Annotated in this window: 112 protein-coding genes, 10 tRNA genes and 2 pseudogenes (1 of these 124 only partly in view); 67 read left to right on the forward strand and 57 right to left on the reverse strand. The window is 39.3% G+C overall.

The genetic code is table 11. The annotated features are described in order from the left end of the window. The 21 genes from mshL to tldD all read left to right on the forward strand — a co-directional run. Positions 1 to 313, forward strand: the 3' end of a protein-coding gene (gene mshL / locus AVFI_RS01830) for a pilus (MSHA type) biogenesis protein MshL (RefSeq protein ID WP_017020159.1). It extends 1,328 nt beyond the left edge of the window; only the last 313 of its 1,641 coding nucleotides appear in the window; its start codon lies beyond the left edge, outside the window; the stop codon is at positions 311 to 313. Between the two features lie 12 nt (positions 314 to 325). Beyond that, on the forward strand, positions 326 to 1,174 hold the full coding sequence (locus AVFI_RS01835) for an ExeA family protein (protein ID WP_012533188.1): 849 nt from the start codon (positions 326 to 328) through the stop codon (positions 1,172 to 1,174). Next, complete coding sequence (locus AVFI_RS01840; protein ID WP_188863668.1) at positions 1,171 to 2,304, forward strand: tetratricopeptide repeat protein; 1,134 nt, start codon at positions 1,171 to 1,173, stop codon at positions 2,302 to 2,304. Before AVFI_RS01835 ends, AVFI_RS01840 begins: the two co-directional genes overlap by 4 nt. Further along, positions 2,304 to 4,028, forward strand: coding sequence for a GspE/PulE family protein (locus AVFI_RS01845; protein ID WP_005417461.1), 1,725 nt, complete (start codon positions 2,304 to 2,306; stop codon positions 4,026 to 4,028). The genes AVFI_RS01840 and AVFI_RS01845 overlap by 1 nt, the downstream gene beginning before the upstream one ends. Positions 4,029 to 4,037: 9 nt before the next feature. Further along, positions 4,038 to 5,264, forward strand: coding sequence for a type II secretion system F family protein (locus tag AVFI_RS01850; protein ID WP_005417463.1), 1,227 nt, complete (start codon positions 4,038 to 4,040; stop codon positions 5,262 to 5,264). A gap of 2 nt (positions 5,265 to 5,266) precedes the next feature. Next, positions 5,267 to 5,722, forward strand: coding sequence for a type IV pilus, mannose-sensitive hemagglutinin protein MshF (locus AVFI_RS01855; RefSeq protein WP_188863669.1), 456 nt, complete (start codon positions 5,267 to 5,269; stop codon positions 5,720 to 5,722). A gap of 86 nt (positions 5,723 to 5,808) precedes the next feature. Continuing rightward, entirely contained in the window at positions 5,809 to 6,372 is a 564-nt protein-coding gene (locus AVFI_RS01860; protein WP_005417465.1) for a prepilin-type N-terminal cleavage/methylation domain-containing protein, read from the forward strand. Positions 6,373 to 6,536: 164 nt separating this feature from the next. Further along, entirely contained in the window at positions 6,537 to 6,998 is a 462-nt protein-coding gene (locus AVFI_RS01865) for a prepilin-type N-terminal cleavage/methylation domain-containing protein (RefSeq protein WP_054775771.1), read from the forward strand. Between the two features lie 126 nt (positions 6,999 to 7,124). Further along, positions 7,125 to 7,721, forward strand: coding sequence for a type II secretion system protein (locus AVFI_RS01870; protein ID WP_054775772.1), 597 nt, complete (start codon positions 7,125 to 7,127; stop codon positions 7,719 to 7,721). Between the two features lie 8 nt (positions 7,722 to 7,729). Then, positions 7,730 to 8,299 carry a type II secretion system protein gene (locus tag AVFI_RS01875; protein WP_235630768.1) on the forward strand — a complete coding sequence of 190 codons (570 nt, stop codon included), beginning with the start codon at positions 7,730 to 7,732 and terminating at the stop codon, positions 8,297 to 8,299. Next, the gene (locus AVFI_RS01880) at positions 8,299 to 9,024 is read left to right on the forward strand and encodes a PulJ/GspJ family protein (protein WP_012533580.1); all 726 of its coding nucleotides are present in this window, start codon (positions 8,299 to 8,301) and stop codon (positions 9,022 to 9,024) included. The genes AVFI_RS01875 and AVFI_RS01880 overlap by 1 nt, the downstream gene beginning before the upstream one ends. Further along, complete coding sequence (locus AVFI_RS01885) at positions 9,014 to 9,448, forward strand: hypothetical protein (RefSeq protein ID WP_054775773.1); 435 nt, start codon at positions 9,014 to 9,016, stop codon at positions 9,446 to 9,448. The genes AVFI_RS01880 and AVFI_RS01885 overlap by 11 nt, the downstream gene beginning before the upstream one ends. After that, positions 9,448 to 12,501: a DUF6701 domain-containing protein gene (locus tag AVFI_RS01890; protein ID WP_236782087.1), complete on the forward strand. Its 3,054-nt coding sequence runs from the start codon at positions 9,448 to 9,450 to the stop codon at positions 12,499 to 12,501. Before AVFI_RS01885 ends, AVFI_RS01890 begins: the two co-directional genes overlap by 1 nt. 122 nt (positions 12,502 to 12,623) lie before the next feature. After that, positions 12,624 to 13,667: a rod shape-determining protein gene (locus AVFI_RS01895; protein ID WP_005417472.1), complete on the forward strand. Its 1,044-nt coding sequence runs from the start codon at positions 12,624 to 12,626 to the stop codon at positions 13,665 to 13,667. 23 nt (positions 13,668 to 13,690) lie between these two features. Next, positions 13,691 to 14,548, forward strand: a complete 858-nt coding sequence (gene mreC / locus AVFI_RS01900; RefSeq protein ID WP_005417473.1) for a rod shape-determining protein MreC — start codon at positions 13,691 to 13,693, stop codon at positions 14,546 to 14,548. Next, the gene (mreD, locus tag AVFI_RS01905) at positions 14,538 to 15,029 is read left to right on the forward strand and encodes a rod shape-determining protein MreD (protein WP_005417474.1); all 492 of its coding nucleotides are present in this window, start codon (positions 14,538 to 14,540) and stop codon (positions 15,027 to 15,029) included. Before mreC ends, mreD begins: the two co-directional genes overlap by 11 nt. A gap of 10 nt (positions 15,030 to 15,039) precedes the next feature. Further along, positions 15,040 to 15,615: a Maf family protein gene (locus tag AVFI_RS01910; RefSeq protein WP_012533870.1), complete on the forward strand. Its 576-nt coding sequence runs from the start codon at positions 15,040 to 15,042 to the stop codon at positions 15,613 to 15,615. Between the two features lie 19 nt (positions 15,616 to 15,634). Beyond that, positions 15,635 to 17,104 carry a ribonuclease G gene (gene rng, locus AVFI_RS01915; protein ID WP_005417478.1) on the forward strand — a complete coding sequence of 490 codons (1,470 nt, stop codon included), beginning with the start codon at positions 15,635 to 15,637 and terminating at the stop codon, positions 17,102 to 17,104. A gap of 11 nt (positions 17,105 to 17,115) precedes the next feature. Next, positions 17,116 to 20,985, forward strand: coding sequence for a YhdP family protein (locus tag AVFI_RS01920; RefSeq protein ID WP_188863670.1), 3,870 nt, complete (start codon positions 17,116 to 17,118; stop codon positions 20,983 to 20,985). 14 nt (positions 20,986 to 20,999) lie between these two features. After that, complete coding sequence (locus tag AVFI_RS01925) at positions 21,000 to 21,818, forward strand: carbon-nitrogen hydrolase family protein (RefSeq protein WP_054775775.1); 819 nt, start codon at positions 21,000 to 21,002, stop codon at positions 21,816 to 21,818. Between the two features lie 93 nt (positions 21,819 to 21,911). Continuing rightward, positions 21,912 to 23,357, forward strand: coding sequence for a metalloprotease TldD (tldD, locus tag AVFI_RS01930; protein WP_065596638.1), 1,446 nt, complete (start codon positions 21,912 to 21,914; stop codon positions 23,355 to 23,357). Between the two features lie 86 nt (positions 23,358 to 23,443). On the opposite strand, the gene yjgA is transcribed toward tldD, so the two are convergent. Beyond that, complete coding sequence (yjgA, locus tag AVFI_RS01935) at positions 23,444 to 23,974, reverse strand: ribosome biogenesis factor YjgA (protein WP_005417486.1); 531 nt, start codon at positions 23,972 to 23,974, stop codon at positions 23,444 to 23,446. Between the two features lie 118 nt (positions 23,975 to 24,092). Between yjgA and AVFI_RS01940 the strand changes: the two are divergent. The 3 genes and pseudogenes from AVFI_RS01940 to pmbA all read left to right on the forward strand — a co-directional run. After that, positions 24,093 to 24,533, forward strand: a pseudogene (locus tag AVFI_RS01940) (PmbA/TldA family metallopeptidase); the annotation flags it as partial. Positions 24,534 to 24,578: 45 nt separating this feature from the next. Then, positions 24,579 to 25,807 (forward strand): IS3 family transposase gene (locus AVFI_RS01945; protein WP_408580437.1). Its coding sequence is split into 2 segments (ribosomal slippage): positions 24,579 to 24,942 and positions 24,942 to 25,807, totalling 1,230 coding nucleotides; the frame shifts between segments, so codons are not numbered across the junction. A 39-nt stretch (positions 25,808 to 25,846) separates the two neighbouring features. Next, a pseudogene (gene pmbA, locus AVFI_RS01950) lies at positions 25,847 to 26,749 on the forward strand (metalloprotease PmbA); the annotation flags it as partial. 83 nt (positions 26,750 to 26,832) lie between these two features. Here the strand turns inward: pmbA and mgtE are convergent. The 12 genes from mgtE to AVFI_RS02010 all read right to left on the reverse strand — a co-directional run bounded on the left by mgtE (position 26,833) and on the right by AVFI_RS02010 (position 36,216). Beyond that, positions 26,833 to 28,188 (reverse strand): magnesium transporter, encoded by a 1,356-nt coding sequence (gene mgtE / locus AVFI_RS01955; RefSeq protein ID WP_005417489.1) that lies wholly within the window; start codon positions 28,186 to 28,188, stop codon positions 26,833 to 26,835. Positions 28,189 to 28,338: 150 nt separating this feature from the next. Continuing rightward, the gene (locus AVFI_RS01960; protein ID WP_005417490.1) at positions 28,339 to 28,617 is read right to left on the reverse strand and encodes an HPr family phosphocarrier protein; all 279 of its coding nucleotides are present in this window, start codon (positions 28,615 to 28,617) and stop codon (positions 28,339 to 28,341) included. Positions 28,618 to 28,635: 18 nt separating this feature from the next. After that, positions 28,636 to 29,490: an RNase adapter RapZ gene (rapZ, locus tag AVFI_RS01965; protein WP_005417491.1), complete on the reverse strand. Its 855-nt coding sequence runs from the start codon at positions 29,488 to 29,490 to the stop codon at positions 28,636 to 28,638. A gap of 23 nt (positions 29,491 to 29,513) precedes the next feature. Continuing rightward, positions 29,514 to 29,957, reverse strand: a complete 444-nt coding sequence (ptsN, locus tag AVFI_RS01970; RefSeq protein WP_012534023.1) for a PTS IIA-like nitrogen regulatory protein PtsN — start codon at positions 29,955 to 29,957, stop codon at positions 29,514 to 29,516. A gap of 1 nt (position 29,958) precedes the next feature. Continuing rightward, complete coding sequence (gene hpf, locus AVFI_RS01975; RefSeq protein WP_011261180.1) at positions 29,959 to 30,246, reverse strand: ribosome hibernation promoting factor; 288 nt, start codon at positions 30,244 to 30,246, stop codon at positions 29,959 to 29,961. Positions 30,247 to 30,265: 19 nt separating this feature from the next. Continuing rightward, complete coding sequence (locus AVFI_RS01980) at positions 30,266 to 31,735, reverse strand: RNA polymerase factor sigma-54 (protein WP_188863901.1); 1,470 nt, start codon at positions 31,733 to 31,735, stop codon at positions 30,266 to 30,268. 23 nt (positions 31,736 to 31,758) lie between these two features. Continuing rightward, entirely contained in the window at positions 31,759 to 32,484 is a 726-nt protein-coding gene (gene lptB / locus AVFI_RS01985; RefSeq protein WP_005417497.1) for an LPS export ABC transporter ATP-binding protein, read from the reverse strand. A 2-nt stretch (positions 32,485 to 32,486) separates the two neighbouring features. Then, complete coding sequence (lptA, locus tag AVFI_RS01990; RefSeq protein ID WP_012533710.1) at positions 32,487 to 32,984, reverse strand: lipopolysaccharide transport periplasmic protein LptA; 498 nt, start codon at positions 32,982 to 32,984, stop codon at positions 32,487 to 32,489. After that, a complete protein-coding gene (lptC, locus tag AVFI_RS01995) occupies positions 32,965 to 33,528 on the reverse strand; it encodes an LPS export ABC transporter periplasmic protein LptC (protein WP_012534144.1) in 564 nt (187 codons plus the stop codon). The genes lptA and lptC overlap by 20 nt, the downstream gene beginning before the upstream one ends. Then, on the reverse strand, positions 33,525 to 34,085 hold the full coding sequence (gene kdsC, locus AVFI_RS02000) for a 3-deoxy-manno-octulosonate-8-phosphatase KdsC (RefSeq protein WP_005417500.1): 561 nt from the start codon (positions 34,083 to 34,085) through the stop codon (positions 33,525 to 33,527). Before kdsC ends, lptC begins: the two co-directional genes overlap by 4 nt. Further along, positions 34,085 to 35,059 (reverse strand): arabinose-5-phosphate isomerase KdsD, encoded by a 975-nt coding sequence (kdsD, locus tag AVFI_RS02005; protein ID WP_054776215.1) that lies wholly within the window; start codon positions 35,057 to 35,059, stop codon positions 34,085 to 34,087. The genes kdsC and kdsD overlap by 1 nt, the downstream gene beginning before the upstream one ends. 185 nt (positions 35,060 to 35,244) lie before the next feature. After that, positions 35,245 to 36,216: a calcium/sodium antiporter gene (locus AVFI_RS02010; protein ID WP_005417502.1), complete on the reverse strand. Its 972-nt coding sequence runs from the start codon at positions 36,214 to 36,216 to the stop codon at positions 35,245 to 35,247. 201 nt (positions 36,217 to 36,417) lie between these two features. Between AVFI_RS02010 and mlaF the strand changes: the two genes are divergently transcribed. From mlaF to idi, 9 genes are all read left to right on the forward strand, one after another. Next, complete coding sequence (gene mlaF, locus AVFI_RS02015) at positions 36,418 to 37,224, forward strand: phospholipid ABC transporter ATP-binding protein MlaF (RefSeq protein ID WP_005417503.1); 807 nt, start codon at positions 36,418 to 36,420, stop codon at positions 37,222 to 37,224. Beyond that, positions 37,217 to 38,011 (forward strand): lipid asymmetry maintenance ABC transporter permease subunit MlaE, encoded by a 795-nt coding sequence (gene mlaE, locus AVFI_RS02020; RefSeq protein ID WP_012533942.1) that lies wholly within the window; start codon positions 37,217 to 37,219, stop codon positions 38,009 to 38,011. The genes mlaF and mlaE overlap by 8 nt, the downstream gene beginning before the upstream one ends. A 3-nt stretch (positions 38,012 to 38,014) precedes the next feature. Then, positions 38,015 to 38,509, forward strand: coding sequence for an outer membrane lipid asymmetry maintenance protein MlaD (gene mlaD, locus AVFI_RS02025; RefSeq protein WP_012534287.1), 495 nt, complete (start codon positions 38,015 to 38,017; stop codon positions 38,507 to 38,509). Next, the gene (gene mlaC, locus AVFI_RS02030) at positions 38,509 to 39,150 is read left to right on the forward strand and encodes a phospholipid-binding protein MlaC (protein WP_012533956.1); all 642 of its coding nucleotides are present in this window, start codon (positions 38,509 to 38,511) and stop codon (positions 39,148 to 39,150) included. The genes mlaD and mlaC overlap by 1 nt, the downstream gene beginning before the upstream one ends. Continuing rightward, entirely contained in the window at positions 39,150 to 39,470 is a 321-nt protein-coding gene (locus AVFI_RS02035; protein ID WP_011261191.1) for an STAS domain-containing protein, read from the forward strand. The genes mlaC and AVFI_RS02035 overlap by 1 nt, the downstream gene beginning before the upstream one ends. Beyond that, a complete protein-coding gene (gene ibaG, locus AVFI_RS02040) occupies positions 39,470 to 39,727 on the forward strand; it encodes a BolA family iron metabolism protein IbaG (RefSeq protein WP_005417509.1) in 258 nt (85 codons plus the stop codon). Before AVFI_RS02035 ends, ibaG begins: the two co-directional genes overlap by 1 nt. An 11-nt stretch (positions 39,728 to 39,738) precedes the next feature. Continuing rightward, on the forward strand, positions 39,739 to 41,007 hold the full coding sequence (gene murA, locus AVFI_RS02045) for a UDP-N-acetylglucosamine 1-carboxyvinyltransferase (protein ID WP_005417511.1): 1,269 nt from the start codon (positions 39,739 to 39,741) through the stop codon (positions 41,005 to 41,007). Between the two features lie 147 nt (positions 41,008 to 41,154). Next, positions 41,155 to 41,883, forward strand: coding sequence for a 1-acylglycerol-3-phosphate O-acyltransferase (locus AVFI_RS02050; RefSeq protein ID WP_005417513.1), 729 nt, complete (start codon positions 41,155 to 41,157; stop codon positions 41,881 to 41,883). Between the two features lie 71 nt (positions 41,884 to 41,954). Next, positions 41,955 to 42,500: an isopentenyl-diphosphate Delta-isomerase gene (gene idi, locus AVFI_RS02055; protein ID WP_054776217.1), complete on the forward strand. Its 546-nt coding sequence runs from the start codon at positions 41,955 to 41,957 to the stop codon at positions 42,498 to 42,500. A 59-nt stretch (positions 42,501 to 42,559) separates the two neighbouring features. Here idi and AVFI_RS02060 read toward each other — a convergent pair. The 6 genes from AVFI_RS02060 to arcA form a co-directional block, all read right to left on the reverse strand. Then, positions 42,560 to 43,788 (reverse strand): IS3 family transposase gene (locus AVFI_RS02060; protein ID WP_408580437.1). Its coding sequence is split into 2 segments (ribosomal slippage): positions 42,560 to 43,425 and positions 43,425 to 43,788, totalling 1,230 coding nucleotides; the frame shifts between segments, so codons are not numbered across the junction. 99 nt (positions 43,789 to 43,887) lie between these two features. Continuing rightward, complete coding sequence (locus tag AVFI_RS02065) at positions 43,888 to 44,277, reverse strand: RidA family protein (protein WP_005417516.1); 390 nt, start codon at positions 44,275 to 44,277, stop codon at positions 43,888 to 43,890. A 138-nt stretch (positions 44,278 to 44,415) separates the two neighbouring features. Then, positions 44,416 to 44,880 (reverse strand): aspartate carbamoyltransferase regulatory subunit, encoded by a 465-nt coding sequence (pyrI, locus tag AVFI_RS02070; RefSeq protein WP_011261195.1) that lies wholly within the window; start codon positions 44,878 to 44,880, stop codon positions 44,416 to 44,418. A 13-nt stretch (positions 44,881 to 44,893) separates the two neighbouring features. Then, the gene (gene pyrB, locus AVFI_RS02075; RefSeq protein WP_012533771.1) at positions 44,894 to 45,823 is read right to left on the reverse strand and encodes an aspartate carbamoyltransferase; all 930 of its coding nucleotides are present in this window, start codon (positions 45,821 to 45,823) and stop codon (positions 44,894 to 44,896) included. Between the two features lie 245 nt (positions 45,824 to 46,068). Beyond that, a complete protein-coding gene (gene argF / locus AVFI_RS02080) occupies positions 46,069 to 47,073 on the reverse strand; it encodes an ornithine carbamoyltransferase (RefSeq protein WP_065623151.1) in 1,005 nt (334 codons plus the stop codon). Positions 47,074 to 47,185: 112 nt separating this feature from the next. Then, positions 47,186 to 48,406, reverse strand: a complete 1,221-nt coding sequence (gene arcA, locus AVFI_RS02085; RefSeq protein WP_188863903.1) for an arginine deiminase — start codon at positions 48,404 to 48,406, stop codon at positions 47,186 to 47,188. A 153-nt stretch (positions 48,407 to 48,559) separates the two neighbouring features. Here arcA and rraB point away from each other — a divergent pair, with 153 nt between their 5' ends. Both rraB and AVFI_RS02095 read left to right on the forward strand, forming a co-directional pair. After that, complete coding sequence (gene rraB, locus AVFI_RS02090; RefSeq protein ID WP_005417527.1) at positions 48,560 to 48,976, forward strand: ribonuclease E inhibitor RraB; 417 nt, start codon at positions 48,560 to 48,562, stop codon at positions 48,974 to 48,976. 70 nt (positions 48,977 to 49,046) lie between these two features. Then, a complete protein-coding gene (locus AVFI_RS02095) occupies positions 49,047 to 49,889 on the forward strand; it encodes a glycosyl hydrolase 2 galactose-binding domain-containing protein (protein ID WP_155662642.1) in 843 nt (280 codons plus the stop codon). 249 nt (positions 49,890 to 50,138) lie between these two features. Here AVFI_RS02095 and AVFI_RS02100 read toward each other — a convergent pair whose 3' ends face one another. The 3 genes from AVFI_RS02100 to pepA all read right to left on the reverse strand — a co-directional run bounded on the left by AVFI_RS02100 (position 50,139) and on the right by pepA (position 55,154). Then, positions 50,139 to 53,012: a valine--tRNA ligase gene (locus AVFI_RS02100; RefSeq protein WP_017018422.1), complete on the reverse strand. Its 2,874-nt coding sequence runs from the start codon at positions 53,010 to 53,012 to the stop codon at positions 50,139 to 50,141. 110 nt (positions 53,013 to 53,122) lie between these two features. After that, positions 53,123 to 53,566: a DNA polymerase III subunit chi gene (locus tag AVFI_RS02105; protein WP_005417533.1), complete on the reverse strand. Its 444-nt coding sequence runs from the start codon at positions 53,564 to 53,566 to the stop codon at positions 53,123 to 53,125. 79 nt (positions 53,567 to 53,645) lie between these two features. After that, complete coding sequence (gene pepA / locus AVFI_RS02110) at positions 53,646 to 55,154, reverse strand: leucyl aminopeptidase (protein WP_005417534.1); 1,509 nt, start codon at positions 55,152 to 55,154, stop codon at positions 53,646 to 53,648. Positions 55,155 to 55,343: 189 nt separating this feature from the next. Here pepA and lptF point away from each other — a divergent pair, with 189 nt between their 5' ends. Then, a complete protein-coding gene (gene lptF / locus AVFI_RS02115; protein WP_188863902.1) occupies positions 55,344 to 56,456 on the forward strand; it encodes an LPS export ABC transporter permease LptF in 1,113 nt (370 codons plus the stop codon). Then, a complete protein-coding gene (gene lptG / locus AVFI_RS02120; RefSeq protein ID WP_017018421.1) occupies positions 56,449 to 57,525 on the forward strand; it encodes an LPS export ABC transporter permease LptG in 1,077 nt (358 codons plus the stop codon). The genes lptF and lptG overlap by 8 nt, the downstream gene beginning before the upstream one ends. Positions 57,526 to 57,599: 74 nt before the next feature. Here the strand turns inward: lptG and AVFI_RS02125 are convergent, their stop codons facing one another. Continuing rightward, positions 57,600 to 58,064 carry an RDD family protein gene (locus AVFI_RS02125; RefSeq protein ID WP_012533244.1) on the reverse strand — a complete coding sequence of 155 codons (465 nt, stop codon included), beginning with the start codon at positions 58,062 to 58,064 and terminating at the stop codon, positions 57,600 to 57,602. A 179-nt stretch (positions 58,065 to 58,243) separates the two neighbouring features. Between AVFI_RS02125 and AVFI_RS02130 the strand changes: the two genes are divergently transcribed. Further along, positions 58,244 to 58,328, forward strand: a tRNA-Leu gene (locus tag AVFI_RS02130). Positions 58,329 to 58,456: 128 nt separating this feature from the next. Here AVFI_RS02130 and AVFI_RS02135 read toward each other — a convergent pair. From AVFI_RS02135 to mutY, 14 genes are all read right to left on the reverse strand, one after another. After that, positions 58,457 to 58,714 (reverse strand): DUF2999 domain-containing protein, encoded by a 258-nt coding sequence (locus AVFI_RS02135; RefSeq protein ID WP_005417548.1) that lies wholly within the window; start codon positions 58,712 to 58,714, stop codon positions 58,457 to 58,459. Positions 58,715 to 58,747: 33 nt separating this feature from the next. Further along, on the reverse strand, positions 58,748 to 59,134 hold the full coding sequence (locus AVFI_RS02140) for a diacylglycerol kinase (RefSeq protein WP_011261207.1): 387 nt from the start codon (positions 59,132 to 59,134) through the stop codon (positions 58,748 to 58,750). A gap of 110 nt (positions 59,135 to 59,244) precedes the next feature. After that, positions 59,245 to 59,320: transfer RNA gene (locus tag AVFI_RS02145), tRNA-Asn, on the reverse strand. A gap of 6 nt (positions 59,321 to 59,326) precedes the next feature. Then, positions 59,327 to 59,402, reverse strand: a tRNA-Phe gene (locus AVFI_RS02150). A 7-nt stretch (positions 59,403 to 59,409) separates the two neighbouring features. Beyond that, a tRNA-Thr gene (locus AVFI_RS02155) sits at positions 59,410 to 59,485 on the reverse strand. A gap of 73 nt (positions 59,486 to 59,558) precedes the next feature. After that, positions 59,559 to 59,634, reverse strand: a tRNA-Asn gene (locus tag AVFI_RS02160). Between the two features lie 33 nt (positions 59,635 to 59,667). Further along, positions 59,668 to 59,743, reverse strand: a tRNA-Thr gene (locus tag AVFI_RS02165). 41 nt (positions 59,744 to 59,784) lie between these two features. Continuing rightward, positions 59,785 to 59,860, reverse strand: a tRNA-Asn gene (locus AVFI_RS02170). A 6-nt stretch (positions 59,861 to 59,866) separates the two neighbouring features. Beyond that, positions 59,867 to 59,942: transfer RNA gene (locus AVFI_RS02175), tRNA-Phe, on the reverse strand. A 7-nt stretch (positions 59,943 to 59,949) separates the two neighbouring features. After that, a tRNA-Thr gene (locus AVFI_RS02180) sits at positions 59,950 to 60,025 on the reverse strand. A 75-nt stretch (positions 60,026 to 60,100) separates the two neighbouring features. After that, positions 60,101 to 60,176: transfer RNA gene (locus AVFI_RS02185), tRNA-Phe, on the reverse strand. 109 nt (positions 60,177 to 60,285) lie between these two features. Next, entirely contained in the window at positions 60,286 to 61,422 is a 1,137-nt protein-coding gene (mltC, locus tag AVFI_RS02190; RefSeq protein ID WP_005417550.1) for a membrane-bound lytic murein transglycosylase MltC, read from the reverse strand. Positions 61,423 to 61,530: 108 nt separating this feature from the next. Beyond that, a complete protein-coding gene (locus tag AVFI_RS02195) occupies positions 61,531 to 61,803 on the reverse strand; it encodes an oxidative damage protection protein (RefSeq protein WP_005417551.1) in 273 nt (90 codons plus the stop codon). Between the two features lie 2 nt (positions 61,804 to 61,805). Beyond that, positions 61,806 to 62,858 carry an A/G-specific adenine glycosylase gene (gene mutY, locus AVFI_RS02200; protein WP_155662643.1) on the reverse strand — a complete coding sequence of 351 codons (1,053 nt, stop codon included), beginning with the start codon at positions 62,856 to 62,858 and terminating at the stop codon, positions 61,806 to 61,808. 244 nt (positions 62,859 to 63,102) lie between these two features. On the opposite strand from mutY, the gene trmB reads away from it, so the two are divergent. Together trmB and glsB are read left to right on the forward strand one after the other, a co-directional pair. Further along, positions 63,103 to 63,819, forward strand: coding sequence for a tRNA (guanosine(46)-N7)-methyltransferase TrmB (gene trmB / locus AVFI_RS02205; RefSeq protein ID WP_054775632.1), 717 nt, complete (start codon positions 63,103 to 63,105; stop codon positions 63,817 to 63,819). An 83-nt stretch (positions 63,820 to 63,902) separates the two neighbouring features. Continuing rightward, complete coding sequence (glsB, locus tag AVFI_RS02210) at positions 63,903 to 64,823, forward strand: glutaminase B (protein WP_012533640.1); 921 nt, start codon at positions 63,903 to 63,905, stop codon at positions 64,821 to 64,823. Positions 64,824 to 64,926: 103 nt separating this feature from the next. Here glsB and hemW read toward each other — a convergent pair whose 3' ends face one another. The 7 genes from hemW to AVFI_RS02245 form a co-directional block, all read right to left on the reverse strand. Beyond that, positions 64,927 to 66,087, reverse strand: coding sequence for a radical SAM family heme chaperone HemW (gene hemW / locus AVFI_RS02215; RefSeq protein ID WP_012533273.1), 1,161 nt, complete (start codon positions 66,085 to 66,087; stop codon positions 64,927 to 64,929). 3 nt (positions 66,088 to 66,090) lie between these two features. After that, positions 66,091 to 66,687 carry an XTP/dITP diphosphatase gene (locus AVFI_RS02220; protein WP_011261211.1) on the reverse strand — a complete coding sequence of 199 codons (597 nt, stop codon included), beginning with the start codon at positions 66,685 to 66,687 and terminating at the stop codon, positions 66,091 to 66,093. 10 nt (positions 66,688 to 66,697) lie between these two features. After that, complete coding sequence (locus AVFI_RS02225) at positions 66,698 to 67,129, reverse strand: DUF4426 domain-containing protein (protein ID WP_054775633.1); 432 nt, start codon at positions 67,127 to 67,129, stop codon at positions 66,698 to 66,700. Positions 67,130 to 67,198: 69 nt separating this feature from the next. Further along, positions 67,199 to 67,486 carry a DUF167 family protein YggU gene (yggU, locus tag AVFI_RS02230; RefSeq protein WP_012533617.1) on the reverse strand — a complete coding sequence of 96 codons (288 nt, stop codon included), beginning with the start codon at positions 67,484 to 67,486 and terminating at the stop codon, positions 67,199 to 67,201. A 7-nt stretch (positions 67,487 to 67,493) separates the two neighbouring features. Beyond that, complete coding sequence (locus AVFI_RS02235; protein WP_012533297.1) at positions 67,494 to 68,048, reverse strand: YggT family protein; 555 nt, start codon at positions 68,046 to 68,048, stop codon at positions 67,494 to 67,496. A gap of 48 nt (positions 68,049 to 68,096) precedes the next feature. Further along, positions 68,097 to 68,915, reverse strand: coding sequence for a pyrroline-5-carboxylate reductase (proC, locus tag AVFI_RS02240; RefSeq protein ID WP_054775634.1), 819 nt, complete (start codon positions 68,913 to 68,915; stop codon positions 68,097 to 68,099). 82 nt (positions 68,916 to 68,997) lie between these two features. Beyond that, a complete protein-coding gene (locus AVFI_RS02245; protein WP_054775635.1) occupies positions 68,998 to 69,708 on the reverse strand; it encodes a YggS family pyridoxal phosphate-dependent enzyme in 711 nt (236 codons plus the stop codon). A 23-nt stretch (positions 69,709 to 69,731) separates the two neighbouring features. Between AVFI_RS02245 and AVFI_RS02250 the strand changes: the two genes are divergently transcribed. Next, complete coding sequence (locus tag AVFI_RS02250; RefSeq protein WP_054775636.1) at positions 69,732 to 70,769, forward strand: type IV pilus twitching motility protein PilT; 1,038 nt, start codon at positions 69,732 to 69,734, stop codon at positions 70,767 to 70,769. Positions 70,770 to 70,771: 2 nt separating this feature from the next. After that, positions 70,772 to 71,878 carry a PilT/PilU family type 4a pilus ATPase gene (locus AVFI_RS02255; RefSeq protein WP_054775637.1) on the forward strand — a complete coding sequence of 369 codons (1,107 nt, stop codon included), beginning with the start codon at positions 70,772 to 70,774 and terminating at the stop codon, positions 71,876 to 71,878. 148 nt (positions 71,879 to 72,026) lie between these two features. Here the strand turns inward: AVFI_RS02255 and ruvX are convergent, their stop codons facing one another. The 7 genes from ruvX to metK form a co-directional block, all read right to left on the reverse strand. Continuing rightward, the gene (gene ruvX, locus AVFI_RS02260) at positions 72,027 to 72,452 is read right to left on the reverse strand and encodes a Holliday junction resolvase RuvX (RefSeq protein ID WP_011261217.1); all 426 of its coding nucleotides are present in this window, start codon (positions 72,450 to 72,452) and stop codon (positions 72,027 to 72,029) included. Continuing rightward, on the reverse strand, positions 72,449 to 73,012 hold the full coding sequence (locus tag AVFI_RS02265) for a YqgE/AlgH family protein (RefSeq protein ID WP_005417575.1): 564 nt from the start codon (positions 73,010 to 73,012) through the stop codon (positions 72,449 to 72,451). Before AVFI_RS02265 ends, ruvX begins: the two co-directional genes overlap by 4 nt. 112 nt (positions 73,013 to 73,124) lie before the next feature. Beyond that, positions 73,125 to 74,072, reverse strand: coding sequence for a glutathione synthase (gene gshB / locus AVFI_RS02270; protein WP_017019406.1), 948 nt, complete (start codon positions 74,070 to 74,072; stop codon positions 73,125 to 73,127). Between the two features lie 13 nt (positions 74,073 to 74,085). Next, positions 74,086 to 74,817, reverse strand: a complete 732-nt coding sequence (gene rsmE, locus AVFI_RS02275) for a 16S rRNA (uracil(1498)-N(3))-methyltransferase (protein ID WP_065597616.1) — start codon at positions 74,815 to 74,817, stop codon at positions 74,086 to 74,088. A 73-nt stretch (positions 74,818 to 74,890) separates the two neighbouring features. Next, positions 74,891 to 75,595: an endonuclease gene (locus AVFI_RS02280; protein WP_011261220.1), complete on the reverse strand. Its 705-nt coding sequence runs from the start codon at positions 75,593 to 75,595 to the stop codon at positions 74,891 to 74,893. Between the two features lie 91 nt (positions 75,596 to 75,686). After that, positions 75,687 to 76,187: a SprT family zinc-dependent metalloprotease gene (locus AVFI_RS02285; RefSeq protein ID WP_011261221.1), complete on the reverse strand. Its 501-nt coding sequence runs from the start codon at positions 76,185 to 76,187 to the stop codon at positions 75,687 to 75,689. 164 nt (positions 76,188 to 76,351) lie between these two features. After that, positions 76,352 to 77,506, reverse strand: a complete 1,155-nt coding sequence (gene metK / locus AVFI_RS02290) for a methionine adenosyltransferase (RefSeq protein ID WP_005417583.1) — start codon at positions 77,504 to 77,506, stop codon at positions 76,352 to 76,354. A 364-nt stretch (positions 77,507 to 77,870) separates the two neighbouring features. On the opposite strand from metK, the gene tkt reads away from it, so the two are divergent. The 4 genes from tkt to fbaA all read left to right on the forward strand — a co-directional run bounded on the left by tkt (position 77,871) and on the right by fbaA (position 83,592). Further along, positions 77,871 to 79,865 carry a transketolase gene (gene tkt / locus AVFI_RS02295; RefSeq protein ID WP_012534052.1) on the forward strand — a complete coding sequence of 665 codons (1,995 nt, stop codon included), beginning with the start codon at positions 77,871 to 77,873 and terminating at the stop codon, positions 79,863 to 79,865. 145 nt (positions 79,866 to 80,010) lie between these two features. Next, positions 80,011 to 81,030: an erythrose-4-phosphate dehydrogenase gene (epd, locus tag AVFI_RS02300; RefSeq protein ID WP_012532906.1), complete on the forward strand. Its 1,020-nt coding sequence runs from the start codon at positions 80,011 to 80,013 to the stop codon at positions 81,028 to 81,030. Positions 81,031 to 81,196: 166 nt separating this feature from the next. Further along, positions 81,197 to 82,360, forward strand: coding sequence for a phosphoglycerate kinase (locus AVFI_RS02305; RefSeq protein WP_005417586.1), 1,164 nt, complete (start codon positions 81,197 to 81,199; stop codon positions 82,358 to 82,360). 155 nt (positions 82,361 to 82,515) lie between these two features. Then, complete coding sequence (gene fbaA, locus AVFI_RS02310; protein WP_012533692.1) at positions 82,516 to 83,592, forward strand: class II fructose-bisphosphate aldolase; 1,077 nt, start codon at positions 82,516 to 82,518, stop codon at positions 83,590 to 83,592. A gap of 243 nt (positions 83,593 to 83,835) precedes the next feature. On the opposite strand, the gene srmB is transcribed toward fbaA, so the two are convergent. Both srmB and AVFI_RS02320 read right to left on the reverse strand, forming a co-directional pair. Further along, a complete protein-coding gene (gene srmB / locus AVFI_RS02315) occupies positions 83,836 to 85,077 on the reverse strand; it encodes an ATP-dependent RNA helicase SrmB (protein WP_005417590.1) in 1,242 nt (413 codons plus the stop codon). Positions 85,078 to 85,165: 88 nt separating this feature from the next. Continuing rightward, the gene (locus AVFI_RS02320) at positions 85,166 to 85,870 is read right to left on the reverse strand and encodes a tRNA1(Val) (adenine(37)-N6)-methyltransferase (protein ID WP_054775638.1); all 705 of its coding nucleotides are present in this window, start codon (positions 85,868 to 85,870) and stop codon (positions 85,166 to 85,168) included. 289 nt (positions 85,871 to 86,159) lie between these two features. Between AVFI_RS02320 and brnQ the strand changes: the two genes are divergently transcribed. Continuing rightward, on the forward strand, positions 86,160 to 87,473 hold the full coding sequence (brnQ, locus tag AVFI_RS02325) for a branched-chain amino acid transport system II carrier protein (protein WP_065604867.1): 1,314 nt from the start codon (positions 86,160 to 86,162) through the stop codon (positions 87,471 to 87,473). Between the two features lie 122 nt (positions 87,474 to 87,595). Here the strand turns inward: brnQ and fldB are convergent, their stop codons facing one another. Beyond that, positions 87,596 to 88,114 (reverse strand): flavodoxin FldB, encoded by a 519-nt coding sequence (gene fldB, locus AVFI_RS02330; protein ID WP_065621070.1) that lies wholly within the window; start codon positions 88,112 to 88,114, stop codon positions 87,596 to 87,598. A 145-nt stretch (positions 88,115 to 88,259) separates the two neighbouring features. Between fldB and xerD the strand changes: the two genes are divergently transcribed. From xerD to AVFI_RS02360, 6 genes are all read left to right on the forward strand, one after another. Next, entirely contained in the window at positions 88,260 to 89,156 is an 897-nt protein-coding gene (gene xerD, locus AVFI_RS02335) for a site-specific tyrosine recombinase XerD (RefSeq protein ID WP_011261229.1), read from the forward strand. Positions 89,157 to 89,230: 74 nt separating this feature from the next. Further along, complete coding sequence (dsbC, locus tag AVFI_RS02340) at positions 89,231 to 90,007, forward strand: bifunctional protein-disulfide isomerase/oxidoreductase DsbC (RefSeq protein WP_017018291.1); 777 nt, start codon at positions 89,231 to 89,233, stop codon at positions 90,005 to 90,007. A 70-nt stretch (positions 90,008 to 90,077) separates the two neighbouring features. Continuing rightward, positions 90,078 to 91,817 (forward strand): single-stranded-DNA-specific exonuclease RecJ, encoded by a 1,740-nt coding sequence (gene recJ, locus AVFI_RS02345; protein WP_012533033.1) that lies wholly within the window; start codon positions 90,078 to 90,080, stop codon positions 91,815 to 91,817. A gap of 269 nt (positions 91,818 to 92,086) precedes the next feature. Then, positions 92,087 to 93,185, forward strand: a protein-coding gene (prfB, locus tag AVFI_RS02350) for a peptide chain release factor 2 (protein WP_011261232.1) whose coding sequence is annotated in 2 segments (ribosomal slippage) — positions 92,087 to 92,161 and positions 92,163 to 93,185 — 1,098 coding nt in all. Because the reading frame shifts where the segments join, the coding sequence is not laid out codon by codon here. 13 nt (positions 93,186 to 93,198) lie between these two features. Beyond that, entirely contained in the window at positions 93,199 to 94,704 is a 1,506-nt protein-coding gene (gene lysS, locus AVFI_RS02355) for a lysine--tRNA ligase (RefSeq protein ID WP_005417603.1), read from the forward strand. A 387-nt stretch (positions 94,705 to 95,091) separates the two neighbouring features. Continuing rightward, positions 95,092 to 96,429 (forward strand): sigma-54-dependent transcriptional regulator, encoded by a 1,338-nt coding sequence (locus AVFI_RS02360; protein WP_054775641.1) that lies wholly within the window; start codon positions 95,092 to 95,094, stop codon positions 96,427 to 96,429. Between the two features lie 54 nt (positions 96,430 to 96,483). Here AVFI_RS02360 and mutH read toward each other — a convergent pair whose 3' ends face one another. After that, entirely contained in the window at positions 96,484 to 97,152 is a 669-nt protein-coding gene (gene mutH / locus AVFI_RS02365; RefSeq protein WP_054775642.1) for a DNA mismatch repair endonuclease MutH, read from the reverse strand. 597 nt (positions 97,153 to 97,749) lie between these two features. Here mutH and rppH point away from each other — a divergent pair. From rppH to AVFI_RS02390, 5 genes are all read left to right on the forward strand, one after another. Continuing rightward, positions 97,750 to 98,262, forward strand: coding sequence for an RNA pyrophosphohydrolase (gene rppH / locus AVFI_RS02370; RefSeq protein ID WP_005417607.1), 513 nt, complete (start codon positions 97,750 to 97,752; stop codon positions 98,260 to 98,262). A gap of 38 nt (positions 98,263 to 98,300) precedes the next feature. After that, positions 98,301 to 100,562 carry a phosphoenolpyruvate--protein phosphotransferase gene (ptsP, locus tag AVFI_RS02375; protein WP_065624839.1) on the forward strand — a complete coding sequence of 754 codons (2,262 nt, stop codon included), beginning with the start codon at positions 98,301 to 98,303 and terminating at the stop codon, positions 100,560 to 100,562. Next, complete coding sequence (locus AVFI_RS02380; protein WP_041941305.1) at positions 100,562 to 101,365, forward strand: sulfite exporter TauE/SafE family protein; 804 nt, start codon at positions 100,562 to 100,564, stop codon at positions 101,363 to 101,365. The genes ptsP and AVFI_RS02380 overlap by 1 nt, the downstream gene beginning before the upstream one ends. Before the next feature lie 12 nt (positions 101,366 to 101,377). Beyond that, on the forward strand, positions 101,378 to 102,229 hold the full coding sequence (lgt, locus tag AVFI_RS02385) for a prolipoprotein diacylglyceryl transferase (protein ID WP_012534141.1): 852 nt from the start codon (positions 101,378 to 101,380) through the stop codon (positions 102,227 to 102,229). A gap of 83 nt (positions 102,230 to 102,312) precedes the next feature. Next, entirely contained in the window at positions 102,313 to 103,164 is an 852-nt protein-coding gene (locus AVFI_RS02390; protein WP_054775643.1) for a thymidylate synthase, read from the forward strand. Between the two features lie 73 nt (positions 103,165 to 103,237). Here AVFI_RS02390 and AVFI_RS02395 read toward each other — a convergent pair whose 3' ends face one another. Further along, positions 103,238 to 104,383, reverse strand: a complete 1,146-nt coding sequence (locus tag AVFI_RS02395) for a Na/Pi symporter (RefSeq protein WP_054775644.1) — start codon at positions 104,381 to 104,383, stop codon at positions 103,238 to 103,240. A gap of 415 nt (positions 104,384 to 104,798) precedes the next feature. Here AVFI_RS02395 and nhaR point away from each other — a divergent pair, with 415 nt between their 5' ends. Continuing rightward, positions 104,799 to 105,689: a transcriptional activator NhaR gene (gene nhaR, locus AVFI_RS02400; protein WP_011261240.1), complete on the forward strand. Its 891-nt coding sequence runs from the start codon at positions 104,799 to 104,801 to the stop codon at positions 105,687 to 105,689. Positions 105,690 to 105,752: 63 nt separating this feature from the next. Next, positions 105,753 to 106,049 carry an ArsR/SmtB family transcription factor gene (locus AVFI_RS02405; protein ID WP_005417627.1) on the forward strand — a complete coding sequence of 99 codons (297 nt, stop codon included), beginning with the start codon at positions 105,753 to 105,755 and terminating at the stop codon, positions 106,047 to 106,049. Positions 106,050 to 106,163: 114 nt separating this feature from the next. Here the strand turns inward: AVFI_RS02405 and rpsT are convergent, their stop codons facing one another. Then, entirely contained in the window at positions 106,164 to 106,424 is a 261-nt protein-coding gene (gene rpsT / locus AVFI_RS02410) for a 30S ribosomal protein S20 (RefSeq protein ID WP_005417629.1), read from the reverse strand. 222 nt (positions 106,425 to 106,646) lie between these two features. Here rpsT and murJ point away from each other — a divergent pair, with 222 nt between their 5' ends. The 7 genes from murJ (at position 106,647) to dapB (ending at position 114,990) form a co-directional block, all read left to right on the forward strand. After that, a complete protein-coding gene (gene murJ, locus AVFI_RS02415) occupies positions 106,647 to 108,206 on the forward strand; it encodes a murein biosynthesis integral membrane protein MurJ (RefSeq protein WP_188863712.1) in 1,560 nt (519 codons plus the stop codon). Positions 108,207 to 108,296: 90 nt separating this feature from the next. Further along, entirely contained in the window at positions 108,297 to 109,229 is a 933-nt protein-coding gene (gene ribF / locus AVFI_RS02420; RefSeq protein ID WP_005417633.1) for a bifunctional riboflavin kinase/FAD synthetase, read from the forward strand. 36 nt (positions 109,230 to 109,265) lie between these two features. Beyond that, complete coding sequence (ileS, locus tag AVFI_RS02425) at positions 109,266 to 112,124, forward strand: isoleucine--tRNA ligase (RefSeq protein WP_012533712.1); 2,859 nt, start codon at positions 109,266 to 109,268, stop codon at positions 112,122 to 112,124. Beyond that, a complete protein-coding gene (gene lspA / locus AVFI_RS02430; RefSeq protein WP_005417644.1) occupies positions 112,124 to 112,639 on the forward strand; it encodes a signal peptidase II in 516 nt (171 codons plus the stop codon). The genes ileS and lspA overlap by 1 nt, the downstream gene beginning before the upstream one ends. Positions 112,640 to 112,710: 71 nt before the next feature. Next, positions 112,711 to 113,139, forward strand: a complete 429-nt coding sequence (fkpB, locus tag AVFI_RS02435; protein WP_011261245.1) for an FKBP-type peptidyl-prolyl cis-trans isomerase — start codon at positions 112,711 to 112,713, stop codon at positions 113,137 to 113,139. A gap of 24 nt (positions 113,140 to 113,163) precedes the next feature. Then, entirely contained in the window at positions 113,164 to 114,108 is a 945-nt protein-coding gene (ispH, locus tag AVFI_RS02440; RefSeq protein ID WP_012533917.1) for a 4-hydroxy-3-methylbut-2-enyl diphosphate reductase, read from the forward strand. Positions 114,109 to 114,180: 72 nt separating this feature from the next. Next, a complete protein-coding gene (dapB, locus tag AVFI_RS02445) occupies positions 114,181 to 114,990 on the forward strand; it encodes a 4-hydroxy-tetrahydrodipicolinate reductase (RefSeq protein WP_005417649.1) in 810 nt (269 codons plus the stop codon). Positions 114,991 to 115,343: the final 353 nt, after the last annotated feature.

Consider the following 115,343-nt stretch of genomic DNA (forward strand, 5'->3'; position numbering starts at 1 on the left):
TGTTGGTGGCGTACTGAAATTACCATTAGCTAAAAGCTCTATTCGTGAATCAGACTCTGTGATCCGAGCGAAAAGCGGTGATGTGGTTGTGATTGGTGGTTTGATGAAATCACAAACGGTTGACCAAGTATCGAAAGTTCCATTATTAGGTGATGTTCCTGCTCTCGGGCATTTATTTAGAAATGTCAGTCAGTTAACTCAAAAAACGGAATTGGTTATTTTATTAAAGCCAACGGTTGTCGGTGTAGATACTTGGCAAGAAGAATTAGAACGTTCTCGTGACTTATTACAAGAATGGTTCCCAGACGAGTAATCAAAAACTGACATGTATGAAGCTCACTTTGGGTTAAAGCAGTTACCATTTACGCTGACACCCAATACCTCACTGTTTCATGGGTTATCGCCTCATTATGAGGCGATTCATACTGTGTTGTCTGCGATTTCGATGGGTGAAGGGATTATCAAGGTTACAGGTGAGGTGGGAACCGGAAAAACATTAGTCTGCCGAATGTTGATTAATGAGTTACCGTCTAATGTAGAATTACTTTACCTTCCTAATCCGGTAATGAATGGCCATGAACTTCGACAAGCTTTAGCAAAAGAGTTATGGCTTGATCAAAGTGGTGATGATATTGCACTGATTGATCGTATCCATGAAAAAATTATTGATCTACATGCCGAAGGGAAGTTAGTCGTAGTATTCATTGATGAAGCTCAAGCCCTAAGTGATGAAGCATTAGAAACATTACGCTTGTTTGGCAACTTAGAAACGGACTATAAAAAATTGCTACAGATAGTGCTGTTTGGGCAACCTGAATTGGATGAGAGATTACAACAACATAACTTAAGACAATTAAGGCAAAGAATAACGTTTTCTGCTTTATTGAGAGCATTAAATTTGAATGAAACCGTCGCTTACATTCGATATAGGATAGCTGAATCTGGATGTGAGAATAATCCATTTTCACTTGTTCAAATGAAAGCGATATGGAAGGCAACAAATGGTATTCCTCGCTTAATTAATCAGGTTTGTCATAAATCTTTGTTAATTGCCTTTTCAGAGCAAGTGAATAATGTGCCTTCAAAAGCCGTGTTTAACGCCATTATTGATACGGCTGATACTGTTAAACCTAAGCATTACTTCCCAACATTTTGGGGATGGAGAGTTTCGTGAGTGTGACTAATAAAGCGTTATTAAATATAACTCAACAAAATGAAAACAAAGAAAAACAGCACTCATTATCTCCTGCGGATATACCGAATGTTGAGTCAAAATACAAAGCATCGTTTTTCTTTGCTATTGGTGTATTTAGTTCTTTGTCGTTAATTGGATGGTCAACATTAAGTGCATCGACAGAGCAAAATGTAGATCTGCAAAAGAGTGCTCATACTCAGCAGCAAGCGCTAACAACAGAAGTGAGTGAACACTCTCCGAGTAATATTAAAACAGATCAATTATTGATTTCACCAACGAAAAAAGAATCAACATTAGCTGTGAGTTCTATTTATGCGGAGAAGCCAATATCGGTGGATAAGATTGAAATGACAGCTTCGGTTCGTAGTCAGTCTACTCAGAATCGCTCTATAGTGGATAAACCACAATTGATGACATCGACAGAGGTCGTTAAACCAACATCAAAGTCGACATCAATTGTTCCGGCAACGCCAAAAGAGCAAGCACAAGCTAATGAAATGTTGCAAGTTGAAGAAGTTGAATTACTGCCATCAGAGTTAGCTCGTAGAAGCAGAGAAGCGGCTAAAAAAGCATTAGATAGATCCGATTTTAAAGCGGCGATGAAAGAGTATTACACCGTACTTAAGTATCAACCTAGTGATGAAGAGTCACGAAAAAGACTCGCAGCTTTGCTTTATGGTAAACGTGATGTGAGTGAAGCAGCAGCCATTCTTCAACAAGGCATCAAACTTAATGATGACAGTGTAGAGTTAAGATTAGCGCTGTCGAGTCTATTACAAAAAGAACAGCAGCCAGAAGCCGCTCTTTCTGTATTGGAGTATATTCCTGTTGGTGCACCAGTTGACTATCTTGCAACCCGTGGTGGCTTAGCTCAACAGTTGAAGTTGATGGACTTAGCAAAAGAAAGTTATCAAATGTTGGTTAACCAAGAACCAGATAATGGCCGTTGGTGGTTAGGTTTAGCTATTGTTTATGAAAGGGAAGCAAAAGTGAAATCGGCTTATGAAGCATACCAGACAGCATTAATTAAGCCGGGTTTATCTCGCTCGTCTCAAGCGTTTGTTCGTGATCGCATTAAATTATTAGCAACAATGGAAGGAATTGAGTAATGCGTCTTAAGTTAAGAAAAAGACTTGGTGATCTATTAGTCGAAGAAAACATTGTTACTGAAGAGCAAATCGAACAGGCTCTTTCGACTCAAAAGAAAACAGGCCGAAAGTTAGGGGCAACATTAATTCAGTTAGGTTTCCTGAGTGAAAAACAAATGTTGACGTTTTTATCTCAGCAGTTGGGTGTCCCTTTAGTTGATTTGAACCGTGCTGAAATTGATGCGGCAGCCGTGCAGTTGTTGCCTGAAGTGCATGCTCGTCGCTTACGTGCATTAGTACTTAGCCAGCAAGGCAATACGATTCGAGTTGCCATGAGTGATCCTGCTGATCTATCTGCTCAAGAAGCCTTGTTTTCACAGCTTCAGCAATATCAAGTAGAAATGGTCATTGCTTCTGAAAGACAGCTCGTTGATAGCTTTGATCGTTTCTATCGTAGAACCAAAGAAATCGCTTCATTTGCTGAGAAGTTGCATTCAGAACACCAAGTAAACGACGATTTTAATTTTGGTATATCAGATAACGATAATGAAGAAGTAACCGTTGTTAAGCTGATTAACTCATTATTTGAAGATGCGATTCAAGTTGGTGCTTCAGATATACATATTGAACCGGATGAAAGAGTCCTACGTTTACGTCAGCGTATTGATGGGGTATTACACGAAACATTATTAAATGAAGTTAATATCGCATCAGCATTGGTTTTACGTTTAAAACTGATGGCGAATTTGGATATTTCTGAAAAACGTTTGCCACAAGATGGACGATTTAACATCAAATCTCGTGGTCAGTCTGTGGATATTCGTTTATCGACAATGCCAGTTCAATATGGTGAGTCGGTTGTTATGCGTTTATTGAATCAGACATCTGGCGTTCAAGAGCTAGAACAATCTGGATTACCGGAACATTTACTTACTCGTCTGCGTAAACAACTTCGTCGTCCACATGGCATGATCTTAGTTACGGGGCCAACAGGTTCTGGTAAAACGACAACATTGTATGGTGCTTTAAGTGAATTAAATCAACCAAGCAAGAAAATCATTACAGCAGAAGATCCGGTTGAATACCGTTTACCTCGTGTTAATCAGGTACAAGTAAATAGCAAAATTGATTTAAGCTTTTCAAAAATTTTAAGAACGTTTTTACGTCAAGACCCGGATATTATCCTTATTGGTGAAATGCGTGATCAAGAAACTGTGGAAATTGGTTTACGTGCCGCTTTAACTGGTCACTTAGTGTTATCTACATTACATACGAATGACTCGGTTGATAGTGCATTACGTATGATGGATATGGGAGCGCCAGGTTATCTGGTTGCTAGTGCCGTTCGTGCGGTATTAGCGCAACGTCTAGTTAAAAAAGTGTGTCCAGAGTGCTCCGCTCCTGATGAGTTAGATGAAGCGAGAAAACAGTGGGTACAAAGCCGTTTTCCAAATCAAGTCGGAGTAACTTTCCAACGTGGAAATGGATGTCAAAGTTGTAATTTGACAGGCTACCGTGGCCGTATTGGTGTGTTTGAATTACTAGAGTTGGATCAGCCAATGATGGATGCATTAAGAGCAAATGATGCGGTTGGCTTTTCACAAAAAGCACGTCAAAATCCTGATTATAAACCACTGCTTGCCTCTGCTATGGAGCTTGCGATGAGTGGTGTGATTAGCTTGGATGAAGTAATGGTATTAGGTGAAGGAGATAATGCATCTTCTCATCAACCAATATTGATGTAGGCATAAATCATGGCAATTTTTAAATACAGTGGAAGAAACCTTCGAGGTGAGTCAGTTTCTGGTTCAATTGAAGCGACATCTCAAGAATCTGCTGCTGAACAGTTGATGAATGATGGAGTGATTCCTACAGGGATAAAAGCCAATAAATTTGGTGGAACATCTCGCTCCATGGACTGGAAAAAATGGTTGCAGCCGAGCATTCCTTTAGAGGTTTTAGTTATTTTTTGTCGCCAAATGTACAGCTTAACTAAAGCGGGTGTGCCTCTACTGAGAGCAATGAATGGTTTAGCTCAGAACAGTAATAACAAATTATTAAAAACAACATTGGAAGAGGTTACTGCTGATTTAACTAATGGGCGAAGTTTGTCTGTATCTATGCAGCAACACCCACAAGTGTTTAGCTCTTTGTTTGTTTCAATGATCCATGTTGGTGAGAATACCGGTCGATTGGATCAATCTCTCATGCAATTGGCTAATTACTACGAACAAGAGATGGAGACCCGTAAGCGAATTAAGTCAGCAATGCGTTATCCCGTATTTGTTTTAACTTTTATTTTGCTTGCGATGTTTGTACTAAATATCAAAGTGATCCCTCAGTTTGCAGGGATGTTTGCTCGTTTTGGTGTGGAATTACCATTGCCAACTCGAATACTTATCGCAACATCGAGTTTCTTTGTTAATTATTGGCATTTATTAATTGGCGTAATGACTGGCGCGATGTTTGCTTTTCAAGCTTGGATTAGTCGAGCTGAAGGCCGAGAAAAATGGGATAAATTTCGATTACGCTTACCGATTGTTGGTGGAATTGTCACTCGAGCTCAAATGTCTCGTTTCTCAAGAACATTTGCACTGATGTTGAAGTCGGGGGTTCCATTAAATCAATCCCTTGCATTATCAGCAGAGTCTCTAGGGAATAAATATTTAGAGAACCGATTACTAGAGATGAAAGCTGGCATTGAATCGGGTACCAGTATGTCTGCGACAGCGGCACAAAGTGGAATCTTTACTCCTTTGGTACAACAGATGATTGCGGTTGGCGAAGAGACGGGTCAAATAGACGATTTACTATTGGAAGTCTCTGATTTTTATGATCGTGAAGTGGATTATGATTTGAAGACGCTAACTGCACGAATTGAACCTATTCTATTGGTCATTGTGTCGGGGATGGTATTGATTTTAGCATTAGGTATTTTCTTACCGATGTGGAATATGTTGGATGTAGTAAAGGGAACCTAATTATGTCAGCAACCCGGATTTTATGGGGCGCGCTTGTCATTATTTTACTGGCTGTGATTTTTATTAATTGGGAGAAAATCGAACCCGAAGTAGAAGATACAGCAATCATTATGACAAGTAGAGAGATACTCTCTTCGGCAAATGAGTTTAAAAATTATTGGGTTGTTAACGGGCAACCTAAGACAATGGTAAAAGATGATATAGAAGTCAGTTTCAGCTCTTTAGGGTGGCCGATAGTACTTAAAGAAAATGATGAGATTGACTGTCTGCAGTGGTTACATCTTTTGTTACCCAATAAAGACAAAATTTATGCGGACAGCATCGAAATTAAAAAACCAGAATTAGTAAAAAAAGAGCAGTATCGTTGTGACTATAGTATGGCAAATGGTAAGGTGGTTTCGGTAATGTTAGTAAAAGATGCATTAAAAGTAAGTGTCGGATTTATAGATAAAAAATAAGTGGCAAATTTTTGACGAACGCCGTATTTTTTTTTGTATAATCCCTTACAATTCATGGAAAAATTAAGATAGAGAGAAGCAGTACAATGAAGACACAAAAAGGTTTCTCACTGGTTGAGCTAGTGATTGTAATTGTTGTAATTGGTCTATTAGCTACAGTGGCATTACCTCGTTTTTTAGATGTCAGTCTTGAAGCGAAAAAAGCGAGTATTGAAGGTGTCGCAGGTGGCTACGCCACGGCTGTTCTTTCTGCAAGAGCGCAGTGGGAAGCGGAAGCTCGACCAAAAACCGATGGTTATAATGCGGTTAGCTATGATGGTACTGAGTTTTGGTTAACGGATCCTTCTCAAGCTAATCAAGCAAACTACCGTCCAGGTTATCCAATTGCACCAAGAGAAGATTTGGATGGTAATGATACGGGAAGTTACCCTGCATCATTAACATCAAAAGAGTGTATTTTGTTGATGGAAATGTTGTTACAGAATGCACCGCATGTGACTGATGATAAAAATGATAATGAAGGTAAATATCTGGCTGAAGTGATCAGTGAGAATAGCCGTAGTCAATGTAAATACACACAACAAGAAAATGAAGGTCACTTTTTTACTTACGAGCCTGAATCAGGTCGTGTTGTCGTGACATTACAATAAGTAATTTAAGCGCTTGTAGATGAGCTAGGATAGCGATATACGGGTGAATAAATCTGTTTTAACCGATGGTGTTTTGACAGTTTGCGTTAATAATTTTTGGGTTTTAACAATAATGATGGCACTGGTTTGGTGCTATCGATTTTATAATAAAAGAGAGAAGTAACATGAAAAGACAAGGTGGTTTCACCCTTATCGAGTTAGTGGTTGTTATCGTGATTTTAGGTATTCTTGCAGTAACTGCTGCACCTAAATTCTTAAACCTGCAATCTGATGCGCGTGCATCATCTCTGCAAGGTCTAAAAGGTGCAATGGCTGGTGCTGCTGGTATCGTTTACGGTAAAGCAGCGATTGATGGTAAAGAAACGGCTACAGTAGAAACTGATGTTGATGGTATTGCTACAAAATACGGTTACCCAATGGCTAAAGATACAGGTATTGGTGAAGCGGTAGTTGGTCTATCAGAAGACTGGAGTAGTGCAGTATCTGGTGCAACTTTAGTTGTTGGTTTTAAAGCTGACTCAGCAACAGCTGCAACAATTACAGCAACTAATTGTTTTGTTACATACGGAGAAGCAACAACGGTATCTTCTGGCGTATCAACAATCGTTACTGATACTGGTTGTTAATCTAATTCAACCTCTTTAGTTAAAAACCAGCGATCTCCGCTGGTTTTTTTGTATCTAAAAATAACAAACCATTCGCTATATCTATAATTTCCGTTATCCTAGTAACAGGAGATTATAAGGTAACGGATGATGACTTTTCCTCTCAAAAAAAATCAAATAAAACAACGGCAAAATAGGAATGGCTTTACTTTGGTTGAGCTCATCGTTGTGATCCTGCTACTTGCGATTATTGCAGTTTACACCGCCAGTAAATACATGGGAGCAAGCCGTTTTTCATCGGCTGCAGCTCAAGAGCAAGTGTTGTCTATTTTGCGTCATGTTCAAATTGCATCAATGCAAACGAATACTTCTCATATCAATAATGCGTGTCGTTCTGTTCACATTGCATCAAATCAATTTGGTGTGGATTCTGCGTGTCAAAGTCAAGGGATGACGAGTGCCGTATTATCCGATTACTCCAAAGAAAATGATCGTGAAAATCTAGATATGATCCGTTTAAGTTATGTTTTTAATACGGCAAGTGGTGCGGTGACTATTTCTGAGCTTTCGTTTGACTTATTAGGACGACCAACAATTCCGGCATCATCAGATTTGACTCTTTGCACTCAAGAAGATTGTCGTATCACGATTACAACCCCATCAACAAATGAAAGCCGTTCTGTTTGTATCAATAACGAAGGCTTTATGTATCGTTCTTTGCAAAGTACGAGTTGTAAAATATGAAAAGGGGCTTGAATGTACAACGAGGGTTAACCTTGATTGAGTCGATCGTAGGCATTGTGATCTTAGGATTTGCATTATCGGTCTTGGTATCTGGTGTGTTTACTTCTTCTTCCATATCTCATAAGGCGACTTATCAAGCACAAGCCGCCACGCTTGGTCATTCTGTAGCAACGGATATTTTAAGCCGTCAGTTTGATGAAAATAGTGATCCTAATGGTGGTCAATATCGATGTGGTGAAAAGGATGGCAGTGGAACACTCATTAGTTGCTCTACGAATTTAGGTAAGGATGGGGCTGAAACCATTGCAGCAACATTTAATGATGTTGATGACTTTATTGGTTGTTGGGGGGAGCTCTCTGTATGTTCTTCAAATAGTTTGCCGCAATATCAATTAGGCGATCTTATTGGTGCTTCTAATGCGGATGAATATAAAAACTTTACGGTTGAAATAACGGTTAACTATAACGATGTTGATAATTCAGGTACGGTAATAACACCGTATAAGCTTATTAGAGTAACCCTCTATGGAAGTAACCATGCCAAGTATTCTTTTAGTGCGTATCGAGGTAATTACTAATGAAACGTGCATTAGGGTTTACGTTAATTGAGCTTATTTTAACCATTGTTGTTGTTGGACTTGTTGCTTTGGCTGCGAGTAATACACTACAACTTGGTTTTCAAAGTTATAATGACAGCATTGATCGTCAAGATAATCAAATGCAGGCTAAATTCTTAATTGAAAAGTTAAGCCGTGAATTGCGTCACGCCGTTCCCAATAGCGTTGAAGTTATTTCAAATAATCAGTGTATTAGTTTTGTTCCCATTGAACGCAGTGCCTTTTATTTGTCTTTTCCTTTGATAAACCAAAAAATAATCGACGTAGTTTTATTGTCAGAAGTTCCTTTGAATACGAATAATCTACGTTTGATAATTAACCCAAGTACCCAAGATGATTTACTTCAAGAAGAAAACCATAGATACGTAACGGTAGATAGCATTGGTGTTTCAGGTGGTGTATCAACGGTTGCCTTCTCAAGTAATAATAATCCAGCCTTCATATCAAATTCAGTTTCTGAAAGAGCATTTTTCTATCACCCGAATCCTATTGAATATTGCATTGTGGGAGATGGTGTTTTTCGTTCAAATACACAACTCATTAATCAGGTTCATAGCGGTCATTTTTCTTTTGAAAATGCATCAATCCAACGTAATAGTATAATGACGTTAGTGCTAGCTTTTAAAAATGATCTTGGTGAAATTACTCAATATCAACATGATGTGCAGGTGATAAATGTTCCCTAATAAAAGAAAGCAAAAGGGTAATTTGTTGGTTATGTCCATTGTTGTCATGGTGGTGGTGGGCTTTTTATCTCTTAATTTATTAAAAGTGGAAAGCAGCAATCATGACACGCTTTCTAAAGAAGTATTGGGTACTCAAGCATGGTTTTTAGCGCATTCGGGGGCTGAATGGGGATTAACTCAACTTTTTCCTCTTGGGGCTTCAGGTGCTGATACAAGTATCTGTAATAGCGTGGTTCGTCGCCCTAACATGAGAGCAGATGAGAGCGGCTGTAAACAAGAACCAGAAGTGGTATGCGTGAGAAATACGGTGAATTATCACGGTGAAGAGATTCAATATTTTAAAATTACAAGTTCAGCAACTTGTGGTTCTGGTATTGATCAAGTTACACGAGTTCAAGAAGTATGGGCAAAGGAGATTAATTGATGAATAGAATTTGTATTTACTTTATTAGTTGTATTTTCTTATTTTGCTTTTCTATGAATTCTAATGCAGAAGTAAAGAAAGAATTAAATACGATTGATGATATGTGTCAGTATTTTCCATCTACTGCTCAAACTTGGTTTGATGGTGGTGGCTCAAAACAATTAATCGTTGATGGTGAAAAGGGACGTAATCGTTCTTATATTGAGACACCTAATCGCAAGGTTGGATTTCCTCTTGGGTCTATGAATTTAAGATCAGGAAATACCTGTGAAGACGGTAACGGAGAAGGTGGAGATTGTATTGCGGACCCTTCTTTAATGGTACCCCAATTATCAATACCACTTGAATTTACTGGAGTAGATGGTTCTATTACGGGATTAAGTGATATTACAATTAATCCTGGTCATTACACTGCAATAAATTTAATGGGAGGGAATGCTGTTGATTATATTCAAGTTAATATTGAGCCTGGGGTTTATTGGGTTGAGCAGTTTAATGCAACTGGCTTTGCTGAAATACATTTTTCTAACGAAAAAAAGACAATCATTCATGTTCAAAGTTGGAATGATCCCGGAAATGTTATTTATAATCATGAAGCTGAACCTGATAATTTATTAATTGCTGCTCACGGAGTAAGTTCAAATATATTGATGGCTGGTTCTAATTTATTAAAAGCGCATCTGTACAGCGAAAATAATATTGCATTGAATGGTAGCGTTTCTATTTATGGGGCCGTTACTGCAAAAACACTTAAATTATTCTCTGATTCACGCATCATTGGACAAAGTGAGTGTATCAACCCTAGTAATGATATTCAGTTAGTCATCTCTCCAACTTCGGGTAAAGGCCTTGCTTGTGACGGTATAGAAATTGATTTTTCTCTTGTTGATACCAATGGTGATGTGGTTGAAGGTAAAGGACAAGAATTACAAGTAACCAGTGCTCCGGTTGCTACTGGAGATAGCAACTCAGCATGTTGGAGTGACGATGGATACATTACAACTCCCGAGTGTAACCATGCTGATGACAGTCGTTTTGAAACGGTGTTTCCATCAAGCGGTCCTGCTGTGGTTACTCGATATATTCATAGTAAATTCTTAAATTCTTATAACGTTTCAGCCAGTGTTAGTAGTGAAAATCTAACTACGACAGAAGGACCGTATGAGTTTATCGCTAAAGCAATCAGCATTGTTCCATCTGAAGGTGTTGATGGTTCTGATAGCAATCAAGTAGCAGGGCGTCCTTATCCTTTTAGACTGAAGATTCGTGGTAAAGAAAACGGAAATGGCAACATGTTAAATTGTCATATTATTAAAGAAACGACGGACATAGATGTTACTTTTTCGAATTCAGTCTTACCAGCGACGAGTAATGAGAGCATTGAAATCAAGAAAGAAGGCAGCAGTTGGGCTGAAGCAAACAAAAGTTTATCGATTTTATTTGTGAATGGTGTTGCCGGTGGAGATGAAAATCAAGCTGATGGTTCTCTTCAAGCTCGATTGAATGATGCTGGAAAGGCAAAATTAACAGCCAGTGCAAATATTCAAGGTGATACGTTTACGACCTCAGAGCAATTTTATTTCCGTCCTTTTACCGCAGCATTGTGTGATCAATCATCTACATTACCGTCTTATACTGATGAGCTTAATGGCGCTTACTTGACTTCTGGAACTGATTTTAATGCTTACTTAAAAGCGGTGAATTGGATTAAAGAATTAGATTCTGGAACTTATGGAAATGGAATTCCAGATCATGATCACCCATCTTTAGTTTGCAGTCAGACTGTGACGCCAAGCTATATTACTCATAGTGAAGGGAGCGCTAAGTTAAGTCTATCTTCTCAATTAGATTACCCACAATCAGGTGCTATCGGCGTTGTTACTGTTGATGGACAACCTATTGCTGATTTTAATAAAGAAGTGACAAGTGAGAACCAAAATTCATCAACTAAGATAAATTGGAATGAAGTAGGTACATTAAGTTTTGATGTTTTCCAGAATGATTACTTTAACCGTTCAGGGTTTAATATTCCGTCAACGACTTCTAAGGTAGGACGCTTTTATCCTGCGTATTTTTCTATCACAAATACCGAATGGGATTATCCTCAAAACCAAGGCACATCTGAGGGTAGTTTTGTATATATGGACCAATTCTTTGAAAATGTGGATTTTCAAGTTACTGCGTATAGTGCTTTAGATTCAGAGGTCACCAACTATGCTCAGTTTAACAATGAGCTAAAATCTAGGTTCTCATTGGTTGGGGAATACGCTTCTCGCTTAAATATTAGTGATGTGGATTTAGATGAAACGCTTTGGAATGATAAGGCGGTGTGGCAAGTTACGAATTTAGATCATGCTGTGATGTGGTCAAAAAAAGAGGGTGTGCCTTCATTTGGGAATCGCACTACGGTGGTCGATGGTCCATTTAATACGTCGGAGCACTCAAGTTCAGAAATCACAAGTTTAAGCTTAAAAGTTAGTGGTGCAGATCCTGTTACCTTCATTAAAGATCAACAATCAGCAGAGGCAGAACTTTTATCTCAACCTGATGTTCGTTATGGGCGAATGGTATTAGATAATGTAGGTGTTGCTTCAGGGCAATCTGTATCAGTGCCTCTTCGAGTTGAATATTGGGATGGTCAGCGTTTTATTTTAAGTAAAGATGATGACGCCGCGATGTTTAATGGTTCATATCATTATAAGCAAACAATTTGGCCTGAATCAGATAAAGAAAGTACGGCTAAATTAATGGGAACTGGTGGCACTAAATCTGGTCTTAACTCGATAGATCTAATAGCTGAACCCGATAACCATCAATTAAGAGAGCAGATCCGCTTCTGGTTGTGCTTATCTGAAGTTTCGCCACAATTAAGTGAAAAGCATACATATTGTGAATCAAAACCATCGGGTTTATACCTACAACCTTGGTTACAATTCAATTGGCGAGGTAAAGGAGATGAAGATCCTTCGACGCTTGTCACTTTTGGGGTGTATCGAGGTAATGATCGTGTTATTTTTCGTGGTGAAAGTAACATTATTGGTACTTCTAACTAAAAAATGAATAAAAATCCTGATTTGCTTCAGGATTCTGTAGCAATACCTTGCTGATTCGGCTAGGCATTGGTACATTTAATAAAATTTATCTTATTCTCACGTTTTCAGGAAATACGAAGATTATGTTCAAGAAACTTCGTGGCATGTTTTCAAACGATCTATCGATTGATCTAGGTACTGCCAACACACTTATCTATGTAAAAGGTCAAGGCATTGTTCTTGATGAGCCTTCAGTGGTTGCTATTCGTCAAGATCGTTCAGGTTCAGCTAAAAGTGTAGCTGCCGTTGGTCATGATGCAAAACAGATGCTAGGCCGTACTCCTGGTAACATTTCTGCAATTCGCCCAATGAAAGATGGCGTTATTGCTGACTTCTATGTAACTGAAAAAATGCTTCAGCACTTCATTAAGCAAGTGCATGACAACAGCGTGTTACGTCCAAGTCCTCGCGTATTAGTTTGTGTTCCTTGTGGTTCTACACAAGTTGAGCGTCGTGCAATCCGCGAATCTGCACAAGGTGCGGGCGCGCGTGAAGTGTTCCTTATTGATGAGCCAATGGCTGCTGCTATCGGTGCAGGTCTTCCTGTATCTGAAGCAACAGGTTCAATGGTTGTTGATATCGGTGGTGGTACAACAGAAGTTGCAGTTATCTCTCTAAACGGTGTGGTTTATTCATCGTCTGTACGTATCGGTGGTGACCGTTTTGACGAAGCAATCATTAACTACGTTCGTCGTAACTACGGCAGCTTGATTGGTGAAGCAACGGCTGAACGTATTAAACATGAAATCGGTTCAGCTTACCCTGGTGATGACGTATGTGAAATTGAAGTACGTGGTCGTAACCTTGCAGAAGGTGTACCTCGTAGCTTTACACTGAACTCGAACGAAATCCTTGAAGCACTTCAAGAGCCTCTATCTGGTATCGTATCTGCAGTAATGGTTGCACTAGAACAGTGTCCACCTGAATTGGCTTCTGATATTTCAGAACATGGTATGGTATTAACAGGTGGTGGTGCACTACTTCGTGATTTAGACCGTCTTCTAACAGAAGAAACGGGTATTCCAGTAGTGGTTGCTGAAGAGCCTCTAACATGTGTAGCTCGTGGCGGCGGTAAAGCATTAGAAATGATCGATATGCACGGTGGCGATCTATTTAGTGAAGAGTAATAACAACTAACGGGTGAGTGGATATGACTCCAATCTTTGGTAGAGGTCCTTCTCTACAATTTCGCCTGTTTATTGCAGTAATGGTATCGGCTAGCCTAATGTTAGCCGATAGTCGTTTAAATGCCTTTTCCGACATACGTTACCTATTAAATAGCTTTGTTTCCCCAATTCATTATGCGGCAAACCTTCCTCGTACAATGTTTAATGGCATGTATGAACGGTTTAATAGCCGTAATACCCTCATGCTTGAAAATCAGCGTCTTAAGCAAGAAATGTTTGTTCAAAACAGCAATTTATTGCTAATGGAACAGTTGAAACAAGAAAATAGCCGTTTACGTAATCTACTTGGTTCACCATTTATTCGTGATGAAAAAAAGATGGTCACGGAAGTAATGGCGGTGGATTCCGCGCCTTATACACATCAAGTGATGATCGATAAAGGATCTGTTGATGGCGTATATGAAGGTCAGCCAGTTATCAGTGATAAAGGTATTGTTGGACAAATTAACTATGTTGGAGCACATAACAGCCGAGTGTTGTTATTAACGGATGCAAATAATGCAATTCCAGTGCAGGCAGTTAGAAATGATATTCGTGTTATTGCATCGGGCAAAGGTCACTTAGATATGATGCAACTTGAGCACATACCAACAAATACTGACTTAAAAGTTGGGGATTTATTGGTAACTTCTGGTTTAGGTCAACGTTACCCTGAAGGGTATCCGGTTGGGTATATCTCTAAAATAGATAATGATAATAAACGCCCATTTGCTTCTATTGATATAGAAACTACGGTTGAATTTGATAAATTGCGTTATTTATTGCTTGTATGGCCAACAGGAAATGAACTAGCACCAAAGGAGATGTCTGATGGCGAGTAGTCATTTAATGCGTGGAAGGGTCATTATTTGGCTCTCTTTTTTAATCGCATTAACTTTACAAGCAGCTCCTTGGCCTGGTGCTTTAGAAGTTCTAAGACCGTCGTGGATCATTTTAGTGACCTTTTATTGGGTGCTAGCTCTACCACATCGAGTGAATGTGGGAACGGCAATGGTGCTTGGTATTTTATGGGACCTATTATTAGGAACCACCCTTGGTATTCGGGGGATGACCATGGCCATATTGGTTTATTTGGTTGCTGCTAACTTTAAGGTCTTGAGAAACTTAGCCTTATGGCAACAAGCAGCAATATTCTCTGGTTTGACCCTATTAGGGAAAATATTAGAGTTTATGGGGGAGTTTTTAGTTCATGATGTGTCTTTTAACGCACATTTTTTATGGGCAGGCGTGTTAAACTTCCTACTATGGCCTTGGTTGTTTTTATTAATGCGAAGAGTTCGCCGTCATTGGTCAATTCGATAGGAAAGCAAGAATGGAAGCGCAAGTTTTCTTAGCGTCAGGTTCTCCGAGAAGAAAAGAGTTGTTAACGCAATTAGGTTATCAATTTGATGTGTTATCGGTGAATGTTGAAGAGATACATCAAGAACATGAAACGGCATTGATGTATGTTGAGCGTTTATCTAAAGATAAGGCTCAAGCTGGCGTTAAAGCGATAGAAAAAACAAAGAGTAAATATACCCCTGTATTGGGCTCTGACACCATCGTTGTTATCGATGGTGTTATTTTAGAAAAACCAAAAGATTTTGAAGATGCTAAGAGAATGCTCTTGGCACTGTCTGGTCGTCAACATCAAGTAATGACTGCTGTAACGATTGCCACACCTGAAAAAATAAGAACCAAAACAGTAATTACTCAGGTATGGTTTAAAACACTTTCTGAACAAGAAATAGAACAATATTGGGAAAGTGGTGAACCTTGTGATAAAGCAGGGTCATACGGTATTCAAGGTAGTGGTGGGCGATTTGTCTCGCGTATTGATGGCAGCTATCACGCTGTCATGGGACTGCCTTTGATGGAAACAGATCAGCTCTTACACCAATTTTTGTAAAATTAGTGAGGTGCTCCAAATGAGTACAGAGTTGTTAATAAATGTAACTCCGAGCGAAACTCGAGTTGCGATGATTGAAGCCGGTGTGCTTCAAGAAGTTCATGTAGAAAGAGAAGCAAGGCGCGGTATTGTTGGTAATATTTATAAAGGCCGTGTAAGCCGAGTATTACCGGGGATGCAAGCTGCGTTTATTGATATCGGTTTGGATAAAGCCGCATTTCTTCACGCCTCAGATATTGTCCCTCATACAGAATGTGTTTCTGAAAATGAAAAACGTCAATTCCAAGTAAGGGATATTTCACAGCTTGTCCACCAAGGACAAGATCTCGTTGTACAAGTAGTAAAAGATCCGCTTGGTACAAAAGGTGCTCGTCTGACAACAGATATTACTCTGCCTTCTCGTTACTTGGTGTTTATGCCAGGGGCAAGTCACGTTGGTGTATCTCAACGTATTGAAAGCGAGAAAGAACGTAATCGTTTAAAAGACACTGTCTCTGATTATTGTGATGAATTTGGTGGTTTTATTATTCGAACCGCAGCTGAAGGAGCGAGTGAAGCTGAGATCTCACAAGATGCTGCTTTCTTAAAACGTTTATGGCATAAAGTAATTGAACGTCGTAAAAAGAATAAAACAAAATCAATGCTTTATGGCGAGTTAGGTTTAGACCAACGCATTTTACGTGATTTTGTGGGCACAGAGCTTGATCTTATTCGTGTGGATTCAAAGCTAGCATTTGAGAAGCTAAAAGAATTTACAACAGAATTCGTACCTGAATTAACAAAAAAATTGGAATATTACTCAGGTGATAAACCTATTTTTGACATGTATGAAACTGAGAATGAAATTCAACGAGCACTTGATCGTAAAGTAGAATTAAAATCTGGCGGCTATCTAATTATCGATCAAACCGAAGCCATGACCACCGTGGACATAAATACTGGTGCTTTTGTTGGTCGACGCAATTTAGAAGAAACCATTTTTAATACCAATATTGAAGCGACACAAGCGATAGCTCGTCAACTTCGCTTACGGAATTTAGGTGGGATCATCATTATTGATTTCATTGATATGCTAAGTGAAGAGCATCGCCGCCGAGTTCTCCAGTCTTTAGGTTCTGCTTTAGAAAAAGATCGTGTAAAAACCAATATTAATGGTTTTACACAGCTTGGTTTAGTTGAGATGACGCGTAAACGAACTCGAGAAAGTATTGAGCATATCTTATGTGGTCAATGTCCTACTTGTGAAGGTCGTGGAGCAGTGAAAACCGTGGAAAGCGTATGTTATGAAATTTTACGTGAAATCACGCGTGTAAACCGAGCGTATGACTCTGATAAGTTTGTTGTTTATGCATCTGTAGCTGTTGCTGATGCTCTAGAAGGGGAAGAGTCTCATGCGTTAGCTGAACTCGAACTTTTTATTGGTAAACAAGTTAAAATTCAAGCTGAACCTCTTTATATCCAAGAGCAGTTTGACGTCGTTATGATGTAAGAGAAAAATAAGTGACCACTAAGTTAATTCGTTTTGAACGTTGCTTGATGGGATTATTGCTGCTGGTATTTTTACTAGCAGCATTAGTCATTACCAGCCTGCGCCTTTTTCTACCTACTCTCAACCAATATCAGCCCGAAATTGAAACCTTTCTTTCAGAAACTACAGGTTTTTCTATCTCAATTGGTGAAGTTAAAGGACGTTGGAGAAATACCAATCCGTCATTAAATCTTAGAAAATTGACTGCAGTTGATCCAAGTACTGGCAATGAAATAATTTCAGTGGGAGCGGTTGAGATTCAACTTAATATTTTATCTTCATTATGGGCACAACAGCCTCAATTTGCTGATTTAAGAATTGATAAGTTAACGGCAGATCTTACTTCGTTAGGCCCTTCAAGTTTAGGGAAAAATGAGGAAGATATAGAAGCAGAAAAAGAGAGTGATGAGTCTTTAGCTAAGCGTTTAGAAGACTTATTTCTCGTGCGTTTAAATCACTTCTCCATAAAAAGTTCTCAAGTTGCTTTCATGGCACTTGATGGTAACGAAAAAACCATTCAGATTGACTCCCTCCAATGGCGTAATGAACGCCGAAAACACTTAGCAGAAGGCATAGTCAGCGTTATTGGTAGTGAAATCAATCAGCTTAAAGTCATTGCTAATTTCAAAGAAAAAGGATCATTTAAAAGTTTAGATGGTCACTTTTATGTTGAAGCTAAAAATATTCAAGTGACCCCTTGGATCACTGATTCTATCCAAAAAGAATACGGAATAACTCAAGGTGAAGTATCAGTAAATGCTTGGTTTTCTTTTAAAAATGGCCAACCAATTGATGCATTAGTCGAAGCGTCTCCTTCGTATTTAAACTGGGTTGAAGATAAAAGTATTCATCAGGTTAGTGTAGAAGGCGGCGTATTTGAACTTCAACCTGATAATGAAGGGTGGAATGTTTTTGCAACCGATGTACAGGTTAAGCATCAAGGAAATAAGTGGCCGGAAATTACAGGTAGTTTTTCTTGGCAACCTGAAAAATGGGTTTTGAATTTAGCTCATATTGATTTGCAAAGTGCATTAGGGCTGAAAACATTATTGCCACCTTCTCAAGATAATGTGACTGATCTACTGACAACGTTAAATCCAAAAGGCAGCGTGAATGATATCCGCGTGGAATTGGATAAAACAACGGGATTGAATTATTCAGTATCGATTTTATCAGCCGGAATGAACCAGTGGGAGCTTCTTCCAGGGTTTCATAAATTGGATGTATTAATTTCTGGCAACGAAGAGAAAGGCAAAGCAAAACTGTCTTTGGTTGATGATACTCTTCCTTATGGAGATGTTTTCCAAGCGCCATTAAATATTAAAGACGGTGATGTTACGGCTTATTGGGAAGTGAATAATGACGGTTGGCGTTTATGGTCTGATTACATTTATGTTTCTACACCTGATTTACAAGCAAGAGGGGAGTTCCGTTTAGATTTCCCAACAGATAAACCATCAGTACTCTCTTTTTATGCAGAAGCCGATGCATTTAATGCAGATCAGACGTGGCGCTATTTGCCAACATTAGCATTAGGTCAAGATCTTACTGATTATTTGTCTGCGGCTGTGCAAGGTGGTAATGCTAAAACCGTTCAACTGCTTTGGTATGGTGAGTTGGATGATTTTCCTTATACGAAATATGACGGTATTTTTCAGGTTAAAGTTGGCTTAAAAGATGCGCAGTTTGCTTTTGATACGGCTTGGCCTCCATTAACTAATCTTCAGTTAGATTTAATGTTCCAAAATGCATCAATGTTTTTAAGCTCGCATTCAGCGGATCTTATGGATGTTCACGCCACTCGAGTGACAGGGCGTATTGCTAATTTATCGGAAGATGGGAAGTTAACGATTCGAGCAACAGCAAACGGCTCAGGCAAAGCGGTTCGTGAATACATGACAGCGACGCCATTGGTTGATTCTGTGGGCGCGGCATTAAATAGCATACAAGTTGATAATCGTGTTGATGCATTGTTGCGTTTAGATATTCCATTCTCCGGTGAGGATGTTCGAGCGTGGGGCTATGCTGATTTAGCGAATAACCATATTGAATTGCAGTCGCCTAATATCGTATTGACTAATGCTAAAGGGCGCATCGAATTTGATAATGATGTTGTAAAAGCAAGTGGCATTAAAGCTTCGTTGCTTGGTCAGCCTGTTTCGTTATCTTTTCATGGCGAAGACCAATCTGATTACTATGGTGTGAAAATAGAAACCAAAGGCAATTGGAAAATTGCACCACTTAAAAACTATATTGATTCACCTATGATGGATAAGGTGAGTGGTACGTCTTCGTGGAACTCAAATATTAACCTTCAAGTAGCAGATGTTGGGTTTACTTATCAGATAGGCGTTTATGCGCAATTAGATAATATGACTTCAATTCTTCCTTATCCTTTAGCATCAGAAAAAGGAACAACTGAAAAAGCATCGCTACAAGTTTCTGGAAATTCTGAAAAGCTATCAGGACGATTAACTTTACCTGATACAAAATACCAAGCTGAAATAGATATTACGGGTAAAATTCCAGAGATTACAGCTAGCCATGTAGTTGTTGGTAAAGGGAATTATAAGGTTAGTCCTATTGTTGGTAATTCGGCATCAATCAATACTAAGTATTTAGATGCTGACGCATGGATTGCAGAGCCTATTTTAAGTAAAGGGGCTAAGAAAAAATCCAAAAGTGTAGCTATGTCTCACTTCCCTGTTATTCCTGTACCTACTCGAATTGATTCAAACATTAAATCTCTTCATTTAGCATCGCTAGATTGGAATGATGTGAATGCTGATATTCGTAAAAAATCTCAAGGTTGGTATGCACAGATCCAAAGTCAAGAGGTTGATGGTAAGGCAAGCTGGAAAGATAATGATGAACTGCTAGTACAATTGGATAATCTGCATATATTTATTCCAAGTCTTGATAAGCCTGAAAATCAAAGAGGGTTAAATCGAGCAAAAGAGAATGAGCCGCTAATATCTTCTTTTGATCGTGAGTTTTTCCGCTTAATGCCAAACTTAGAATTAACGATTAAAGATGCGTGGATTCAAGGTTACAAACTAGGGAAAGTTGACACAAAACTGCATAAGAAAGGTGATACTTTCTATTTAGATAAATTGAAAATTACCAGTGGTGAAAATAAATTAGCCATGTCAGGTAATTGGTTGTTAGATAAAGAAAAGAGCCATTCAACCTTTAAAGTGAAAGCGTCTGGTGAAAATAACTCAGAGTTGTTAGCTCGATTTGGTATCAGTTCAGGCATTCAAAAAGCAAGCTATAGTATGGATGGTGATTTAAATTGGGATGGTGCTCCATGGAGTATTCGAACAAATACATTATCTGGTGAGTTAGCATCGACTTTAGGTGAGGGTGTGATTACCGATGTAAAAGGCGCTGCTCGTTTCTTAGGTTTATTTAGTATCGACTCTATTATCCGAAAAATGCAATTGGACTTTAGAGACGTATTTGATGATGGTATGGCCTTTAATTCAATTACAGGTAGCGGCAAGATGCGAAATGGTATCTTTGTTAGTAATAATCTAACGATGGATGCGGTCGCTGGTGAGATGAATATAAAAGGTAAGGCGGATCTAAATACTCGTTTAGTTGATGCAGAGGTTAGCTTTACGCCAGATTTAACATCGGGAATACCAATTATTACCGCATTTGCGGTAGCACCACAAACCGCAATTATTGTTTTGGCTGTAGCGACGGCTATTGCTCCTGTTATTGACGTTATTACGCAAGTTAATTATAAGGTTGAAGGACCGTTAGATTCACCTACAGTAAAAGAGCTATCTCGTAGCCAAGGTGAATATCAATTACCTGAGAAAACGGAAAAATAAGAAAAGGACGTATTATGAGTAAAGTTGGTATTGTTCAGATGACTTCGGGAGCGGAGCCCGATGAGAATATTAAGCAGCTAAAACTCAAACTAAAAGGGCTACAACTACAAGGTGCTAAGTTAGTTTTAACTCCAGAAAATTGCATAGTCTTTGGGCAAAAAAACGATTATGAGCGATATGCCGAGCCAGTAGGTAAAGGTGTATTACAAGATCAATTGTCAGCGCTTGCTCGTCACTATCAATTGTGGCTTGTGATAGGTTCATTTCCTACAAGAAATGAAAATGGCAGTTTATCGACAACCAGCCTTGTATTTGATGATAATGGTCATTTAGTTGAACATTACAATAAATTGCATATGTTTGATGTTGATGTCGAAGATAGACATCAGAGTTACCGAGAATCCGATACTTTTACGGCTGGTAATGACATTAAAGTCGTAGATACGCCTATTGGGAAAGTTGGACTATCGATTTGCTATGATGTGCGTTTTCCTCAGTTGTATAGTGAGTTACGTAAACAGGGGGCTGAAATTATTCTTGTTCCCGCTGCTTTTACTAAAGTTACTGGTTATGCACATTGGGACATATTATTACGTTCAAGAGCCATAGAAACTCAGTGTTGGGTACTTGCTGCAGGGCAGTGGGGGAAACATGGCGCTGGACGCGAAACATGGGGGCATTCAATGATTATTGACCCGTGGGGTAATAAAGTGACCGCACAACAAGAAGGTACTGGCGTTATTATTGCTGATATAGACCTTGAGCAAATGAATCAAATTCGAAAAAAAATGCCCGTAGCTCAACACGCTCGTTTAACTAGCCATCTACTTTAAATACAGAAAAGAGTGAGTTTAGCCTATAAAACTCACTCTTTTTTCTTCATAATTAAACGATAGATTTTAAATTCTTAAAAAAGAGTATTCCTAATGAGTTTGCAAGAAGTAGAACAATCCTTATTGAGTCAAGCAGGGATCGGTCAGCAGGAACTGTCTCAGACCTTAAGCACCATCGCAAAACGAGACGTAGACTACGCTGATATCTACTTTCAATCATGTTGGCATGAGTCATTGGTACTTGAAGACAGTATTATTAAAGACGGGTCTTTTAATATAGATCGTGGTGTAGGTATTCGAGCTGTTGCTGGAGAAAAAACAGGGTTTGCTTATTCAGATCAGATTAACCTTGAAGCATTAACTCAGAGTGCTAAAGCGGCTCGTGGTATCGTTCAGCAAGGTGGTGAAGGTAAAGTTAAGGCATTTTCATCGCAGTCTATTCCTCAATTTTATCAGCCTGTAAATCCGTTAAATAGCTTAGATAAGCAACAGAAGATCGCATTGCTTGAAGAGATCGACGCTTATATTCGTGCGAAAGAACCGCTAGTTCAAGAAGTGTCTGCAAGCATAAGTGGTGTTTATGAGCAAATGCTTGTTGCAGCTTTAGATGGTACCTATGCTGCCGATATTCGTCCATTGGTACGTCTTTCTATTAGCGTATTAGTTCAGCGTGGTGATAAGCGTGAACGTGGTAGCGCTGGTGGTGGTGGCCGCTATGGTTATGATTATTTCTTAACGGAAGTAAATGGTAAATCTATTGCACTAGAGTTTGCTGATGAGGCGATTCGCCAAGCCTTAGTTAATCTTGATGCTGACGCAGCACCTGCTGGTATGATGCCTGTGGTTCTTGGTTCTGGTTGGCCAGGGGTTTTATTGCATGAAGCAGTAGGACACGGTCTTGAAGGTGACTTTAACCGTAAAGGTTCGTCAGTATTTGCTGGCAAAGTTGGTGAGAAAGTAACGTCTTCTGTATGCACTATTGTTGACGATGGCACTATGCTTGATCGCCGTGGTTCATTAAATGTCGATGATGAAGGTGTTCCTGGGCAATACAATACACTAATCGAAAATGGTGTATTAAAAGGCTACATGCAGGATAAGCTTAATGCTCGATTAATGGGTGTTGCACCTACAGGTAATGGCCGTCGTGAGTCTTACGCACATTTACCAATGCCTCGTATGACGAATACTTATATGCTGCCTGGTGAGTATGCACCTGAAGAAATCATCTCAACAGTTAAAAAAGGTATTTATGCACCTAATTTTGGTGGTGGCCAAGTAGATATTACCTCTGGTAAGTTTGTTTTCTCAGCATCAGAAGCATATTTAATTGAAGATGGTAAAATTACTCGCCCAGTAAAAGGGGCAACATTAATTGGTTCTGGCATTGAAGCAATGCAGCAAATCTCGATGGTTGGTAATGATTTATCACTCGATCGTGGTGTTGGTGTATGTGGCAAAGCTGGTCAGAGCGTACCTGTTGGAGTTGGTCAACCAACGCTTAAACTAGATGCTTTAACGGTTGGTGGTACAGAGTAATACTGACAACGAAATGAATAAAAAAAGAGCCAAGGATCATTAAGATGCTTGGCTTTTTTATTAACAAAAATATGAATTCAAAAGAATTACAGATCTTCGTTTAGGTATAAATCTTTTAAGATTTGGAAAATTTCACGGAACGCCTTTGGTGGCTTGTTCGATGCTTTTTCTTTTTTAGCTTGGCGCGCAAGTTGGCGGAAACGCTGACGATCGGCGTCAGGGTATTTCACCATTACTTCTTCAATTACTGCGTCACCTTCTTCAATCATACGATCTCGAAGTGTTTCTAGTTTATGAAGTGCGGCTGTTGCTTGTGAGTGCTTGTTGCGAATTTTATCTAGAGCTAATTGAATTGGCTCTGGATCTTCATTACGCATTAGCTTACCAATGAATTGCAGTTGACGACGTTTCGCTTCATTTTTAAAACGCTGAGCATCATTGATCGCTTCTCTCAGATCGTCTGAAAGAGGGAATTTAGCCAGAACAGATGGTTTTAAACCAACTAACTCTTCGCCCAATTTTTGTAAGTCTTCCATGTCGTTTTTCATCTCGGTCTTACTTACCCAGATGATCTCTTCTTCCTCTTCCCAAGGAGCTTTCTGATTTTTTCTTGCCATGATCTTCATTCTTTAATGGGTGATTGACTCTATTTTAGCAAGATAAATGAATAATTGGGCGCAAATTTATCACATAGAATGTTATTCTAGTAAAAATGTATCTATTTAGTCAGATGTTATGGGCGCAAAACAGCAAATGATGAATCAAAAAATTGAACTCGAAGCAGCGGTAGCTAAAGCTTTAGACATGGCGACACAGCATGCAAGTGCAGCAGAAGTTGCTATTACAAAAACGACAGGCATTAGTGTATCAACACTTATGGGTGAGGTTGAGAATGTTGAATTTAACCGTGATGGTGCGTTAGGCATCACTGTATACCGTGGTCATCGTAAAGGCAGCGCATCAACATCTGATCTAAGTGATAAAGCGATTCAACAAACGGTTGCTGCAGCACTTGATATTGCAAACTACACATCAGAAGACCCGTTTTCAGGTCCAGCGCCAAAAGAATTAATGGCGAAAAATATTCCTGATTTGGATTTATTTCACCCAGATGAGCCAGAGCCAGATTATGCCGCACAAAAAGCCATTGAAGCTGAGCAAGCGGCTTTAGAGTACCACTTGTCTCGTCCTGAAATGTGTTTACACATTTAGGACTTTTATATGACAAATCAAGAAAAAACAAAGAATAAGCGAACTCAACGCGATTATTCATTAGGCTTTAAATTGCAGCTTGTTGCCGCTATAGAAAAAGGCGATATGACCTATAAGCAAGCTCAAAACATTTATGGCATTCAAGGTCGATCTACCGTACTTACTTGGTTAAGAAAACACGGTAAGATGGACTGGTCTCAATCACCTAAGATTATTATGCCTAAATCCCCGAAAGCGAAAGAATCGCCTGCACAAAAAATTAAACGTTTAGAGCGAGAGCTTGATGATGAAAGAATGCGTAATTTATTACTTAATGAAGTAGTGAATATCATGGACGCAGAACATGGTGCAGGCCTTAGAAAAAAGTATATTGCCAAGGAGCAAGAAGTCTTCAAAAGCAGAAAATGATCAGCTTAGAGCGAGCTAGTCAGCTACTTGGCATTACAAGACAATGTATATACCAACAAGAACGTAGAGCTCTGAAACGTGCCGTTGAACTTTCACCGGTTAAAAATATGGTGCAAGAAATTCGTCGATATATGCCTCGTATTGGAGGTAAAAAATTATATTTTTTACTTAAGCCCAAATTCATCACTCATGGCATAAAGTTAGGCAGAGATAACTTTTTTTCCTATTTAAGAAATGAGTGCTTATTAGTAAAACCTAAACGAAGTTATACAAAAACTACCTATAGTAAGCATTGGATGAAAAAACATCCTAATTTACTTAAAGAAGTAACACCTCAAGCATCTGAAGAGGTTTTTGTTAGTGATATCACTTACGTTCAATCACAAAAAGGTATTCATTATTTATCTTTAGTAACAGATGCTTATAGTCGAAAGATAATGGGATATGAATTAAGTGATGAAATGAAAGCTACTGATGTAGTCAAAGCTCTTGATATGGCGATAGATAGCCGTCAATATCAAAGGAGTACGATTCATCATTCAGACCGAGGATTACAGTATTGTTCAAAGGTTTATCAGGAAAAATTGAATAAAAATGATATTAAGCCATCAATGACGGATGGTTATGATTGCTATCAAAATGCATTAGCAGAGCGAATAAATGGGATACTTAAACAAGAGTTTCTTTTGTATGACTGTAAAGATTTAGAGGAGTTAAGGCATTTAGTTGAAGAATCTATTTTTATTTATAATGAAATGCGGCCACATTTAAGCTTGGGAATGAGTACACCAAATCAAGTACACAAAAAAGCCAAGTGCGTACGCACTTAGCTTTCAATTAAAAATCGTCAACGTATTTTAGGACGAGACAACTCATCAATTAAGCAAAGCGACGGTGCTAGCTACGATAGTCATTATGGCATTAAAGTATATGGTAACAGTCATGGTATGTTGGCAAGTTACCCTTCAAGTCGTCAAAGTATCAGTTGTAGTGTGATTGGTGTTGATAAAAATGGCGATATGGAACGTGATTATAGCTACACCGTTGCTCGTCATCGTGATGATTTATGGGATGCTAAAAAAGTAGGTTTAGAAGCTGCAAAACGCACAGTAAGTCGTTTAGATGCTAAAAAGCTAGATACTATGAAGGTACCTGTAATGTTTGCTGCTGACGTTGCTACAGGCTTATTAGGGCACTTAGTTATGGCGATTAGTGGTGCTAACTTATACCGTAAATCGACATTTATGCTTGATAAGTTAAATGAGAAGATTTTACCTGAATGGTTTAACGTAAGTGAGCGTCCACATATTTTAAAAGGACTGGCAAGTAGTCCATTTGATAGTGAAGGATTATACACTCAAGACCGTGAAATCATTACCGATGGTGTATTAGCTACGTATCTACTAACTAGCTATGCTGCACGTAAATTAAACATGACACCAACAGGCCATGCCGGTGGTATCCATAACTGGTTTGTTAAATCTACAGGTCAAAGCTTTGAGCAAATGCTGAATACCATGGGTACAGGTCTTTTAGTGACAGAGCTTATGGGACAAGGTGTGAATACGGTAACGGGTGATTACTCTCGTGGAGCAGCAGGTTTTTGGGTTGAGAATGGTGAAATTCAATATCCGGTCTCTGAAATTACCATTGCGGGTAACCTTGCTGACATGTATCACAATATTGTTGCTGTAGGTAATGATGTAGAAACACGCTCGCAAATTCAAACGGGTTCTATTTTAATTGAATCAATGAAGATTGCTGGTCAGTAGTCGTAATACGAATAAAGCATAAATAAAAAAGCGCGCAATCATTAAATGAGAGCGCGCTTTTTTATGTCATGTAAAAATCAAAATTACATCAGGATGGTTGCTAGGCCAAGGAAAGCAAATAGGCCGATAACATCGGTAATGGTGGTTAATGCCATGCCACCAGCTAATGCAGGATCGATATTCATTTTTTTAAGAATCAAAGGAATCGATACACCAGCAACACCCGCTACAGTAAGGTTAACCAACATAGCTGCAGATATAATAGCACCAAGCATGATGTCACCTTTCCAAACCATCACAATGCCACCAATGATAGCTGCCCAAAGAATACCATTTAAGATGCCGATACCGGCTTCCTTCATAAGCAGTTCTTTTTTGTTACTGTCACCGATATGACCCACTGCTAAGCCACGAATAACCAGAGCAACAGTTTGGTTACCAGCCACGCCACCCATTGATGGTACGATTGTCATTAAGACTGCAATAGAAGCCATTTGCGCTAAGGTTGCTTCAAACATGTTTGAAACCGATGCGGCAGCAAGTGCTGCAAGTACATTCATACCAAGCCAAACACTACGACGACGTGCAGATTTTACTACGGGTGCAAAGGTATCTTCTTCGTCATCCATACCGGCCATACTCATCATTGAGTGTTCAGCGTCTTCACGAATAACATCGACAACATCATCGATAGTAATACGACCTAAGAGCAAATTATTTTCATCAACAACTGGTGCAGAAACCCAGTTACGACGTTCAAATAAATTCGCAACTTCACCATCATCCGTATTTACAGGAATCGCTTCATCGGCGTCTTCCATTACATCACTGACCAGAACATCGGGCTGGGCAGTAAGAATTGTAGTTAAAGATAAATGACCGATTAAGCGGCTTTCTTCATCTAATACGTACAGTGCATCGGTGGCTTCTGGTAATTCACCTTTCATACGAAGGTAACGAAGAACAACATCGATCTCGACATCAGCACGAATCGTTATGAAGTCGGTATTCATCATACCGCCAGCGGTGTCCTCTGGGTACGATAGAGCGGTTTCAACGCGGAAGCGATCAACCGTATCCATTTGGCTCAATACTTCACGAGAAACATCGTCAGGTAAGCTACGAAGAACGTAAGCGACATCATCTGTCTCCATACCTTCTGTTGCTTCAGCAATGCTTTCTGGAGCCATTTGAGAGACGATGCCATCTTTTACATCTTCAGATAGCTCATCAAGGATCTCACCGTAATCTTCAGGATCGGTTAACTGCCATAATACGTTACGGCTTTTTCTGGGCGAAGCTTCTAATAGATGGGCAATATCCTCGGGTTCCATGTCCTGTAATAAACGACGAACATGGACAAACATCCCACTATCAAGTGCATTAGATACTTCTTGAAGAGTTTGATGGGTTTGATCGAAATCTTGTAGCTCTTGCATACTCTCCCCCATAGAAAACCGATTTCTAACTCGAATAATGAGTATAGACAATCTAGATTAGATAATGGGCTGAATAGTAACGCAATTTGGAAGGCACGATAAGTGAATTTTGTAAGGATTGGGTTAAACAGGTGTTGAGATGAGTATTATCTACTCATCTTCATCAAAACCCGCTTCAATAAGCTCACAAATAGCATTGAGTGCTTGTTCTGCATCAACGCCATCAGCAGAGACATCTACGTATTGTCCTTGTGATGAATCGAGCATTAAAAGCCCCATAACACCATCTGCCGTTGCTTGAGTATTCTCTTCATTGGTTAAGGTAATTACAGCATCAAAGCTTTGTGCCATCTCAACTAATTTTATTGCGGCGCGAGCATGCAAACCTAATCGATTTTTTATTAATAAGTGGCGAGATGAGATTGGCATAATTAAGGCTCTTTAATATTAATGTCTTTCTAGGGTTTTATGACGGATCTGAACTTGTTTACCTCGCTGTTTAAAGTATTCCCCTAATTGTTGGGTAATATAAACAGAGCGGTGTTGACCACCAGTACAACCAATCGCTACGGTTAAATAACTGCGATTGTTTTTTTCAAGAGCAGGTAGCCAGGTGGTCAAAAATTGTTGGATTTGCTCTTTAAGTTGGATGACTTCTGCGTGTTTTGCTAAATAGTCAGCAACGGGTTTATCTAACCCTGTCATCGGGCGTAAACTTGGTTCCCAATGAGGATTAGGTAAGAAGCGTACATCAAAAACATAATCAGCATCGGTGGGTAAACCGTGCTTAAATCCAAAAGATTCAAATACCATCACCAACTCTTTAGATTCTCGACCTAGGATCCGTGAGCGTAGGGTTTCACTTAAATCATGAATCGATTTTGTTGTGGTATCTAAGACAAGATCGGCTTCTTCTCTGTAGTCACTTAAAATGCTTTTCTCAAGTGTTACGGCTTGTTCTAAAGAACATTGCTCTCCGATTAAAGAGAGCGGGTGCAAACGGCGAGTTTCGCTGTAGCGCTTAATTAGCTCTTTATCTTCAGCATCTAAAAAGATAACCGTAACATCATGTGTTTTCTTTAATAGCGCTAAGGTGTTTTTTAATAATGCAGGATCTTTAGGTAGGTTGCGGATATCAACACTGACAGCAACATTTTGACTGCTATGTTGAATGGATTCCACAAACTGAGTGAGTAAATCAATAGGTAAATTATCAACACAATAATAACCAAGATCTTCTAATACACGTAAAGCGACAGATTTACCTGCACCAGAGCTTCCGCTAACTACCATGAGTTTCATTATTATGACCTTAAAAAAGATGGTTAAGATGTGATGATTTGATAAAGCTCGTCATCATTTTCCGCATGGCGCAGCTGACGTAATACTTGTTTATCATTGAGTTTTTCAGCAACACTAGAAAGTGTTTTTAGATGAAGCTTACATTGTTCATCGGGAACGAGAAGTGCAAAAAGAATATCAACAGGACGATTATCAATAGCATCAAATTCGATGGGTTCTTGGCATTGGATAAGTACAGCTACGGCATTATCACAATTGAACATTCGGCCATGGGGGATAGCTATCCCATTACCTATACCAGTACTTCCCATTTTTTCTCGGTTTAATAAGCTTTCAAAAAGCTCTTGAGGGCTTTGACCAATTTGAGGTGCGGCAATCTCACTAATAAGTTCTAATGCGCGCTTTTTGCTTGTGCATTGGACTGCACTTTTCGTGCAATCCAATGAAAGAATGGTGCTTAACTGCATGTTAATGACTACTTAGTTTTTCTTTATGTTTATTGAGTTGGCGGATCAATTTATCAACCAAACCATCAATAGCTGCATACATATCTTCTGAGTCAGAATGAGCGTGTATGTCACCTTGATTTACGTGAAGTGTTGCTTCTGCTACATGCTGTACTTTTTCTAATTTTAATACAACATGTACATTATTAATGTGTTCAAAAAAACGCTCTAATTTTTGGAATTTGGTATTCACATACTCACGAAGGCTATCGGTTAGTTCGACGTTTTGACCTGCGATGTTTATTTGCATAACACTTCCTTTTAATTAATTAAAGTAAACGCTTACGCTGATTTGATGGTGCGATACCAAGTGATTCACGATATTTAGCAATGGTACGGCGTGCTACTTGGATCCCTTGCTCAGCCAGTAAGGTTGCAATTTTACTATCACTTAACGGCTTAGCTTGATTCTCAGCCGCAACCAATTTTTTCACTAGTGCTCGGATTGCTGTAGATGAGCATTCACCACCATTATCCGTACTAACATGACTAGAGAAGAAATATTTCAATTCAAAAATACCTCGAGGGGTATGCATGAACTTCTGTGTTGTTACTCGTGATATGGTGGATTCGTGCATATCGACATCTAATGCGATGTCATTTAAAACCATAGGTTTCATTGCTTCTTCACCATATTCGAAGAAATCTTGTTGATGTTCAACTATACAACGTGCAACTTTGAGCAGCGTCTCGTTTCTGCTCTCTAGGCTCTTAATTAACCACTTTGCCTCTTGCAAATTGGTTCGAATGAATTGCCCATCCGGAGTGTTGCCCATTGTCTTACCAAGAGCCGCATATTCAGCGTTTACTTTTAAGCGAGGAACACTGTCAGGGTTAATGGTTACAACCCATTTTCCATTGTGTTTGAATACAGAAACATCAGGAATAACGTACTCAGTTTCAGTATCGATAACACGATTACCTGGGCGAGGCTCTAACTCGTGAATAAGCATCATGACTTGCTTTAAGTCACTTTCTTTAAGCTTAGTCTCTTTTGCTAGTTGTCGGTAGTCTCGATTTCCTAATAAATTAATATGATCTTTTAAAATCAGCTTAGTTTCAGGTAACCAAGGTGTATCAGCAGGGTAAGTTGCAAGTTGAAGTAATAGACACTCAGCTAAATCACGAGAAGCAACACCTAGTGGATCAAATTGTTGAATGCGTTTTAAAACCGCTTCAACTTCATCCATTTCAACCTCTTCATCTCCAATACTTTCTAAAATATCGTCGAGAGAACTAGTCAGGTAACCGTATTCATCTAATGACTCGATAATCGTGGTTGCGATTGTTCTATCAAGATCGGTAAATGGGGTTAAGTCAGCTTGCCACATCAGATAATCTTGCAAGCTTTCTGTGGTTTCACCTTGATAAATAGGTGTGTCATCATCAATAGCTAATCCAGTGCTTCCACTGTTTGCGCTATAAACATCATCCCAACTTGCATCCATCTCAAGTTCTTCTGAAATATTATTGCTTTCAATGACATCGCTGCTATCAGTTACTGGTGTTTCTTGTTCTGCTGATGCGGTTTCTTTTTCCGCTTGAGGCTCAGGAGAGGTAAGAGTTTCAGGTGTGCCTAATGCTTCCTCTTCTACATCTAGAAGTGGATTTGAGTCGAGCGCTTCTTGAATCTCTTGCTGTAGGTCAAGGGTCGATAATTGCAATAATCGAATAGCTTGCTGCAACTGAGGCGTCATAGCAAGTTGTTGTCCCATTTTTAACTGAAGAGATGCTTTCATTATTTAGCGATACCTTTTGTACATTACAACTTAAATTGATCACCAAGATAAACGCGTTTTACGTGTTCATCATTTAATACGTGTTCAGGAGTGCCATTTGCAATCATGTGACCTTGACTTACGATGTAAGCGTGCTCACATACATCAAGCGTTTCACGAACATTGTGGTCAGTGATTAATACGCCTAAACCACGATCTCTTAGGTGTTGAATGATCTTTTTGATATCAATAACAGAGATAGGGTCAACACCAGCAAATGGTTCATCCAATAAAATGAATTTAGGATTAGCAGCGAGTGCGCGTGCGATTTCAACACGACGACGTTCACCACCAGATAGCGCCATACCATTACTATTACGGATGTGCTGGATATTGAACTCATCTAATAGTTCTTCAAGTTTATCAAGACGTTCAGCTTTATTTAGATCTTTACGCGTTTGTAAAACGGCCATGATATTGTCAAATACTGACAATTTTCTAAATATAGAAGCTTCTTGAGGTAGATAGCCTATCCCCATTTTTGAGCGGTTATGCATTGGTTGCAATGAGATGTCGACACCATCAATAGTAATCGAACCTTCATCACGAGCGACTAAGCCTACAATCATATAGAAAGAGGTCGTTTTACCTGCACCATTAGGCCCTAATAAACCAACAATTTTTCCAGATTCAACGGTAAGGCTTACATCGGAAACTACTTTGCGGCTTCCGTATGTTTTTGCTAAATTCTTTGCTTCTAATATTGCCATAATTATTTATTATTCAATTGGCTAGGCTGAAGGATGGTTGTTACGCGATCGTCTTTACCACCATCAGCAATTAGTTTTTGAGTCTTCATATTATAGGTAATTACTTTACCTTTTATGATGCTGTCATCTTGGGTTAGCTCTGCGCTATCAGTCATTTTTAGAAATTCGTTTTCTAATTCATAACGTAATTTATTCGCTTTACCTTTTAATGTTTTACCATCATCAGTTAATTGACTAAAGCGAGTTGGTTTTCCATATGCTTCTAACACTTCTCGTCCTTCTTTACCTTGAGGACGAATCACCACAATTTTATCTGCAAAAATTTCGATACTGCCTTGTTTTAGAGTCACGTCACCTGTAAAGGTTACTTGGTTACTCTGCATATCAAAATTCTGTGAATTTGAATTAATGTGGATCGGTTGTTCTGTATCGCTACTCAATGCCCAGCTTGAAGCACTGAAAAGTAGACTTGCAAGTAGACTAACGTGTGAAAGCTTCATAGATACCTTGTACATTTTCTAATAGGGTTGCTTCTTGGCTTGTGAAGTTACCTTTCATTCCAACTCCTGTTGTTTCAAAAGTAGGGCCAATGAGATTAACAACATCCTCTGTCATAAAGTCTTTTGTCGTTAGCTCGATCTTCATACTGTCCGTTGTCATTGTCTCAAATGCTGCGTCAGGCAGTAGATTTTTAACAATGACGTTACCACTTAAGTAAAGTTCGTGCTTTTTATTTAAAACGCCGAGATCGGAGATGATCTCCCATTCTTTTAATTCACCATCTTTGAATACAAAAAGGTGAGGTGTTGTGAAGTTCGTTTCACCAGTCTTACCAAATCGAGCTAATGCTTTTGCGTTTATTTGATAGTTACGAATACCACTTACATCGTAGTTATTATTCGAAATTCCTTTACCTGTAAAAACAGGGACTTGTTGGTCTGGTGTTGTCTGTTGTTCACCTTTCACGTAGTCATAATATAAGTTGTAGCCTGACCAGCTACAAATCATCAATAGAATGGCCATGAAAAGATGTTTTAAGCTCATATGCTCAAACCTTTATGTTGCTCTAATTCACCTTTTGCTTCGAGGATCAGGTCACTTACTTCACGAACAGCACCATGACCACCTTTTATGGTTGTTACATAGTTTGCACGTTGAACTAATAAAGGGTGTCCATCAGCAACACATACCTTTAATGCAACTTTTTCCATAACAGGCCAATCAATAAGGTCATCACCAATATAGCCAGTATGCTCAGGAGCTACATTGAGTTTAGTTAAAATATCTTGGTATGCTTGTAATTTGTTGTCTTGTCCTTGATAGATCAATTTAATACCAAGAGCTGTCATTCGGTTTTCAACAATTTTTGAGCTACGACCCGTAATAATCGCAATTTCAACGCCTGCTGACATGAGTGATTTCACACCATAACCATCGCGAGTATGGAACGTTTTTAATTCTTCGCCATCATTACCCATGTAAACAAGGCCATCAGAGAAGACGCCGTCAACGTCACAAATCAGAAGCTTAATGTCTTTTGCTATGTTAAAGATTGACTCTTCAACTTGGCCATAAAGAGTTGAAACTAATTTTGTTGTCATTACATCACTCCCGCTTTTAATAAGTCATGCATATTCAATGCACCAACTAAGCGATGAGTTTCATCACAAAGTAATAATCCATTTATTTTCTTATCTTGCATTAGGTTTAGACCTTCAACAGCAAGTAAGTTTGGATTAGCAACCGCTGGAGAGTGTGTCATTACTTCTCCAATAGTTTGAGTATGGATATCGATCTTATTATCTAAAAGGCGACGTAAGTCACCATCAGTGAAGATACCAATTACTTTTTGCTCGTTATCAACGATAGCTGTCATTCCTAACCCTTTTTCAGACACTTCTAAAAGTGCTGTTTTAATAAGAGCATCAGCCGTAACCATTGGCAATTCATCACCTGTATGCATGATGTCTGATAATAAGAGTAGTAATTTACGACCCAAAGCGCCACCTGGATGTGATAAAGCAAAGTCATCAGCAGTAAAGCCTCTTGCTTGAAGAAGCGCAACAGCAAAAGCGTCTCCCATAGCAAGGGTTGCTGTTGTACTTGATGTTGGCGCTAAACCAAGAGGGCAAGCTTCTTGAGGAACCGTAATTTGAAGGTTCACATCAGCGACTTTTACCATGCTAGATTCCGGTTTACCTGTCATTGTAATTAACGTGATACCTAGACGTTTAATTACTGGCAGTAAAGCAAGGATTTCAGACGCTTCACCTGAGTTAGAAATAGCAATAACAATATCGCCTTTTTCAATCATGCCTAAATCACCATGGCTTGCTTCGCCAGGGTGTACAAAGAAAGAGGGAGTGCCTGTACTTGCTAAGGTAGCTGCAATCTTATTACCAATGTGACCTGATTTACCCATTCCCATAACAACAACTTTTTGCTTGCATTCAAGCATTAATTGACACGCTTTAGTGAAGTCATCGTTAATGTAATTGCTGAGTTGGGTAAGAGCATCGATTTCAATTTGAAGAACATTTTTTCCTGCTTTGCAGAAATCAAACTGAGTTGCCATCGGTTACCACCTTGCTGTATTTGAGCGGAATTTATGATTTAGAGGAATAGCCTATACAAATATTATGCCATTTGCCAGAGCTAGTTCAATATTGAGTAGGTAAAAGAAGGTAAATTATCGGGATAAATACCCCATAAGTTCATGATTTTTATTGTTCATCAAACTTATGGGGTTTAAAAGAATGGTTAACCCATATTTAGAAATAAATAGCCTTGGTAGACACAGAAACACGTCACCAAAATACCGCCTTCTATGCGATTAATACTGCGGCTTTTTCCTAATGCCATAATGAGTAATAAGATGGATACACCTAGCATTACATAGAAATCACGGCCCATAAGATCAGGACTGATTTCTGATGGATTAATTAATGCCGGAATTCCCATTACTGCAAGAATATTAAATACGTTTGAGCCAATGATATTACCTGCAGCCATATCATCTTCACCTTTAAGCACACCAGCAACAGAAGCCGCTAACTCAGGAAGGCTTGTACCTAATGCAATGATAGTTAAGCCGATAACTAAATCACTCATACCAAAGTATTTAGCGATAACAACGGCATTATCAATCAGCATGTTTGCACCCACAGGAAGTAAGATAAGACCTACAACAACCCAGAAAAGAGCTTTACCGTTTGCCACGCCTTCTGGGATTTCAGATTCTTGTTCTTCAAGAAGAATATCCCCGTTTTGTTGTTCGTTTTTACTGATGTATAGCATTGCAATGATGAAGCAAGCAAAAAGGCCAATTAACAATAAACCTTCATAAAAGCCAAGGTAGTTATTAAACATAATACCACCAGCTAATAACGTAACCATCAGCATTAATGGTAGTTCGCGACGGATGATTGCTGAGCTGATTGCTAATGGTTTAATTAAGGCGGTAATACCTAAAATTAACGCGATGTTCGCAATGTTTGAACCAATAACGTTACCAACCGCAGTATCTGTTTTTCCATCTAAAGCAGCTGCAGCTGACACCATCATTTCTGGTGCAGACGAGCCCATGGCTAAGATAGTCATACCAATTACAAGAGGGGAAATACCATAGTTTCTCGCTAAGGCAGCAGAACCAAATACCAGTTTATCGGCGCCCCAAACCAATAGAGATAGACCGACGATAAGAAGTAGAGTTGGCATGAGCAGCTCTGTCATTGTGTTAATTTCCTTTTGTAGAAAGATGTTTTTTAGTTTGAATCGCTAATTTTGACGTTTCTCTAACAAAAAAGAAAGAAAAAAGGAGCGCTTTACGTGGAACAGTCTCTAAAGATTATTAAAAAATATAAGTTAGACAGATAAGTTCACGTATACTTATGATTATATTGTTAATGCATGATTTAAATGAGCAGTGAATATATGGGTACGCAGAGCACACTGATTAAAATAGAGAATCTAACCTTTAAACGTGGTGAGCGTATTATTTTTGATGATATTAGTTTGTCTGTTCCAAAAGGGAAGATAACGGCGATCATGGGGCCATCAGGAATTGGTAAAACCACATTATTACGGTTAATTGGTGGGCAAATACTTCCTGAATCAGGAAACATCCATTTTGAAGAGTGGAATATCCCCAAATTAGGGCGTAAAGCTCTGTATTTAGCTCGTAAGAAAATGGGGATGTTATTTCAATCTGGCGCATTATTTACGGATATGAACGTATTCGATAATGTGGCTTTTCCTTTGAGGGAACACACTCAATTGCCTGAAAAACTGATCCGTACATTGGTTCTCTTAAAACTTGAAGCTGTGGGGCTACGTGGTGCCGCTCAGTTGATGCCAAGTGAACTCTCTGGTGGGATGGCAAGACGTGCGGCATTAGCTCGTGCAATCGCATTAGACCCTGACTTAATAATGTACGACGAACCTTTTGTTGGTCAAGACCCTATAACGATGGGGGTATTGGTTGATTTAATTCGTAATCTAAATGATGCGTTAGGATTAACCTCTGTCGTTGTTTCACATGACGTTCCTGAAGTGATGAGTATTGCAGATCATGTCTATTTACTCGCTAACGGTAAAATTATTGCACAAGGTTCACCACAAGAATTGGAGCAAAATCCCGATCCTCAAGTTCGACAATTTTTGGATGGTGAATCTGATGGACCAGTACCATTTCGCTTTCCGGCTAATACATTAAATGAGGATCTTTTCTCTCATGAGTAATTTTTCACTTGTCTCTTCAATAGAACAGATAGGACGACGCGCTTTATCGGTTTGTGAAGCCTTTGGGCGTGCAACCTTTATGTTGCTTGGCGCGATATTTGCGAAACCTCAACCAATAAAAATGTTTCCTTTGCTGCTAAAGCAACTCTATTCCGTAGGTGTTTTATCTTTAGTGATTATTGTGGTGTCAGGACTCTTTATTGGAATGGTAATCAGCTTGCAAGGTTATATTATTTTAGTTGATTACGGGGCTGAGACCAGTTTAGGGCAGCTTGTTTCTTTATCACTACTTAGAGAGTTAGGCCCTGTGGTAACTGCATTGCTGTTTGCTGGCCGTGCGGGTTCTGCATTAACCGCTGAAATTGGATTAATGAAAACCACCGAACAAATTTCAAGTATGGAAATGATGGCTGTAGACCCGTTGCGTCAAATTATTGCACCTCGTTTATGGGCAGGGATCATTTCGATGCCAATTCTCGCTGTCATCTTTATGGCTGTGGGTATTTGGGGAGGGCAAATTGTCGGAGTCGAATGGAAAGGGATTGATTACGGCAGTTTTTGGTCGGTAATGCAATCATCGGTTGATGTGCGATATGACATTGTAAATAGCTTAATTAAATGTGTGGTGTTTGCATTTATTGTTACATGGATTGCTCTGTTTAATGGTTATGATGCAACGCCTACTTCTGAAGGTATTTCATTGGCAACGACACGCACAGTAGTGCACTCTTCGTTGGCGGTATTAGGTATTGATTTTGTGCTTACGGCACTGATGTTTGGGAACTAAATTATGCAACAGACACGTAAAGTAGAATTTTTTGTTGGCCTTTTTGTATTAGCAGGAATGGCCGCTTTACTGATGTTATTACTTAAAGTTGCGGATGTTCGCAGTGGTGGTAGTGGTGAGTATTACACTCTAAATGCTCAATTTGATAACATCGGAAGTTTAAAATCACGCTCACCAGTAAAAGTCGGTGGTGTTGTTATTGGCCGTGTAGATAACATTACTCTTGATAAAGAAAGTTATTTGCCTATCGTAAGCATGCAAATTGACAAACAGTTTGGTGCTTTTCCTGAAACCTCAGCGGCTCAAATTTTAACGTCAGGTCTGATTGGTGAACAATACATCGGGATTGTTCCTGGGTTTATTGACGAAGATATTGATATGTTAGGTAATGGTGATTTTATTGAAGATACCAAATCAGCATTGGTATTAGAGGATATGATCGGGCAAGTGCTATACAGCATTGGTGGTGATTCGTCAGAAGCAAGTGAGGAAGAGTAATGAAACAGTGGATAAGTGCAGTTATAGTCGTAATTTGTTTTTTTTCATCAGCGATTAATGCTCAAGAGATAGATAAAACAAAACCTTATGAAATGATGGCACAAGTATCTGAAATTACTTTTGCTCGATTAAAATCAGAGCAGAGTGCAATAAAAACGGACCCAAATATTTTAAAAACGGTCGTTGATGAAGAGTTAATGCCGTATGTAAATGTAAAATATGCAGCTTACAAATTATTAGGGACACACTTAAAGAAAACTACACCAGAAGAGCGAGCAGAGTTCGTGACTGCTTTTCGTGATTATTTAGTTGCCTCTTATGCTCAAGTTTTAACGTTATATACAGATCAAAAAATTGTATTAGAAAAAGCGAAAAAAATACCGGAAGGAAAAAGAATCATCAGTGTTCGTGTTGATATCTTAGATTCAGCTCGTCCGACCGTAAAAGTCGATTTCAAACTGCGTAAGAATAAAAAAACAGGTGAATGGCAGGCCTTTGATATGGTCGCTGAAGGAGTAAGCCTTTTATCGACTAAGCAGTCTGAGTGGAATGGTAAAATTCGCAAAGAAGGCATCAGCTCAGTAAGTGCTGAGTTACGCTCTTTAGCTAAGCAACCAATTCGATTAGAAGGCAATAAATAATGCCTGTTATCGATTTATGTGTAACTAAAGTTGATGAAATAAGCTTCAAAGGTGCTCTTGATCGTGAGACTGTGCCTAATATTTGGAATAAATTGACAAAGTGGCAACCTAATTTGAGTCAAGTAAAGGTAGACTTAGCTCACGTTAATCGCATTGACTCTGCAGGGCTTGTATTACTTTTACACCTAATAGAGCATGCAAAAAATCAAAACTGTCATATAATGTTTACTTTCGTCCCAGATCAGCTCATTACTTTAATTCAATTAAGTAATGTGGAATCATTGTTTGCTGATCATATAAATAACGCAAAGGTAGAGTAATGGATAGCGCCGAGATTAAAGAGTTACTAGACGCAGCACTTCAACTAGAAGAGATACATGTAAAAGGCGAAGGAAGCCATTTCGAAGTCATTGCTGTTGACGCATCATTCGCAGGTATGAGCCGAGTGAAAAAACAACAAACCATCTATGGACCTTTGATGGAGCATATCTCAACGAACACAATTCATGCTCTATCAATAAAAGCGTTTACTCCTGAAGAGTGGGCACGTGATAAAAAATTAAATAGCTTATTCTAAGAGGCCCTTTGATGTATAAGTTTCGAATTCAAGGAAGTGATAAGCCACTTTCTGGCGAAGTTACAATTTCTGGTGCAAAAAATGCTGCACTACCAATTCTATTTGCTTCGTTGCTTGCAGAAGAACCTGTTGAAGTAGCAAATGTACCGAAACTTCGTGATGTTGACACCACGATGGAACTGTTAAAGCGTTTAGGTGCTGAAGTATCTCGTAACGGTTCTGTTCATATTGATGCAAGTGGCGTAAATGACTTCTGTGCACCTTATGATTTAGTAAAAACAATGCGTGCATCAATTTGGGCGTTAGGTCCATTGGTTGCTCGTTTTGGTAAAGGTCAGGTTTCATTACCTGGTGGTTGTGCTATCGGTGCTCGTCCTGTTGATCTTCATATTCACGGATTAGAGCAACTAGGCGCAACAATCAAACTTGAAGAAGGTTATGTAAAAGCGGAAGTTGATGGTCGCCTTAAAGGTGCTCATATCGTAATGGACAAAGTCAGTGTTGGTGCAACCATTACTGTTATGTGTGCAGCAACATTAGCTGAAGGCACGACGGTATTAGAAAACGCAGCGCGTGAACCTGAAATTGTTGATACTGCTAATTTCCTTAATGCTATCGGCGCTAAAGTGTCTGGTATGGGTACCGATACAATTACTATCGAAGGTGTTGAGCGCTTAGGTGGTGGTTATCACGAAGTGGTTGCTGACCGTATTGAAACAGGTACGTTCCTTGTTGCTGCTGCGGTATCTGGCGGTAAGATCGTTTGTAAGAATACAAAAGCACATCTACTTGAAGCGGTACTTGCTAAACTTGAAGAAGCGGGTGCAGACGTTCAAACTGGTGATGATTGGATTAGCTTAGATATGACTGGCCGTGAGTTAAAGGCGGTAAATATCCGTACTGCACCACACCCAGCATTCCCTACCGATATGCAAGCTCAATTCACACTTTTAAATATGATGGCCAAAGGTTCAGGTATCATTACTGAAACGATTTTCGAAAACCGTTTCATGCACATTCCTGAATTGCAACGTATGGGTGCTCATGCTGAAATCGAAGGTAATACTGCTATTTGTGGTGATACTGATGGTTTAAGTGGTGCTCAGGTTATGGCGACAGATTTACGTGCATCAGCAAGCCTTGTGATCGCAGGTTGTATAGCAAAAGGTGAAACAATTGTTGATCGAATTTATCATATCGACCGTGGATATGATAAGATTGAAGACAAGTTAACCGCTTTAGGTGCAAATATTGAGCGAGTTCATAGCGACGACTTATAAGTGTTGCGATATATACGCTTAATGTAAACGTATTAAAGTGGAAGCCGGGTATATTACTACCCGGTTTTTTATTGGTTGGAAATAAAGCTAATTTGTTCATTTAAAAAGATAATGATGAACAGGTTAGTGAGTTTAGGAGATACATTTATGATCGCATTGTTACGCCTGATTGCTTTGGCTATCTTTGCTGTCTTTACTTTTGTGTTTGGTTGCGGTTATTGCTTATTAAGCCCTCGTAATCCAAAGCACGTTTATACTTTTGGTCGCTTATTTGCTCGAATGTCACGTGTTTTTGGTATCAAACTAGAAATTCGTGTACCTGAGAGTGCAAAAAGTTCAGAGCCAAGTTTATACATTGCGAATCACCAAAATAACTGGGATCTTTTCACTGTTTCTGGTGCTATTCAACCAAGAACCGTAACGGTTGGTAAGAAAAGCTTAGCTTGGATGCCATTATTTGGTCAGCTTTACTGGATTACAGGGAATATTTTGATCGACCGTAACAATCGCAGTAAAGCGGTAGGTACGATTGCTCAAGTGGCAGAGAATATTAAAAAGCGTAATGTTTCTGTTTGGATGTTTCCTGAGGGAACGCGTTCACGTGGACGTGGATTGCTACCGTTTAAAACAGGCGCTTTTCATGCCGCTATTGCAGCAGATGTGCCTGTAACTCCGATTGTTTGTAGTAATACTCAAGGCAATATTAAGTTAAATCGTTGGAATAATGGACACGTAATTGTTGAAATTTTGCCGCCGATCAGCAGTGAAGGGTACGAAAAAGACAATGTGCGTGAATTAGCTAATTTGTGCCGTGAGCAGATGATTACTAAATTAGAAGAATTAAATAAAGAAGTTGCAGAGCGCAACCAAGCGTAATTAATTATCCTTAAATTTTATCTAAGGCATACGGTTTTCTGTGTGCCTTTTTCTTTTTTAGATGTGTAGACATGACAGAATATGTAGTACTTGTGAATGAGCAAGGTGATGCCATTGGTACAATGGAAAAATTAGAAGTGCATGAGAAAGGCTTGTTACATCTCGCTTTTTCAGTATTGCTCTATCGTGAAACGGATTTAGGAAAAGAGTTTTTATTACAAAAGCGTGCCGAGTGTAAATATCACAGTAAGAACAAATGGAGTAATACCTGTTGTTCTCACCCCCGAGTGAATGAAAACGTAGAGGCGGCGGGTACGCGACGTTTAAATGAAGAGATTGGTATAACTGGTGTTTTACCTGAGCAGTTCATAAATCTTGGTTGGTTTATTTATCAAGCTGAATTAGAAAATGGATTGAGTGAGCATGAGCAAGATTATATTTTGATTGCTAACACTCCAGATGTGAGTTTTATATTGAACCCTGAAGAAGTCAGTGACATTCAGTGGTGGAGTGAAGCTGATATTGAAAAAGAACTGAAAGCAAACCCAGATACTTTTTCTGTCTGGTTTCCTACAGTTTATAAGAAAGTACTTACTCACCTACATCAAGCGAACTAAATCGATATTCTTTTATTAGTGTCTCGTCCTAAAATACGTTGACGATTTTTAATTGAAAGCTAAGTGCGTACGCACTTGGCTTTTTTGTGTACTTGATTTGGTGTACTCATTCCCAAGCTTAAATGTGGCCGCATTTCATTATAAATAAAAATAGATTCTTCAACTAAATGCCTTAACTCCTCTAAATCTTTACAGTCATACAAAAGAAACTCTTGTTTAAGTATCCCATTTATTCGCTCTGCTAATGCATTTTGATAGCAATCATAACCATCCGTCATTGATGGCTTAATATCATTTTTATTCAATTTTTCCTGATAAACCTTTGAACAATACTGTAATCCTCGGTCTGAATGATGAATCGTACTCCTTTGATATTGACGGCTATCTATCGCCATATCAAGAGCTTTGACTACATCAGTAGCTTTCATTTCATCACTTAATTCATATCCCATTATCTTTCGACTATAAGCATCTGTTACTAAAGATAAATAATGAATACCTTTTTGTGATTGAACGTAAGTGATATCACTAACAAAAACCTCTTCAGATGCTTGAGGTGTTACTTCTTTAAGTAAATTAGGATGTTTTTTCATCCAATGCTTACTATAGGTAGTTTTTGTATAACTTCGTTTAGGTTTTACTAATAAGCACTCATTTCTTAAATAGGAAAAAAAGTTATCTCTGCCTAACTTTATGCCATGAGTGATGAATTTGGGCTTAAGTAAAAAATATAATTTTTTACCTCCAATACGAGGCATATATCGACGAATTTCTTGCACCATATTTTTAACCGGTGAAAGTTCAACGGCACGTTTCAGAGCTCTACGTTCTTGTTGGTATATACATTGTCTTGTAATGCCAAGTAGCTGACTAGCTCGCTCTAAGCTGATCATTTTCTGCTTTTGAAGACTTCTTGCTCCTTGGCAATATACTTTTTTCTAAGGCCTGCACCATGTTCTGCGTCCATGATATTCACTACTTCATTAAGTAATAAATTACGCATTCTTTCATCATCAAGCTCTCGCTCTAAACGTTTAATTTTTTGTGCAGGCGATTCTTTCGCTTTCGGGGATTTAGGCATAATAATCTTAGGTGATTGAGACCAGTCCATCTTACCGTGTTTTCTTAACCAAGTAAGTACGGTAGATCGACCTTGAATGCCATAAATGTTTTGAGCTTGCTTATAGGTCATATCGCCTTTTTCTATAGCGGCAACAAGCTGCAATTTAAAGCCTAATGAATAATCGCGTTGAGTTCGCTTATTCTTTGTTTTTTCTTGATTTGTCATATAAAAGTCCTAAATGTGTAAACACATTTCAGGACGAGACATAGATAAAAAATAAGGCAGAAGAAATTCTGCCTTATTTCGTTTTAATTTAGTGTTCGATTATTTACGAACTGCAATAGCTTCGATTTCGATACCAACATCTTTTGGTAGACGAGCTACTTCAACACAAGAGCGAGCAGGGTAGTTTGCAACTTTGTGTTCATCGAAGAAGTTACCATATACTTCGTTTACTGTGCCAAAGTCATTAAGATCTTTTACAAAAACTGTCATTTTTACAATGTCAGATACAGTTAGGCCTGAAGCTTCAACAACGGCTTTTACGTTCTCTAGTGATTGGCGTGCTTGCTCAGCGATATCGTCAGATACTTCACCTGTTGCAGGGTTTACAGGGATTTGGCCTGAAGTTAGTACCATATTACCAAGGTCAACACCTTGAATATATGGGCCAATAGCTGCTGGTGCATTATCTGTATGAAGAACTTTAGTCATTGTTATGATTCCTTTTTGAAATAAAGTAAGTCTAAGGAGCAATAGACCTTAGAAGCATTACGATTGTTCAATATAAAACAAATAACCGTAAGAAAACAGCCCCGAGAATATCGAGGCTGAGAAGAGAATCAAATTTAATTAATTTAAGTCTGTGACTACTTCACGTGAGTATACTTTCTCACAGTATTTGCATTTCAGATGAATATCTTCTTTCTTTGTTAGAACTTTGAAGCTGCTGTCTACCGGCTCACCGTGAGTAATACAGTTACTGTTTGGACACTCAAAAACACCCGTGATCTGTTCTGGTAGTACTAATGGTATTTTCTTTACTACTTCATAGTTCTCAATCTGGTTAACTGTTGCATGCGGTGCATATAATGCAAGCTTGCTTGCCTGTTCTGGAGTAATAAATGTGTTTTCAATTTTTAATAAATCTTTTGCACCAAGCGCTGATGAAGGTAAATTCAAACCTACAGTCACACGCTCTGCACTTTTATCCATTTGGAATAATTTAAGCACTTTAATCCCAATATTAGCGGGAATATGATCGATTACCGTACCGTTGTTGATTGCTTCAACACGTAATTGAGTTTTGTTAGCCATGGTATTCTCTCCCTTAAAGTGTTTCATTTAAAACTAAAGCCAATAGAGCTTGGCGAGCATAAACACCATTTTCGGCTTGTTGGAAATAGTAAGCGTGTGGTGTTGCATCAACGTCAGTATCAATTTCATCAACACGTGGCAGTGGATGCAGAACTTTTAGGTTTTCGCGTGCAGGCTGTAGATTTTCAGCTGAAAGAATATATGCAGACTTGATGTGCGCGTATTCAGATTCATCAAAACGCTCTTTCTGTACTCGAGTCATGTATAGAATATCAAGCTCAGGAATTGCATCATCCATGCTTTCAACCAGTTGGTACTCAATGCCTAATTCATCAAGTTCTTCGCAAATGTAGTCCGGCATCGCTAATACTTCAGGAGCAATAAAGAAGAACTTAATACCTTCAAATTTAGCTAACGCTTGGGTCAGAGAATGGACTGTACGACCGTATTTCAAATCACCAACAAAAGCGACGTTTAGGTTGTCTAAGCGGCCTTGAGTTTCATAAATGGTGTAAAGATCTAAGAGCGTTTGAGTTGGGTGTTGGTTTGCACCGTCACCAGCATTAATTACAGGTGTACCGTTTGAGAATTCAGACGCTAAGCGTGCAGCCCCTTCTTGTGGGTGACGCATAACGTAGGCATCTGCGTATGAGGTAATGATTTGAACTGAATCCGCTAGCGTTTCTCCTTTTTGTGCAAGAGATGTATTGCCAGCGGTATCGAAACCAATCACCGAACCACCTAAACGTTGGATGGCAGTTTCAAATGAAAGACGGGTACGAGTTGATGCTTCGAAGAAACAACTCGCCACGATTTTATTTTTCAATAAATCAGGTTGAGGTTCTTTTTTTATCTTCCCTGCCGTTTCAACGATCAGCTCTAACTCTTGACGAGAAAGCTCTGGAATAGAAATGATATGCTTTTGATATAGCGAGTTAGCCATGTCTCTCTTCCCTTATGTATTATATTGAAATCAAAAAAAAGCCCCCTAATAAATAGGAGGCTTTAAAAATTGGGTTGATTAGGAAAATAAAAAAATAGGGGACCACCACATTTTTTCAATGTAGCTACTCGGTCGACCGCTGTATGAAGATAAGTTAATAACATCATAATTCCCTAATAAATTGGGCGGGATTATACTCGTATCAAATTCCTAAGCAAGCGTTTGCATCAAAAATTTGTATCCAATTAACTACCAAGTGTTGCAACCATAACCGCTTTAATTGTATGCATACGGTTTTCTGCTTCATCAAAAACAATGGAATACTCAGATTCAAAGACATCTTCTGTAACTTCTAAGCCATTCATACCGTACTTCTCGGCAATCTCTTTACCAAGTGTCGTTTCATCATTATGAAAAGCCGGTAAGCAGTGCATGAATTTTACATTAGGGTTTTCAGTGGCTTTGATAACATCCATATTGATTTGATAAGGAGTCATTAAAGCAACGCGCTCATCCCAAGCTTCAGGTGCTTCACCCATCGAAACCCACACATCGGTATAAAGGAAGTCACAACCTTTAACGCCTTCTGTAACCTCGTCAGTTAACACAATTTTTGCACCAGTTTGTAATGCAATTTCTTGGCATTGAGCAACTAGCTCTTCTTCAGGCCAGAACTGTTTTGGTGCAACAAGGCGAATTTCCATTCCCATTTTTGCTGCTCCAACCATTAGAGAATTCCCCATGTTGTTGCGAGCATCACCAAGGTAGGCAAACGTAATTTGGTTAAGCTGCTTTCCATTTGCATATTCTTGCATTGTTAGAAAATCAGCCAAGATTTGAGTCGGATGGAATTCATCCGTTAATCCGTTCCATACAGGTACTCCTGCATATTGACCTAATTCTTCAACAATCGTTTGACCAAAACCACGATATTCAATGCCATCGTACATGCGACCTAGTACTCGAGCTGTATCCTTCATAGATTCTTTATGACCAATCTGGGAGCCTGAAGGTCCAAGGTAAGTGACTTTAGCTCCTTGATCAAAGGCTGCAACTTCAAAGGCACAGCGAGTACGTGTTGATGACTTCTCAAAAATTAACGCAATGTTTTTTCCAACTAAACGAGGTTGTTCATAACCTGAGTATTTTGCTTTTTTCAGTTCAGCAGATAACTCAAGTAGATGGGCGATCTCTTTAGGGGTGAAATCTAATAGTTTTAAAAAGTTTCTATTACGTAAATTAAAAGCCATCATGTGCTCCTTGCCAAAAAATCAATCCAGTGATTTATAGTTATATATAAAAATTCATTAAATGTGAATATTTATTTTAATTTATTTAATGTGTATATGTTTTTGTTGGGAGTTAAATACCGTCTCTTTCTATTGGACAACTCATGCACCTAGCGCCTCCACGACCTCGCCCTAACTCATCACCGGTAATAGGAAGGACATGAATACCTGCTTTGTCGTATTTCTCATTGGTGTAGGTGTTTCGTTCATAAGCAACCACAACACCGGGTTTAATGGTTAAAACATTATTTGCATCGTGCCATTGTTCACGCTCAGCTTCATAGCTATCCCCACCCGTTGTAATAATATTTAAGTTATCCAATTCTAATGCTGACATTAATACATTTTGGAAATTAGGCATTTCTTTAATATCTAAATGCTGCTCTCCACAAGGGGTGATTGACCAGCACCCCATATTTTTATCAATGACTCTTGGGTAAACAGAAAAAACGTTGTGATCCATATGCGTCATTACTGTATCTAGATGCATGCATGAACGGTCTTCGGGTAATTTAATGGCAATGACTTGTTTTGCTTGATGGGTTCTAAACAGTTGTTTGGCTAAGTTTTCAATGCCTTGAGGAGTTGTGCGCTCAGAGATACCGACTAATACATTCCCTTTACCAATAACCAAAACATCCCCACCTTCAATGGTTGCATTATCGTAATAGCGGTTTTCATCTTCAAAATAACGTGCAAAATCTTGATTGGAAAAAAGTGGATGCCAACGATAGATGGCTCTTAAATGATTGGATTCTCTTTTACGAGCAGCCTTCGCCATAGGGTTAATTGATACACCACCATAAATCCAACATGAGGTGTCGCGAGTAAACAAATGATTTGGTAATGGGTCGATGACAAAATCAAATGGATCACTTAATTGTTGAAGCATAGAAGGTGCTTTAAACGGAAGTTCAATGAAAGCTAAACCTCCCAATAAAATAGAAGCTAGCTCTTTATTGCTATGCTCAAGTAAGAAAGCTCGGATTTGATTGGCGAAAGTAGGACCGAATCGATAGTGTGAAATTTGATGTCTAAGAAGCCACTCTTTTGCTTCTGGATTTTCTAATGTTTGTTCTAATAAATCCTGAAGTAAGAGTACATCGACGCCTTGGTTTTTCAAGGTTTTAACAAATTGGTCGTGCTCTAAAAGGGCTTTTTCTACTGATAGCACATCATCAAAAAGTAAGTTGTGACAATTAGTTGGAGTTAAATGACTGAGTGCTCGTTCAGGACGATGAAGAATAACACGGCGTAGTTGACCAATTTCAGAGCCAACAAATAATTTATTCATAAGATTCCTTTCTTTAATATTCTTGTTGCGCAGCTATCATACCGTATAGATGTTAATTTTTCTTTACTTATTGAAGTGCTAGGGGATTTGCTTAGTACAGGCTATAATGACTGAGTCTTATTTTTTTATTACATACAGTGTGGAGCATTAACTATGTCTCAAGAAGATGAATATCTATCGGTTGAACAATTTCTTGAATTACAAAAAGCAGAAACTCGTGAAATTATCGAGTCGCTAAAAGCCGATGGTAGTGAGCCTGATGCACTGTATGCGATTGAGCACCATTTAATGGCTGAAGATTTTAAAGCACTTGAAAATGCAGTTGTTGAAGCATTTAAAATGGGCTTTGAAGTATTAGAAGCTGAAGAGCTAGAAGATGAAGATGGTGCTAAAATCTTATGTTGTGATGCCGTGATGGATTCGGCATTAGACGCAGAAGTAATCGATGCTCAAGTTGAAAAGTTAGTAAATCTTGCTGAAAAGTACGACATCATTTATGACGGTTGGGGTACTTACTACGAAGGCGAAGATGCTGAGTACGATGTGATTGAAGATGGTGATGAAGATTAATTCATAACCACTAAAGAACATAGATGCCCTAGATGTGAATCATGTCTGGGGCATTTTTTTAAGGATGAATATGACGATAAACTCAAGAATTATATTAAATAATGAGCAGGCCTTATGGCAGTTGTCGCCATTAACAGAAACATCATTACCCATTAGAGATATTCCTATTCAGCAAGGGATAAGTTCTGCTTTTGATGAGCTCTCTTTACTACAAGTTGAAGCTCAAGAGTGGCATTTAATGCGTTATTTTGATGTTGATGAAACACTATTGAATTATCCTGCAATCGAACTTGTTATGAGCGGGGTGTCTCGTTATGCCGAAGTGCGTATCAATGGTGTTGCGGTATTTGATTGTACGGAAAAAATGACTCGCTACCGTAAAGACATTAAAGAGTATCTTCAAGTGGGTGGGAACCGATTTGAAGTGTTGTTTTTACAAGAAGACGAGGATGATTGGCTCATTGACGATGAAAGTGAGACTAAGCTTTGTAATATTAATCAGGCTTATCATCGTCGATTTGGTGCTGTTCAGGATATCGATATTAAAGAAGATATTGGTGTCTTTGGTGTGTGTTTTCTTCAGCCTATTTCACATCTCGCTTTAAATCACATCACTATTGAACAAATTTGGCACCATGGGTGTGAGTTAAAAGTGAATGTGTTTTTTCAAACGTATAAAGCCAATTTGATATCAGCAAGCATTAAGTTTGATGGTATGACTTTGACGATTCCTGTTGATGTTCGTAGTGATCAAGTATCAGCTCTTTTTCAGGTTGAAGCACCCAAGTATTGGAGTGATGAGAAGCCCAATTCGGACAATTTATATCGTGTAGAAATTACTCTTGATGGGCAGTTGCACGAGTTGGAGTTTGGTTTGTGTGAAACGGAAAACGTGATTCATTTTCCCTTGTAGTAATACTAATCCCATTAATTATCTGAACATGATTATACCAATTCCATTAATTAGTTGTTCATTATTACTGGTTAAATCACTCAATAGTTGCGTTAAAAATTATTATTGTAGAATAACTACTTATAAGAATTTTTGCCTTACTCTTAAGTGATTTTCCTGCGTAATAAATAGATCACCTAATTAGTTACATTGGTATAAATAAAAAAGGTCGATGCATTAGCATCGACCTTTTATTTTGCTTGCTTTACATTATAGTGCAGCGATAGTTTCTTGTTGAGCTTCTAGTTTTACTAGAGTCTCTTGGTAACCTTCCAGTTTTTCACGTTCTTTAGCAATAACTGCTTCAGGTGCTTTTGCAACAAAACCTTCGTTGCTTAGTTTACCTTCGATACGTTTGATTTCACCTTGAGTTTTCTTCACTTCACCAGCAAGACGAGCAAGTTCTGCATCTTTATCGATAAGACCTGCCATTGGGATCATAAGCTCTGATTTACCAACAAGAGAAGTTGCACATGCAGGTGTTTCTTCACCGTTTGCAAGTACTTTGATTTCATCCAGTTTAGCAAGAGAAGAAAGCACAACTTTGTTTGCTTCAATACGAGCAGCGTCTTTCTCATCAGCTACTTTAATCATTACTTCTAAGCCTTTGCTTGGTGCAATGTCGTATTCAGCACGTAAGTTACGAATGCTTGTAATGAACGCTTTAACCCACTCAAGATCAGCAACCACATCAGCATTGAAGTTTTCTTCGTTAAACTGAGGAAGTGCTTGAGTCATGATTGTGTCGCCTTCAACACCATCTACTAGCGGTTTCACGCTCTGCCAGATAGATTCTGTGATGTAAGGAAGAACAGGGTGAGCAAGACGCAAAGTCTTCTCTAGCACTGTGATCAGCATGTAGCGAGTTGCTTGCTGCTGAGCTTCTGTTCCTTTCCATAGAACTGGTTTAGTTAGCTCTAGGTACCAGTCACAGAATTGGTTCCAGATGAATTCGTAAAGCGTGTTTGCTGCCATATCTAGACGGTAGTTGTCTAGGTGAGCATTAAACTCTTTTGCTGCAAGTTCAAACTGAGATTCAATCCACTTATCAGCTAGAGAGAATTCCATGTTTGCACGTTCTTCAACAGACAGTGACATGCCACAATCGTGCTCTTCTGTATTCATTAGTACGTAACGGCTTGCGTTCCATAGTTTGTTACAGAAGTTACGGTAACCTTCAAGACGTTTCATATCCCAGTTGATGTCACGGCCAGTTGAAGCCATAGCAGCAAGAGTGAAACGTAGTGCATCTGTACCGTATGGTTCGATACCGTTTTCAAAAGTCTTACGAGTGTTCTTTTCGATCTTCTTAGCTAGTTGAGGCTGCATCATGTTACCACAACGTTTTTCAACTAGAGATTCAAGGTCGATACCATCGATCATATCGATAGGATCAAGTACGTTACCCTTAGACTTCGACATTTTGTCGCCGTTTTCATCACGGATTAGGCCTGTTACGTAAACTGTCTTGAATGGTACTTGTGCTTTACCATTTTCATCTTTGTTGAAGTGCATGGTCATCATGATCATACGTGCAACCCAGAAGAAGATGATGTCGAAGCCAGTTACTAAAACATCTGAAGGGTGGAATGTTTTCAGATCTTCAGTTTGCTCAGGCCAGCCTTGAGTACCGAATGTCCATAATGCAGAAGAGAACCATGTATCAAGTACATCGTCGTCTTGGCGTAGAACGATTACAGGCGCAAGGTTGTTGTTAGCACGTACTTCTTCTTCAGTACGACCAACATATACATTACCGTCGTTATCGTACCAAGCTGGGATACGGTGGCCCCACCAAAGTTGACGGGAGATACACCAGTCTTGAATGTCACGCATCCAAGAGAAGTACATGTTTTCGTATTGCTTAGGAACGAACTGGATCTCACCATCTTCAACCGCTTTAACTGCAGGTTCAGCAAGAGGTGCTGCACGTACATACCATTGGTCAGTTAGCATTGGTTCGATAACTACACCACCACGGTCGCCGTAAGGAACGGTTAGATCATGATCCTTGATTTCTTCAAGAAGGCCTAGTTCTTCAAATTCAGCAACGATAGCTTTACGAGCTTCGAAACGCTCCATACCTTGGTATTTAGCTGGAATTTCTGTTGAGTAAACATCGCTTGCTTCACCGTTGGTTGTGAATACTTCTGCAGATTCACGGATATCAGCGTTGAAGGTTAGGATGTTGATCATTGGCAGTTGGTTACGTTTACCAACTTCGTAGTCATTGAAATCGTGCGCAGGAGTGATCTTCACACAACCTGTGCCTTTTTCCATGTCCGCGTGCTCATCACCTACGATAGGGATCAGACGGTTAACGATAGGAAGTAGGATTTCTTTGCCGATAAGATCTTTGTAACGAGGATCTTCTGGGTTTACAGCAACACCTGTATCACCAAGCATGGTTTCAGGACGAGTTGTTGCAACAACGATGTAGTCTTTGCCTTCAGCTGTCTTAACGCCATTTGCTAGCGGATAGCGGAAGTGCCACATGTGGCCTTTTTTGTCTTTGTTTTCAACTTCAAGATCAGAAATTGCAGTGTGCAGTTTTGGATCCCAGTTTACTAGACGCTTACCACGGTAGATTAGGTCATCTTCGTATAGACGAACAAACACTTCTTGAACAGCGTTAGATAGGCCATCATCCATAGTGAAACGCTCACGGTCCCAGTCTACAGATGCACCTAGACGACGAAGCTGCTTAGTGATTGTGCCACCAGATTCGTTTTTCCATTCCCAGATTTTGTCGATGAAAGCATCACGGCCGTAGTCGTGTTTTGTTTTGCCTTCTTCAGCAGCAATCTTACGCTCAACAACCATTTGAGTTGCGATACCAGCGTGGTCTGTACCAACCTGCCAAAGCGTATTTTTACCTTTCATACGCTCAGCACGGATTAGAGTATCCATGATTGTATCTTGGAAAGCGTGACCCATGTGTAAGCTACCTGTGACGTTCGGTGGCGGGATCATGATGCTGTAAGCTTCTTTTGAAGTGTCACCGTGTGGCTTAAAATAGCCTTTTTCTTCCCAAGTCTGGTACAGAGCTTGTTCTATCGATTGCGGGTTATATGTCTTTTCCATAGTGTTCGTCACGAATATCTCTATTAAAAAGTGGAATGCCAAATATCATAATTAATGGCTCATTATTAAAAAGAATAAATATATGAGTCATTTAGCTATGATGATTGGCATCATTTCAGTATCTCGGTTTGCATGGCTCGGCCTGCATTTCGGTATATTTTATACCTTTCTCGAGCTTGTTGTTTGCTTTTTTCTTCGCAAGGTACGAAGTCTACCACTTGAGCAAAGGAAACAGCAAAACTTGCGACCTCTTGAGCTAAATTAATTAACACATGACGGCGTCCTGATGAGCGTAATGTTCCCCAACCAATTTCGATAGGGGAGCCTGATTTTGGTCCCTCTCCGACTAAATTGTGCGGTGTAAATTCTGATACATCATATTGCCAAAGTGCTTCATCAATCAGCAAGGCTTGTTCTTTATCTTGGGCTAATACATACACTCGTGCATTTTGAGAGTAATAATAGTGAGCAAGCTGACACACAAATTTTAGCTGACCATCAGTGGTTGCAGCTGGAGATGTGGGTTCTAAAACATAAAACAGGGCTTGGCTCATAAACTCTCTTAAGCGGATAAATAGTACGTATTAAAAAAGGGCCTCAATATAGGCCCTTTATATCATAAAACGAATTGGTTTATTCTTCGTTTTCTTGGCCTGAACGATTCAGTAAGAATTGGACAAGCAATGAGACTGGTCGGCCTGTTGACCCTTTATTTGCACCAGAGACCCAAGCAGTACCTGCACTGTCAATATGAGCCCAGTGGTATTTCTTAGCAAAACGAGAAAGGAAACAGCCTGCAGTAATAGTACCTGCAGCTTTGCCACCGATATTACCCATATCTGCAAATGGGCTGCTTAGTTGCTCGTTGTACTCTTCAGCCATTGGTAGGCGCCAAGCACGGTCACCCGATTGTTCAGACGCATTAATTAGCTCATGAGCAAGTGGATTGTGATTCGAAATCAAACCGCTGATGTGGTGACCAAGAGCAACAACACATGCACCAGTTAATGTTGCGACATCAACCACACATTCAGGTTCATAACGTTCAACATAAGTCAGCGCATCACAAAGCACTAGTCGACCTTCAGCATCGGTATTTAATACTTCAACCGTTTGGCCTGACATCGTAGTTAGAATATCACCTGGACGGTATGAGTTGCTGCTTGGCATGTTTTCACAGCCAGCAAGTACACCAACAACGTTTAGTGGTAAGTTCAGTTTAGCTAGTGCTTTCATTGCGCCAAATACGGAAGCTGCACCACACATGTCGTATTTCATTTCATCCATGCCTTCGCTTGGCTTAATTGAAATACCGCCTGAATCAAACGTTAAACCTTTACCAATTAGAACGATTGGTTTAGCTGTTGGATCTGGGTGGCCTTTGTATTCCATGATAGACATCATAGATTCGTTGTGAGACCCCTGACCAACCGCTAAGTAAGAGGTCATGCCTAGCTTTTTCATTTCCTCTTCGCCAATGATCTTGGTGGTTACGGTTTCGTAATCATCAGCAAGACGACGAGCTTGAGAAGCAAGATAAGCTGGGTTTGCTACGTTTGGTGGCATGTTGCCTAAATCTTTCGATGCTTTAACACCAGAAGCAATAGATAAACCATGAGCAATCGCTTTTTCACCTAAGTTAAGTTCACGGCGAGTCGGAACATTGAAGACTAACTTACGTAATGGGCGACGAGTCTCAGGCTTATTGCTCTTAAATTGATTAAAGGTATATAAGCTGTCTTTTGTCGATTCAACGGCTTGGCGTACTTTCCAGTACGTATCGCGACCTTTAACGTGAAGCTCTGTAAGGAAACATACTGCTTCCATAGAGCCTGTTTCATTTAGTGTGCTGATAGTTTTTTTGATGATATCTTTATATTGACGCTCACCAAGTTCACGTTCTTTACCACAACCAACTAATAAAACACGCTCCGAAAGAATGTTTGGCACTTGGTGCAATAGCAACATCTGGCCTGGCTTTCCTTCAAGATCACCACGACGAAGTAGTGAACTTATGTAGCCGCCACTGATTTTATCAAGCTGCTCAGCTATTGGAGATAAACGACGTGGTTCAAAGACACCAACAACGATACAAGCGCTGCGTTGTTTCTCTGGACTACCACTTTTTACACTGAACTCCATGCGTACTCCTACATCCTAAAGACAAATAGAACTAAATGTTAGATAATGGGTAAAATCTAGCAAGATACTGTAATATTCGTATACTAATTTCACAGGCTAACATTCAGCCAAAGATTAAAAAATAAATGGTTAACACGGAAATTATAGTGATTCTGGCAAAAATACAAGTTTTCTATAGGTAGATTCGACGTGATTATTATTAGATATTTGATCAAGGAGACATTAAAGAGTCAATTTGCGATCTTTTTTGTACTTTTTTTGATCTTCATGAGTCAAAAATTTATTAGTGTGTTAGCTGACGCATCGGATGGGGATATTCCTGGTGGTTTGATTCTTTCCCTTGTGGGATTGAATATGCCTGCGATGGGACTATTAATGCTGCCGCTTAGTATATTTATCGGTATCTTACTGACGTTTGGTCGCCTTTATGCGGAGAGTGAAATCACCGTAATGAATGCAACGGGTATGGGAAACTCCATTCTAATTCGAGCGGCATTATACCTTGCGTTAATTACAGGCGCTGCTGCTACTTTTAACTCACTTTGGTTATCTCCTTGGAGCCAAGAAAAAACCACACAGTTAATGGAAACTGTCGAATCCGATGCTGGTGTAGACTTGTTGCAAAAAGGACAGTTTCAACGATCTCCTGATGGAAAAGCTGTCGTATTTATTGATGATATTAGCAATAAAAATGGCAAAGAGCTGCGCCACATATTTTTAGCACAACCCGTTCCGCATGACTCTTTACGCCCAAGTGTATTGGTTGCTGATAAAGGGGTAGTGAAAGAGCTTAAAGATGGCCGTCAGGTGTTAGAGCTTCAGGATGGAACTCGCTATGAGGGCATCCCAACTCGTCTAGATTACTTAGAAAGTAATTTTAAGTCTTATGAAGTTCTGATTGGACAAAAAGAAGTTAAAGAAAAACGTCGTGATTGGGACGCTATTCCAACGCTTGATTTAATGAAGCGTCCAGAATTAGAAGCGAAAGCAGAATTGCAATGGCGTATCTCTCTAATTATTTGTATTCCATTATTAACAATGGTGGTTGTGCCTCTCTCTGCCGTAAACCCTCGTCAGGGACGTTTTGCTAAACTTGGGCCAGCAGTTTTGCTTTACTTGGCTTACTTCTTATCATTAAGTGCGGGCAAATCAGCGATAGAAGATGGTGGCCTTGCCCCTTCTCTTGGTTTATGGGCAATTAATGCAACATTGTTGTTAGTTGGTATTATTCTTAACTCCATGGACAGTGTTTTTGTTAGACAAATAAAAGATAAAATGCGGAGAAAACCAAAGAATGTTTAAGATTTTAGATTGGTATATTGGCCGTACGATTATTGCCACCTCAGCTCTATGTTTGGTGACGCTAGTTGGTTTATCTTCGATCATTAAATACGTAGAACAATTACGAAAAGTAGGGCGAGGAACTTACGATCTACTTGATGCATTGTATTTTGTAATTTTAAGTATGCCTCGTGATATTGAGATGTTTTTCCCAATGGCTGCACTACTTGGGGCTTTAATCGGTTTGGGTATGCTTGCGGCTAGTTCTGAATTAGTCGTTATGCAAGCGGCGGGTTATTCAAAGTTAAGCATCGGTGTTTCAGTGTTAAAAACTGCAATACCATTAATGCTAATGGTAATGGCATTAGGACAATGGGGCGCACCTCAAGCACAGAAAATGGCTCGTGATTTACGTACTTTTGAAGTTTCAGGCGGTAATATCGCAGCAGTCAGAGCTGGCGTGTGGGCAAAAGATGCTGATGATTTCATTTATTTAGCTCGAGTAGAAAATAAAGAAAAGCTGTATGGCGTAACGGTTTGGCAATTTAATGATAATCAAGAGCTAAATAACGTTATTTTTGCACGCACAGCAACGTATCAGGCTGCTCAAGATGACTGGAAAATGAATGATGTATCGATTACTCAAATGAAAGATAAGGCAGTGATCAGTGAAAAGAAAGTCGATTCTTTAGATTGGTCAACAACCTTAACGCCAGACAAATTAGCAGTCGTAACCGTGAAACCAGAAGAGCAGTCATTAACTGGACTTTATGATTACGTGAATTACTTAAAAGATTCAGAGTTGGATGCGTCACGTTATGAATTGGCTTTCTGGCGTAAAGCACTGCAGCCAATTTCGGTAGCGGTAATGATGCTACTTGCTCTGTCATTCGTATTTGGTCCATTACGAAGTGTGACCATGGGTGCTCGTATTTTATCTGGTGTGATTGCAGGCTTTACGTTTTATATTTCTAATGAAGTATTTGGACCAATGACCCTGGTGTATAACATACACCCCATATTCGGTGCACTAGGGCCAAGTTTGGTCTTTTTAGCCGTGACTGTCGGTTTGTTAAATAGAAAATTATAATATTTACTTAAATAAAAAGGAGATGCATTAAAAATGTATCTCCTTTTTTTGTATTTAATTTTTTGTGCTTAGTACTAAATCGCTTTATCTAAAACAACAACGCGCGTTTTTGCCCATGTATCTTGGAAGGCTGAGTTATCGTGAGAGATAAATACTAATAAGTTGCCTAAACCAAATGCCGATGTGGACATACGGATAATAGCTTGGGTTAGTGTGATAGGGGATCCATCAAGTTGTTGTACTTGTAGTTTCCATGCTCGCATTCCAAGAGTTTGGCCTTTACACCAAAAGTAAGCAAAGAAGCCAACGAAAACAGAAACAAGAGTAACAGGGTAAAGGTTACGCCATAGTGGGTCGTGATTGAGATAAGAACTCACATCTGGAAATTCACCGTAACTAATAATGCCTGCGCCATAAAGCATTTCAAGCGTTGCCACAATAGCGCCACCAGTTAGCATCATCACAGCACTAATGATTAAGGTATCGTAAAACCATGCTCCCATACGGCGCATAAAGCCAGCTTGTTTTTGAGTGTTCATTTTTTCTTCCATAAATTAAAAAACTGACAGCAGTATAACGACTGTGAGGGAAAAAATGAAAATCAGATTGTAAATAAGTGCTGCTTATTTCAGCAAACAAAAAACTAAGAGTAATAAAGAGCTTGCGCCAAGATCATCTCTGAGTATAATCAATCACATCAAGCAGCAATGCTGATAAAGCCGGTATGGTGAAATTGGTATACACGACGGATTCAAAATCCGTTGCCTTCGGGCGTGGCGGTTCAAGTCCGCCTACCGGTACCATATTTAAACGATAAAGCCTCGATGAAAATCGGGGCTTTGTTGTATCTGGAGAATAGAAATTTAATTATCCTATTCATAATAAAAAGCCCCAACCGAAGTCAGGGCTCTAGTATCACTAGTCAAAAGCGTTACTGATTTTCATCAAGCTTTGCTTTTGCTTCTTCAACTTTAGAAAAATCCAAACCAAGTTCTTCAACGGCTTCTTTAATTAAAGCTGGATTACTCATTACTAACATCATCAATGGCTGTAATTTCTCTTGTGGAATACCAAGAGATTGAATGGTTGCCATTGCTGCGAATGGGTTCTGTGTTAGTGTTTGGAACACTTCTGCGATTTGTTCATCGCTTACATTATGTTCTTTTAGTGTTTGAATAATTGGATTCATTTAAATATGCCTTAATAATTATTGGAATTGGTATTAAAGATAATGACTTCCTAAAATCATTAACCAAGTAAAGCCTGCAAAGCACAGAGCGACGAATACAGCCGCAGAACCAATATCTTTAGCTCTTCCACTTAATTCGTGGTGTTCTGGCCCTATACGGTCAACTACCGCTTCAATAGCTGAGTTTAAAAGCTCAATCATAAAGATAAGAACAAACACACCAACTAATAAGATTTTTTCAACGACAGTGACATCCAGCAGTAAAGCGATAGGCGTTGCAATCACTAACATAGCAAATTCTTGGCGAACGGCTGCTTCATGTTTGAATGCGGCTTTTAATCCTTGGATTGAGAATCCAGTAGCTTTAATAATGCGTTTGATCCCAGTGTTCCCTGGTTTACCTGATGGTACGTCTGTCATGATGTAGCCTTAACGATATACATAATACAAAGGAGTGGGGTATGGTAGTGCTGAGATTAAGAAATGACAAGCATAAAAAAAGCCTCATCAGATGATGAGGCTTTTTAATATGGCTCCCTTTGCTGGACTTGAACCAGCGACATACGGATTAACAGTCCGCCGTTCTACCGACTGAACTAAAAGGGAATTGTATGGTGCCTCGAGGCGGAATCGAACCACCGACACGAGGATTTTCAATCCTCTGCTCTACCGACTGAGCTATCGAGGCAAAAGAATGGTGCCGACTACCGGAGTCGAACTGGTGACCTACTGATTACAAGTCAGTTGCTCTACCTACTGAGCTAAGTCGGCACACTATATTCTTATGCTGTTACTGATGTTTCTTCAGTAACTAAAACCTTGTTATAAACAAAGCTTTAAAATGTGGCTCCCTTTGCTGGACTTGAACCAGCGACATACGGATTAACAGTCCGCCGTTCTACCGACTGAACTAAAAGGGAACAGGTTTTGTTTTCTTCTTTTAAGGGAAGAAATGGTGCCGACTACCGGAGTCGAACTGGTGACCTACTGATTACAAGTCAGTTGCTCTACCTACTGAGCTAAGTCGGCACGTATTTTTTATTAATCTTTAGGTGAAAGATTAAATTGTTTGGCTCCCTTTGCTGGACTTGAACCAGCGACATACGGATTAACAGTCCGCCGTTCTACCGACTGAACTAAAAGGGAATTGTATGGTGCCTCGAGGCGGAATCGAACCACCGACACGAGGATTTTCAATCCTCTGCTCTACCGACTGAGCTATCGAGGCAAAAGAATGGTGCCGACTACCGGAGTCGAACTGGTGACCTACTGATTACAAGTCAGTTGCTCTACCTACTGAGCTAAGTCGGCACACTAAATTCTTTTGACTATTCGTGATTTAGAGTTTAATTATAAACTTAAAACAACACCAACAATCTTATTGTATGGTGCCCGGAGGCGGAATCGAACCACCGACACGAGGATTTTCAATCCTCTGCTCTACCGACTGAGCTATCCGGGCAACGAGCGCTATTAAACGGATTTTTACCCTCAGCGTCAACTTTTTTTTTCAAAATAGTCCGTTTTTTTGATTGTTTGATTGAATATTCAGCGAATGGCCTGTTTTATGGCTAAAACTTTCCCGAATTAAACTCTTTTTTAAAGGCGGTAACTTTTTCTAAGTAGCGTCTGGCCTCTGCATTTTTGTGCTTTTTGGTTAATGCCCAGTACACTTGGTTGGGTTGTAGACTGTTTATGTCATTGATTGCACGACTTCTGCTGCTACTAAATGTATTAAATACGCCTCCAGCGCCACCATTGTAGGCGGAGATCATGCTGTATTGTTTTGATGTTGGGTGACGAATGTCTTTTAAATAACGAGTTTTTAAAATATGAAAGTAAGCCGTTCCCGTATCAATATTATTGTAAGGATTAAATAAATACTCAGGAGTTGGATCTCCTGATTTGTTTTTAACTAACTTAAATACATCACGACCAGCAGTTTTTGGTACAACCTGCATTAAACCATAAGCATTAGCCCAACTTACCGCATACGGGTTAAAACTACTTTCAGTTCGAATGATTGAATAAATGAGATCTTCAGGAATATCATATTTTAATGATGCTTTACGTACGATATCAGCATACTTGTATTCTCGGAGTTGAGTATGGTTTTTTACCATTGGAATATCGACGTAGTATGCTTTTTTATAATCGACATTTTTTTGTTTTAAATGATGTGCAATTAAATAATCTGCGTAACGACTGGCACGCCATGACCATTCAATTGGTTTTTTATCTTGATCTAAGACTTGTTGATATAAGAAGGGTTTGCCACCTAAGGTAACATCAGCATCAGAATAAAGGTCAACACTGGCAGGGTCTTCCGGTGTCAAAAGGGTGGTAATGATGGCTTGACGTAAATGCGCTTTAGGGTCAGTACCTGCAACCGTTTCGACGGTAACTCGACCATTAGTGAAATCCACTTGAGAGCGGCTTAAATACCCATCAGTGTATTTTACATAGGAGCGCTTACCAGCCGTAACAAGGTTTTTCTTACCCCAACGTTTTTCGATATTGCCATTGAAACTACTTATTAAACTATCTAATGCTTTAATATCTTTGGTGAATTGTCCAGGGAGTGGAGCTAGATTTTTAGCAAAGCGGTTGGTTGTATCGTAATTTACACCAAAAGTAGATTCTATTGATTCTCGACTACAACTGGTAAGAAGAAGACAGGTCGAGGCGATCAGTATAATTTTTTTCATAAAGGCAATATAGATTGAGAACTCGATAATAAGGTTAACGGCAGGTTTAACTTTGACTTAATAGCATAAAATTAAAGCAGCCAAATGACTGCTTTAATGTAAAAGTGATTATTCACTTGGAGGAGTGTAACCATCGATAACAACATCTTTGCCATCAAATAGGAAACCTTCCATTTCTGTTTCTAGAAGTTTACGGTGCTCAGGATCCATCATGTTCAATTTCTTTTCATTGATCAGCATGGTTTGCTTGTGTTGCCATTGTCCCCAAGCTTCTTTGGAGATGTTGTCAAAAATACGCTTACCTAGTTCGCCAGGGTAAAGTTGAAAGTCTAGGCCATCGGCTTCTTTATTTAAACGAACGCAAAACACTGTGCGGCTCATGGTTATTCTCCATTAGAAATTTCGTACGGTAGGGCATCCAATAATTTTTGAACTGGTGCAGCTAACCCTACCGTCATCGGTTGATATAAGTTATACCAAACTCCACGCGTTCCTTCCATTATCATGTTCGGTTTCTTCGCAAGAGTGATAAGTACAGGGGTAATATCAAGATGGTAGTGGCTAAAAGTATGGCGAAAAGCGATTAACTGTTGTTTTGATGCTATTTTAAAACCATAGCCTTCTGATAACTCATCAAGTGTATTTGTTGGTTGCTCGGGAAAACAAAATAATCCTCCCCAAATGCCACTTTGTGGTCTCTGCTCTAACCAAACTTCGCCATCATGATAGTAAATAGCAAACCACGCTTCTTTAACGGGTTTCTCTTTCTTTGGCTTTTTGGTCGGAAAGTCTAATTGTCTATCTTGGGCTTTTGCTTGGCAAAGAGCGTTTACTGGGCACAACTCACATTTAGGTTTGGAGCGTGTACATACCATTGCTCCCATATCCATCATTGCTTGGTTATAGCGCTCAACACCTTGCTTTGGAGTATGAGTTTCAGCTACTGCCCACATTTCATTCTCAACGCTTTTTTTTCCTGGCCAGCCTTCAATTGCGAAACAGCGAGATAATGTTCTTTTAACGTTACCATCAAGAATTGGATGATGCTGTTGTAAAGAAAGCGATAAAACAGCGCCGGCTGTTGAGCGACCAATACCAGGCAGTGCAATTACATCATCAATATCTGTAGGGAAAATACCATTATATTGTTCAGCAATGATTTGTGCCGTTTTATGTAAATTACGAGCACGAGCGTAATAGCCTAGCCCTGTCCATAAGTGAAGAACTTCATCTTGCTCGGCATGTGCTAAATCAACGATTGTTGGAAAACGTGCCATGAAGCGTTCGAAGTAAGGGATAACGGTAGTGACTTGGGTTTGTTGTAGCATGATTTCCGATAACCATACTTTATAAGGCGTTTTTTCTAACTGCCAAGGCAGCGTTTTTCGACCGTAATTATCGTACCATTCTAAAATAGCTTGAGAGAAAGACGTCATGACATGCTCATTCATTTTTATAATTCTAGAGATTGCACCACACTGTGATGAGTTTGTACACCCGATAGAAAGTAAGGATATATATTTGCTTTGAAGGTAAACCAATCGTAATTGTGTGTTAGATAAATTAAGTCTAAAGCGATTTATAATGGGAAAACGAAAGATAATACTTGAACACTGGGCTAAACTTTGGATAATGCCGGATCCACAATCCTTGTTCAGAGAATAACCAGGCAATCCAATCATGACTGAAGTGACTAAAAATGATTTTACCGAAGAAGGTAAAATTGTTCGTAAAATCCGTAGCTTTGTTCGCCGTGAAGGGCGTTTAACTAAAGGCCAAGAAGGTGCTATCCAAGAATGTTGGCCTAGCATGGGTATTGATTTTGTAGAGCAAATGCTTGATTGGAATGAAGTGTTTGGTAACAACAATCCAGTTGTTCTTGAAATCGGTTTTGGTATGGGCGCATCTCTTGTTGAGATGGCTAAAAACGCTCCAGAGAAAAACTTCTTAGGTATCGAAGTTCACCGTCCAGGTGTTGGCGCATGTCTTGCGGCAGCAAAAGAAGCGGGCGTAACTAACCTACGTGTTATGTGTCATGATGCAGTTGAAGTATTTGAATCAATGATCCCTGATTCATCTGTAAATACTCTACAACTTTTCTTCCCTGACCCATGGCATAAAGCGCGTCACCATAAGCGCCGTATCGTTAAAGCTGAGTTTGCTGAAATGATCCGTCCTAAGTTAATCCAAGGTGGTATCTTCCACATGGCAACTGACTGGGAAAATTACTCAGAGCATATGATTGAAGTAATGAATGCTGCACCGGGTTATGAAAACATTGCCATTGATGGTGATTTCATTCCTCGTCCAGATGAGCGTCCATTAACTAAGTTTGAAGCTCGTGGCCACCGTTTAGGCCATGGCGTTTGGGATATTAAATTCCGTCGTAACGCATAGTTAGTATTGTTATAATACAACATAATTAAAGCCAACCTGAGTGTTGGCTTTTTTGTCCTTGCTGTCAAAAGGAAGTAGAAATAATGAAGCCAACCAAACAAATACTCGAAGATATTTTGGATGAAGTTCGTCCTCTTATTGGTCAAGGTAAAGTTGCTGATTACATTCCTGCTCTTGCTTGCGTTCCTAATGATAAGTTGGGTATTGCAGTATTTACCAATGATGGTGAAATGCTCACAGCAGGTGATGCGACAGAGTGTTTTTCTATTCAATCTATTTCAAAAGCGCTCAGTTTGACGTTGGCGATGGAACTGTATCAACCAGAAGAGTTATGGCAACGAGTTGGTAAAGAGCCTTCTGGACAAGCATTTAATTCTCTTATTCAGCTTGAGATGGAACAAGGTGTGCCTCGCAACCCCTTCATAAATGCAGGGGCGATTGTTATTTCAGATATGCTGTACAGTCGCTTTTCTGCTCCAAAGCACCGATTATTAGAGTTTGTTCGTAAGCTTTCAGGTAATGAGCATATTATTTATGATCGCGTGGTGGCTAATTCGGAAATGGATCATAGTGATCGAAATGCTTCTATTGCTTATTTGATGCGATCGTTTGGTAATTTTGATAATGAAGTTATGCCAGTCTTAAAGAACTATTTTCATGCATGTGCATTGAGTATGAACTGCGTAGATTTGGCGCGTACTTTTGGTTATTTAGCCAATAAAGGCATTCAACCCGGGATCAGTGAGCCTATTGTGACCCCAATGCAATGTAAGCAGATTAATGCATTAATGGCGACTTGTGGTTTATATGATGGCGCAGGTGAGTTTGCTTATCGTGTTGGTATGCCTGGAAAGTCAGGTGTTGGTGGCGGCATTATTGCTATCGTTCCTGGTGAAATGACCATTGCAGTATGGTCACCAGAGCTTGATCCATCAGGTAACTCGCTTGCAGGTACTAAAGCATTAGAGTTGCTTTCAGAACGTATCGGTCGTTCGATATTTTAAGATAAGAGCCGGGTTAAGGACGGTCGCAAGCTCCCTAAAGGTTTCAGGAAAAGATTCTTTGCTCTTACTGAAACCTTTAAGCGAAGCGATCTGAATCCTGCTCTTAATCCTCATCCCCCATAAACGCTTCCAACATATCATTCAAAAACAGTTTCCCGTGCTCTGTGATCTGCCAATGCGTCTCGGTTTCTTCTAAGTATTTTTTCTCTTTCGCCCAATCGATGGTTTCTTGAATGGTGTCAAATCCTAATCCAGTTTTATCAATGAAATCTTGCTTAGGACACGCTTCTAATAGACGAAAACGGTTCATAAAGAATTCGAAAGGTCTATCGTGATCCATTACCTCTTGCTCATCAATTAAGTAAGGTTTTGTTAGGTCTAAAAATCCACGAGGGTGCTTAATTTTCGTGGTTCTAACAATACGACCATCAGCAAAACTCAATTTACCATGAGCACCACAACCAATACCAAGATAATCCCCAAAGCGCCAATAATTTAAGTTATGGCGGCACTGATAACCTACTTTACTGTAGCCAGATATTTCATACTGAACATAACCTGCTTTGGCAAGCATCTGATGACCTTGTTCGAAAATATCCCATAGGTCGTCGTCGTCAGGAAGTGTTGGCGGCTTATAGTAAAACACGGTATTTGGTTCAATGGTTAATTGATACCAAGATAAGTGAGGTGGATTAAGATCAATAGCTTGCTGTAAATCAGACAGTGCATCCTCAATACTTTGGTTTGGTAAACCGTGCATAAGATCGAGATTGAAGCTATTTAATTGTGCTTCATGAGCAAGATGTGCAGCTCGAATCGCTTCATCTTTACCGTGAATTCGACCAAGCTTTTCTAACTTTTCTTGCTGAAAGCTTTGTACACCAATAGAAATACGGTTAACGCCTGCTTGTCGATATTCAACAAAGCGACCTGCTTCCACAGTTCCCGGATTGGCTTCCATTGTGATCTCAATATCATCAGCAAAGGGAAGGCGCTTTTCAACTTCACTTAGTAGTCGTTTTATCTCAGGACCTGTGATTAGGCTTGGTGTACCACCACCAATAAAAATAGAATGCAGTTTACGTGGTTCACTTTGCATATCATAACGAGCAAGATCCGTATCAAGATCATCAATCAAGGCTGAAATGTATTGAGCTTCTGGGATCTCAGCTTTTAAAGCATGAGAGTTAAAGTCACAATATGGACATTTCTGAATGCACCAAGGAATATGAATATATAGGCTTAGAGGTGGTGGAATAAGCATTACTTACTGACCTTCTTTTAATGCTGCAAAGAGCTTTTTCAGAGCTTGGCCACGGTGAGATAGTTGTTTTTTACGTGCAGGTTCAAGTTCAGCAGATGAACAGTTATCTTCACTTACCCAGAAAATAGGATCATAACCGAAGCCGTTTTCACCTTTTTGCTCTGTCGTGATATGACCTTCCCATGTTCCATGACAAATCAATGGTGTTGGATCGTTTTCATGTTTCATCAAAACTAAAACACAATGGAAGCGAGCTGTACGTTTTTCAGCAGGAATGCCTTCCATCGCTGCTAGCATTTTATCAATGTTCTTTTGATCGGTAGCACCTTCACCAGAATAACGAGCAGAGTAAACACCCGGTGCGCCATTTAGCGCATCAACTTCTAAGCCTGAATCATCAGCAATGGCTGGTAAGCCTGTTTCTTTTGCTGCATGACGCGCTTTGATGATGGCATTTTCAATGAATGTTGTGCCTGTTTCAGCTACATCAGAGACGTTGTATTCGCTTTGCGCTACGACATCGAAACCAAAATCCGCTAGGATGTCGGCCATTTCACGAACTTTACCTTGGTTGCCCGTTGCTAATACGATTTTACTCATAATGGTTCTCTTACTCTTCTACGTAAAACTTTTGGTTGAACTTTAACTTGCTTGCGCCTTTAGTGCCAGCAGAGACATCAATATCAAAGCGAAAGGTTTCTTCATTGGTAATGGGCAATTCAGCAATATAGTAAATGGCATTTTGTTCTTTGATTTCTCTAAAGGTCAGTTGTTTAGTTTGACCTAATAGATTCTTTGCACTACCTGATATTGTTGCTGAAATTGCCGGTTTTCCTGCTTGAGATATATCTAAGACGCTGATATTTAATAACGCATTGTAGCCAGAACGTTTTAGTTGATAAGCTCGAGCTACTTTTGGTGTTAAAAATGTGGAATTGAATGCCGAGTAGTGTACTTCGACATTTTTTATTTGTACAAATTGTCCTGCAAAACTGGGTAAACTAAAAATAAACAGTGACAACAGTAATAGCGTTTTTTTCATATTACTTTCCTTATAAAAATGGCTTCCATATAAAAAAGCCGAGGGTTAACTCGGCATTAATCGTTATTTTTATGCTAACAGCTGTTGGATTTCATTCGGTATGATCTCAGGGGAGTGAATTCGAACTTGTTTGTGTCGATTCAACTCACCTTTTTCTACCGTAATTTTTCCTTTGGCTACTTTGAATAATTTGGAGAAGTATTTAATTAAATGCGCATTCGCTTTTCCATCAACAGGAGGAGCTGTAATAGCAATTTTTAACTCTTCACCATGTATTCCAACTATCTGATCGCGACTGGCTTTAGGTTGTAAATACAGTCGTAAGATCAGATCGTCTTTATCATATTTAACTGGCATAGCGAGATTACAAGCTGTACCAGATTGGGCCAATTAAATCGCCCATTAAGAAGTTAGCAAATTGAAGAACGATAAATAACACTAATACACTTAAATCCAGTCCGCCCATTTGAGGCAAGATCTTACGGATTGGAGCAAGCATAGGTTCTGTTAATTGGTGCATTACGTATTCAATTGGGCTACGGCCTTGGCTAACCCAGCTTAAAATTGCACGAACTAATAAGATCCAGAAAAGCAAACCACCTGCCGCTTTAGCAAGTGCGATTAAACCGATAAATAGAAACTCAGGGCCAAATGCGACGCCACCAGAAACAACAAGTTGCAGTGCGACAAATTTAACTACGCACAATACATAAGCAAATAGTACCGTTGCGAGGTCTAAGCTACCGATTGATGGGATCACTCGACGTAGAGGAGAGACTACTGGTTGAGTTGCTTTAACAATAAATTGTGAGAATGGGTTATAGAAATCTGCTCGCGCCATTTGTAACCAGATACGTAAAATCACGACCATGATGTATAGATCAAAAACGGTTGAGATTAAAAAGCTCATTGCATTCATAGTATGTTTAACCTTAGAAATATCAGAATTGAGTTAGCTTTAAGGATCTTAAAATAAAGATTCCATTTCTTCTGCGCGAGAAACGGCAGCTTGCATTGCTTTTGCTACGATTTCTTGCAGTTGATGTTCATTAAACGTGCGCAGTGCCTCAGCAGTCGTTCCGCCTTTTGAAGTGACTTGCTCACGCAGTGTTGATAATTGTGTTTCTGGATTCGCGACAACCATTTCAGCAGCACCAAGAGCCGCTTGTTGTACAAGTTGACGAGCAGTTGCTTCATCAAAGCCCTGCTTAATGGCCTCGGCTTGCATGGCTTCCATAAATAAAAAGAAATACGCAGGAGCGCTTCCTGCTGCTGCAATTACAGAGTTTATTCCTGATTCTTGCTCAACCCAACACACTTCACCAACAGCAGATAGTAAATCGCTTGCGAAGTTCTTATCTTGCTCTGTAAGGTGTTCGACCGCAAATAAGCCACTCATGCCTTTACCCACTAAAGCGGGGGTATTTGGCATAACCCTTACTAAGTTTAGTTCACTAGCAAACATCTCATTGAGGCGTTTTGCTGAAATACCAGCAGCAATGGAAATCACTAATTTATTTGAAAAATCAATTTGCTGTAGAGGCTCGGCAGCCATTGCTATCATTTGTGGTTTTACAGCCAGAACAATCACATCAGCTTGCTGTGCAGCTTGTAAGTTATCTGTGCTGGTGTGGATACCGTAACATTGAGATAAATGGTCTAGTTTTTCAGTACTAGGGTTAGTAGCCGTGATTTTATCTTTTGGATAACCACTGCTAATTAGACCCGCAATAATTGAGCGAGTCATGTTACCTGCACCAATAAAAGCAATATTGCGATGTTCCATTTCTATTCCTTTTAGGGTCAATAGACCTTAGTTGTTGTGAGCATATGATATCAATTCGTTTGTTTGAAATTGATAGCAGATATTATTCTTTGTTTTTATAATCTCTAGCACCAAAAATGGCAGTACCAATACGTACCATTGTTGAACCCGCTTCGATTGCAGCGTCCATGTCGCCACTCATTCCCATCGATAGAGTATCTACTTGAGGGTATTGTGCTCGTAATTGATTTTGAATGGAAGTAAGTTGTTTAAATGCCGCCAATTGCTCTGCATAATTAGAAACATTCGCAGGAATAGACATTAATCCACGCAAGGTTAGATTTGGCATTTTATTAATGGCCGCGGCAAGCTCCATCACTTCTTCAGCAGTCGTGCCTGATTTACTCTCTTCAGAACTAGTATTGACCTGAATAAGTACATTAAGTTCGCCTAGTTCGGAAGGACGTTGTTCATTTAAACGTTGGGCGATTTTAAGGCGTTCTACTGAGTGAACCCAGTCAAAATGTTCTGCAATAGGGCGTGTTTTATTGGATTGAATTGGACCAATGAAATGCCACTCAAGAGAGGTGGTAGGGTGTTGTTTTTGAAAGTATTGAACCTTCTCTATACCTTCTTGAACGTAGTTTTCACCAAAAATACGTTGGTCAGCTTCTATCGCTTGTTCGAGTAACTCGATAGGTTTTGTTTTACTTACCGCCAGCAATTGCACTGAATCGGGGTTTCGACCACATTTTTGAATGCTATTCTCTATTTGATGAGTGATTTGATTGATATTTTGCTTAATACTAGTCATAGAAACGATTACCGAGGAAAATTATGGACATCACAGAACTACTGGACTTTAGTGTAAAACAAAACGCATCAGATCTACACCTATCTGCAGGAGTTCCTCCTATGGTACGTGTGGATGGTGAAGTGCGTAAACTGACATTACCTGATTTTACACATGCCGATGTTCATCGTTTAGTGACTGACATTATGAATGATGCTCAGCGTAGTGAATTTGAAGATAAATTAGAAGTCGATTTTTCATTTGAGTTACCTAATATTGGTCGCTTTCGTGTGAATGCATTTAACCAATCTCGTGGCTGTGCAGCCGTGTTTCGAACTATCCCCGTTGATATTCCGTCATTAGATCAATTAGCTGCACCTCAAGTGTTCACCGATATTGCAAAATATCAAAAAGGGTTAGTATTAATCACAGGACCTACTGGTTCTGGTAAGTCGACAACTTTAGCAGCTATGGTTGATTACATTAACGAGAACTACAACAAGCACGTACTTACGATTGAAGATCCGATTGAATTTGTTCATAAGAATAAGAAGTGTTTGATTAACCAACGTGAAGTTAATCGTGATACACATAGTTTTAAAGCAGCACTTCGTTCAGCTTTGCGTGAAGATCCTGATGTTATTTTAGTTGGTGAATTACGTGATCAAGAGACAATCAGTCTTGCATTGACTGCCGCAGAAACTGGACACTTGGTATTTGGTACTTTGCACACGAGTTCAGCGGCAAAAACCATTGACCGTATTATTGATGTTTTCCCTGGCAGTGATAAATCTATGGTTCGCTCAATGTTATCTGAATCATTAAGAGCGGTAGTAGCACAAACCTTACTTAAACGTATTGGTGGTGGTCGTATTGCGTGCCATGAAATTATGATAGCGACACCAGCTATTCGTAACTTAATCCGTGAAGATAAAGTCGCTCAAATGTATTCAATCATTCAAACGGGTTCTTCTTTTGGTATGAATACTATGGAGCAGAATGCGAAGAAAATTATTGCTCAAGGTTTGGTTGATCCAGATGAAGTCGTTAAGAAAGTTGAAATGAGCAGCATAGGGTTTTAGTCATGACATTAGATCAAATACTGAAACAAATGATCGCTTTAAAAGCATCGGATATTTACTTAACGGTTGATGCTCCTTGTTTACTGAGAGTGAATGGTGAACTTCAAGCTTTAGGCCACAAACAGAGTATTGAATCAGTCACTGCTTTGCTTGCTGAGATGATGGATGAAGATCGCCAAGAAGAGTTTAATGAAAGCTTAGAAGCGAACTTTGCCATTGTGAAAGAATTTGGTCGCTTTCGTGTGAGTGCTTTTTGGCAGCGAGAGCAACCTGGTGCAGTGATACGTCGTATTGAAACCAAAATTCCGTCCATGGAGTCACTAAATCTTCCAGAAGTAATGAAAGAATTAGCCGTTACTAAGCGTGGATTAGTATTAGTGGTGGGGGCTACGGGTTCAGGTAAATCAACGTCAATGGCGGCGATGACGGGTTATCGAAATGACAACCGAAGTGGTCATATCTTAACGGTAGAAGACCCAATTGAGTTTGTGCATCCTCATAATAAATGCATCGTGACTCAGCGTGAAGTTGGCCTTGATACTGAAAGTTATGAAGTGGCATTAAAAAACTCGTTACGCCAAGCGCCAGATATGATTTTAATTGGTGAGATCCGTAATCGAGAGACAATGGAATACGCCATGAGCTTTGCTGAAACGGGGCATTTATGCATGGCAACATTACATGCAAATAACGCTAACCAAGCATTAGAGCGAATTTTGCACCTTGTTCCTAAAGAGAGTAAAGAGCAGTTTTTGTTTGATTTATCCATGAACTTAAAAGGGGTCATTGCACAGCAGTTAGTTCCGGATATGAATGGTAATGGTCGTCATGGCGTTTATGAAGTATTACTAAACACGCCACGCGTTGCAGACTTGATCCGTCGTGGTGATTTGCATGAACTTAAATCGACCATGGCAAAATCACGTGAGTCGGGTATGCAGACGTTTGATCAGAGCTTATTTGAACTGGTAATGGATAAGAAAATATCAGAAATGGAAGCGCTGCACAGTGCGGATTCGGCTAATGATTTACGCCTGATGTTGAAAACAAAAAGAGGGGATGCGTTCTCTTCATCTACATTGGATAATGTGTCGATATCGTTAGACTAAAAGCGATACGCTTTGCTAACTAGAACGCGACGCTCTAGAAACTATAAGAGCAGTAATACGTAAATGATTACTGCTCTTAATATCTGCTTTTGATCTTATAGGAGCGAAGCGTTCTAGTCCCTAGTCCCTAGTCCCTAGTTTCTAGTTCTTAGCCCCACTGATTCTCAAACCAACTTTCTAAAATAACCACAGCAGACTGACAGTCAATATTGCCTTTCGACAGGGCTTTATACCCACCAAACTCGAATAAATCAGCACGAGCCTCAGCCGTTGATAAGCGTTCGTCATGCAATTCAACTTGTTTGCCAAAACGACCATGTAAGCGATTAGCAAATTTCTTTGCTCGTGGCGTAATAGTGTCGAGCTCTTTACCGTGAAGATCGGTTGGCAAACCAACAACGATTAAATCAGGGTTCCACTCTTTAATTTGTTTTTCAATATCATCCCAATTAGGGGTGCCATCTTGAGCTTTAAATGCTTTTAGTGGACTTGCTGTTCCTGTGATTTCTTGTCCAATCGCAGAACCAATACTCTTGGTTCCGAAATCAAAGGCCATAATGGTGCGTGAACTCATGCGTGTCCAATCTCACTTGATAAATTTGCAGGGTTAATTCCCAGTAGTTGTAATGCTTTACGCCAACGATCTGGAATAGGAGTATCGAAAATAACGCTTGGGTCTGCTTCTAAAGTCAGCCATGTATTCTCTGATAATTCTTTTTCAAGCTGTCCACCTTCCCATCCAGAGTATCCTAGTGCAACAAGATATTTATATGGTTGGTATTCTGTACCTAATGTAGCAAGAATATCTTTTGAGGTTGTTACTGATAACTCATCAGTCACTTGAATGCTTGATAAATAGTTATCTTTATTTGAATGAAGAACAAAACCACGATCATCCGACACCGGCCCACCATTTAATACTGGTTGGCTTAATGTTTGAGGGAAAATGATAGGTGATGGATTATCTAGTTCTATTTGATCTAGCATTCCTTTTAATGAAATCTGTACAGGCTCATTGATGCGTAAGCCCATGGTTCCATCAGAATCATGTTCACAAATATAAATAACGCTTCGTTGAAAGAACGGATCTTTCATACTAGGCATAGCAACTAAAAAATGATTTTTTAAATTCACAGAGCCTCCCGGAAAGCGAGATTAATACCAATGTAAATACCGCTAAAGATAACGCATAAACCAATTGGTATTAATATTGAGGAGTTGCCCCCTCAATACAGTTAGAATGTGATTAAGCGTTAATTCGGCGCTCAATTGCATCCATTAATTTGCCTGTAATCGAAATATCAAAAGCCGCTTCAATTTCTTTAATACAGGTTGGGCTTGTTACATTAATCTCAGTTAGCTTGTCGCCAATCACGTCGAGTCCTACAAAGATTAGACCCTTTTCTTTCAATGTTGGAGCTACTGCATTAGCAATTGCCCAATCTGTCTCACTTAATGGACGTGCTTCACCGGTACCACCTGCTGCTAAGTTGCCGCGAGTTTCCCCTTTTGCTGGAATTCGAGCTAAACAGTAAGGCATTGGCTCACCATCAACCACCAGAATACGCTTATCACCGTTACTAATATCAGGAACAAAGGTTTGTGCCATGCAGTAGTTTTGTCCGTGATTGGTTAATGTTTCGATGATCACTGATACGTTTGGATCGCCGGCTTTTACTCGGAAAATAGAAGCGCCACCCATACCATCTAGTGGTTTAAGAATCACATCGCCATGCTCTTCGCGGAAGGCTTTAATTTTTTCAGCCTTACGCGTTACTAGTGTTGTAGGTGTTAACTCAGGGAACCAAGCAGTAAATAGCTTTTCGTTACAATCACGAAGGCTTTGTGGTTTGTTTACAATCAGTGCACCTTGAATTTCAGCGCGCTCTAAAATGTAAGTTGCGTAGATATATTCAGTATCGAATGGGGGATCTTTACGCATTAGTACCGCATCAAGATCAGCAAGGTCGATAGTTTGTTCTGATTTGAACTCATACCAACTTGCTGGGTCTTCTTTTAGTTCAACGACTTTGGTATCAGCAACCGCTTTGCCTTGATCTAAATGCAGGTCACTCATTTCCATGTAATGAATTTCCCAACCACGTTTTTGAGCTTCAAGCATCATGGCAAAGCTAGAGTCTTTTTTAATGTTAATGGATGAAATTGGATCCATTACGATACCGAGTTTGATCATTGTGTTTCTCCAGTTAGCCAAGATCGCCAAAACGAACTTGTAGGGCTGTAATTGCGGTAAGCGCTGCGGTTTCTGTTCGTAGAACACGAGGACCAAGCAGCGTTTCTTCAAATTGATATTGTTCTGTCATGTTAATTTCTTCAGACGATAAACCGCCTTCAGGACCAATTAACAAGCGTACATTTGTTACCGGTTCAGGAAGTGTATTGATTGAGTATTTTGCTCGTGGATGAAGGTTGAGCTTTAACCCATCGTACTCTTCTGCACACCACTCTTCTAATGACATAATAGGACGAATTTCAGGAACGGTATTACGTCCACATTGCTCACATGCAGCAATTGCAATTTTTTGCCATTGATCTAATTTCTTTTCAAATCGCTCTTTATTCAATTTAACGCCACAGCGCTCAGAGATCAGTGGTGTAATCACATTCACACCCAATTCGACCGATTTTTGAATGGTAAATTCCATTTTATCGCCACGAGAAACAACCTGACCTAAATGTAAGTTAAGTGGTGATTCGCTGCTACGCTCAATACGCTCAGTGATTTCCACTTCAACACTCTTTTTTGATGCTGAAGTGATTACAGCTGGAAATTCAGCTCCGCTTCCATCAAACAGAAGCACAGATTCACCTTCTTTCATTCGCATTACACGACCAACGTGATTTGCTGCATCATCACTTAAATTCACTTTTCCTTGTGAAGGAAGAAGCTCTGGGTGGTGGATTCTTGGTATTCTCATGGTCTACTTTTCTTTAACTATCTTGTATTTAAGGATGGAGGTTAAAGTGTGCTTTTTCAACCTCTAATTATGTCTATTTGCGACATGCTTTGTAGACAAACTGATTATGGTTGCCTTGAATTTTAGCAATGCGCTTATCGCGTTCACACTCCCACTCAGATACAGGGTATTGCTTATCCCATGCGTTCATTAGTTGACGTTGTGATTTTGATAAATTGAAACGATACTCTTGGTTCATGTATAAATAAGTACGAGCAATAGCACCTCTTGATTGTGCTGGTGGCTCAGCGACACGTCCTTTGAAATCCACTTTGAAGGCACACTGACCGTAATATGCGCCTTTATTGCCATTCCATTGTGAAAAACGGAAGTTAGAACGATCACCATTTACTTCGCCAATTGCTGGAACCAGGTTATGTAAATCGGCTTCCATTAACTTAAATTGCTTATCTTTTCGGGTGCAGTTTTTACGACCACCATCTTGCCAACATTGGCGTTGGTGACCAAATTGCCATGCTGGAACCACGTGTTCCCACTCGATTCGGCTTGCTCGTTTTTCTTGTTTACGCACGTTATAGCCACAACTTTGTAAATCAGGAATGCCTTTCTTTTTATCTTTCCAAGTAATGTCACAGCCACAATAAAATGAGGTTGGGTGATCTAAATAGATTTTGACTGCTTCTTTTTTGGCTTTTGAAAATGAAGAAGGGGGAGCGGCTAATACATTAAATGCAGAGCCAATAGCGATAATGCTAATAAGTAAGCGGATTAATTTCATAATAACTACTACTGATGATTGTATTAATCCAGTAAGAGTAGCTTATTGTTAAACCGCTTTATAGATAAATTAATTATTAGAAGTCGTTAATTTAACTACAGTTGATTTTGGCTCTAGAGAGTTTTAATGGCGATTGACAGTTTTTACATACATATTGAGTCTGTTTTTTTTGCACTCGATTATGGCGACGTACCGTTAATTCGTGTGTCGAGCATTTGCAACGATAAGGAAAGGTTTTTCCTTTAACTGAATCGACACTGAAACTGTGTGTTGTACGAGCGGGGAGGTTGAATACTTGATTCATGACTCCTTGCCATTCTTTTCCGTGAGGGCGCACACGACCATACAATTTGAATGTGATTAGGTGAGCGATTTCATGAGGGATCACTTCATTAATAAACGTGTGTTGATTTTCTTCTAATAAAATAGGGTTAATGCGTATTTCCCAGCCTTGAAGACGTGCTGTTCCTGCAATTTTTCCACGCTGAGTAAATTTGATTTCTGGCAGAGAAAAAGGACGATTAAAAAAGGTAGAAGCTTGTTGAATACATTGTTGTGCTTTTGCTATTGATGCTTGTTGAAGTGGGGTCATTACGTCTCTTTATTATCGGTTTTCAAACTTCCGGAAAGGAAGAACGATTAAATAGACCATTTCAAAGAGGATTAATCAATAGATAGGAAGATATTATTCATGCTGTAAACATAAAAAAGGAAGCCGAAGCTTCCTTTTTAAATTCAGAAATAAGTAAATAGTACTTATTTAATACCAGCAAAATCACGAAGGATTGCGGCTTTATCTGTTGCTTCCCATGGGAACTCTTCACGACCGAAGTGACCGTAAGCTGCTGTCTTCTTGTAGATAGGCTGAAGAAGGTTAAGCATTTCTTGTAGGCCGTATGGGCGTAGGTCGAAGTTTTGACGAACGGCTTCAATGATGATGTCGTGAGATACCTTCTCAGTACCGAACGTTTCAACCATGATAGATGTCGGATCAGCAACACCGATTGCGTATGAAAGTTGGATTTCACAACGGTCAGCCATGCCAGCTGCTACGATGTTTTTCGCTACGTAACGTGCTGCGTATGCTGCTGAACGGTCAACTTTTGATGGATCTTTACCAGAGAATGCACCGCCACCGTGACGAGCTGCACCGCCGTATGTATCAACGATAATTTTACGACCAGTAAGACCACAGTCACCCATTGGACCACCGATAACAAAACGACCTGTTGGGTTAATAAAGAAGTTAGTGTCTTTATTTAACCATTCTGCAGGCAGTACTGGCTTGATGATTTCTTCCATTACTGCTTCACGAAGATCTGGTGTTGTTACAGAATCACAGTGTTGTGTTGAAAGAACAACTGCATCAATACCAACAATTTTACCTTGGTCGTATTGGAAAGTTACTTGAGATTTTGCATCTGGGCGTAGAAAGTCTAGCTTGCCACTTTTACGTACTTCTGCTTGTTTTTGAACAAGTAGGTGAGAGTAGGTAATTGGAGCTGGCATTAAAATTGGCGTTTCGTTAGTTGCGTAACCAAACATGATACCTTGGTCACCAGCACCTTGTTCTTTAGGGTCAGCTTTATCAACACCTTGGTTGATGTCTGGAGATTGCTTACCAATTGTGTTTAGTACGGCACAAGAGTTTGCATCAAAACCCATGTCTGAATGAACGTAGCCGATTTCACGAACGGTTTCACGAGTGATTTCTTCGATATCAACCCATGCAGAAGTGGTTACTTCACCACCAACCATCACCATGCCAGTCTTTACGTATGTTTCACACGCAACACGCGCTTTTGGATCTTGTTCTAAGATCGCATCAAGTACTGCATCTGAAATCTGATCTGCAATTTTATCTGGATGACCTTCTGATACTGACTCAGAGGTAAATAGGTGCTTAGCCATAAGGGAGCTCCACTTCTATAAATAATAAGTTCTAAAAATACCCACAATCTATATAAGTCTATACGTTTAACAGTGTAGGTGTTTTTCCATCTAGACGGCCATAATAAAGTAAAATTGATTAATTACAACTCATTTAGTTTAAGAAAATAAATATAAGACATAACCAATCGTTTGCGTTTTGTTGTGAGATTTATCGGTATAAATCAGGTTTTCTGTCAAAATCGTGAAAAAAAGCGTCTTATTTACTAAGTAATCGTTTGCAGTGCCGATGAGGCTTTGCGACAATACGCACCTGCAAATTTAGGTTAATCAATAGTGATTAACTTGCTCAACAATATAGTCCTTCGAATTTTCAGGAGCAGGCATGTCTTCACGTAAACATCTAGCAAATGCAATCCGCGCTTTAAGCATGGATGGTGTTCAACAAGCAAATTCTGGTCACCCAGGCGCACCTATGGGTATGGCAGATATCGCTGAAGTATTATGGCGTAGCCACCTAAATCACAACCCACAAAATCCAGAGTGGGCTGACCGCGACCGTTTTATTCTTTCAAATGGTCATGGCTCTATGCTGATTTATTCTCTGCTTCATCTTTCAGGTTATGACCTGTCTATCGAAGACTTAAAGAATTTCCGTCAACTGCATTCTAAAACTCCAGGTCACCCTGAGTATGGTTATGCACCAGGCGTAGAAACAACTACGGGTCCATTAGGTCAAGGCATCACTAACGGTGTTGGTATGGCGATGGCTGAAAAAGCATTAGCTGCACAATTTAACCGTGAAGGCCACGATATCGTTGATCACAACACATACGTGTTCATGGGTGACGGTTGTCTAATGGAAGGTATCTCTCACGAAGCGTGTTCACTTGCTGGTACATTAGGTCTAGGCAAATTAATCGCATTTTGGGATGACAACGGTATCTCTATCGATGGTGAAGTTGAAGGTTGGTTCTCTGACGATACACCTAAACGCTTTGAAGCATACGGTTGGCATGTAATTCCTGCGGTTGATGGCCACGATTCAGATGCTATCAATGCAGCAATTGAAGCGGCTAAAGCTGACCCTCGTCCTTCGTTAATTTGTACTAAAACAGTAATTGGTTTTGGTTCTCCAAATAAACAAGGTACACACGACTGTCACGGCGCTCCATTAGGTGCTGAAGAAATTGCAGCAACTAAAGCTCAATTGGGTTGGGAACACGGTGCATTTGAAATTCCTGCAGATGTGTATGGCGAATGGGATGCAAAAGAAGCGGGTTCTGAAAAAGAAGCTGCTTGGAATGCAAAATTCGATGCATATGCTGCGGCATACCCTGAATTAGCGGCAGAATATAAACGTCGTGTAAATGGTGACTTACCTGCAGAATGGGAAGAAAAAGCAAATGCAATTATTGCTGATCTTCAAGCTAACCCTGCAAACATCGCATCACGTAAAGCATCTCAAAATGCACTAGAAGCGTTTGGTGCTATGCTACCTGAATTCATGGGCGGCTCTGCTGACCTTGCACCATCTAACTTAACGATGTGGTCAGGTTCTAAATCTTTAGAAGCAAATGACTTCTCAGGTAACTACATCCACTACGGTGTGCGTGAATTCGGTATGACAGCAATCATGAATGGTATTGCTTTGCACGGTGGTTTCGTACCATACGGCGCAACGTTCCTAATGTTCATGGAATACGCTCGTAACGCAATGCGCATGGCTGCACTAATGAAAGTGCAAAACATCCAAGTTTACACGCACGACTCTATCGGTCTTGGTGAAGATGGTCCAACTCACCAACCAGTTGAGCAAATTGCTTCTCTACGTTTAACACCAAACATGAGCACATGGCGTCCATGTGACCAAGTTGAATCTGCTGTAGCATGGAAACTGGCTATCGAGCGTAAAGATGGTCCTTCTTCTTTAATCTTCTCTCGTCAAAACCTTGCACAACAAGAGCGTACACAAGAGCAAGTTGCAGATATCGCTAAAGGTGCTTACATCCTTAAGGATTGTGAAGGCCAACCTGAGTTGATTCTTATTGCAACAGGTTCAGAAGTTGAGCTTGCAGTCGAAGCAGCAGCACAACTGACAGCAGAAGGTAAAGCTGTACGTGTTGTTTCAATGCCATCAACAGATGCCTTTGATAAACAAGACGAAGCATACCGTGAAGCAGTACTTCCATCAGCGGTAACTAAACGTATCGCAATTGAAGCTGGCATTGCTGATTTCTGGTACAAGTACGTTGGTTTCGGTGGCAAGATCATCGGTATGACAACATTTGGTGAGTCAGCACCTGCTGATGAGCTATTCAAAATGTTTGGTTTCACTACTGAAAACGTAGTAAACACGGCGAAAGAACTTTTAGCTTAATTAAAAAAGCATTGGCTTAATTTAGCGATAAGTAAAAATAAGATGAAGAGCGAAGTTATTGAAAGGTAACTTCGCTTTTTTGATCCTTTAAGAAAAAAGCGAAAAGAGTACAATAACCTCAAATGGAAAAAGAGAGTTATGTATTATGTTGAGAGTGGCAATAAATGGATTTGGCCGGATTGGTCGTAGTGTACTTCGAGCGTTATACGAGAGTGATAAGCGCGATAAAATAGAAGTGGTGGCGGTTAACGAGTTATCACAGCCTGAAGCGATGGCACATTTATTTCAATATGATTCAACTCATGGACGCTTTCAGCATAAAGTCACCCACGATCAAGAATACCTTTATATTGATTTACCTAACGGCTCTCAAGATAAAGTTCGAATATTACACCAAGCGGATCTTTCTCTTTTACCATGGCAATCGTTAGAGGTTGATTTAATCTTGGATTGTACTGGGGTTTATGGCTCTAAAGCGGATGGTGAAAAACACATTAATGCTGGAGCTAAAAAGGTTCTGTTTTCTCATCCAGGTGGTTCTGATTTAGATAACACCATTATTTATGGTGTGAATCACGATACGCTATTACCAGAGCACCGAATTGTGTCGAATGGCTCTTGCACCACTAATTGTATTATTCCTGTTATTAAAGCGATTGATGATGCGTTTGGTATCGACTCTGGCACGATTACTACTATCCATTCTTCAATGAATGACCAACAAGTGATTGATGCTTATCATTCTGATTTACGTCGTACTAGAGCCGCTAGTCAATCTATTATTCCTGTTGATACTAAGTTACACAAAGGTATTGAAAGAATATTTCCGAAATTTTCTAACAAGTTTGAAGCTATTTCTGTGCGAGTACCAACGGTAAACGTAACAGCGATGGATTTAAGTGTAACAATTAATACAAATGTGAAAGTTAATGACATAAATCAAACCATTGTTAACGCATCTCGGTGTACATTACATAACATTGTTGACTATACTGAAGCGCCGCTTGTTTCTATCGACTTTAATCATGATCCCCACAGCGCCATTGTCGATGGATCACAAACAAGGGTGAGTAATGGGCATTTAGTTAAAATGCTAGTTTGGTGCGATAACGAGTGGGGTTTTGCTAATCGGATGCTAGATACCGCATTAGCAATGAGTAAATAAACTCAGTAATCAGTAAATTTGTGATGAAAAGATAAAAAAGATGATTTTCTATCTTGAAAAAAGTGAACTGCATCCCTATTTACTGAATAATGCAGTAAGAATTTAATCGGTTTGGCAATGACGCCGAGCTTGAAAACTTTTTATTATTTAATTGAGAGGACAAAACATGTCTGTAATCAAGATGACTGACCTGGAACTTGCAGGTAAACGCGTATTTATCCGTGCTGACCTAAACGTACCAGTTAAAGATGGTAAAGTAACTTCTGATGCACGTATCCTTGCATCTCTACCAACTATCAAGCTTTGCTTGGAAGCTGGCGCTAAAGTAATGGTTACTTCTCACCTAGGTCGTCCAACGGAAGGCGAGTACAACGAAGAGTTCTCTCTAGCTCCTGTAGTTAACTACTTGAATGACGCACTAGATTGTGACGTTAAGCTAGCAAAAGATTACCTAGACGGTCTTGAACTGAACGCTGGTGAATTAGTTGTTCTTGAAAACGTTCGCTTCAACAAAGGCGAGAAGAAGAACGAAGAAGAACTTTCTAAGAAATACGCTGCACTATGTGACATCTTCGTAATGGATGCATTTGGTACTGCTCACCGTGCACAAGCATCTACTCACGGTGTTGGCATGAATGCTCCTGTAGCATGTGCTGGTCCACTACTAGCTGCAGAGCTTGAAGCACTTGGTAAAGCGATGGATAACCCTGAGCGCCCACTAGTTGCTATCGTTGGTGGTTCTAAAGTTTCTACTAAGCTTACGGTTCTTGAGTCTCTATCTAAAATTGCTGACCAACTTGTTGTTGGTGGTGGTATCGCGAATACATTCATCGCAGCTGAAGGTCACAACGTAGGTAAATCACTATACGAAGCTGATCTAGTTGAAACTGCTCAAAAACTAATGAAAGAGTGTGCAATTCCAGTTGCTACTGACGTTGCATGTGCTAAAGCATTTGACGAAAACGCTGAAGCTGAAATTAAACACGTTTCTGAAGTTCAAGATGACGATATGATCTTCGACCTTGGTCCAGATTCAACTGCGGCACTTGCTGAAATCATCGGCAATGCGAAAACAATTCTTTGGAATGGCCCAGTTGGCGTATTCGAATTCAAAAACTTTGAAGCGGGTACAGCAGGTATCTCTAAAGCAATCGCTGAATCTGCAGGTTTCTCTGTAGCAGGTGGTGGTGATACACTAGCAGCTATCGACAAGTTCGGTATTAAAGCTGACGTATCTTACATCTCTACAGGTGGTGGTGCATTCCTTGAATTCGTTGAAGGTAAAGTACTTCCAGCAGTAGCAATGCTTGAAGAGCGTGCTAAAGCATAATTATTTAAGAGCGGGAATCTAATCATTCCCGCTTTTTACGTTTGTTGATGGCAAGGTTTATTGATACAATACCGACAGTTGTGAGCAAACGTTTGCAAAAGTTTAAACGTAAGTTTTTTAATTTTTAAAACGATAGAATAAATAGGACTATTTCCATGTCTAAGATCTTCGATTTTGTAAAACCTGGTGTTATTTCTGGCGACGACGTACAGAAAGTATTTGAAGTAGCAAAAGAAAACAAATTTGCTCTTCCTGCAGTAAACGTAGTTAACACTGATTCAATCAACGGTGTTCTAGAAGCTGCTTCTAAAGTTAAAGCTCCAGTTGTTGTTCAATTCTCTAACGGCGGTGCTGGTTTCTTCGCTGGTAAAGGCGTTAAACTTGAAGGTCAAGGTGCTCAAATCCTTGGTGCTGTAGCTGGTGCTAAATATGTTCACGCTGTAGCTGAAGCTTACGGTGTTCCAGTTATTCTTCACACTGACCACGCTGCTAAGAAACTTCTTCCATGGATCGACGGTCTACTAGACGCTGGTGAAGCATTCTTCGCTGAAACTGGTAAGCCTCTATTCTCTTCTCACATGATCGACCTTTCTGAAGAGTCTCTAGAAGAAAACATCGAAATCTCTGGCAAATACCTTGAGCGTATGGCTAAGATGGGCATGACTCTAGAAATCGAACTAGGTTGTACTGGTGGTGAAGAAGACGGCGTTGATAACTCTGATATGGACGCTTCTGAGCTTTACACTTCTCCTGAAGATGTTGCATACGCATATGAGAAACTAAGCGCTATCAGCCCACGTTTCACTATCGCTGCATCTTTCGGTAACGTACACGGTGTTTACCAAGCTGGTAACGTTGTACTTACTCCAACTATCCTACGTGACTCTCAAGCATACTGTGCAGAGAAGTTCGGTATCGCACCTAACGCTCTAAACTTCGTATTCCACGGTGGTTCTGGTTCTTCTGAAGCTGAAATCCAAGAGTCTATCGGTTACGGTGTTATCAAAATGAACATCGATACTGATACACAATGGGCTACTTGGGACGGTATCCGTACTTACGAAGCTGAAAACCGCGATTTCCTACAAGGTCAAATCGGTAACCCAACTGGCGAATCTGCGCCAAACAAGAAGTACTACGATCCACGCGTATGGCTACGTGCTGGTCAAGCTTCTATGGTTACTCGTCTTGAGAAAGCATTTGCTGACCTTAACGCAATCGACGTACTATAATTTTTATTATAGACAGCTCGAATTGAGTTAATAAAAAACCCGCTGATTGGCGGGTTTTTTTATGCCGTAATAAGGGACTAGCGACGAGGATTTAGGGACGAGTTTTTAGCTCTGGCTTATACTCGAAGCGAAGCGTTTTTGTCCCTAGTACCTAAGTGACTTCTAATAAAAAAGCAGCCTGTAATACAGACTGCTTTTATCGTTTCTAGAGCGAAGCATTCTAGCTAGCTAAACGTATAGAAATTACTTCTTCTTTTTCTTCGGTGCTTTTTTCTTCGCTAGAGCAGCTTTTTTCTTCGCATTTTTTTTCTGTTTGTTTTTGAAAACAGGTTTTTTATGCTTAGGTTTTAGACCTTCAATAAAACGTTCTTTAATGATTTCATCTTCTTTAATGTAGCGACCTACACGTTCCATCATTGGTTGGTCATGCGCTTCAATTAGAGAAACAGCGTTGCCTTTTTTGCCTGCACGAGCGGTACGACCAATACGATGTAAGTACACATCAGCAGTACGTGGCATATCAAAGTTGATTACGTGTGAAACGTCAGGTAAATCAATACCACGAGCAGCAACGTCTGTTGCAATTAATACGTTTACTGTACCGTCACGGAATCGAGCAATAGCGTTATTACGACTTTCTTGAGCCATTTCACCTTGAATCCAAGCACAAGGAATTTTTGCTGTTTCCAAATGGCCACGAAGTTCCGCTAAACGTTCACGAGTTTTAACGAATACGATTGAGCGCTCAGCTTGTTCTTTTAAAATGCTTTTTAACAAGTCAATTTTATGTGCCATGTTGTCCGCACGGTGGTACCACTGAGTGATTTTTTTACGTTCACGACGAGATGGCTCAGCATTGATTTCTGCTGGTTCATTCAGTAGATCAGCCGTAAAACCTTCTACACCGCGACCTTCTAATGTTGCAGAGAACAAGAAGGTTTGCTTACGCCAGCGGCATTCTTTAGATAGACGATCTACAACAGGTCCAAAGCCCATGTCTAGCATGCGGTCAGCTTCGTCAAGAATAAGGGTTTCAATAGCACGACAATCAAAACGTTCAGCTTCGATGTATTCCATTAAACGGCCAGGTGTAGCTACAACGATATCTTGAGTCGTAGCTAAAATATCTGCGTGATCTTGATAGCTAATACCGCCAGTAATCGTAAATACTTTATGACGAGTATATTTTGCTAATTGACGAGCTTCATCAGCAACTTGAATCGCTAATTCACGCGTAGGCGTCAAGATAAGAATACGTGCAGGTCCTGGCTCACGGCGAGGGAAATCATCCAAGTGCTGAAGAGCTGGTAATAGGAATGCAGCAGATTTACCTGTCCCTGTTGGTGCAGAAGCAAGAATATCTTTACCTTCTAATGCTTCAGGGATAGTCATAGCCTGAACTTGAGTTGGACGTTGATAATCTATCTCCTCAAGAGCACGCAATAGGTTAGGTGATAGATCGAGGTCAGCAAACGTTTTGATCACTGTTGATTCTCCGTTCAGGTATGAAATTTTAAAAATATAGTGTCAGCCGGACATTATAGTGATCCATCTCTAATAAATCACCGATCTTTTAGCCCATATTGAGATAAAACATTCGAGTTAGCTTAATAAAGTCGTCGCTATATCCATTTCCATCATGAATTGTGAGTGTACTCTCTTGATAAATATGAGGAAAAAGAGATAGCTCGATAAGAAGGCGAGTCGATGATTTTTTTTCAGTGGTTTTCACTTTTGTTATTTTGGTTAAATGAAAATCACAGCCTTTAGCGATTTTAATAAAAATCTCACCTTCAAAAACAGGGAGGATAAAGCTAGCACGACCCGTTGATGAAATCAGAGTTTTACAGTGTTGCAATAGTTTATCAAAAGGAAGGCTGTCTGTATGGCGAGCAGTAGATCGTTCACCTTTTAATGATTGCTCCCCATTATTGAAATAAGGGGGATTACAAATAATAGCGTCATATTCATAAGCTGTTTGATAACTAAGAAAGTCTTGATGAATAAGGACTAAGCGTTCTTTCCATGGGCTTTGAGAAAAATTTAAACGAGCAACCTCAGCAGCTATTGGCATTAATTCTATGGCATCAATGTGTGCATTTGAGTTTCTTTGCGCACTCATTAGGCTTAATAACCCTGTTCCTGCGCCTATATCTAATATTTGGCTACATTCACTAATATTTGTCCAAGCACCTAATAACACGCCATCAGTACTAACTGGCATTCCACATGAGCCAATATCGATATGAAATTGTTTGAACGTAAAGCTTTTGCTCATAAGGGGCCTATTTGAGTTATGGTTGTTAATTTTGTAATTTAATTGTTAATTGGTGTATTGTTCTATTTGGGATCTATTGTTAAATGTTTTTATACGCGCCAATCATTCTGTTTTGATCTAGCAAAATAGATGAATAATCTGGTTTTTAACCATTATTTAACTAGATTATGGTGTTTTACGCTAAGGTATTGCGAACTTGTGATAATTTGTTCATTATTCTGGGAGATATATCATACATAGATATAAAACATAAAATTAAATACACACAACATTATACAAGGGTTTTATTGTGAAACAGTCATTAAAACTAGCCGATATCATTGCCGTTGGCTTTATGCTTTTTGCCTTTTTCTTAGGCGCAGGTAATATTATTTTCCCACCAATTGCTGGCCAAATGGCTGGTGAGCACGTTTTTGGTGCTATGAGTGGGTTTCTTATCACAGCTGTTGGTTTACCATTATTAACGATCATTGCGATTGGTGTCTCTGGTGGTTCTTGGCAGCACCTTACGCGTGACCTACCTCCTAAAGTCGCAATGATAATGGCAATTCTCATGTTTGTTATTATCGGTCCTGCTTTTGCTGCTCCTCGTACAGGGCTAGTAGCATATGAAATGGCAGCGAAACCATTTATTGGAGCGGATGCTGGTCAATTTTCACTAACTCTATTTTCAATTGCATTCTTCTCTATAGCAATGTTTTTTGCATGGTCTCAAGGAAAATTGATTGACACTATTGGTAAGTTTTTAACGCCAGCATTGTTCATTGGTTTAATCGTGTTAGCTATTGCGGTATTTGTTAATCCTCAAGGCGAGATTGTTGCAGCTACGGGTAAGTATGTTGATAGTCCTATCACGACTGGCTTTTTTGAAGGCTACAATACAATGGATACGTTTGGTGCTTTAATGTTTGGTATTTTGATCATTGATGCATTAAAGAGTAAAGGGATTACAGAGCATAAAGCGACAACTAAATATTTAACGATTGCTGGTTTAATTGCTGCATCAGGTTTGGCTTTTGTTTATATCTCATTATTCTACTTAGGTGCAACGTCAAGTGCAGTTGCGGCAGGGGCTGATAATGGTGGTGCAATCCTAACTGCGTATACTCATGCATTGTTTGGTACGTCTGGACAGACGGTATTATCTGTTATTGTATTGATTGCTTGTTTAACAACGGCGATTGGTCTGATTTCAGCTTGCGCAGATTACTTTAGCTCAATCTGTAAAGTGACGTATAAGTCTTGGGTTATTATCGTCGGTGTGGCATGTGCAGTAGTGGCTAATGTTGGGTTAACTCAGCTAATTACGCTTTCGGTTCCTGTATTATTCTTACTTTATCCAGTAGCAATTGCATTAGTTGTGTTGGCTTTCATTCGTAAAATGATGCCAAATCCACAATTGGCTTACCGCGTAGTTATTTCTGTTGCAACGTGTTTTGCGATATTAGATGCTGCGAAAGTTGCAGGTGCGGATATGTCTGCTTTCTCAATGCTACCAATGTTTGACCATGGTATGGCTTGGGTGATTCCAACATTTGCTTCGATGATCATTGTTCGTTTTGTCGGTAAGAAAGAAGACGAATTAGTGGCTGAAAATGCATAATTCTAGGGACTAGGGACTAGAAATTAGAGACTATAAGAGCGAGTATAACTGTTTAAGTTCACTCGCTCTTTTCTTTTATAGTAACGCAGTGCTCTAGCTAGCAAAGCGTATCGTTTCTAGTTCTAAAGTGACTCGTGATATTCTACTAAAACCTGCTCACACCACTGCTCAATACGCTCATCACTTTTATCATACTGACTGTCTTCATCTAGTGCTAAACCAACAAAGTGAGATTCATCTTCAGTTAATGCTTTTGATGCGTCGAATTGGTAGCCTTCATTTTTCCAATAGCCAATGAATTTAGCATTCGTTGCTTTTAATTCGTCATGCAGTAAACCCATAGCATCTAAGAACCATTCACCATAACCTTCTTGATCACCAAGACCAAATAACGCAATGGTTTTTCCATCTAGAGATAAGCCATCTAACTCATCCCAAACATTCTGCCAATCTTCTTGGATCTCACCAAAATCCCATGTAGAAATCCCAAGTAATAAAAGATCGTAATCATTCATTGTGGTCACTGGTGTCTCTTTAATATTAAAGACATCAACAAGATCCTCTCCGATAAAAGCTCTGATTTTTTCAGATGCCATTTCGGTATAACAAGTTGAAGAACCATAAAAAAGACCGATTTTCATTTTCATTACCTTAACGATGAATAAATATAACGTTAGTTTACCGTAAATGATTATTAAAATTAAACTTGCATTTAAAGTGGGTAAAATTGTTTAATACTGTAATTCTAACCAGTATTTTCTGGAATATACGTTAAGTGGTAAGTAGATGAATAATGATATGGCATTAATGGAGCGTTTTTTAGATACCATGTGGATGGAGCGTGGCCTGTCTGAAAATACGTTAGCTTCATATCGAAACGATTTAGTGAAGTTGTTGCAGTGGTTAGAAGATAATCACTATAAATGTGCTTCTATTTCAGCGATGGGACTTAATGAGTTTCAAGCTTATTTAGTTGATAAAGAATATAAACAAACTTCTCGTGCTCGAATGCTGTCTGCATTACGTCGTTTTTTTCAGTATCTACATCGTGAAAAAATTCGTGGAGATGATCCCACAGCATTACTTGCTAGCCCTAAATTACCTCAACGCTTACCAAAAGATTTAAGCGAAGAGCAAGTTGATGCGTTGCTTAATGCTCCGAATGTCGAAGATCCATTAGAACTTCGAGACCGAGCAATGTTAGAGCTACTTTATGCAACAGGTTTACGTGTTACTGAGCTAGTTAGCTTAACCATGGAAAATGTAAGTCTACGCCAAGGTGTTGTACGAGTTACTGGTAAAGGTGATAAAGAACGTTTAGTCCCAATGGGAGAGAATGCCGTCGATTGGATTGAGCAGTTTTTAACTCATGGTCGTCCAATGTTGCTTGGTGAAAAAAGTTCGGATGTCGTGTTTCCTAGTAAACGAGCAAAACAAATGACTCGTCAGACATTTTGGCACCGAATTAAGCATTATGCGGTTATTGCTGGTATTGATTCTGATAAATTATCGCCACACGTATTGCGACATGCTTTTGCTACACACCTTTTAAACTATGGCGCAGATCTCCGTGTTGTACAAATGTTGTTAGGACATAGTGATCTTTCTACAACACAAATATATACTCATGTAGCAACGGAACGTTTGAAGCAAATCCATCAAGAGCATCACCCTCGTTCATAATTAAGGGAACTTCTGGTGGTTTAAAAACTCTAAACTTCAAATCTTCTACAATTACATTTTTTATAGGTACCCTTATGTCATTTATTCGCCGAACTAGTGCGATGATTATTGCTTTAATGAGCGTAGTTTCTTTTACTGCATGTTCAGATGAACAAGCACAAAAACAGGATGCATCACCTTCTGCAGTTGAGACTGCTCAACCTGATTCAGAACAAGCTATTACTCAGCGACTAACGACTTTAGGTTTGCCTGTAGAAGCTATTCATGATTCAGAAGTTGACGGCTTTAAACAAGTTGAAACTCCGTTTGGTATTTTTTACGTATCTTCTGATGGTAAGCATTTCATCCAAGGCCGAATTTTTGAGTTTGATGAAAACGGCAACATGAAAGATTTATTAGCCGCGCGTTTTGCTAAATTGGTGGATAGCCAAAGCGATAATATGATTGTGTTCCCTGCTAAAAATGAAAAACACGTAATTACCGTTTTTACAGACATCACTTGTGGCTACTGTACAAAACTGCATAAAGAGATGAAAGACTATAATGATGCGGGTATTACCGTTCGTTATTTAGCATATCCTCGTCAAGGCTACCAAGGTTCAGTAGCTGATAAAATGGCCCAAATTTGGTGTGCTGATGATAAACAGCAAGCGATGGAAGATGCAAAGTCAAATCGTCCAATTAATGGTTCAAAACCAGCAACGGCTGAGTGTAAAAATATCATTAAAGAACAATACTTATTGGGTAGAAAAATGGGTGTAAATGGAACTCCTGCAATTGTTCTTCCAAGTGGTGATCTTGTTCCTGGATATAAACCAGCTCGTGAGCTTCTATCTGATTTAGAAAGATAATTCAGTAAAGCTATTCATTATAATCCCCGTGTATGCGGGGATTTTTTTATTGAAAAACTAGGTGAAATTCATGATTGAAGTGAAACGTCGAATTGTTCCAACCTCCATTCAACTTCCGGATTCGATACCTCCAATTTTGCAGCGAATTTATGCAGCAAGAGGGATTACATCAAGCTCACAGCTTGAGCGTGGCGCAAAATTCTTACTCTCATTTCAATCTATGCATGGCATTTCTAAAGCCGTTGATATCTTAGTTGAGGCGATTCAAAACCAAACTCGTATTATCGTCGTTGGTGATTTTGATGCCGATGGAGCAACCAGTTCAGCCTTGTCAGTTATGGCATTTCGTATGATGGGAAGTCAAAATGTTGATTACTTAGTGCCTAACCGCTTTGAAGATGGTTATGGTTTGAGTCCTGATGTTGTGGACCAAGCAAAAGAGATGGGTGCTGAAATCATCATGACCGTTGATAATGGTGTCTCTTCTATTGATGGAGTGTTGAAAGCAAAAGAATATGGAATGCAAGTCGTTGTAACTGATCATCACTTACCAGGTGCTCATTTGCCTTTAGCTGATGCGATTGTAAACCCTAATTTAGAAGCATGTGCATTCCCATCGAAATCATTGGCAGGAGTTGGTGTTGCCTTTTATTTAATGCTTGCTATTCGTGCTCGTCTTCGTGAAATAAATTGGTTTGAAAAACAAAATATAGCCATCCCGAATTTAGCTGATTTACTTGATTTAGTTGCACTTGGGACAGTAGCTGACTTAGTTGCCTTGGATGAAAATAATCGAATTCTTGTTCATCAAGGTATTCAGCGTATTCGTGCAGGTAAGTGTCGACCCGGGATCCAAGCATTAATTGAAGTGGCTAATCGAGTTCCATCACGTATTGTTGCTTCTGATTTTGGTTTTGCTTTAGGTCCAAGAATAAATGCAGCGGGCCGTTTGGATGATATGTCATTTGGCGTTGAACTTTTAATGTCAAATAATATTCATGCAGCTCGTCGTATGGCGGCAGAATTAGATTCATTAAATCAAACTCGAAAAGAAATTGAGCAAGGCATGAAAGAAGAAGCCATGGCTATTTGTGAGCGATTAGAGTTTGGTGCTCAAAGTGAATTACCTTTTGGATTAGTGCTGTTTCAGCGTGATTGGCACCAAGGGGTTATTGGTATTTTGGCTTCACGAATAAAAGAAAAATATCACCGTCCTGTCATTGCTTTTGCTGACGGTGGTGATGGTTTTATTAAGGGATCATGCCGTTCTATTGCAGGTTTTCATATGCGTGACGCATTGGATTTGATTGATACTAGAAATCCAGGCCTTATTTTGAAATTTGGCGGGCATGCTATGGCTGCTGGATTAACCATTAAAGAGACGGATTATAAAAAATTCAGTCAAGCTTTTGATGATGTTGTTCGTGAGTCGGTAGAAGAAGAGGCTCTTAAGGGAATCGTTTTATCTGATGGTGCACTTACACCGGAAGAATTTACGTTAGGTACTGCTGAAATTATCCGAGCGGGTGGACCATGGGGACAAGCTTTTCCTGAGCCTATTTTTGATGGTGAATTTAAAGTATTAAACCAACGCTTAGTTGGTGAGAAACATCTTAAATTAATGTTAGAGCCGATTCATCGTGATTTTCCAACCAATAAAATGGTTGATGCCATCGCATTTAATATTGATGTTCGCCGTTGGCCAGATGCCTCAGTTCAAAAAGTAAAGTTAGCTTATCGACTCGATATTAATGAATTTCGTGGAAATCAAACCTTACAACTTATGGTTGAGAATATTGAACCACTTTAATTCATGAATAATCCGTAAAACACGTTAATTTTCACTGAACAACTCATTAAAAAAGACTTAATGAGTTGTTATTTTTATGGTTTAGTTGAAAACAGATAGGCCTTATTTTCCTTGTGAAAGTTAAATAAAAAACGTTTTGGTGTGATGTTTTTTACACCATTTTCTCAATCTTTATTGTTCTTGCTTTCAGAGGGTGAAATACCTCGATTTCTATCACACTTTTGGTTAAAATCTCTCGGTTATTTTTTATTCGGCGATGATAAAACACCATGTTCGAAATTAATCCTATTAAAAACCGTCTCCAGGATGTGTCTGAACGCACAAATATCCTGAGGGGGTACCTTTGACTATGACGCTAAAAAAGAGCGTTTAGAAGAGGTAAATGCAGAGCTAGAACAACCTGATGTATGGAATGAACCTGAGCGTGCGCAAGCACTAGGTAAAGAACGTGCATCACTAGAAGCTGTTGTTGAAACTATTGATCTTTTAGATCAAGGTGTTGAGGACGTAGACGGCTTACTAGAACTTGCGGTTGAAGAAGAAGATCAAGAAACATTTGACGAAATTGAACCTGAACTGGCTGAGCTAGAAGCTAAGTTAGCTAAACTTGAATTTCGCCGTATGTTCTCTGGTGATCACGACGCTTCTGACTGTTATATCGATCTACAATCGGGTTCTGGTGGTACAGAAGCTCAAGATTGGACTTCTATGATGCTGCGTATGTATTTACGTTGGGCAGAAGCGAAAGGCTTTAAAGTAGAAGTTATCGAGGTATCAGAAGGTGAAGTTGCAGGTCTTAAAGGCGCAACAGTTCGTATCGCTGGTGAATATGCTTATGGTTGGTTACGTACAGAAACTGGTGTTCACCGTTTAGTTCGTAAATCGCCATTTGATTCTAGTGGTCGTCGCCATACTTCATTTGCATCTGCATTTATTTATCCAGAGATTGATGACAACATTCAGATTGATATCAACCCTTCTGATTTACGTATTGATGTTTACCGTGCTTCTGGTGCGGGTGGTCAACACGTAAACACCACCGAATCTGCTGTACGTATTACTCACGTACCAACAAATATCGTTGTTCAGTGTCAGAATGACCGTTCTCAGCATAAAAACAAAGATCAAGCAATGAAGCAGTTACGTGCGAAATTGTTTGAATATGAGTTGCAAAAGCAAAATGCTGAAAAACAGGCCAATGAAGACGCTAAATCTGATATCGGATGGGGGAGTCAAATTCGCTCATACGTATTAGATGATTCACGCATTAAAGATTTGCGTACCGGCATTGAAAACCGTAATACGCAAGCCGTTCTAGACGGTGATTTAGATAAATTTATCGAAGCCAGCTTAAAATCTGGATTATAAGAAAGGGTTCATTATGACTGAACAAGTACAACTAGATGAAAACAAACTGATTGCTGAACGTCGTGGTAAATTAGACCATATTCGTCAAGCATGTAAAGCTAATGGCCACCCAAATGACTTCCGTCGTGATAGCCTAGCGGGTGATCTTCAAGCTGAATTTGGTGAAAAGACCAAAGAAGAGCTAGAAGAACTGAACCACGTTGTTGCAATTGCTGGCCGTGTTATGGCTAAGCGTGGTCCTTTCTTATTGATTCAAGAAGTGTCTGGTAAGATCCAAGCTTACGCAGCAAAAGAAGTTCAAAAAGAACTAAAAGACAAATACCAAGGTTTGGATATCGGTGACATCATCGGTGTTAAAGGTGCACTTCATAAGTCAGGTAAAGGTGACCTTTACGTGAACATGGAAGAGTATGTACTGCTAACAAAAGCATTACGTCCATTACCAGAAAAATTCCATGGTTTAACAGACCAAGAGATGCGTTACCGTCAACGCTACGTAGATCTAATCGTAAATGATGACTCACGTCATGCATTTATCGTTCGTTCTAAAGTGGTTGCTGCTATCCGTAACTTCATGGTTGATAAAGGCTTCATGGAAGTTGAAACTCCTATGATGCACGTTATCCCTGGTGGTGCTTCTGCTCGTCCATTCGTAACGCACCATAATGCACTTGATGTTGATATGTACCTACGTATCGCTCCAGAGCTTTACTTAAAACGTTTAGTTGTTGGTGGTTTTGAACGTGTATTCGAAATTAACCGTAACTTCCGTAACGAAGGTCTATCTCCACGTCATAACCCAGAATTCACAATGATGGAATTCTACATGGCGTACGCAGATTACAACGATCTAATGGACCTTACAGAAGAAATGCTATCTACAGTAGCAACATCTGTTTTAGGTAGTGACAAAATGCCTTACGGTGAACACACGGTTGATTTTGGTGGCAAATACGCTCGTATGAGCATGTTAGATGCGATCAAACAATACAACCCAGATCACGCTGAGATCCAAGCGCTAACATACGAAGGCGTTAAAGATCGCGATCTAATGGTATCTATTGCTAAATCTGTACATGTTGAAGTTGAAAGCTTCTGGACATGTGGTCAGCTTCTTGAAGAAATCTTCGGTGAAACTGCTGAACCTAAGTTAATGCAACCAACATTCATTACAGAATACCCAGCTGATATTTCTCCATTAGCACGTCGTAACGATGACAATGATTTCATTACAGACCGTTTTGAATTTTTCATTGGTGGTCGTGAAGTTGCTAATGGTTTCTCTGAGCTGAATGATGCACAAGATCAAGACGAGCGTTTTAAAGCGCAAGTTAATGCTAAAGAATCTGGTGATGATGAAGCTATGTACTACGATGCAGACTACATCACAGCTCTTGAGCATGGTTTACCACCAACAGCTGGTCAGGGTATTGGTATTGACCGTTTAGTTATGCTATTAACTAACACGCACACAATTCGTGACGTTATTTTATTCCCATCAATGCGTCCACAAGCGTAATAAAGAATAAATAAAGATGATGAAAGAGCGGCTAAATAGCCGCTCTTTTTTTATTTATCTTACTCAAAGCACTAAAAATGAGAAAATAACTACACTTTTTTATCAATTGACTTAATTTTTACAATTCAAATTAATAGTCATGTAACGGTTAAAAAGTAATAAAAACCTTTTTTTTTATGCAATAAATCTTCTCCAATCTCATATTTGATTCAACTATTTCTTTAATATGTTAACTGTCATTTATTTATTATGCTCGAGATGTATTTTTTTTGTTAAAAGGATGACGCGCATCTCATTTGTGAGACGAGATAAGGTCTTAAAACCTGTATAGTTGCATCTAAGAAACATTTTTAGTTGGTTTAGAAATAAGAATTTAGAGGTAGTGTTATGGGTACTCAATTTCGTATGGATTCGGTTCCAGGCTCTTTAGTTGTTGTTGGTGGCAGCTATGAACCTTGGTTAGCCGTTTTAGAACAAGTAGGTTGGCGTTGTCATCGTTGCTATGATCTTCGAGCAGCTCAAGCTCTGTTTGACGAGATTGGGCCATGTATTGGTATTGTTGATTTAAGCCAAGATGATTTTAGTCTTAATGGCATTGCAACATTAGTAAATAACAATAAGCAAGTTCGTTGGATGGCTTTCATCCGTGAGTCTCAGCTAAGTTCAGATACTATTTGCCAGTTCATTGTAAACTTCTGTATTGATTTCTTCACTGCACCGATTCCAGATGCTCAATTATTAAGTACGATTGGTCACCAGCTAGGTATGCTTAAGCTAGAGCGTAAAGTATGGCCTAATATGGGTAATAAATCGGATCTAGGTATTTTAGGTGAAGCGCCTGCGGTGAAACGTTTACGAGATCAAATTCGCCGTGTTGCTCCAACAGATGTTTCTATTCTTATTTCTGGTGAAAGCGGTGTAGGTAAAGATGCGGTAGCAAAAGCAGTTCATGAATCATCAGGCCGTAATAAAGGTCCATTTGTTTCATTAAATTGTGGTTCGTTATCTGAAAGCAAGATTGAGCAGGAGCTGTTTGGTTCTCATTCTTCGTCACCGGAAGAATCAAAATTATTCCAAGCCAATGGTGGTACATTATTTTTAAATGATATTAATGATTTGCCAGCTAGTCAGCAGCAGCATTTATTACGATTCCTACAAGAAGGTAATATTGAGACTGAAAAAGGTTTTGTTGATTTAGATGTTCGTGTAATTGTTGCAAGCCACATTGATTTAGAAAAAGCGATTGAAGAAGGCAGCTTTAAAGAAGAGTTGTATTATCGTTTAAATGTATTACGTATTCATGTTCCGTCTTTAAAAGAGAGAAGTTCAGATATCTCGGTTTTAGCAGAGCATTTCTTACAGCGTTATGCAAAAGAATACAATACACAAGCAAGAACGTTCCCTGAAGAAGCATTACAAACCATGCTACATTATCAATGGCCAGGTAATGTTCGTGAATTGGTAAACCAAGTGAAACGTGCTGTATTACTTGCCGATAGCATGACAATTGATCTTGAACATTTAGATTTACCACAACGCAGTGAAACTAAACGTAGTTTACGTGTTATCCGTGAAAACTCTGAGCGAGATGCATTATTGATGGTATTAGAATCTCATGATGGTCAAGTATCTTCAGCGGCAAAAGAGCTGGGTGTTTCACGAGCAACTATGTATCGTTTATTGAATAAACATAATTTAATTTCAGAGCCGAGAAGCTATAGCTAACCGAGCTTTTGATTGAAAAAATAGGCTTACCTTGAATTAGGTAGGCCTATTTTTTTAGCTGAAGAATGAAGTTAATATAGAATGAGTAAATTGAGTTTTTAAATAAAAACCGCGAGGTAGCGTTTTTATCGGTTGCCCATTTTCACCATAAGCCTCAGTTAATGCTTGGCTGTTTGCTGCTTTAGGTCTTAATTGAAGAACTTCGCCATGTTTTGCTGTAATTGACTCAACCTTACCGAGCACAATTAAATCCATTAACTCTTCCCAATCTTGTTTTAATTGTTGTTCTTCTTCTAAAGAAGGTTGCCATAAAACTGGATATCCAACATGACGATCCCCTACAGGGATCTCTCTTTCTCCTTCTACAGGGATCCATAAAACATGAGCAAGCTTATGACGAACATGCGATTCTTCCCATTGTAAGCTATGAACGCCTGTTAATGGGGCAACACAAACAAAGGTGGTTTCTAATGGTTTGCCAGTATAGCTGATTGGAATGGTTTTTAATTCGACTCCAAGATCAATGAAATCAGGTAGAGGTTTACTACCTGCTGAAGCGCCTAAATGCCATTCTAATAATTGACCAACCCAGCCTTTATCTCGCTTTAAGTTTTCAGGTACAGGTATGTTTGCTTGCTCTGCCAACTCAGATAGCGTATAGCCTGCAATGCTTTCTGATCGCTGTAATAATTCATCAATAGTATTTGGTGGTGGTAAGCTCATAAAGACTCTTCAACATGATTGAACGAATAGATTATCATATTATCAACATTATTTTTTGACCTAATTTGGATCTTAGTAAGTTATCCACAATAGTGTATATATTTTATTCATCTCTTATTTTTCTGGATCCATATACAGTGCTTTAATTTTGAATAACTCATTGACTTTTAGCTCTTATACTTAATCAGATAGCCTTAATTGTGGGTAATTAGCTTGTTGGTGGATCTTTAACCGATCTGTGTTTATATTATCCAACCACTTTTTCAGAGAAAAGATCAAAGTAAAGATCCTGAATTTAACTTGTTGGTTTTATTGTTTTTTATGTATTTACTGTCTCTGTTTTTATTTTGTATTGAAAGAGCTAACTTTTATCGTTTGTGATTTATTTTTAGCTTCTGCACAAAGTTATACACAGAAAAGGTGAATAAATGTGGCTTATATCTCATTGTTGTGTTGATAAGTTAAGCAGTGATTAAAAGTTATTCAGAAAATCAGGTTATTTTGGTAAAACGTGACAAGAAAGCGTGATCCTGTTTGCTCAAAGAGCCGATCTGTGAAAAAATCAGAGTCAATATAAGTTTATGATGAGGTCATCCAGTGATAGATGGCGATGGTTTCCGCCCGAACGTCGGGATAGTGATATGTAATAGCCATGGTCAAGTATTCTGGGCGAAGCGATACGGACAGCATTCGTGGCAATTTCCGCAAGGTGGTATTGATGATGGAGAGACTCCAGAACAAGCCATGTACCGTGAATTATACGAAGAAGTAGGTCTGACAAAAAATGATGTTCGTATTTTAGCAAGCAGCCGTCATTGGCTACGATATAAATTACCGAAACGTCTAGTTAGATGGGACTCTAAACCTGTCTGTATCGGACAAAAACAAAAATGGTTTTTGTTACGCTTAGAATGTGATGAATCCAAGGTTAATATGCAAAGAGATCGCTCGCCTGAATTTGATGGTTGGCGATGGGTAAGCTACTGGTACCCTGTAAGACAAGTGGTTTCATTTAAGCGTGATGTTTACCGTCGAGCACTAAAAGAGTTCGCGGTGATCGCTATGCCGTTTAAGGAACGAAAATTTAAAAGGAAAGGTAAAAAAGGTTAAGCGGTCGATACCTTATATAACCTTAAGGATTGGCAAGCATGCTTACTCAACTCAGGGATATAGTTGATCACGTAGCTAAAGCGGAGTCTCTTGATGATGCTTTAGCGTTGCTCGTGAAAAATACTCGTAACTCTATGCATACAGAGTGTTGCTCAGTCTATTTGATGAGTAATGATAACCTGCGCTTAGAATTAATGGCGACAGAAGGATTAAAAGCGAAACCCAAGACCGTTTCATTAGGTATTGATGAAGGTTTAGTTGGATTGGTTGCACGCAGTTGTGAGCCGCTAAACTTAGCTAATGCTTCTGTACACCCTTCATATAAATACATTCCTAGTATTGCCGAATATAAGTTTAATTCCTTTCTGGCAACCCCGATTATTTACCGACGTCAAAACCTTGGTGTACTTGTTGTACAGCAAAAGGAAAAACGTCAGTTTACTGAAGTTGAAGAATCCTTTTTAGTCACCTTATCTGCGCAACTTGCAGTTGTACTTGCTCATGCTAAAGCTCATGAAAGTTGGTCGATTCAATTACAACCTCAATCGATTGAACAAAAGCAATTCAAAGGTATCTCTGCATCAAATGGTGTCGCTATTGCACCTTTGTGGTTTGATGATGCGCAACCCAGAATAGAATCCATTCTACCAAGTTCATGCCTTGATATAGAGCAAGAGCAAGATCGTTTAGGTACTGCGGTTGAGTTAGCTTTAAAGGATTTCCGCCGAGCTAAAAAACGGTTTGAACAAGAGCTAAATACCGAGACGTTGGCTATTTTTGATCTTTTCACTCACTTATTAAATGATCCTATGTTGAAGGGGGATCTGAAAAAACAGATCAACCAAGGTGATTCTGCTGAGTGGGCATTGCGTCAAGTTATTGAGTCATATGCAGGGCGTTTTGAAAAAATGAGTGATTCATACCTCAGTGAACGAGCGAATGATGTTCGTGAGCTAGGGCAGAGATTACTTTATTTTTTAAATTATGAAGGTAAGTTAGAGCTGGATTTAGCTCATCCCGTGATTTTAGTTACGACTCAGCTGACCGCTTCTATGTTAGCGAGTGTTCCTCAAGATAAATTAAAAGCCGTTATTTCGCTTGAAGGTGCGGCAAACTCTCACGCAGCCATTTTATCAAGAGCACTTGGTATCCCTGCCATTATGGGGGTGGAGTTTAACCCAACTCACTATCATCAAAAATTAGCGATTGTTGATGGCTATAGTGGCGCTTTATATATCAAGCCGACAGAAGCGCTAATTCAAGAATATACAGAACTACAAAATGAGGAGTTAGCCCTTTCTGAATTAATCACTCAGGATCTTGATAAACCTACATTTACACGTGATGAGCATCAAATGAAAATTTATTTGAATGCTGGGTTAAGTGCCGACACGAGTATTGCTGTTAATCAGGGTGTTGATGGCGTTGGGTTGTATCGAACTGAAATTCCTTTTTTATTGCAACAGCGATTCCCATCGGAAGAAGAGCAATATCTACAATACAAAACTATTTTAGAAACGTATCCGAAAAAGCCTGTGATTATGAGGACGTTAGATATCGGTGGTGATAAGCCATTACCGTATCTGCCTATTGAAGAAGAAAATCCATTTTTAGGTTGGCGTGGTATTCGCTTTACTTTAGATCATCCTGATATCTTTCTTTTGCAATTAAAAGCGATGGTAAGAGCAAACATAGGTAATGGTAATTTATCCATTATGTTACCTATGATTTCAGGCTTACCCGAATTAAAGCAAGCAAGAAAGCTTATTAATCAAGCTTATGAAGAAGTGCTTGGTGAATCTGAAGGGGATTTTTCGCAACCTCGTATAGGTATGATGATAGAAGTGCCTTCTATGCTCTATTTGTTACCGAGAGTTGTTGGATTAGTGGATTTTATTTCTGTAGGTACTAATGACTTAACTCAATACCTTTTAGCTGTAGATCGAAATAATGCACGAGTTTCACATGTCTATGAATCTTATCATCCCGCCGTGTTACTCGCGTTAAAGCAAATAATTGATACGGCAAATCAATATAAATTACCTGTTAGTGTTTGTGGGGAGCTTGCGGGGGATCCAATTGGTTGCCTGTTACTGCTTGGTTTGGGCTATCAAAGTTTAAGTATGAATACCTCTAACGTAGCCAAAGTAAAATACATTATTAGGCAGGTATCGCAGCAAGAAGTTGAACAATTAGTTGCGACTCTTTTACATCACGATGATGCAGAGCAAATTTTAACTGATATGATTAGCTTCTTTGAAGAGAAAGAACTCTCAGGGTTTATTCGAGCAGGCAGGTAATGACAGTGGATTTTGGTTCGCTTTTTGTTTTATATCTTTTGCTAGGTAGTCTCGTTGGCGTAATGGCTGGATTACTTGGAATTGGTGGTGGTTTGTTAGTTGTTCCCGCTTTATTGTGGTTATTACCTCAAGCAGGAATCGATAGTTCAATCGTAATGCAAATGGCATTAGGTACTTCACTTGCAACGATTATTTTAACTTCAACGTCATCTGCGTTGAACCATTTACGTTTAGGTAATGTCGAAGTAGCACTTATCCGTAGTTTGGCTCCTGGAGTTATTGCTGGTGGCTTTCTTGGTAGCTACGTTGCAGAATTAATTCCAAGCCAATATTTACCAAAAGTATTTGGCGTTATTGTACTTCTGCTTGCTTTACAAATGTTATTAGCGCTTAAGTTTACAGCAACCAGAACTATGCCATCTCCGCTTAAAATTGCCGCTTCTGGTGGGGTTATTGGTGTTGTATCAAGCTTAGCTGGAATTGGTGGTGGTTCATTAACGGTACCTTATTTAAGTTTTCATGGCGTAGAAATGAGAAAAGCCATTGGTAGTTCTTCTTTGTGCGGAACCTTGATAGCACTTGCTGGCATGATAGGTTTTATTCTTCATGGAGTACAAGTAACTAACTTGCCTTCAATGAGTTTAGGGTATGTTTACTTACCTGCATTATGTGGTATTGGTGTTACGTCTATTTTGACCACCAGAATTGGCGCAAAGTTAACATCGCATTTGCCGACATCAACGTTAAAAAAAATCTTTGCCATATTTCTAGTATTTATTGGCAGCAAAATGTTTTTAGGATAAAAGAGAGTAGTCATGAGTCAGGGGTATTTGAACTTCCCACATATAGATCCTGTATTAATTGAGATCGGTCCATTAGCGGTTCGTTGGTATGGATTAATGTATTTATTTGGTTTTATGTTTGCATTATGGCTTGCTAATAAGCGTGCAGATAAGCCAAATAGTGGTTGGACACGAGATCAGGTTAGCGACCTATTGTTTGCTGGATTTTTAGGTGTAGTGATCGGTGGCCGTGTTGGCTATGTGTTATTTTATAATTTCGGCTACTTCTTAGATAATCCACTGTACTTATTTGAAGTATGGACCGGTGGTATGTCCTTCCATGGCGGTTTATTGGGTGTTATCTCAGCGATGCTTTGGTATGGATATAAGAATAACCGTAGCTTCTTTACGATTGCAGATTTCGTTGCACCATTAGTACCATTTGGTCTGGGAGCCGGTCGTTTAGGTAACTTTATGAATGGTGAGTTATGGGGACGTGTTACCGATGTGCCTTGGGCTATGGTGTTCCCAACTGGCGGTCCTTTCCCTCGACATCCTTCTCAATTATATGAATTTGCTCTTGAAGGTGTTGTTTTATTCTTCATTCTAAATTGGTTTATTCGTAAGCCTCGTCCATTAGGCGCAGTTTCAGGTTTATTCCTATTTGGATATGGTACATTCCGATTCTTGGTCGAGTATGTACGTCAACCTGATGCACAGTTAGGCTTGTTTGGTGATTGGATTTCAATGGGACAAATTTTGTCACTACCAATGGTGATTGGTGGTTTGTTAATGATGCTTTGGGCATTTAAACGTAACCTTTTTGCGACTGATGTAGAGCAAAATAAGACTAAATCAAAGAAATCGAAACAGAAAGCAAAATAAGCTAGAATAGCGTTAATGATGATTTATAGTAATGGCCTCTCGTTTGAGGCCATTTTTTTAACTAATTTTAAGAGAGCAGACCCATGAAGCAGTATTTAGATTTATGCCAACGCATTGTAGATGAAGGAACTTGGATCGAAAACGAGCGCACAGGAAAGCGTTGTTTAACGGTGATTAATGCGGATTTAACTTATGATGTAGAAAATGGTGTTTTCCCTCTTGTTACAACGCGTAAGAGCTTTTGGAAAGCAGCGGTCGCTGAGATGATTGGCTATATTCGTGGTTATGATAACGCAGAAGACTTCCGCAAGATTGGCACTAAAACATGGGATGCGAATGCGAATTTAAATGATGCATGGCTCAATAACCCTCATCGTAAAGGTGATGATGATATGGGTCGAGTATATGGTGTGCAAGGTCGTGCATGGGCAAAACCAAATGGTGAGTTTGTCGATCAACTGAAAAAAATCATTGATGATTTAAGTCAGGGAATTGATGATCGTGGTGAAATTTTAAATTTTTATAACCCTGGTGAGTTTGATATGGGTTGTTTGCGTCCGTGTATGTACTCACATCATTTTTCATTATTAGGTGATACATTATACCTAAATAGCACTCAACGCTCTTGTGATGTGCCTCTAGGCCTAAACTTCAATATGGTTCAAGTTTATTTTCTATTAGCTATCGTGGCACAAATTACAGGGCATAAAGCAGGTAAGGCGTACCATAAGATTGTAAATGCACATATTTATGAAGACCAACTTGAGTTAATGCAAAATGTACAGCTAAAACGTGAACCGTTACAAGCGCCGATCTTTAAAATAAACCCTGAGATTAAGTCATTAGAAGATTTAGAAACATGGGTAACTATGGATGACTTTGAAGTGGTTGGCTATGAAAGCTATGAGGCTATAAAGTATCCTTTCTCTGTTTAATATTATTTATTAGATATAATAAAAAAGCCCCGAAGCATAACTTCGGGGCTTTTCTTTATTCGTATTTTTAGTCTTATACCGTTAGTGCTAATACACTACCTGGCAGGATAATAAATACAAAACCTAAATATCCAGCAACAACGCTTTTGTTACGGTTAGCCATTTCAGCAATCCACTCAGCACCTTTAATTGGTAACTCACGTAGGAACGGAGTACCGAAGATAACCAATGTTGCGATAACATTAAAACATAAGTGAACTAATGCAATTTGTAGTGCAAATACTGCGTATTCACCAGATACCGCTGTCGCTGCTAGTAAAGCGGTTACACAAGTACCGATATTAGCGCCTAGAGTAAATGGATACACATCACGAACTTTAAGAACACCAGTACCAACCAGTGGAACCATTAGACTTGTTGTTGTTGATGATGATTGAACAAGAACTGTAACCGCAGTACCTGATGCAATACCGTGTAGAGGACCGCGACCGATTGCGCTTTTAAGTAGTTCTTTTGCACGACCAACCATTAGGCTCTTCATTAGTTTGCCCATCAAGGTAATTGCGATGAACAAAATAGTAATACCAAGAGCAATCATTAGTAGACCACCAGTCATGCTACCAAAGTTTGATAGTGGCTCTTGAATCGCACTGATTACCGGCTTTGTAATTGGCTTGATAAAATCAAAACCTTTCATGCTCATATCACCAGCGTTTAATAGTGGAGATACTAACCATGCTGATAGTTTTTGGAAAATACCAAACATCATCTCTAGTGGTAAGAAAATAGTTACCGCTAGTAGGTTAAAGAAGTCATGAACTGTCGCACAAGCAAAAGCACGTCTAAATTCGTTCTTACAACGAGCGTGGCCAAGACTTACTAGTGTATTCGTAACGGTTGTACCAATGTTTGCACCCATAACCATAGGGATAGCTGTTTCAACAGGTAAACCACCAGCAACTAATCCAACAATGATAGAAGTTACTGTTGAAGATGATTGAATTAATGCCGTTGCAACTAAGCCGATCATTAAGCCAGCAATAGGGTGAGCAGCAAATTCAAAAAGAACTTTAGCTTCTTCACCTACAGACCATTTAAAGCCTGTGCCAACCATAGAAACCGCTAAAAGAAGAAGGTAAAGCATAAATGCTAAGTTTGCCCAACGCAGCATGCGCGAGGTATTGCTCATTGTTGCTGCAGAAATTGATTGGGTATTCATAGTAAAGCTCCGTACCGAGAAATTATGTTGTCGGTTTATTTGATCTGCTGCGATAGTAGATAACGAATATTTCAGAAATATTACAGTGGAAGATAAAACTGTAATAAATGCGTCATATTCGATTATTTGAGTGAATGTGTGATTTTTACTTGTTTTAAGTTATTGATATTGAATGATTTGAATGCGTTATTAGAAAATGGAATATAAATTATTTTTTGGGATTATTTTGTTCTATGTTGCGTTTGTATGACGCTTTTAAGAATCTGGATGCGGAAAAAACGAATTATTTTGCTATTTATTATATTTTTTACGAAGTGTTTGCTATTACTGTAATAAATGACGTATCTTGCTTAAAGCAAAACAATATTAACGATTATTGCAGTAATTCATAAAGTGAGTAATAAAAGGAATCGTAATGTCTCATTTAAACTATAACCATTTGTATTATTTTTGGATGGTATGCAAACAAGGCTCAGTAACTAAAGCGGCTGAGGCATTATTTCTTACTCCTCAAACGGTAACGGGTCAGATTAAAGCATTAGAAGATAGACTTGATGGAAAGTTAACTAAACGTAATGGTCGTAATATTGAGCCTACAGAGTTAGGGCAGCTTATTTATAAATATGCCGATCGTATGTTTGGTTTAAGTTATGAAATGCTAGATATCGTAAATTATAGCCAACAGGCGAATGTATTATTTGATGTTGGTGTTGCTGATGCGCTTTCTAAAAGATTAGTAAGTAAGGTTCTTTCTACAACAGTACCTGAAGATGCGTCCATTCACTTACGTTGTTTTGAATCAACACACGAACTATTACTAGAACAATTATCTCAACATAAATTGGATATGATCCTTTCAGACTGTCCTGTAGATTCAAGCCAAAACTCAGGTTTATTCAGTAAAAAGTTGGGTGAATGTGAGATGAGCTTCTTTTGTTCAAAAGAACTTAAAGGAGTGACATTTCCTGAGGTATTAGAAAAACATAAGGTACTAATCCCAGGTAGTCGTACTTCAATGGGAAGAAAAGTGGTTCAATGGTGCGATCAACAAGGCGTGACTCCTAATATTTTAGGCGAATTTGATGATGTTGCATTAATGAAAGCATTTGCTCGGGAAAATAATGCCGTCTTTTTAGCCCCTTCAGTATACATGAATGAAGCGGATTCTGATTTATCGCTACATAAGATTGCAGATGTTAGAGATCTTAAAGAAGAGTATTACGTTATTTTTGCAGAAAGAATGATACAGCACCCAGCAGTAAAAAGTATTTGTGAAGCAGACTTCTCTCATTTATTTGATTTTTAATTTGCAATTACAGTAAGTAACAAGCTAAATTAGCCAGAGCTAAATTAGATGATAGGTATCCATATGGACTTACAAATGATGGAAGATAATGCACCACAAGCAGTGACATTATTAAAAGCGATGGCTAACGAACGTAGATTGTTCATTTTGTGTTTACTATTAGATGGCGAATTGTCGGTAGGTCAAATTGCAGAAAAATTAGAATTAAGCCAATCTGCACTGTCACAACATTTAGGTTGGTTACGTCGTGATGAGTTAGTATCAACAAGAAAAGAATCTCAAACGGTCTTTTACTCATTAAATAGTCAAGAAGTAAGATCTGTGATTCAATTACTACACGATTTATATTGTCAAAAGTAAGTTATAGAGAAAAGGAGAGGAAGGGGTTGTAAGAGTTTTTTCTTCAAATTGCAGATATAAAAAAACCGACCTAAGTCGGTTTTTTCTTATTTCTAACTGAGAATCAAATTTCTATTAAAGAGCTTTGATTGCAGCAGTGAAACGCGCTTTATGACGTGCAGCTTTATTCTTATGAATAAGGCCTTTAGTCGCCATGCGGTCTAGAAGTGGAGTTGCAGTTGCTAGTGCAGCAGTTGCAGCTTCTTTATCGCCAGCTTCGATAGCTGCGATAGTTTTTTTCATGTAAGTGCGCATCATTGAACGACGGCTAGCGTTGTGCTGGCGACGTCTTTCAGCTTGAGTTGCGCGCTTCTTAGCAGATTTACTATTTGCCAAGGGTCTAACTCCCAAAAACGTAGTTCGGTGACAATTTAAGGTCGGGAAATATGCACCCTTTGAACCCAAATGTCAAATGATTTGTGTAAAAACCAAGCTGTCTCAAACAAAAGTTTGATGAAACTGGCAAAACACGGTTAAGATGACGTGCATTCTAACAGCATTTTTTCCAGTTAGTAAGCTCTTTATGGTCATCATTACCATCTTTATGAGGTTTTTTTTGTGAGTAAACGACTTTTACGTTCTGGCTTAATAGTCAGCATCATGACTTTAGTGTCTCGAGTTCTCGGTTTAGTCCGTGATGTCGTGGTTGCAAATCTTATGGGAGCAGGAGCATCGGCTGATGTTTTCTTCTTTGCAAATAAGATCCCCAACTTTTTACGTCGTCTATTTGCAGAGGGCGCTTTTTCTCAAGCATTTGTCCCTGTTTTAACTGAATATCATGCTAGTGGAGACGATAATAAGACACGAGAATTAATTGCAAAAGCCTCGGGAACATTGGGCGTATTAGTTACCATTGTTACCTTCTTTGGTATTATCGGCTCAGGTGTCGTTACCGCATTATTTGGGGCGGGATGGTTTATGGACTGGCTAAATGATGGTCCAGCAGCACCTAAATTTGAGCTGGCCAGCTTTCTTTTAAAAATTACCTTTCCTTATTTATGGTTTATCACATTTGTAGCCTTGTCTGGGGCCATTTTAAACACTCTTGGTAAGTTTGCCGTTTCTTCTTTTACACCTGTTTTCCTTAATATAGCTATTATTGCGTGTGCATATTTTGTCTCTCCTAATTTGGAGCAGCCAGAAATCGGTTTAGCAATAGGTGTCTTTTTAGGCGGTTTAATCCAATTCTTATTCCAACTTCCATTTCTTTATAAAGCAAAGATGTTAGTTCGCCCACAATGGGGGTGGAATGATCCTGGTGTGGTAAAAATCAGAACCTTAATGATCCCAGCATTATTTGGTGTGTCTGTTAGTCAAATCAACTTATTATTTGATACCTTTATTGCCAGCTTTTTAGCGACGGGCTCGATCAGTTGGCTCTATTATTCAGATCGTCTGTTAGAGTTTCCTTTAGGGCTATTTGGTATTGCTATTGCAACCGTGATATTACCAGCATTATCACGTAAACATGTCGATGCCGAAGGCGATGGATTCTCGCAAACTATGGATTGGGGGGTGAGAATGGTGATTTTACTTGGTATTCCAGCCATGCTGGGCTTAATGGTATTGGCCAAACCAATGCTCATGGTTTTGTTTATGCGTGGTGAGTTTTCTCCAAATGATGTACACCAAGCTTCTCTGTCCTTATTGGCTTACGCATCTGGTTTGCTGAACTTTATGTTAATTAAGGTATTAGCGCCTGGTTATTATGCTCGTCAAGATACTAAAACACCAGTTCGTTACGGTATCATTGCCATGGTAACTAACATGTTCTTTAATGCTATTTTTGCTTATTTTTATGGCTATGTTGGTCTTGCTATGGCGACAGCATTATCTGCATTAGTTAATATGGTTCTCTTATATAGAGGACTGCATTTAGCAAACGTATATAAATTATCAAAAGAGACGGTATTTTTTGTATTGAAGCTAATTGTGTCAGGTGGTGTTATGGTATCTATTTTACTGTGGCTGATGCCGAGCATGAGCATCTGGTTAGAGTGGAATTTGGCTAAGCGAGTGATGATGCTATTTGCCTTTATTGGTTTAGGTGCCACTTCTTACTTAATCACAGCAATTGTATTTGGATTGCGCCCTCGTCATTTAAGAGCATCAGTCTAAATTAAGAATTGCTTTTGTTCAGTGGTTTGAATGAGTACATTAGTATATAATTCGTCAGTTTTTTTAAGCGAATAAATTGATATTGAGATAATGGAATTAATCCGAGGTATTCACAATATTACGCCAGACCATAAAGGCTGCGTAATGACGATAGGTAATTTTGATGGTGTTCATTTAGGACATCAGCAAGTATTACAACAAGTTAAGTCTAAAGCTAAAGAGCTAGGCTTACCGTCTGTCGTAATGACTTTTGAGCCTCAACCTATGGAGTTTTTTGCAAAAGAAAAGGCTCCGGCACGATTAACTCGTTTACGAGATAAATTTGTTCAGCTTAAAAAGCTAGAAATAGAACGTTTATTATGTATTAATTTTAATCAGAAATTTGCAGAACAAAGTGCTGATGAGTTTGTCGAAGACTTGTTGGTGAGACTGTTGGGTGTTAAGTTTCTGGTTGTGGGTGATGATTTCTGTTTTGGTAAACACCGCAAAGGAAATTTTGCCATGTTGCAAGAAGCAGGTAAAAAACATGGCTTTGAAGTGGTGAACACACAAAGTTTTTGCCTACAGCAACAACGAGTAAGTAGCACAGCAATACGTTCTGCACTTTTACATAATAAATTAGATGATGTCGCAACCATGTTAGGGCGACATTATAGTATTACAGGTCGTGTATCCCACGGTCGAAAATTAGGACGAACCATAGGTTTTCCTACAGCGAATATCCCATTAAAACGTTGTGTTTCTCCTGTCTCTGGCGTGTATGTTGTGCAAGCTAAAGATAGCGAAGGGAAACAATTAGGTGGTGTTGCCAATATCGGTCATCGCCCAACGGTAAATGGCGCTCGTCAGCAACTTGAAGTTCATTTCTTTGACTATAAAGGAAATCTTTATGGCCAGCAGTTGGATGTTGAATTGCTTTATAAATTAAGAGACGAGCATAAATTTGAGTCTTTTGACGCTCTAAAACAACAAATAGAATTAGATTCTCAGGCAGCGCGGGTGTGGCTGTCTGAAAATAGATAACATTTCATTTCGCCCAAGTAACGGAATTAAGAATCAATGAGTGACTATAAAGATACCTTGAACCTGCCAGAAACAGGATTCCCAATGCGTGGTAACTTGGCTAATCGTGAGCCAGAAATGCTTAAGCGTTGGTACGATGAAGACCTTTACGGTGAAATCCGTAAAGCGAAAAAAGGTAAGAAATCGTTCGTATTACACGACGGCCCTCCTTATGCAAATGGTGACATCCATATTGGTCACGCACTAAACAAGATTCTTAAAGACATTATTATTAAGTCGAAAACACTTTCTGGTTTCGATGCGCCGTATGTTCCAGGTTGGGACTGCCACGGTCTACCAATCGAATTAATGGTAGAAAAGAAAAAAGGTAAGCCGGGTCAAAAGATCTCTGCTGCTGAATTCCGTGAAGAATGTCGTAAATATGCGGCAGGCCAAGTTGAAGGTCAAAAAGAGAGCTTCAAACGTCTAGGCGTTATGGGCGAGTGGGATAAACCTTACCGCACAATGGATTTTGGTACTGAAGCAAACATTATTCGTTCTTTAGGTAAAATTGCTGACCAAGGCCACTTATTGAAAGGTTTCAAACCTGTTCACTGGTGTACGGATTGTGGTTCTGCACTAGCTGAAGCGGAAGTTGAATACCAAGATAAAGTATCTCCATCAATTGATGTACGTTTTGTTGCCGCTGACGAAGCTGCTACATTAGCGAAATTCAGCACGCCTGAAGGCCATCAAGGTGAAGGTGAATTATCAGTTGTTATCTGGACAACAACACCTTGGACTCTTCCTGCAAACCGTGCTGTAGCATTACACGCAGATCTTGAGTACGTATTAGTACAAGTAGAAGCACACGGTGAGCAAAAAGCACAACGTCTGATCCTTGCATCTGAACTGGCTAAGTCAGTATTAGATCGTGCAAACATCGAACATTACCATAACTTAGGTTTTGCTAAAGGTTCTGATTTAGAGCTTCTTCAATTTAACCACCCATTCTACAACTTTACGGTTCCTGCAATTTTAGGTGAACACGTAACGACTGATTCTGGTACAGGTATTGTTCATACCGCTCCTGGTCATGGTCAAGAAGACTTCGTGGTTGGTAAAAAATACGATTTAGAAATCGCAAACCCAGTTGGTTCAAATGGCGTATACCTTCCTGATACTGAGCTATTTGCTGGCCAACACGTATTCAAAGCTAACGATTCAGTTCTTGAAGTACTAAAAGAAAAAGGTGCATTACTGCATCATCACGCGTATGAGCACAGCTACCCACATTGCTGGAGACATAAAACGCCAATCATCTTCCGTGCAACGCCACAATGGTTCATCTCAATGGATCAAGCGGGTCTTCGTGCAAAAGCGTTAGAAGAAGTGAAGAGTGTTGAGTGGATGCCTGAATGGGGTCAAAACCGCATTGAAGGTATGATCGAAGGCCGTCCTGAATGGTGTATCTCTCGTCAACGTACTTGGGGCGTGCCAATTGCTCTGTTTGTACATAAAGAAACCGCTGAATTGCACCCTGATTCACTAGAGCTAATTGAAAAAGTAGCGAAACTAGTTGAAGAAAAAGGCATTCAAGCATGGTGGGATGTTGATGCCGCTGAGCTTATGGGCGAAGAAGATGCTGCAAACTACGAAAAAGTTTTAGATACTTTAGACGTATGGTTTGATTCTGGCGTAACTCACTTCTCTGTTGTTGATTCTCGTGAAGAATACAACTTCCCAGAAGAAGAGAGAACGCACAGTGCAGATCTTTACCTAGAAGGTTCAGATCAACACCGTGGTTGGTTCCAATCGTCGTTGATCTCATCAGTAGCGATGAAAGGTAAAGCACCTTACCGCCAAGTACTAACACACGGTTTCGTGGTGGATGGTAACGGTCGTAAGATGTCTAAATCTATCGGTAACGTTGTTGCACCTAAAGATGTAACAAACAAACTAGGCGCAGATATTCTTCGTCTATGGGTAGCATCTACTGATTACACTAACGAAGTTGCAGTTTCTGATGAAATTCTAAAACGTTCAGCTGACGCATACCGTCGTATTCGTAATACAGCTCGCTTCTTCTTAGCAAACTTAAGTGGCTTTAATCCAGCAACAGATATCGTTCCTGCAGAAGAAATGGTAGCGTTAGATCGTTGGGCTGTTGGTCGTGCATTTGCAGCACAGCAAGAGATTATCAAATCTTACGATGAATATAACTTACACGAAGTAACTCAACGTTTGATGCACTTCTGTTCAATCGAAATGGGTTCTTTCTACTTAGACGTAATTAAAGATCGTCAATACACAGCGAAGAAGGGCGGCCACGCTCAACGCAGTTGTCAAACGGCACTTTACTACATCGTAGAAGCATTAGTTCGTTGGATGGCTCCTATCATGTCATTCACTGCTGATGAAATCTGGAATGAAATGCCAGGTGAGCGTGAGAAATTTGTATTTACAGGTGAATGGTACCAAGGCCTGTTTGATCTTGCTGAAGGTGAAGAGTTCAATAATGAATTCTGGACTGATATCCAAGCAGTTCGTGCTTCTGTAAATAAATTACTTGAAGCTGCTCGTGGTGAAAAAGTGATCGGTGGCGCACTTCAAGCAGAAGTAACGCTGTACGCTGATGATGCATTAATTGCTAAAATCAACAAATTAGAAGATGAACTGCGTTTTGTTCTTCTAACTTCAGCTGCAACGGTTAAACCACTGAGCGAGAAAACAGAATCAGCGAAAGCAACAGAATTAGATGGTCTGTTTGTTGACGTTGTTGCTTCTGAAGCGGCGAAGTGTGAGCGTTGTTGGCACCATGTTGCTGATGTAGGTACTATCGAGGGCCATGAAGAAGTATGTGGTCGTTGTGTATCTAATATTGACGGCGAAGGCGAAGAGCGTAAATTTGCATAATGACTAGCGATAAGAAAACATTACCGCTGCTTAAAGAATCAGGACTCCGCTGGCTATGGCTAGCGGGGATCATCTTTATGGCAGACATCAGCATCAAATTGTTTGTGATGAAAGAAATGGGTTATGGTTGGGCAAACCGCATTGAAGTATTGCCTTTCTTCAACTTTCTTTATGTTCATAACTATGGTGCAGCATTTAGCTTTTTAAGTGATCAAGCTGGTTGGCAACGTTGGTTTTTTACTGGCATTGCTATTAGCGTATGTGGTTTGTTAGTTTATTGGATGCGTAAAGCTCCGCAGAAAGATAAATTGAATAATATTGCTTATGCACTGATCATTGGTGGTGCTATTGGTAATGTTTTTGATCGCTTAGTTCATGGTTTCGTTGTCGATTATCTCGATTTTTATTGGGGTAACTATCATTGGCCAGCATTCAATTTAGCGGATGCAGCTATATGTATCGGTGCGGGTTTGATCATTTTGGATGGTCTCCGCTCTGGTAAAAAAGAGCAATAAAACTCATAGAGCATAATCAATGAACGCTACCCGAGCAGTCGAGTGGCGTTTTTTTTCAAGGAAAGATTGAAATGAAAATAGAAAATAACAGTGAAGTTACCCTACATTTCACAATAAAATTAAAAGATGGATCGGTTGCGGATAGTACACACAGTTCAGGTAAACCAGCAAAATTTACTATGGGTGATGGTAGCTTAAGTGAAAATTTTGAGAAATGTTTACTTGGTTTAGAAGCTGAGCAAGCTAAAAGCATTGAATTATGTGCTGAAGATGCATTTGGCTTACCAAATCCTGATAATATACATCATATGGATAGAAATCGTTTTGTTGGTGATGCTGCGGCTGAAGTCGGTACTATTATGGCTTTCAGTGGTCCTGATGGAATGGATATCCCGGGCATCATTACAGAGATTGCTGGTGACTCAGTGACGGTTGATTTTAATCACCCATTAGCAGGTCAAGATGTTATCTTTGACGTAGAGATTGTAGCGGTTGGTTAATCCAACACAATAAAGAGATAAAAAATGAAAATAGTATTAGCTAACCCTCGTGGCTTTTGTGCTGGCGTAGATCGTGCCATTAGCATTGTTGAACGCGCTTTAGAGTTATATGAAGCACCTATTTATGTTCGTCATGAGGTAGTGCATAACCGGTTTGTTGTTGAAGGATTAAAACAACGCGGTGCTATTTTTGTTGAGGAATTGCATGAAGTACCTGACGATAATATTGTTATTTTTTCAGCTCATGGTGTCTCACAAGCAGTTCGTAAAGAAGCGAAAGAACGAGCATTAACGGTGTTTGATGCAACTTGCCCATTAGTGACAAAAGTGCATATGGAAGTGGCTCGTGCAAGTAAGAAAAATATTGAAGTTGTATTAATTGGTCACGCAGGACATCCAGAAGTCGAAGGTACAATGGGGCAGTATGCAAGTGATTCTGCTGGAATGTATTTAGTTGAAACACCTGATGATGTAATTAAATTAAATGTAAAAGATCCATCGAATCTTCACTATGTAAGCCAAACAACATTATCTGTTGATGAAACTGCTGATGTGATTGATGAGTTACGTCGAGTATTTCCTGACATTCAAGGGCCACGTAAAGATGATATTTGTTATGCAACACAAAACCGCCAAGATGCGGTGCGTGATATGGCAAGCCAAGTGGATGTGATGATTGTCGTCGGTTCTAAAAACTCTTCAAATTCAAACCGCTTACGCGAATTATCTGAAAAACTAGGGACAACGAGTTATTTAATTGATTGTCCTGAAGATCTTAAAGAAGAATGGTTAACAGACCAAGCTAAAGTTGGCGTTACTGCTGGAGCTTCGGCTCCTGAAGAGTTAGTTAACCAAATTATTGAACAAGTAAAAGCATTTGGTGGAACGGCTGTTGAAGAATTAACTGGTCGTGAAGAAAATATGTTTTTTGAAGTGCCAAAAGAATTGCAAATCAAAACGGTATCTTAATACTTCACATAGTAGTGAATAAAAATTTAAGATAAAGTGCAAGGATGCGAATTTAAAGAAGCGGAGATCAAAATGGTAAGAGTAGCAATTGCTGGCGCAGCAGGAAGAATGGGTCGCAACTTAATTAAAGCAGTAAATGGTTCTCAGTTTGCTGTACTTGCAGCAGCGAGTGAGCGCCCTGAATCTAGCCTTATAGGGGTTGATGTTGGTGAAATGGCTGGGTTGGGTAAATCTGGCATTCTTATTGTTGATGATTTAGCTAAAGTGACAGATGACTTTGATGTCATTATTGATTTTACCCTTCCTATTTCAACATTAAAAAATATAGAACTTTGCCAAGAACATAATAAAGCGATTGTTATTGGTACAACAGGTTTTAGCGAGCCTGGAAAAGAAATTATTGATCAAGCATCGAAAGAAATTCCAGTAGTTATGGCTCCAAATTATAGTGTTGGCGTAAACCTTGTCTTTAAACTGCTAGAAAAAGCAGCAAAGGTCATGGGGGATTATTGCGATATTGAAATCGTTGAAGCTCATCACCGTTATAAAGTCGATGCACCGTCAGGTACAGCGATTGGAATGGGAGAGGCGATTGCTGGTGCCATGGGTAACAAATTAGAAGATGTGGCTGTATATGCTAGAGAAGGCATTACTGGTGAAAGAAGCAAAGATGAAATTGGTTTTGCTACCATTCGAGCTGGTGATATTGTCGGTGAACATACTGCTATGTTTGCAGATATTGGCGAGAGAGTTGAGATAACGCATAAAGCGACAGATCGTATGACTTTTGCTAATGGTGCTGTGAGAGCTTCTCATTGGCTTCATAAGAAAGAACCCGGTTTTTATACCATGCACGATGTATTAAATTTAGATCAGATTTAATTATTATTAAGCCCGAATCAATGTGATTCGGGCTTTTTTTAACTAAAGCCCTGTAATGGTAATAACTTGAAGAGGAGATACTAACTATTTATCTTTAATTTATTATAATCACTTATTATTCACGAATAATGCTCGGTATATCTTAGTTTTTTCTATTCTTATAAATCTAACTTCTTCTTGTTTTAAATTAAATTATACAGGGAGTGCTTATGGTTTTTTGTGGTTTTGTTTATGTTTTTAATTGAGATGGTTGTTTTTGTAACTTTTCTTTGCTGTTTATCGTTTGCTTTGATCTGATGCTTAAATTAATCATTCTGAAAAATGATTTTTTGATGCAAAAACTCATTAAGAGC

The sequence above is a fragment of the Aliivibrio fischeri ATCC 7744 = JCM 18803 = DSM 507 genome, assembly GCF_023983475.1.
Taxonomy (GTDB): Bacteria; Pseudomonadota; Gammaproteobacteria; order Enterobacterales; family Vibrionaceae; genus Aliivibrio; species Aliivibrio fischeri.

Bases quoted from the DNA above. Each gene is read 5' to 3' on its own strand.
- AVFI_RS01835 (WP_012533188.1), top strand. From the start codon at position 326: ATGTATGAAGCTCACTTTGGGTTAAAGCAGTTACCATTTACGCTGACA.
- AVFI_RS01845 (WP_005417461.1), top strand. From the start codon at position 2,304: ATGCGTCTTAAGTTAAGAAAAAGACTTGGTGATCTATTAGTCGAAGAA.
- AVFI_RS01850 (WP_005417463.1), top strand. From the start codon at position 4,038: ATGGCAATTTTTAAATACAGTGGAAGAAACCTTCGAGGTGAGTCAGTT.
- AVFI_RS01855 (WP_188863669.1), top strand. From the start codon at position 5,267: ATGTCAGCAACCCGGATTTTATGGGGCGCGCTTGTCATTATTTTACTG.
- AVFI_RS01860 (WP_005417465.1), top strand. From the start codon at position 5,809: ATGAAGACACAAAAAGGTTTCTCACTGGTTGAGCTAGTGATTGTAATT.
- AVFI_RS01865 (WP_054775771.1), top strand. From the start codon at position 6,537: ATGAAAAGACAAGGTGGTTTCACCCTTATCGAGTTAGTGGTTGTTATC.
- AVFI_RS01870 (WP_054775772.1), top strand. From the start codon at position 7,125: ATGATGACTTTTCCTCTCAAAAAAAATCAAATAAAACAACGGCAAAAT.
- AVFI_RS01880 (WP_012533580.1), top strand. From the start codon at position 8,299: ATGAAACGTGCATTAGGGTTTACGTTAATTGAGCTTATTTTAACCATT.
- AVFI_RS01885 (WP_054775773.1), top strand. From the start codon at position 9,014: ATGTTCCCTAATAAAAGAAAGCAAAAGGGTAATTTGTTGGTTATGTCC.
- AVFI_RS01890 (WP_236782087.1), top strand. From the start codon at position 9,448: ATGAATAGAATTTGTATTTACTTTATTAGTTGTATTTTCTTATTTTGC.
- AVFI_RS01895 (WP_005417472.1), top strand. From the start codon at position 12,624: ATGTTCAAGAAACTTCGTGGCATGTTTTCAAACGATCTATCGATTGAT.
- mreC (WP_005417473.1), top strand. From the start codon at position 13,691: ATGACTCCAATCTTTGGTAGAGGTCCTTCTCTACAATTTCGCCTGTTT.
- mreD (WP_005417474.1), top strand. From the start codon at position 14,538: ATGGCGAGTAGTCATTTAATGCGTGGAAGGGTCATTATTTGGCTCTCT.
- AVFI_RS01910 (WP_012533870.1), top strand. From the start codon at position 15,040: ATGGAAGCGCAAGTTTTCTTAGCGTCAGGTTCTCCGAGAAGAAAAGAG.
- rng (WP_005417478.1), top strand. From the start codon at position 15,635: ATGAGTACAGAGTTGTTAATAAATGTAACTCCGAGCGAAACTCGAGTT.
- AVFI_RS01925 (WP_054775775.1), top strand. From the start codon at position 21,000: ATGAGTAAAGTTGGTATTGTTCAGATGACTTCGGGAGCGGAGCCCGAT.
- tldD (WP_065596638.1), top strand. From the start codon at position 21,912: ATGAGTTTGCAAGAAGTAGAACAATCCTTATTGAGTCAAGCAGGGATC.
- yjgA (WP_005417486.1), bottom strand. From the start codon at position 23,974: ATGGCAAGAAAAAATCAGAAAGCTCCTTGGGAAGAGGAAGAAGAGATC.
- mgtE (WP_005417489.1), bottom strand. From the start codon at position 28,188: ATGCAAGAGCTACAAGATTTCGATCAAACCCATCAAACTCTTCAAGAA.
- AVFI_RS01960 (WP_005417490.1), bottom strand. From the start codon at position 28,617: ATGCCAATCTCATCTCGCCACTTATTAATAAAAAATCGATTAGGTTTG.
- rapZ (WP_005417491.1), bottom strand. From the start codon at position 29,490: ATGAAACTCATGGTAGTTAGCGGAAGCTCTGGTGCAGGTAAATCTGTC.
- ptsN (WP_012534023.1), bottom strand. From the start codon at position 29,957: ATGCAGTTAAGCACCATTCTTTCATTGGATTGCACGAAAAGTGCAGTC.
- hpf (WP_011261180.1), bottom strand. From the start codon at position 30,246: ATGCAAATAAACATCGCAGGTCAAAACGTCGAACTAACCGATAGCCTT.
- AVFI_RS01980 (WP_188863901.1), bottom strand. From the start codon at position 31,735: ATGAAAGCATCTCTTCAGTTAAAAATGGGACAACAACTTGCTATGACG.
- lptB (WP_005417497.1), bottom strand. From the start codon at position 32,484: ATGGCAATATTAGAAGCAAAGAATTTAGCAAAAACATACGGAAGCCGC.
- lptA (WP_012533710.1), bottom strand. From the start codon at position 32,984: ATGAAGCTTTCACACGTTAGTCTACTTGCAAGTCTACTTTTCAGTGCT.
- lptC (WP_012534144.1), bottom strand. From the start codon at position 33,528: ATGAGCTTAAAACATCTTTTCATGGCCATTCTATTGATGATTTGTAGC.
- kdsC (WP_005417500.1), bottom strand. From the start codon at position 34,085: ATGACAACAAAATTAGTTTCAACTCTTTATGGCCAAGTTGAAGAGTCA.
- kdsD (WP_054776215.1), bottom strand. From the start codon at position 35,059: ATGGCAACTCAGTTTGATTTCTGCAAAGCAGGAAAAAATGTTCTTCAA.
- AVFI_RS02010 (WP_005417502.1), bottom strand. From the start codon at position 36,216: ATGACAGAGCTGCTCATGCCAACTCTACTTCTTATCGTCGGTCTATCT.
- mlaF (WP_005417503.1), top strand. From the start codon at position 36,418: ATGGGTACGCAGAGCACACTGATTAAAATAGAGAATCTAACCTTTAAA.
- mlaE (WP_012533942.1), top strand. From the start codon at position 37,217: ATGAGTAATTTTTCACTTGTCTCTTCAATAGAACAGATAGGACGACGC.
- mlaD (WP_012534287.1), top strand. From the start codon at position 38,015: ATGCAACAGACACGTAAAGTAGAATTTTTTGTTGGCCTTTTTGTATTA.
- mlaC (WP_012533956.1), top strand. From the start codon at position 38,509: ATGAAACAGTGGATAAGTGCAGTTATAGTCGTAATTTGTTTTTTTTCA.
- AVFI_RS02035 (WP_011261191.1), top strand. From the start codon at position 39,150: ATGCCTGTTATCGATTTATGTGTAACTAAAGTTGATGAAATAAGCTTC.
- ibaG (WP_005417509.1), top strand. From the start codon at position 39,470: ATGGATAGCGCCGAGATTAAAGAGTTACTAGACGCAGCACTTCAACTA.
- murA (WP_005417511.1), top strand. From the start codon at position 39,739: ATGTATAAGTTTCGAATTCAAGGAAGTGATAAGCCACTTTCTGGCGAA.
- AVFI_RS02050 (WP_005417513.1), top strand. From the start codon at position 41,155: ATGATCGCATTGTTACGCCTGATTGCTTTGGCTATCTTTGCTGTCTTT.
- idi (WP_054776217.1), top strand. From the start codon at position 41,955: ATGACAGAATATGTAGTACTTGTGAATGAGCAAGGTGATGCCATTGGT.
- AVFI_RS02065 (WP_005417516.1), bottom strand. From the start codon at position 44,277: ATGACTAAAGTTCTTCATACAGATAATGCACCAGCAGCTATTGGCCCA.
- pyrI (WP_011261195.1), bottom strand. From the start codon at position 44,880: ATGGCTAACAAAACTCAATTACGTGTTGAAGCAATCAACAACGGTACG.
- pyrB (WP_012533771.1), bottom strand. From the start codon at position 45,823: ATGGCTAACTCGCTATATCAAAAGCATATCATTTCTATTCCAGAGCTT.
- argF (WP_065623151.1), bottom strand. From the start codon at position 47,073: ATGGCTTTTAATTTACGTAATAGAAACTTTTTAAAACTATTAGATTTC.
- arcA (WP_188863903.1), bottom strand. From the start codon at position 48,406: ATGAATAAATTATTTGTTGGCTCTGAAATTGGTCAACTACGCCGTGTT.
- rraB (WP_005417527.1), top strand. From the start codon at position 48,560: ATGTCTCAAGAAGATGAATATCTATCGGTTGAACAATTTCTTGAATTA.
- AVFI_RS02095 (WP_155662642.1), top strand. From the start codon at position 49,047: ATGACGATAAACTCAAGAATTATATTAAATAATGAGCAGGCCTTATGG.
- AVFI_RS02100 (WP_017018422.1), bottom strand. From the start codon at position 53,012: ATGGAAAAGACATATAACCCGCAATCGATAGAACAAGCTCTGTACCAG.
- AVFI_RS02105 (WP_005417533.1), bottom strand. From the start codon at position 53,566: ATGAGCCAAGCCCTGTTTTATGTTTTAGAACCCACATCTCCAGCTGCA.
- pepA (WP_005417534.1), bottom strand. From the start codon at position 55,154: ATGGAGTTCAGTGTAAAAAGTGGTAGTCCAGAGAAACAACGCAGCGCT.
- lptG (WP_017018421.1), top strand. From the start codon at position 56,449: ATGTTTAAGATTTTAGATTGGTATATTGGCCGTACGATTATTGCCACC.
- AVFI_RS02125 (WP_012533244.1), bottom strand. From the start codon at position 58,064: ATGAACACTCAAAAACAAGCTGGCTTTATGCGCCGTATGGGAGCATGG.
- AVFI_RS02135 (WP_005417548.1), bottom strand. From the start codon at position 58,714: ATGAATCCAATTATTCAAACACTAAAAGAACATAATGTAAGCGATGAA.
- AVFI_RS02140 (WP_011261207.1), bottom strand. From the start codon at position 59,134: ATGACAGACGTACCATCAGGTAAACCAGGGAACACTGGGATCAAACGC.
- mltC (WP_005417550.1), bottom strand. From the start codon at position 61,422: ATGAAAAAAATTATACTGATCGCCTCGACCTGTCTTCTTCTTACCAGT.
- AVFI_RS02195 (WP_005417551.1), bottom strand. From the start codon at position 61,803: ATGAGCCGCACAGTGTTTTGCGTTCGTTTAAATAAAGAAGCCGATGGC.
- mutY (WP_155662643.1), bottom strand. From the start codon at position 62,858: ATGACGTCTTTCTCTCAAGCTATTTTAGAATGGTACGATAATTACGGT.
- trmB (WP_054775632.1), top strand. From the start codon at position 63,103: ATGACTGAAGTGACTAAAAATGATTTTACCGAAGAAGGTAAAATTGTT.
- glsB (WP_012533640.1), top strand. From the start codon at position 63,903: ATGAAGCCAACCAAACAAATACTCGAAGATATTTTGGATGAAGTTCGT.
- hemW (WP_012533273.1), bottom strand. From the start codon at position 66,087: ATGCTTATTCCACCACCTCTAAGCCTATATATTCATATTCCTTGGTGC.
- AVFI_RS02220 (WP_011261211.1), bottom strand. From the start codon at position 66,687: ATGAGTAAAATCGTATTAGCAACGGGCAACCAAGGTAAAGTTCGTGAA.
- AVFI_RS02225 (WP_054775633.1), bottom strand. From the start codon at position 67,129: ATGAAAAAAACGCTATTACTGTTGTCACTGTTTATTTTTAGTTTACCC.
- yggU (WP_012533617.1), bottom strand. From the start codon at position 67,486: ATGCCAGTTAAATATGATAAAGACGATCTGATCTTACGACTGTATTTA.
- AVFI_RS02235 (WP_012533297.1), bottom strand. From the start codon at position 68,048: ATGAATGCAATGAGCTTTTTAATCTCAACCGTTTTTGATCTATACATC.
- proC (WP_054775634.1), bottom strand. From the start codon at position 68,915: ATGGAACATCGCAATATTGCTTTTATTGGTGCAGGTAACATGACTCGC.
- AVFI_RS02245 (WP_054775635.1), bottom strand. From the start codon at position 69,708: ATGACTAGTATTAAGCAAAATATCAATCAAATCACTCATCAAATAGAG.
- AVFI_RS02250 (WP_054775636.1), top strand. From the start codon at position 69,732: ATGGACATCACAGAACTACTGGACTTTAGTGTAAAACAAAACGCATCA.
- AVFI_RS02255 (WP_054775637.1), top strand. From the start codon at position 70,772: ATGACATTAGATCAAATACTGAAACAAATGATCGCTTTAAAAGCATCG.
- ruvX (WP_011261217.1), bottom strand. From the start codon at position 72,452: ATGAGTTCACGCACCATTATGGCCTTTGATTTCGGAACCAAGAGTATT.
- gshB (WP_017019406.1), bottom strand. From the start codon at position 74,072: ATGATCAAACTCGGTATCGTAATGGATCCAATTTCATCCATTAACATT.
- rsmE (WP_065597616.1), bottom strand. From the start codon at position 74,817: ATGAGAATACCAAGAATCCACCACCCAGAGCTTCTTCCTTCACAAGGA.
- AVFI_RS02280 (WP_011261220.1), bottom strand. From the start codon at position 75,595: ATGAAATTAATCCGCTTACTTATTAGCATTATCGCTATTGGCTCTGCA.
- AVFI_RS02285 (WP_011261221.1), bottom strand. From the start codon at position 76,187: ATGACCCCACTTCAACAAGCATCAATAGCAAAAGCACAACAATGTATT.
- metK (WP_005417583.1), bottom strand. From the start codon at position 77,506: ATGGCTAAGCACCTATTTACCTCTGAGTCAGTATCAGAAGGTCATCCA.
- tkt (WP_012534052.1), top strand. From the start codon at position 77,871: ATGTCTTCACGTAAACATCTAGCAAATGCAATCCGCGCTTTAAGCATG.
- epd (WP_012532906.1), top strand. From the start codon at position 80,011: ATGTTGAGAGTGGCAATAAATGGATTTGGCCGGATTGGTCGTAGTGTA.
- AVFI_RS02305 (WP_005417586.1), top strand. From the start codon at position 81,197: ATGTCTGTAATCAAGATGACTGACCTGGAACTTGCAGGTAAACGCGTA.
- fbaA (WP_012533692.1), top strand. From the start codon at position 82,516: ATGTCTAAGATCTTCGATTTTGTAAAACCTGGTGTTATTTCTGGCGAC.
- AVFI_RS02320 (WP_054775638.1), bottom strand. From the start codon at position 85,870: ATGAGCAAAAGCTTTACGTTCAAACAATTTCATATCGATATTGGCTCA.
- fldB (WP_065621070.1), bottom strand. From the start codon at position 88,114: ATGAAAATCGGTCTTTTTTATGGTTCTTCAACTTGTTATACCGAAATG.
- xerD (WP_011261229.1), top strand. From the start codon at position 88,260: ATGAATAATGATATGGCATTAATGGAGCGTTTTTTAGATACCATGTGG.
- dsbC (WP_017018291.1), top strand. From the start codon at position 89,231: ATGTCATTTATTCGCCGAACTAGTGCGATGATTATTGCTTTAATGAGC.
- recJ (WP_012533033.1), top strand. From the start codon at position 90,078: ATGATTGAAGTGAAACGTCGAATTGTTCCAACCTCCATTCAACTTCCG.
- lysS (WP_005417603.1), top strand. From the start codon at position 93,199: ATGACTGAACAAGTACAACTAGATGAAAACAAACTGATTGCTGAACGT.
- AVFI_RS02360 (WP_054775641.1), top strand. From the start codon at position 95,092: ATGGGTACTCAATTTCGTATGGATTCGGTTCCAGGCTCTTTAGTTGTT.
- mutH (WP_054775642.1), bottom strand. From the start codon at position 97,152: ATGAGCTTACCACCACCAAATACTATTGATGAATTATTACAGCGATCA.
- ptsP (WP_065624839.1), top strand. From the start codon at position 98,301: ATGCTTACTCAACTCAGGGATATAGTTGATCACGTAGCTAAAGCGGAG.
- AVFI_RS02380 (WP_041941305.1), top strand. From the start codon at position 100,562: ATGACAGTGGATTTTGGTTCGCTTTTTGTTTTATATCTTTTGCTAGGT.
- lgt (WP_012534141.1), top strand. From the start codon at position 101,378: ATGAGTCAGGGGTATTTGAACTTCCCACATATAGATCCTGTATTAATT.
- AVFI_RS02390 (WP_054775643.1), top strand. From the start codon at position 102,313: ATGAAGCAGTATTTAGATTTATGCCAACGCATTGTAGATGAAGGAACT.
- AVFI_RS02395 (WP_054775644.1), bottom strand. From the start codon at position 104,383: ATGAATACCCAATCAATTTCTGCAGCAACAATGAGCAATACCTCGCGC.
- nhaR (WP_011261240.1), top strand. From the start codon at position 104,799: ATGTCTCATTTAAACTATAACCATTTGTATTATTTTTGGATGGTATGC.
- AVFI_RS02405 (WP_005417627.1), top strand. From the start codon at position 105,753: ATGGACTTACAAATGATGGAAGATAATGCACCACAAGCAGTGACATTA.
- ribF (WP_005417633.1), top strand. From the start codon at position 108,297: ATGGAATTAATCCGAGGTATTCACAATATTACGCCAGACCATAAAGGC.
- ileS (WP_012533712.1), top strand. From the start codon at position 109,266: ATGAGTGACTATAAAGATACCTTGAACCTGCCAGAAACAGGATTCCCA.
- lspA (WP_005417644.1), top strand. From the start codon at position 112,124: ATGACTAGCGATAAGAAAACATTACCGCTGCTTAAAGAATCAGGACTC.
- fkpB (WP_011261245.1), top strand. From the start codon at position 112,711: ATGAAAATAGAAAATAACAGTGAAGTTACCCTACATTTCACAATAAAA.
- ispH (WP_012533917.1), top strand. From the start codon at position 113,164: ATGAAAATAGTATTAGCTAACCCTCGTGGCTTTTGTGCTGGCGTAGAT.
- dapB (WP_005417649.1), top strand. From the start codon at position 114,181: ATGGTAAGAGTAGCAATTGCTGGCGCAGCAGGAAGAATGGGTCGCAAC.